Below are 115,343 nucleotides of genomic sequence, written 5' to 3'. Positions count from 1 at the left end.
CATCATACCGTCCGGTACGCGAATATAACCAAGCTCCTGACCGATCACAAACACCTTCTCCATGCTGCGGCCGACGATGGCGATTTTGCGGCCTGTCCGGATGGCAGCTTCAACAACCTGCTGCAAACGATGAACGTTCGATGCAAAGGTAGCAAACAGGATCCGTCCGGGACATTCCCGGAACAGACGCAGGATAGAATCGCCGACGGTGCGTTCCGAAGGGGTAAACCCGTCCCGCTCGCTATTGGTGCTGTCAGCCATCAGGGCCAGGACGCCCCGTGCGCCGATATGCAGAATTTTATGCAGATTGGCAGGCTTGTCCTCCGGCGTAAAATCAAATTTAAAGTCTCCGGTATGTACGATCGGCCCGTACGGTGTTTCCACTACGACCCCGAAGGCATCCGGAATGCTGTGGGTGGTTCTGAAGAAATGAACGGAAAGATGACGGAATGCAATCGTTTCGTCTTCATGGAAGACGCGTAGATCACTCTGATCAAGCAGGCGGTGCTCTTCCAGCTTCGCACGAACCAGGCCGATAGTCAGCGCCCCGCCATAGATCGGCATCTGGATTTGACGAAGCACATAGGGAATAGCCCCGATGTGATCTTCATGACCATGGGTCAGGAACATACCCTTTACTTTATGTTTGTTATCAAGTAAATAACGAATGTCCGGAATAATGTAATCGACGCCGCTCATTTCGGCATCCGGGAATTTCAGGCCGGCATCGATGATAATGATCTCATTTTTGAATTCCACACCGTACATGTTCTTGCCGATCTCGCCAAGTCCCCCCAGCGCAAAGATGCGCACGGGTGGAGCGGAAGGCCTCGGTTTTTTGGCGGGTTTGGCAGTTTGAATCTTATCTGTTAGCAGGGGTTTAGACATAATGTGAAAGAATCCTCTCTATGGTAATTAAGGCATAAGCCTGGTCATTTTAATTTCTTCTCTACCTAAGATATCAGAAAGTTCAAGCTTTTGGGAAACGCTTTTCGAAATTCATGTGCATTTCGCTCGTGACAGTCACCTATTTTTACTCACTCTTATATGCTGTAGAAGAGGAGGACTGGTAATGAGCGGTTTATTGAGGTTGGATCATATGGATGCTGCCCATGGATTGCATGAGGAATGGCAGCGGAAAGCGATAACCAAGCTGACCGAGAAAATGACGGACCGTTACGCCAAATTCCCCTGCATTCCGGCTGTGCAAGGACATGCACTGAATCATTTTAGATACGGCTTTATTCATCAGGGTGAATCACAGGCTGCGGCGGAACAGCTGGCTGCTCTGCTGCGCGAGTTCGGGCTCGGATCCAGGGACTTTGGGCCTTATACTTCACTTGTCGTCATGATCGATGCGGAGCATGGCAGCGATAGCCTGGAAGGCACCCAGTATTATGAGCGCTTGTTCTGGCAGCTTTTAAGCCGAACAACCGAATATGATACGGAACCTTGGCCTACGGATCTGCCGGAGGAACCGACGGATCATCTATGGGAATTTTGTTTTGCAGGCGAGCCTTATTTTGTTTATTGCGCTACACCGGCGCATGAGCTTCGCCAAAGCAGATCCTTTCCCTACATGATGCTTGCTTTTACGCCTCGTTGGGTTCTGAAGCAGTTCAATGCCCGAACAAGGCAAGCAGAGCACACCAAGGGATTGATTCGTCAGCGATTGGCCCAATATGATCCCGTACCACCGCACCCTGACTTAAAACTCTACGGGGCGGAGGATAACTATGAATGGAAGCAATATTTTTTGCGGGATAACACGGAGTCACTATCGAAATGTCCGTTTGCAAGGCGGTACAAAGAGATCAATCAACGATAAGAAATAACACGTTGCTATCATCATACCCTAAATCGGAGTCTGGGTTAACTATGCTTTCTATTTAAGAGCTGCCACATTCGCGGTAATCCGCAGTGTGACAGCTTTTTTTGCGTAAAAGTGCTGATTGGCCAGGGTATAGGATTTTGCCCCTGAATAAGTAAATCTTATCCTTGTTGTACAAAAAATGACCAAGTTACACTTAAAGTGCGTCATATCATTTCATCTATATGCGTTAGGAGGTGTGCAAGGTACGAGGCTTTCACCAGCTTTGAAACCGCTTTAATAAACAAAATCAATTGGCGAAGGAGTTGTTTGATGAATGACAAGGTTGTCCAGAACGATGAGAGGATGGATTCTCGGATTCATCGCCGTGCTGGTGCTTGGTATGTTCCCTGTGCACAAGGCTCAAGCCGCTGAGGCATGTACGGAGCCTGCATGGAGCAGTTCTGCCGTATATGGCGGGGGGAATATCGTATCCTTCAACGGCCATGCCTGGAAAGCGAAATGGTGGACACAGGGCGAGGTGCCTGGAACGACAGGACCATGGGGTGTATGGGAGGACCTTGGAAATTGCACTCCCGGGACACCGCCCGTCGATCCCCCGGTGGATCCGCCAGTAGACCCTCCTGTAGATCCTCCGCTGCCTGGTGACCGTATGTATGTCGCTTATGCGAGTTCTTGGAACACGAGTATTTACGATCTGACGACCGCGAGCATTCCCAATTACGTCACCCATCTCAATCTTGCATTCGTAAGGCCGGATACCACGTATATTCAAGGGTCCTACGCGTTTGATCAAGCCGTTGCGGGCTTGGAATTTGTGGAAGGGGCGACCACCCCGAACGGTCAACGTAAATTTACAGCCCAGCAGTCTCAGGATCTGCGTAACAACATCGCCGGACTGAGAGCACGCGGAACGAAAGCGTTCCTCTCGGTAGGAGGCTGGTCATACAGCCAAGGTTCACAGTGGTCCAGATTCAATGCCAAGAACATTGTGGATTTGGCTCTCGATCTTGGCGCTGCCGGAGTCGACATTGACTGGGAATCCAGCGGCAGCAGCTGCAACAAAGGAACAGCCTCCCAGTTCAGCTGCACCAAGGATGGAGAGATCGCGGGTATTATTACAAGTCTCTATAATGAAATCCATGCAAGAAACGCGAATCTGCAGATTTCCATCGCCGGTTGGTCTACGGGCGCTTATTACGTGAAAGGAACGCCGTTTGAGGAAGGCAAGGTCCAATGGGGATCTCCTTTTGGCGGTACCATGTACCGCGTAGTTAAGGATCATGGCGGCAAGATCGACTTCATCAATCTGATGTCCTACGATGGCGGTATTTATTACGATCCGCGTGAAGGTTATGAATCGTATAAGGCAATATACAATGGACCTATCAACATGGGCATGCAAATTGCGCCGGAGGGATCCGGCGGGGCCGTCCTGCAACTGAATGCCGCGCCGGGCACGGTATACGATGCCGACATGATGAACGGTCAGAATAATATCGCAACACCCTATTATAATGTAGAAACGATGGTGAACTATATAAAAAATAAGGGTAGGGCGAATGATGGATTCATGCTGTGGCAGCTCTGGAAACAGCGTGTTCATCAGCCCGCCCCGTCAGGCGCAGCGAATGAGAACAGTGCGGGCCAGTACGTATGCCGAAACCTGCCGCTTCCGGGAGATTGCAATCAGACCATACCAAGCCTGCCGAAATTATAATTTTTTCCGATACTCCGAAGGCGTGCAGTCCATGATCTTACGGAAGACCCGAACAAAATAACTGATATGCCCGAATCCGACATCGAGTGCGATGTCGGATATTTTATTGTCTGGCTGACGAAGGAGTTCAGCAGCCTGGCGAACGCGATAGGAATTCATATAGTCCACGGGCGTTTGCCCGGTCATGGATTTAAAGAAACGGCAGAACTGGCCTTCGCTCATCGGGATCAGATCAGCCAGCTCACTCAGCCGGATAGGACGGTGATAATGATTCTGGATGTAGAGAATGACTTTCTTCAATCGTTCCGTTCTCACCATATCCGCTGCTTCGCTCCGGCTCCTGTTGACCAGTCGGCCAGAGGATGCGGCCTGAAACAACATGAGAAACAGATGTCCCTTAATAGCGACCTCATAACCGGCAGGTTTATGCTTCGACAGCCGTGTCATTTCCTTTATATGCTGAAGCAGCTGCTCATCGGTCTCGGATGTCATCCATCTCGGAAAGGTGGCTCTTCGCTCCTGAAAGGGAACAATCATTCCTTCTTGTACAAGATCGTAGCTGCTGCTGGCAAGCATGCCGGGATCGAACACCATGGCGCAGAAGCTGCATCCTTGATCGCCCCGGGCATGACCGGTATGGAGATCTCCTCCATCGATAAATATTGCTTCACCCGCCCGGACAGGGATGTATTCCGAGTCGATCTGAAACAGAACCTCGCCTTCCAGCACGTGGAAAATTTCCGCTTCCTTATGCCAATGGGAGTCTACCACATGGGCCCCGGGGGCAAATTGATACCAGTAGGCACCAAACGGGAAGCGTTCATTCCCGTGAACAGTGCTTTCTTTTAAGGACTGGCGAAAGGATTGATCCATGATGTACCTCCTTGGAATGAATTGCCGCTTGAATGATGTCATCTTATATCAAAATTGTGCTATAAAACAATGGAATACTGTTAGATCGGCTTAAAATAGATCAGTATAATGATATTATAACGCTTTCATCTTAAAGTTCAATTTTCATAATATAGAAAGGCGGATTAAAAAATGAAATTTACAGACGGCAATTGGCTTATCCGGGAAGGATATTCCGTTTCGGGAGCGGTTCAGGCTTATGATTTTGCGGTAAAAGGAGATACGTTGACAGCCTATGCCTCCACGGCCCCGATTCCGGGCAGAGGAGCAACGATTAACGCCCAGCTGATCACCGTGCAATTTCATTCTCCGGCACCCGGCGTCATCGGCGTAAAGCTGGTTCACTATGCGGGCGTAAGAGATAGAGGACCTGCATTCGAGTTGTACAAACAGGAAGGTGACCATACGGTCATTGAAGAGAACGATCAGGAAGCGGTTCTTCGTAGCGGCAATTTGAGCGTCGTGATCAAGAAAGGTCCGGAGTGGTCGGTTCACTTCTATAGAGGAGAAGAACGCATCACCGGCAGCAGAGCCAAATCCATGGCACATATCGTGGAAGATGGCGGACAGACTTACATGCGCGAAGAGCTGGATCTTGGCGTAGGCGAGTGGGTATACGGGCTTGGCGAACGATTCACTTCGTTTGTGAAGAACGGCCAGGTCGTGGATATTTGGAATCAGGATGGCGGTACAAGCTCCGAGCAAGCCTATAAAAATATTCCGTTCTATCTGACGAACAAAGGCTATGGCGTGTTTGTCAACCAACCGGACCTCGTATCCTTTGAAGTGGCTTCGGAGAAAGTGAAGAAGGTGCAGTTCAGCGTGCCAGGCGAGTCATTGGAGTACTTTGTCATTGACGGGCCTGATCCGAAAGGCGTGCTGGACAAATACACGAACCTGACAGGCAAGCCGGCACTGCCGCCGGCATGGACCTTCGGATTGTGGCTTTCGACCTCCTTTACAACCCAGTATGACGAAGCGACCGTCAACTCCTTTGTTGACGGTATGCTGGAACGCGATATCCCGCTGGAAGTGTTCCACTTTGACTGCTTCTGGATGAAGGGGCTCAACTGGACGGACTTCCAATGGGATGAAGAGGTGTTCCCGGATCCTGAAGGCATGCTGAAGCGTTTGAAAGAAAAAGGCTTGAAAATCTGCGTATGGATCAATCCATATATCGCGCAGCGTTCGCGTCTCTTTGAGGAAGGCCGTGAAAAAGGCTATCTCGTGAAGAAAGCCAATGGCGATGTGTGGCAGTGGAATCTGTGGCAGCCGGGTATGGCGCTGGTGGACTTCACGAATCCGGACGCATGCGAATGGTATGCAGGATACCTGCGTGAGCTGGCAGATATGGGCGTTGATAGCTTCAAGACGGATTTCGGCGAGCGCATTCCGACGGACGTTGTGTATTTTGACGGCTCCGATCCTCATAAAATGCATAACTACTACACCCAGCTCTATAACAAAGTGGTCTTTGATGTGCTGGTGGAGAAATTCGGGAAGAATCAGGCGGCGGTATTCGCACGCTCCGCAACCGTAGGCGGACAGCAGTTCCCTGTTCACTGGGGCGGCGATTGCTATGCGGATTATGAATCGATGGCGGAGAGCCTGCGCGGCGGCTTGTCCCTCGGTCTCGGCGGCTTCGGCTTCTGGAGCCATGATATTGGCGGCTTCGAAAATACGGCTCCGGCGCATGTGTTTAAACGCTGGCTGGCATTTGGCTTGCTGTCCAGCCACAGCCGTCTGCATGGCAGCAGCTCTTACCGGGTGCCGTGGTCTTATGACGAAGAAGCTGTGGACGTTACGCGCTTCTTCACGAAGCTGAAGAGCCGTCTGATGCCTTATCTGTTCCATACCGCCGTACAGGCATCGGAGCAAGGGGTGCCAAGCATGCGCGCCATGTTCCTGGAATTCCCTGAAGACCCGGCCGTTGAAATGCTGGATCGTCAATACATGCTGGGAGATTCCCTGCTTGTGGCACCGGTGTTCAGCGAGAACGGCGACGTGAAGTACTATCTGCCGAAGGGCCGCTGGACGCATCTGTTAACCGGAGAAACGGTGGATGGCGGAACCTGGCGCAAGGAAACGTACGATTTCCTCGGATTACCGTTGTTTGTACGCGGCAACTCGTTCCTGGCTTTGGGCGCAAACGACACCCGTCCGGAATATGACTATGCCGACGGAGTTGAGCTTGGCTTGTATGCATTGGAGGACGGCAGCGAAGCTTCGGTCACCGTTCGCAACATGAACGGGGAAAGCGAGCTGATTGTGCGGGCGGTCCGTGCGGGCAGCCGGATCGACTTTACGGTGGAAGGCAGCGGCAAGCCATTCTTCGTGAAGCTGCATGACACCGGAGCCGTCTCATCTGTAGAGGGCTCGGGAGTGAGCCTGCAAGAAGGCAGCATTCAAGTGGAAGCCGGACAACAAGCGGTGAATTTCACGGCAACTCTGGAAGGGTAAGCTCTGGGTACACCTGCTCGATATAAGGAAAAAAGCATAGCGAAGATAAGCCCGGACCAGCATTATGCTGGAGTCGGGCTTCTTCCATATTTTAGCTGGCCGTGAAAGGACGGCTGTGCTGATATAATAGGCCTGCGGCAGGTTTATTCACGAATGGTTGTAACCGTTTTCTTTTAAAGGGCTTGCCGAAGATTAAAGGACAGGAGCGAAGACGGTCCGATGTTATCCTATTTCATTCAACTTGTGAATGACATGAAAATCCGCAACAAATTGATATTGTCTTTTGTTGTCGTGGTCTTTGTACCGGTAGCCATCGTGGGGATATTCCTTACGGGCGAGCTCCGCAAATTTGCCTTCAACAATGCGTTGGAGCAAGCTTACCAGAACGTGGACCGGGTCAAGAAACGGTCAACCGAAGTCATCAACGTGGCAGACGATTTATCCTATCGGCTATCCTACGACGAGCGTCTGAGAAATCTTGCCAGTCGGCAATATGAAAGCGTATACGACGTATTCGTGGCTTACAGGGAGTATCCTGATTTACAGCAGGCGATACGGATGTACAAGGAAATATCGAATATCCGTTTCTATAGCGAGAACTCCACCATGCTGAACAATTGGGAGTTTCTTTATCCCGAGGAGGAGATCAAGAGAACGGAATGGTATCAGCGAGCCGAGGATGATATTGGCGTCATTTACTGGGATTATATTATGGATGAACGCGATCAGAAGGTGTACCTCAGCTTAATCAAGGGGGTTGATCTTGGAAGCAAAGACAACCGTGGCGTGCTTGTGATCAATGTCAATACGGGTATGCTGAACACGATCCTCAGCCAGGAAACGTTTGATACCATTATTGTGGACAGCAAGAACAATATTGTCGCCGCTAACCGTCCGGAGCTGTACGGGAAAACGCTAGCCGAGATTCAAGATACCAGCGGGGTTGTATACAATGCGAGCGGAAGCTATGAATCGGTTATCCATGACGAAGCCTCCAAGGTACTGATTGAACCGTTAAATACGGAATCCGGGGTTAACGGCCTGCGCATTATTTCCATATTTTCAATTGATAGCATCGTGGCGGACGCCAATCGGATCAGCAAGCTGGCGATGTCGGTCATCATCATCAGCCTGCTGCTGGCCGTTCTTCTGATCTATAGCTTCTCTTCATTGATCTCTAACCGGCTGCTGCGTCTCAGCAAGCATATTACGAAGTTAGGGACCGGTAACCTCGGCGTTGCCATGCAAATTGACGGCAAGGATGAGATCGGTCAGTTATCCCGCCAATTCAACTCCATGGTGGGTAACATTAACGACCTGATGAACGAAGTGCAGGAGTCCAATGAACAGAAAAGGTTAATGGAACAGAAGCAGAACGAAATTAAATTCAAAATGATGGCCAGTCAGATCAATCCGCACTTTTTGTTTAATGCCTTAGAGTCTATTCGCATGGAGGCACATCTCAAGGGTGAGGACGAAATCGCCCGGATTGTGCGGCTGCTCGGTAAAATGATGCGAAGCAATCTTGAGATCGGCAGCGGAAAAACAACGATAAAAGACGAGATCGAAATGGTGCAGTGTTATCTGGATATTCAAAAGTTCCGCTATGAGGATCGTCTGAAATATGAACTTCTGGTGGATCCCGAAGCCGATCGGGTAAGAATCCCGCCGCTGATCATACAGCCGCTTGTGGAGAATGCGGTCATACATGGGATGGATCACAAAGAAGAGGGCACTTTCATCAGGGTGAGGGTCTCGGCAAGTGAAGGGAAATTGCTCGTGATTACCGAGGATAATGGGGCGGGCATAACCCTGGAGAGATTGCAGATGATCTACGGTTATTTGAACGATACCGATGAGAAGGACGGAGGACGGATCGGGCTCCGGAATGTTCATGTCCGTCTGCAGCTTACCTACGGCCCTGATGCAGGTCTGATCATTTACAGCGAGCCGGGCATAGGAACACGTATCGAATTCAGTATCCCGACAGGAGGAGAGAGCGATGATGAAAGTATTAATCGTGGATGACGAACCCAAGCTGCGCGAAGGGCTGAAGAGCATTGTGCCATGGACCGAGCTTGGGTACCAGGTTGTTGGAACCGCAGCGAACGGAAGCGAAGCGTTGGAGAAGCACGGGATGTACAACCCGGATTTGATGCTGATTGATATCCGAATGCCAGGAATGGATGGATTGCAGCTGATCGAAGCCATCCGAAACCTGGATTCCGAGATTCATCTGCTCATCCTGAGCGGATATGCCGATTTTGATTATGCTAAGCGGGCGATGTCCCACCGCGTGGACGGATACCTTTTGAAACCGGTGGATGAGGACGAGTTGAGCATGTATTTGCTGCAGATTAAAGAAGCCATCGAGCAGGAACAGGAGAGGAAGGCACTGAATAGGGCAGCCTCGGATATGAGCCGCGAGCAGTTCATTCAGACATGGTTCAACCCGGAGGGCAATCCCGATCCGGCAGCTTTGCGGAATATGGCCGAGCGATCAGGACTGTTATGGAACCACTACCAAGTGCTGCTTGTTCATCATAACGGCTACGATGAATCCGTTGAGGGGGCCGATGATCGGTTGAAAAACCAGCTGATCGAAGCTTTTGAAGAGAACGGCCACGGCGCGGTCTTTTCCATGCATGGACAGCTCGGCGTCCTAATGCACACGCCGGTCTTGACGGCAGGTGGGCGTAAAGAATTGCTGCATATGGTGGAGGAAGCCGCAAGTCGGGCTGGCACGGCGATAACGGCCTCTTTGGGCCGTCAGGTCCACCGTTTGGAAGATGTGGCGGATTCGTACCGTTGTGCCAAGGAACGGATTCGCGAACGCTTCTTCCATGCTCCCGGCGAGTTGTTATTCCCTGAATCCGAGCGGTTTGCCGGCAGCATAACGGATGAAGAACGGCAGCCCTATGATCCGGAGCAGCTGATGGAACAGCTCTATTACGCCGTAGATGTGGGTAATGTGGAGGTGCAGCGGAAGCTGCTGCATGCTGCAGCGTATGCCATGGTGAATGAAGATTATACGGAGGAAAGGATGAAAAGCGCCTTCGTGGAGCTTCTGACCGGGGTCCACAACAAGCTGATGCAGCATCATACCGAGCTGCAGTCCCGCACGAAGGAATACTCGGATCGGATTGCGGCGATATTCCGCCAGCGCACAGCCTATGATTTGTGCCGCCATTCGTCCCAATTCCTGGAGGAGCTGATCTGGCAGGCGGGCAATGGCGGACGGGATCAGGAGATGAAGCGGATCATGGATCTGATTCAGCGTAATTACAATGAGAATCTTAAACTGGAAACACTGGCCTCCGTATTTAATTACAACAGCGCATACCTGGGGAAGATGTTCAAAAATACAACCGGAGAATACTTCAATACGTACCTCGATAAGGTCCGGATCGACAAGGCCAAGGATTTTTTGAAGCAGGGCATGAAGGTGTATCAGGTTGCGGAGAAGGTCGGGTATACGAATGTCGACTATTTTCATAGCAAGTTTAAAAAATACGTCGGTACCTCTCCATCCAATTTCCGTAAGGAGCTGGACTTGTAATCAGTCGCCACATTCTCACTTACAACCAGACTAAACATAAATACTTTCATATCGTGCCCTTTAGACGCGACTAAGGTACGCGTCTTTTTGTTTTCCCCCTTTCCTTCCCAAGGCATTATCGGGGAATTCAAATGCTGCGAAGCATAGAGCGGAGGGGCCGGAATCGTATCGGAGAAGCGACAGCGGTCGCCTTTAAAGCCGGGAAACAACCTTACCCTACCATCCGAAGTTTCCCGGATTTAACAGCGATCGGAGATACGATCCGGACACGGAGCGGCATAAAGGTCTTTCGCATTTTTCCACCCACCGTTAATGTCTAATTTTTATATGATTTTTAAGCCAATCCTTCGGGTACTTCCCTGCCCCAGCTTGGTTTATCATCAGGATATACAAGAGAGGAGGGGTTGGTTTGAAAGCGGTAACAAAGACAGAAGGTAGCATCCAACCTGCCGCAAAGAAAAAGAAAGGCTTTTGGGCCACTTTCAAAGAGCAGAAAGTACTGTACGGAATGTCGCTTCCATTCATCGTCATTGTGTTCATCTTCAGCTACATGCCGGTATGGGGCTGGTTGATGGCATTCCAGAATTACAGGCCGGGCAAAGGGATATTCGAGCAAAAATGGGTGGGCCTGGACCATTTCGCAGCACTTTTCGCGGACGATAAGTTTTATCTGGTGTTGCGGAATACACTCGCCATGAGTTTCATGGGATTGATCGTTGGGTTCACGATTCCGATCCTATTCGCAGTCTTGTTGAATGAGCTTCGTGGAAGCGTATTCAAGAGGACCGTACAGACGATATCTTATCTGCCGCATTTTGTGTCCTGGGTCGTGGTTGCCGGTATCGTGACCAAAATGCTGTCCACAGATGGAGGCGCTGTCAATCAGCTGCTGATGTGGCTGGGGTTCATTGATCAGCCCATACAGTTCATGGCTCAGGGGAACCTGTTCTGGTACATCGTAACGGGCTCCGATATATGGAAGGAAATGGGCTGGAGCGCGATCATTTATTTGGCAGCGATTTCAGGCATTGATCAGGAGCAATTCGAAGCAGCCAAGGTTGACGGCGCGAGCCGACTTCGCCAAATATGGCATATTACGCTGCCAAGCATCGCCCCTACGATTGCAATTCTAATGATCATGTCCATCGGACATCTGATCAGCATCGGCTTCGAGAAGCAGTTCTTGCTGGGTAACCCGCTGGTGGTGGATTATTCCCAGGTGCTGGATCTGTATGCGTTGAATTATGGCCTTGGGATGGGTCGTTTCTCATTCGGTACGGCCATCGGGATGTTCAACTCCATTGTGAGTATCCTCTTGTTGCTGCTCGCTAACGGCGTATTCAAAAAATTCACGAAGCAATCGATTATGTAGGGGAGGGAAGCAGCATGGCACGAACCAAAACAGCATTCAAGCCCACGCTCTCCGACCGCGTGTTTGATATTGGTAACTTTACTTTTATGACACTGGTCATGATCGTTACTCTGTATCCGTTCCTGAATGTTCTTGCGATATCATTGAACGATTCCGTAGATACAGTACGCGGGGGGATCTATCTCTGGCCGCGGGAGTTTACGCTTGAGAATTACGTGCAGATCTTCAAATACGACGGTTTGATTACAGGGGCCAAAATTACGATTCTCCGTACGCTGGCAGGAACATTCTTGGGCTTGTTAAGCGGCACTATGCTGGGCTACGTCCTCAGCAGGGTGGACTTTCAGGGAAGAAAGTTCATGTCGACCTTTCTTGCGCTGACGATGTACTTCTCCGGCGGAATGATTCCAGTTTTCATTCTGATCCGCGACCTGAACATGATGAATTCGTTTCTGGTCTACATCATTCCGGGCATGGTAAGCGCGTTTAACGTATTCGTTATCCGGTCTTTCATCGACAGCCTGCCATATTCGCTGCAGGAATCGGCTAAGCTTGACGGGGCCAACGATTTCACGATCTATTACAAAATCATTCTTCCGCTCTGTAAGCCCGTACTGGCTACCATCGCCTTATTCCTGGCCGTCGGGCAGTGGAACTCATGGTTCGATACGTATCTCTATAACGGCAACGCACCCCATCTCACGACGCTTCAATTCGAGCTGATGAAGGTGCTGCAGAGCACGCAGGGACAAACCAGCGGCATGATGTCGGGGCAGAACATGGCCGAAATCGTGAAGCAGGTGTCGCCGGAATCGATCAAAATGGCGATCACGATTGTGGTTACGGTTCCCATATTGCTCGTCTATCCGTTCCTGCAGCGGTATTTTGTGAAAGGCATGACGCTTGGAGCCGTAAAAAGCTAAGCGCAAGTATGGTATCAGCAGGCAACATGTCCTGTTATACGATAGATGATTAAAAATCGATTTAGGGGGTATAGCAATGAAACATAAGAAGAGATTATCGCTGCTGCTCGCGATCATGATGATGGCCACATTCGTTCTTGCGGCATGCGGCAACGGCGACAGCAACAATAGCGCAAACGGCGGCGAAGAAGGCAGCGGCGGCAACGATACGCAGCAGGAAGAGAAGCTCGAGCCGATGACCATGACGTATTACAGCGCGGATTCCAATGCAAACTGGGCCAACATGCAGGATGCGGTCGGCAAGAAGCTGACTGAGAAAACCGGCATTACGATCCAGGCCGAATACGCGGTGGACGGCTCCAATCAGAAGCTCCCGCTGATGGTGGCGAGCGGGGAATATCCGGACTTGGTATTTGCCAAGGGTGACGCCAATCTGTTTGTGGATTCCGGAGCGTTTATTGATCTGACAGATCTGATCGAAGAGCATGCGCCGAATATCAAAAAGGTGTATGGAGAATATATGAGCCGTCTGAAATGGAGCAATGAGGATGAGGCCATCTATGTCCTCCCGACACTTGCAGCGGTGGACCATCAGGCCCTTGATGCCGGCGGCACGTTCCAGATCCAGCATGAAGTGCTGAAAGAACTCGGTTACCCTGAACTGAAAACGGTGAAGGATTATGAGAACGCACTGAAAGAGTATGCCGAGAAACACCCGACCATTGACGGCCAGCCGACGATTCCGCTGACGTTGAATGCGGACGGATGGAGAATCATGATCTCGGTAACGAACCCGGCGTTTATCGCGACAGGCGTGTCGGATGACGGCGAGTATTATATCGACCCGGAAACAACCGAGGCGAAGCTTCATTACAAGCGGCCGGAAGAGAAGGAATACTTCCGCTGGCTGAATCATATGAACGCCGAGGGCTTGTTGGATAAAGAAACGTTCGTGCAGAAGACGGACCAATACGAAGCTAAAATTTCCTCCGGCCGCGTCCTTGGCGTCATTGATCAGGAGTGGGGCTTCGGCAATGCAACGAATGCACTGAGAACTTCCGGCAAGGAAAACCGTACCTATGCGAGATTCCCGATCCAGCTGGATGAGTCGACGAAGGATGCAACGTTCCAAGACACGGGTTACGTCGCCGGATGGGGCGTAGGCATTACGACATCCGCCAAGGATCCGGTTCGAATCATCAAGTTCCTGGATTATCTGGCTTCCGAAGAAGGGCAAGTTTTGATGAATTGGGGTATCGAAGGCGAACATTACAACGTGGTGGACGGCAAGCGCGTTATTCCTGAGGACGTCCAAGAGCGCAAAACCTATGACAACGCCAACTTCACCAAGGAAACAGGAATCGGCTTGTACAACGCCATGTTCCCTCGTTACGGCGACGGCGTGAAGGATTCGACGGACAACTATTACACAACGAACTTCCCGGAGACGATCATAGAGAACTATACGCCATCCGCGAAGGAAACGCTGAAAGCGTACGGCGCGGAAATGTGGAAAGACCTGTGGCCGAAGCAAGAGGAATTTGAAGTAAAGCCGTGGGGCGTTGCTTACAACATTCCGGTACCGAGCGACTCCAACATCAATATCACCTATAAAAAGGTGGAAGAGATTACCCGGAAGCGGATTCCGGAAGTCATTCTTGCCGATCCGGCGAAGTTTGATGCGCTGTATGATCAGTTCATCAAAGAACTGAATGATGCCGGCGCCGAGAAGATGGAGCAGGAATACACCCAATTGGTACGCGAACGCGTGGAACTCTGGAATAATTAGGATAGAGGCGAATAGAAGGGGCCGGCTGTATGCGGCCCCTTTTGCCGATATTCAAGGCAGTTGCTGCTAGCGGCGGGCCTTAAGTTATTCGAATAAATACAACCTAAGATGAAGGATTTAAGCTGTTTTTCGAGAAGACCTTTATCAAATTGGAATAAGGGGGGATTACACTGAATTCAGTACAGCAGCAGGCCTCAACATTGTGGTATCGGAAGCCCGCGGCCAAGTGGGAAGAAGCGCTTCCGATTGGAAACGGCCGTCTTGGCGCCATGGTGTTCGGGGGCGTACAGGAAGAACGCATTCAATGGAATGAAGATACACTTTGGTCCGGATTTCCCCGGGACACGAATAATTATGAGGCTCTTCGGCATTTGGCATCGGCAAGAGAGCTGATTGCGTTCGGAAAGTATACCGAAGCCGAACAGTTGATTGAGGGCAAGATGGTCGGCAGAAACACGGAGTCCTTTTTGCCTTTAGGAGATCTGGTTATCAGTCAGAGCGGAATTGGGGATGATTGGACGGACTATAGGCGCGAACTGGATTTGGATACAGGGATTGCATCTACTCACTTTCGAGCCGGCGGCTCCGATGGTCGCTTCAGCAGGGAAGTATTCATCAGTGCGCCTGATCAGGTAGCGGTTATTCGTTATACGAGCACGAACGCCGGAACCATCCAATTGGAGATCGGGCTTCGTTCACCGCTGCGGCATGATACCCGCAGTGCAGAAGACGGATCCTTGGTGTTGTATGGACACGCTCCCACCCATATTGCTGAGAATTACAGAGGTGATCACCCCGGGGCGGTGCTCTATGAAGACGGGCTTGGCATACGGTATGAAATGCGGCTGCTGGCCTTAACGGATAGCGGGCAGGTTACGGTGGATGACAGCGGCGGTATACGCATCAACGGCGCTGGCTCCGTCACGCTGCTGATTGCGGCTGCCACGAATTTTGAAGGCTTCGATCGAGCTCCGGGTTCTGGAGGAACCGATCCGTCCGGTATATGCAGAGAGAGGCTTCAGGGCGCGAGGCGGCGTGGCTTTGAAGAATTGCGTTCACGGCATGTCCAGGACCATCAAGCCTTGTTCAGACGCGTGGAGCTTCAGCTTGGCCGTTCAGAGAATGGACGTTCCATAGAAGCTTTAGCCACCGATGAGCGGATGGAAGCGTACCGGGAAGGACGGAAGGATGCTGCTCTCGAGGCGCTGATGTTTCAATTCGGAAGGTATTTGCTCATTGCCAGCTCTCGGCCAGGTACACAGCCAGCACATCTGCAGGGCATATGGAACCCGCATGTACAGCCGCCATGGAACAGCGATTATACAACGAATATCAATACTGAGATGAACTACTGGCCCGCAGAGACGACGCATCTGAGCGAGTGTCATGAGCCGCTGATCCAGATGATCCGGGAGCTTAGTGTAAGTGGTGCCCGGACGGCGAAGATTCATTACGGCGCCCGTGGATGGGTTGCCCACCATAACGTGGATCTATGGCGAATGGCCAGCCCGAGCGATGGCAGGGCCATGTGGGCTTTCTGGCCAATGGGCGGCGCATGGCTGTGCCGGCATCTATGGGAGCATTACCAATTCCAACCGGATCTCGAATATTTGCGGGAAACGGCTTATCCGCTTATGAGGGATGCGGCATTGTTTTGCCTGGATTGGCTTATTGAAGACGGGAAAGGGCATCTGGTGACCAGCCCATCGACATCGCCGGAGAACCAGTTTCTTACCGCGGAAGGCCTGCCTTGCAGCGTGTCGGCAGGCTCCACTATGGACATGGCCATAGTCCGGGATATATTCCAGAATTGTATTGAAGCATCACAGCTGCTGGACCAGGATGCTGAGCTGCGGGAGGAGTGGAGGGCAGCGGCAGCGAGGCTGCTGCCTTACGCCATTGATGCCGAGGACAAACTGATGGAATGGAGCGAGCCTTACCCGGAAGCGGAGCCCGGACATCGGCACGTATCGCATTTGTATGGGCTGTACCCCGGATCCGACATTACCCTTCAGGATACGCCGCAGCTTGCGGAAGCCGCTTATCGTACGCTGATGTCGCGGATCGACCATGGAGGAGGGCATACGGGGTGGAGCTGCGTATGGCTGATCAACCTGTTTGCCCGGCTACAGCAGCCGGACAAGGCATATGATTATGTCCGGACGCTGATTTCCCGTTCCATGCATTCTAATCTGTTTGGAGACCATCCTCCCTTCCAGATCGATGCGAATTTTGGAGGCACGGCCGGACTTGTGGAAATGCTGCTCCAGAGCCACTTGGGCACTATTCAGCTGCTGCCGGCGCTGCCGAAAGCGTGGGCAGCAGGATCCGTAAGAGGATTAAAGGCTCGCGGCGGGTTTATTGTGGACATGGAATGGAGCGAAGGCATCCTAACGTCTGCGCGCGTAATCTCTACGCATGGCCGAGTCTGTAGAATTAGCTGTTCCGTGCCTCTCGCCGTTAAAAGGGAAGACGGAAGTGTGGTGACGATGGATGAGCAGGGCTCATTTGAAACGGTCAGCGGAGGGATATACCTGATCACGCCAGCGACTTCCGAAGGCAGCCGCGAACACGATTGATCGTACAGTGTAGAATGCTTTGTTGATGGCGAACTGGATTCGGAATTAAAAAGCTAAAGGAGCTGAACCCTAAATGATTAACGAAAAGTTACCCAAAATGTGGTATGGCGGCGATTATAATCCCGAGCAATGGGATGCAGAAGCGTGGAAGGAAGATGACCGCATGTTTAAGCTGGCGGGCATCGATGTGGCCACCGTCAATGTATTCTCCTGGGCTTTGAGTCAGCCGAATGAGGATACGTACGATTTTGTCTGGCTGGACGAGACGATCGAACGGCTGTACCGGAACGGGGTATATATCTGTCTGGCAACCAGCACAGGGGCCCATCCGGCCTGGATGGCCCGTAAATACCCGGATGTGCTGCGCGTCGACTACGAGGGACGTAAACGCAAATTCGGAGGTCGTCATAACTCCTGCCCGAACAGCCCCACTTACCGTAAATACGCCAAAGCCATGGCCGGCAAGCTGGCGGATCGTTATAAGGATCATCCTGCCGTCCTGATCTGGCACGTATCGAACGAATACGGCGGATATTGTTACTGCGATAATTGCGCTGCGGCATTCCGGACTTGGCTTGAGCAGCGCTACGGCACGCTGGATGCCGTGAACAAGGCATGGAATACCCGCTTCTGGGGACATACCTTCTACGACTGGGAAGACATTGTTGTACCTAACGCATTAAGCGAGGAGTGGTCCGGTAATCGGACCAATTTCCAAGGCATATCCCTGGATTACCGCCGTTTCCAGTCGGACAGCCTGCTGGACTGCTATAAGCTGGAGCGGGATGAATTAAAGCGGATCACGCCAGATATTCCGGTGACCACGAATCTGATGGGCTTCTATCCGGAGCTGGATTACTTCAAATGGGCCAAAGAGATGGATGTTGTATCCTGGGACAACTACCCGTCTCTGGATACGCCATACAGCTATACGGCTATGGCGCATGCCTTGATGCGGGGACTTAAGGGCGGGCAGCCTTTTATGCTCATGGAGCAGACGCCGAGCGTCCAGAACTGGCAGCCGTATAACTCTGCCAAGCGACCTGGGGTTATGCGGTTGTGGAGCTATCAAGCGGTCGCCCATGGCGCGGATACGGTGATGTTCTTCCAGCTGCGCCGTTCGATCGGAGCCTGCGAGAAATATCACGGAGCGGTCATTGAACATGTAGGACATGAACATACCCGCGTATTCCGCGAGTGCGCGGAGCTGGGCAAGGAGCTGCAGCAGCTGGGGGACCGAATCCTGGATGCCCGTTCCGACGCCAAAGTTGCGATCATCTACGACTGGGAGAATCGATGGGGCATTGACCTGTCGAGCGGTCCGACCGTTGCCCTTAATTACGTGAATGAGGTCCATAAATATTATGATGCTCTGCACCAGCTGCATATTCAGACCGATATGATCAGCGTGGATGAGGACTTCCGGAAGTATGACGTTGTCATCGCACCTGTGATGTATATGGCAAAGCAGGGATTTGCAGAGCGCGTGGAGGCCTTTGTATCGCAGGGCGGAACCTTTGTGACGACCTTCTTCAGCGGGATCGTGAACGAGAATGATCTGGTGACGCTGGGCGGTTATCCGGGCGAGCTGCGCAAGGTGATGGGAGTTTGGGCCGAGGAGATTGATGCGCTGCTTCCGGGCCAGCAGAATCAGATGGTGCTGCGAGGCCGGAAGGGACAACTGGAGGGCACCTACGACTGCGGCATTCTATGCGACGTGATCCATGCTGAAGGAGCGGAAGTCGTTGCCGAATACGGCTCCGATTACTATCAGGGGATGCCATCGTTAACCGTGAATTCCTTCGGGCAGGGGAAGGCATGGTATGTGGCCACAAGTCCGGAGCCTAAATTCCTGAAGGACCTGATGCAAACGATATGCAATGACCATGGGATTGAGCCCGTCCTGAAGGCTCCGGAAGGCGTTGAGGTGACAAAACGCGTGAAGGAGGGCGTGGAGTTCACCTTTGTACTTAATCACATGCCGGAGAGCAAACTCGTGCCATTGGAAGGGGAGACCTACGTTGACCTGCTGACAGGAGAGGAGCATCGAGATTCCTGCGAAGTGCCGGCACGCGGAGTCATGATCTTGGAGAAGCAGCTGGGCTAGAAGGAGTGCATGAAGTTTCTGCGAGGGCATTAATCGCTCTAAGGGTTCACATAAAAAAGCAGAGAAAGCAGGGGATTCCCATGCTCTCTCTGCTTTATTTTATATGCCCAACTCAGGCTGCTTGCCTTTAGCAGCAAACCGCTGCCCAGTCTACGCTTCCTGCTCATGCAGCTTGCGGAATTCCTTCGGCGAAATGCCCTCTTGCTTCTTAAAGACAAGACTGAAATATTTCTCGTTCTTGAAGCCGACCATTTCGGAAATCGCTGCCATTTTCAAGCCCGGGTTTTGCAGCAGGATTTTGGCCTTGGAGATGCGGATGCGGTTCAGATGTTCCGGGATGTTAATGCCGTGCCTTTGCTTGAATTTGCGGGAAATGTACTCACGGCTTACGTGAAATCGATTTGCAATATCATACAGCGACACGTCGTTCTGATAATTTTGCTCGATAAATGCCGTAATGTCATGGATCAGGTCCTTACCCGTTTGCTTCTGAGTCTGCACAGCCGAGGCCAGCAGGCTCATTAATTCAATCCAATACTGCTGCCACTCGGACAGCGAGCACACATACTTGTCCGGGCTTGGCCGCTCGATGGTGGCGCTTTCCTCTTTGTACAATTTCAACAAAGCTTCAGACGACGGGTTAGCGGTTTCATGAATGACGTGATTGGCGAATCTTTCGATATCGCGGTCCCAACGCTCCAGAAGCTCGGGCGTGAGAACGCCGCTTTTCCGAATAGCTGCGATGAATGACTCTACGGCTTCGGTTATGGGAGCGGGCTGGCCGCTAAGTATGGCGAGCTTCCAGGGATCCTCATACCCGCTGAACTGCACGCCTTTATGATGGTCAACGCCCGATCGGCGCTGCTCCTCTGTATCATGGATAAAGTGATTAAGCACCGTTAAATCGCGCTGATGCAGGGCAGACGAGCATCGGGCATACAATTCCGGAATGTCTGCCGGGTATTGACCGTCGGGACTCACGCCAAAATGCATGTGGCGCGACAAGGTGCGGTGCATCCCGTTATTGATCTCTTGTAGCAGCGTGGCAAGTGTGGCAAGTTGATCCCACAGCAAAATAACCAGTTGGTGAGGTGAACCAAAGTGACGGAAGGCGATCCCGATCCGGTCCTTTTGCAGAAATTCATTGCAAATATTGAGCAGGGCAAACATGAGCAAATCCTGATGATGGCCAAAGCGGCTATAAAGCGCGTGGTCTGACTTGTCCATTTGCATGACGGCCAGTCGTATCGTCTGCGTTTGCTCCGGTACGATGCCTTCATCCTTGAGGCGATGGACCACCTGGGAATGGGCGCTTTTGTCATCGATAAGGCTGGATAACAGCTTCTCGGAATAGACCGGCCGGTACTCGTTCACCTGAACATGCTGCTGCCGCGCCGCAAGGCGCTCCCGTTCCTCGGCTTTCCAGGCGGCCGTCGCCTTGGCTACCGCTTGGTTGATAACGGCTTCCTCAATGGGCTTCAGGATATAATCCGTGCCGCTGTACCAGATGGTGTTGCGTACGAATTCGAAGTCGTCATGCCCGCTGATAACAATGAATTTGATATCCGGGTAATTTTTATGAATCCATTCCATGAGATCCACGCCGTTTTTGAGCGGCATCAGCATATCCATGAGCACGAGGCTCGGTCGGAACGCCGGAATCAGCTCCATCGCCTCAAGGCCATTGGCGGCTTCCTCAATATCGGTAATCCCGTGCGTCTCCCATTGGACCAGCAGTCTTATGGCTTTACGCACGCGTGACTCGTCATCCACGATCAATGCCTTCATCCGTTTCACCTTCCACATTTATAGTCAGTACAACTCGAAAGCCATGCGGCTTGTTGTTTTCGATGCTGAACTTGGATTTTCCGCGATAATACAGTCTCAGCCTTGTCATGATGTTGATAAGTCCGATCCCGCTGCTGTCTTCCGTGTCCATTTCGGAAAGAACCTGAAGCTGTTCCAGATCCATCTCTTCCATCCGAAGCAAATGCTCCTGCAGAGTTTGAAAGGGCTCATCCTGCATTCCGTTTCCGTTGTCCTCAACCGTGATTTGCACGATGGAGGCCGACAGGCGCTTACTTTTTAGCGCGATGTAATTGTTTTCCGCCAAGGGGTTCATGCCATGCTTGAAAAAGTTCTCGATCAGCGGCTGAACCAGCATTTTCGGGATCAACACTTGCAAAGTCGACTCATCCACATCGTAACGGAAGTCGAACTGATTCTCAAATCGTTCCTTCTGCAGCTCCGCGTAATCCTTAATATGATCGAGCTCCGTAGCCAAGGTGACCGGCTTGTCCGTATTGTACATGCTGTATCTCATCATCCGGGCAAGAGCGGAGATCAGGGAGTAAATCCTCTTCATGCCATGCTCTAGCGCAAGGGTGCCGATGGTTTGCAGCGCATTGTTCATAAAATGCGGGTTCACCTGAGCCTGCAGCGCCCGGAGCTGGTTGGTCCGGTTCGCCAGCTTCAGCTTGTATTCCTGCAGGATGAGGTTGTTGATCGTATCCATCATGCTGCCAAACCTGCGGTGGAGGGTTCCGATTTCGTCTTTGCGATTGGAGGAGATATCCACAGTCATTCGTCCGCTTTTGACTTGGCTCATAAGGCCCACCAATTCCCGGATCGGCGCCGTGATATAGACCGAAATCCAGATCGTGGCGGCGATGATGAGAATAAGGGACACGCCGATCAGCAAAATATTGACGAAGGCTGCTTTGTCCGCGCTGCTCAGAATATAGGAGGAAGGAATCTCCTTAATCATCGTCCAGTCGCTGATCGATGTTTTGATATTGTTATACAGATAGATTTTGTTGTTATACTCGAAATGGCCTTCCTTCTTGCCGGACTGCTTGATGGTGTCGTACCATTCCGTTTGAAGCTGCTGTCCAAGCCTCTCGTCATGGCCGGCATACATGATATAACCGGCTTCATTCGTAATATACAGCTGCTCATGTTCGGGCTGGAACAGCTGATTGCTGATCCGGCTCAGGAAGTTCATATCCATATCGATGGCGAGAATGCCTAATCGCTCGGTAGAAGGGACGCGTTCTATGACCCGGTACATCGTGAATACTTGTTTATCGGCCTCGTAGGGATAAGCTAACTGAAAGCCATACGTGTGCAGGGGATGGGGCGGCTGCAAGACCACCGTATCGTTACTAAGATCGGGAATTTCGGGATAGAGGTTGACGTCACTTGTTTTTCTGGCGATATCCTGGGCGAACAATGTGGCCTCTCTTTTGCCGTCGACATAAAGATAGACCTGTCTGGAGCCGCTGATGGCTTTTTGAATGGACTGCAGCGTGGCGGACTGCCTGCCGCTGGCATTGATGTTCTCATGACTATAATAAAGGCTGCGGAAAAAATCCGGATCCGAATAAACCGTAAGGGAATTACGGTTCATGTCTTCCAAATAGCTCTCCAAATTCAACCGTCCCTGATAGAGAAGGTTCATATTTTCAACAACGGCCCGTTCCTTGAGCGAGTTGGTGGTCATGACATAGCTGATGATCATGGAGATGGTGGTCGGAATGATGGTGGCCATGATCATAAAGGTAATCAATTTTGTGCGAATGCTGTTCCAATTCCAGTTCAATAAATTCACCGCCGATCAATTTTCTATACCATTTAGTTCACATCCTGTGGTAGTCCCAGGGTCTTCATCTTAGCATAATTAAATCATAGAGAAATGGATAGAGAAACGATAGGACAAGCGGAGGGGGATTTACATGAACAGCAAGAGAACGGCTGCCTTGACGCAGCAGTTGGTTTATATCGGACCCGCGCTGCTGTTTTTCGGTATTACGATCATTATCCCATTTGTGATGGGGATGTATTACTCGTTTACCAACTGGAATGGTGTCTCGGGGAATGTCGAATGGGTCGGGCTGGACAATTTCAAACAGATTTTCACAAATGACAGCGCATTCGCACAGTCCTTCTGGTTTACCACCAAGTTTACGATCGTTGGCGTGCTTCTAACGAATCTGGTCGGTTTTTTCCTGGCCTACTTCTTAACGAAAAATATTAGGGCGCGCAACTGGCTGCGGACGATCTTCTTCATGCCGAACGTGATCGGCGGATTGCTGCTGGGCTTCATCTGGCAGTTCATCTTCATAAAGGGCTTTGCCACCGTTGGCGAGGCTACGGGGATTCCGTTCTTTAATCTTCCGTGGCTGGGAGACGAAGTGACCGGCTTCTGGGGCATTGTCATGGTCTTTGTATGGCAATCGTCAGGCTATCTGATGGTCATCTACATCGCGTCCATTACGAATGTGTCCAAGGAAGTCATGGAAGCTGCCGAGATTGATGGAGCGAACCGGTTTCAAGTGCTTAAGAGCATCATCGTTCCGCTCATCATGCCGGCGGTCACCGTATGTTTATTCCTGGCGATATCCTGGTCCTTCAAAATGTTCGACCTGAACCTGTCCCTCACGAAGGGCGGGCCATACCGCTCCACGGAATCACTGGCCATGAACGTGTACAATGAGGCATTCCTGAACAACCGGTATGGACTCGGGACGGCCAAGTCCCTGATCTTCTTCCTGGTCGTTGCCGTCATCACGCTCATTCAAGTCCGATTAACGAAGCAGAAGGAGGTTGAAGCTTAAATGAGATCGAAGAAACCTCCTATGTCGGCTTCCACGATCGTATTGCAGATTGTGATGGTCATTATAGCGCTGATCTTCCTGGCGCCCTTTTACTTCCTGCTGGTGAACTCGGTCAAATCGCTGGGCGATATTATGGTCGACGCGGCCAACTGGCCAACCGCTTTTCATTTTGACAACTACAGCAAGGCTTGGGAAATGACCCGCTTCCCGGAAGCATTCGCGAATTCCGTCATCATCACGGTTATCAGTAATTTAATCATCGCCATGCTGAGTGCGATGGCGGCTTACCGAATGGTTCGATCCAATACGAGATTCAATCAAATCGTGTTCATGCTGTTCGTATCGGCGATGGTCATTCCGTTCCAATCCATTATGATTCCATTGCTGCAGGTCATTAACTTCCTGGGCGTTAACAACAGCATCGTGGGCTTGATTCTCAGTTATCTGGGACTCGGCATCCCGTTGTCGGTCTTCCTGTTCCACGGATTCGTGAAAGGCATTCCGCTTGAAATCGAAGAGGCCGCCACGGTCGACGGAGCTTCTCCGTTCAGAGTATTTGCCCGGATCGTTTTGCCGATGCTGAAACCTATGATGGTGACGGTCATCATCTTGAACTGTCTGTGGGTATGGAACGACTACCTGCTGCCGTCCTTGATTCTGCAAAGTCCGGAACTGCGGACGATTCCGCTTGCGACCTTTGCCTTCTTCGGGCAGTATTCGAAGCAATGGGATATGGCGCTGCCGGCGCTCGTGCTGGGCATTACGCCGATTATCATCTTCTTCCTGTCATTACAGAAGTACATTGTTGAAGGCGTTGCTGCCGGCTCCGTTAAGGGGTAAAGGCAGCCCGGCTCTCCCAAATCGGTTATTCCATCTTTATATATAAACAATTCTAGGGGGTAGTAAAGATGAACAAAATGAAATTATCACTCGTGATGCTGCTGGCTTTCTCGCTGCTGCTTGCGGCCTGCGGCGGCAAGTCGGAGGAAGGCCAGGGCGGAAGCTCGGATGGAGCTTCCGGCGAAGTGAAAACCGTTAAGATTTTCCAATTCAAAACCGAGATCGTAGACGGCTTGAATGAACTCAAGGTTGAATTCGAGAAGGAGTATCCGAACATCAAGCTGGATATTCAAACCGTGGGCGGCGGTGCAGACTATGGTGCTGCTCTGAAAACGAAATTTGCATCCAACGATGCGCCTGATATTTTCTCCAATGGCGGCGACGCCGAGATGGAGATGTGGATTGACCGCCTGGAGGATCTGTCCGATCAGCCTTGGGTGAACGATCTGGTGGACATGGCGAAAGAGCCGATGACCAAAGACGGTAAAGTATACGGCATGCCGATGAACCTTGAAGGATGGGGTTACATCTACAATAAAGATTTGTTTGAGCAAGCGGGCATTACCGAGCTTCCTAAAACCTATGCCCAACTGGAAGATGCCGCGAAGAAGCTGGAAGCGGCAGGCATAACCCCTTTTGCTAATGCTTATCAGGAATGGTGGTTGATCGGTAACCAAGGCATTAACCCGGCGTTTGCCCAGCAGGAGGATCCGAATGCCTTTATCCAGGGCTTGAACGACGGCACGCAAAAATTCGCGGGCAATGCGAAGTTCGAAGAGTGGGCCAAGCTGATGCAGCTGACATTGGATCACGGGAACAAAAACCCGCTGACCACTGATTACAATACGGCCATCTCCCTGCTGGCTACCGGCAAAGCAGCCATGATGCAGAACGGCAACTGGGCCCAAACCGAGATTGATGCCATCAATCCGGACCTGAATCTTGGCTACCTGCCGATGCCGCTTGGCGACAATGCGGAGCTGAATGACAAGCTGAACGTAGGCGTACCTGCGAACCTGGTCATCAACAAGGATTCCGCGTCGAAGGAAGAAGCGAAGATTTTCCTGAACTGGTTTGTGACATCCGATATCGGTAAAGAATACATCGTCAAAAAATTCAAATTCATTCCGGCCTTGAAGACCATCGAAGCAACGCCTGAGGATATGGGTGACCTCGGCTCCGCTGTGTGGGAGTATGTGCAGGCTGGAAAAGTACTGCCAAGACAATCCGCGAAGTTCCCTGACGGTGTAGCACAGGAATTCTCCGGTGCGATGCAGGCCTTCTTCGCCGGCAAATCCGATGCGAACAAGATGCTTGAGGATATGCAGACATCCTGGGATAGTCTGAAAAAGTAAGGAGCAGCACTCTAATCCAAGTTAGCGAATCATCATAAGAGGTATGATCCCTGTCCGACAAGACTTGGGATGGTGCCTCTTTTCTTTAAGATTCAAATTACGTCGATCGTTACGATTTTCCTAGCTAGAAGAACGAAGAAGGAGGCAATTTGATGATTAATCAACGTTTACCCAAGATATGGTATGGCGGGGACTATAATCCCGAGCAATGGGATAAGGCAACGATGGAAGAGGACCTGCGGATGTTCGAGCTGGCCGGTGTTGACGTGGCGACCCTCAATGTATTCTCCTGGGCGAAAACGCAGCGCGATGAGGACAGCTATGATTTCACGTGGCTTGATGAAATTATGGACCGCTTGGCAGAGGAGCAGGTTCATGTCTGCTTGGCAACAAGCACGGGGGCGCATCCGGCCTGGATGGCCAAGAAATACCCGGACATCCTGCGTGTTGACTACGATGGGCGCAAACGCAAATTCGGCGGTCGCCATAATTCATGTCCGAACAGCCCGACATATCGCAAATATTCGGTGCTGATGGCGCGTAAGCTGGCTGAGCGTTACAAGGATCATCCGGCACTGGTCATCTGGCACGTCTCGAATGAGTACGGCGGGTATTGTTATTGCGACAACTGCGAGTTGCAGTTCCGCGTCTGGCTGAAAGAGCGCTACGGGTCGCTCGACAAGCTGAATGCCGCATGGAATACCGGCTTTTGGGGCCATACCTTTTACGAATGGGACGAGATTGTGGTACCGAATGCGCTCAGCGAGGAATTCGGCGGAAACCGAACCTTCTTCCAAGGGATATCGCTGGATTACCGCCGTTTCCAGTCCGACAGCTTGCTGCAATGTTACCGACTGGAAAGAGATGAGCTGAAGAAGGTTACGCCGGATATTCCGGTCACGACCAATCTGATGGGATTTTATCCGGAGCTGAATTACTTCGAGTGGGCGAAGCACATGGATGTGGTATCCTGGGACAACTATCCCGCGATCGATACGCCGGTAAGCTTTACGGCGATGTCGCATAATCTGATGCGCGGGCTGAAAAGCGGACAGCCGTTCATGCTGATGGAGCAGACTCCGAGCGTTCAGAACTGGTCGCCCTACAATTCCGCTAAGCGTCCCGGCGTAATGAGGCTGTGGAGTTATCAGGCCGTAGCGCATGGCGCGGATACGATCATGTTCTTCCAGCTCCGCCGTTCCGTCGGGGCATGCGAGAAATTCCATGGCGCATTGATCGAGCATGTGGGACATGAGCATACCCGGGTCTTCCGGGAATGCGCGGAGCTGGGGCAAGAGCTGCTGCAGATCGGAGACAAGCTGCTCGATTCCCGTTCGGACGCCAAGGTAGCGATTATGTATGATTGGGAGAATCGTTGGGCGCTAGAGCTGTCAAGCGGACCTTCCAAAGCGCTGAATTACGTGGATGAGGTTCATAAGTATTATGATGCGCTGTACCAGCTGAATATCCAGACGGATATCATCAGCGTTGAGGAGGACTTGAGCAAGTACGATGTGGTGATTGCCCCGGTGATGTATATGGTTAAGCCTGGCGTTGCCCAGCGAGTAGAGCGGTTTGTGTCCAGGGGCGGAACCTTTGTGACGACCTTCTTCAGCGGCATCGTCAATGAGAACGATCTGGTGACCCTGGGAGGTCATCCCGGCGAGCTGCGCAAGGTGACTGGCATCTGGGCCGAGGAGATCGATGCCCTGCTTCCCGGACAGCAAAATCAGATCAACATGAAGCAGGATTGGGGGTCGCTGCGTGGAAGTTATCCATGTGGAACTTTGTGTGACATCATCCATGCGGAGACAGCGGAGGTTCTGGCGGAGTACGGATCCGACTTCTATAAAGGCACGCCTGTTCTCACGAAGAATGTTTTTGGCGAAGGTCAGGCCTATTATGTGGCGAGCAGTCCGGATTCGCAGTTCCTGCAGGGATTTCTCGCCAATCTGTGCGAAGAACAGGGCGTGAAGCCGCTACTTGAAACACCAGCCGGAGTAGAGGTGGTAGAGCGGGTGAAGGAGGGGAACTCCTACTTGTTCATCATGAACCACAATGCCGAAGAGATGACGTTTGATGCAGGTTCTGCCAATCAATTCGATCTCCTGGGCAGCCGGCAGATTTCAGGCCATGTTACGATTCCGGGAAGGGACGTCATGATTCTGGAAAGGACGGCCGCCGTAAGGTCTTAAGAAGGACCATGGAGATTTAACTCGGACCTTGTTAGGGGGCAAAAAGCAGTGAGTATACATTTTCATGAAGATCTGGGAGTGTTCCATCTCCAAAGCGATCGGTCAAGTTACGTGATTGAGCTTGTGCGGGGCGTTTATCCGGCGCATGCCTATTGGGGGCGCCGGATTCGCGATAACCGCGTCGGCAATTTACTGGAGCGCCGGGGAAGAGCATCCTTTTCGCCCACGCCGTTTCGCGAGGACGCTTCCTTTTCCCTGGACAGCTTGCCTCAGGAATATCCGGGCTACGGCAGCGGCGATTTCCGGCAGCCTGCGTATCAGGTACAGCTGGCTAACGGGGCTACGGTCACCGAAGCGGAATATGTCCGTCACCGGATATACAGCGGCAAACCGAAGCTGGAAGGCTTGCCTGCCGTATACACGGAACAGGATGCCGAGGCGGATACGCTGGAGCTGGAACTGCTAGATCGGGTAAGCGGCTTGACGATTTATTTGTCTTATACGGTCATGCATGCGTTCGACGCCATCACGCGTTCCGTGTCCTTCCGTAATGACAGCAAGGAGAACATCACCCTGCTGCGTGCCATGAGCGCCAGCGTGGATATGAATCATAGCCGTTATGATCTTTTGCATCTTCATGGGGCATGGGCGAGAGAGCGCCATGTGCAGCGCAGAAGATTATCTCCCGGCATGCAGGGAATTGAGAGTCGCAGGGGTTCAAGCAGCCATAACCATAATCCGTTCCTTGCGCTGCTGTCCGAAGGCGCCGGCGAAGAGCATGGTGAGGTGTACGGCTTCAGCCTTGTATACAGCGGCAGCTTCTCCGCGCAGGTTGAGGTGGATCAATACGAAACAGCCCGGGTCACGATGGGATTGAATCCATTCGATTTTTCCTGGCTGCTGGAGCCGGGACAATCGTTCCAGACGCCGGAAGCGGTAATGGTCTTCTCGGCGGAGGGCCTCGGCGGCATGTCCAGACGCTATCATAAGATGTACCGTACAAGGCTGAGCCGGGGGCAATTCCGGGATGCCACGCGCCCGGTGCTGGTTAACAACTGGGAAGCGACCTACTTTAACTTTAATGCGGATAAAATCGAGCAGATCGCCAGCGCCGGAAGGGATCTCGGTATCGAGCTGTTCGTGCTGGATGACGGATGGTTCGGCAAGCGAAATGATGATACGACTTCCCTTGGGGATTGGGTCGTTGACAAGAACAAGCTGCCGGAGGGCCTTGAGGATCTCGTGAAGCGGGTCCGCAATCTGGATATGCAGTTCGGCTTGTGGTTTGAGCCGGAGATGATTTCCCCGGATAGCGATCTGTACCGTCAGCATCCGGACTGGTGCCTGCATGTGGATGGACGCCGGCGAACGGAAGGAAGACAGCAGCTGATCCTGGACTTCTCCCGTGAGGAAGTAGGCGATGCGGTGGCCGATATGCTTCGGAGCATCCTGCAAAGTGCGCCGATTACCTATGTGAAATGGGACATGAACCGGAATATGACGGAGATCGGGTCGGCTGCGCTGCCGCCTGAGCGCCAGCGGGAAACGGCCCATCGTTATATGCTGGGGTTGTATCGGGTGATGGAGCAGCTGACGACCGAGTTCCCGCATATTTTGTTTGAGAGCTGCTCCGGCGGTGGCGGACGTTATGATCCGGGGATGCTGTATTACATGCCGCAGACGTGGACAAGCGATAACTCCGATGCCGTCAGCCGATTGAAGATTCAATACGGAACGAGCCTTGTGTATCCTCTTAGCTCCATGGGAGCCCATGTGTCCGCCGTTCCGAATCATCAGGTGTTTCGGAATACTTCGCTGCGTACGAGAGGCCATGCAGCGATGTCGGGCAATTTCGGATATGAGCTTGACCTGACGGCCTTCAGTGAGCAGGAAAAGGAAGAGGTCCGCGAACAGGTGAAACTGTACAAGGAGATTCGGCATCTGGTGCAGTTCGGGGATTTCTATCGCCTTCGGAATCCGTTCGAAGGGAACGAAGCAGCCTGGACCATCGTCTCCGAGGATCGCTCGGAAGCGGTGCTGTATTATTTCCGCATCTTAAGCGAGGCGAATGAGCCGATTGTGTGGCTGCGCACGGCAGGGCTGGATCCGGAAGGGGACTATCGGTGCGTGGAGGATGGGAATATCTACGGCGGAGACCGACTGATGAACGCCGGATTGGCCATTCCCGCGATGCATGGCGATTTCCAGAGCTTTATGTGGAGATTCGAGCGAGTGTAAGCTGTTGACTCAAAACTAAGGGTACCATCTGCGCCCGAGCGCAAGCGTTATATATAATATGAATCCATCATTAAGCGAATAAAGCCAAAAGAACCGTCAGAGCTGCAACAACTCTGGCGGTTCTTGCTGTTTCATTCCGGCTGCTCTTTAGGTTGTGGTGATGGAATAGATACTCCGGTCCGTAGTGAGCACCACTTGATGGTCCTGGATGTCCGCAGCCGTTAACCCGTCCAGTCCAATGACGAAGGCATCGCTTGGCAGCGGCGCTTCATGGCCGGCCGTGATGACAACGCCGGGGCCGTGCAGCAGGAGCGCATGGCGGTCTCCATAACCGTCGATGGACTGCTCTTGATGCTGCTGGTGTTCAAAACGCTCCAGCTGTATTTTAATCTGATCCTGATCCTTCTCTTCTTGCTTGGATATGTGCAGAGTGTGATTGCTTTTGGATTGAAGCCAACGGGTGACCTCTTCGATCGATGGATTCATCATGAACACCTTCCTTGGTTTTAGGGTGGCTTCAGATAGTCTGTCCATGATGGCGTAACCTTATTTCAAATTCATGGGCTTCCTCCGTCAGACATATGAAAAATTAACGCTGATCAAACCCTCTTCATCTATTTACGTGTTAATATAGTTAAATAATATGGAACAATCGCATGATACATAAGGAGGGGCCATGAGCAAGAAATGGTATTATGTTCTCGCCATCCTGTTCGTAGCCTGCAGCTGGGTCGGGAATGTCTGGTATTATGAAGCCAACCAACTGGGAAGAACCGTATTCCTTGAGCATCATGTGGAAACGAGGGAAGGGGGAGGCCGCGTATTTGACTTGTATTATGTAGAGGACAAACGATCAGACAAGACGTTAAGCTCCATCCGGATCGAAGGTTATCCCGAACAGATCGTAACGCCATACCCCAAATATGCAGAGTATCAGAGGCAATACTTAGGCAAAATGATGGTGAACTTAAATAAACCCGCTCCTGAGGAAGAAGCGCAAGAAGAAGAGCAGCTTAAGGAACCGGTTCTCGTTCGAGAGATTACCGCGCTATATTCCGATGGAACCTCGGAACAAGTGGATATCGGGGAGATTTACATATGGCCTGGCGTATATGATCAGGAAGAACAACATCCGATATCGTGGACGTCAGGCGGATCTTCTTCCGATAACTCGGGCTACGAATCTGCCGTCATGAAGCGGAACCTTCAGTTATCGGCGTTCTCTTCTAAATTGCTGGATATCGCAGACGGAGGGGATCTTCGAATCCATGCCGACATTTCCGGACAAATACCGGGCACTAGTTACCAGTCACAGCCTTCGGAAGCGCACATCGAGTTGAGAGGAGAATCTATCGATGAGATTCAGCTTCCACTCAAGATTAATAAAGGGGATTCCATTAGAATCAGCCACCAATATAATATGCCTTCGCTTAAGAACAGCATGCAGGTATATCAGTTGATATTGAGAACCACCTATGTGGAGGAAGGCGGGCGGCAATGGTATGGAGATACGCTGATTCCTTATCAACCAAGTCCGACGGAACATGAAATGACGGAATTTGTCCGGGAAAGCAGGAAGGGATCATGAGGAGCGCTTGTTATCGCATCGTGTGGGGGCTGCTCTTTGTACTGGTCGACCTGATGATCGAATTTGTGGATGTATTGCCGGATATGCTGGGATACCTGCTGATGGCTTCGGGATTATGGCGGCTCCAGTCGTTAAACGGATATTTTAGGGCAGGGCATCTGTCAGCCTGGATGCTGCTGATCTGGTCGGTTCTTTCATTATTCTGGTTTCCTGAGGTGGGGACAGGCAGCATGCCAATGCAATCGGTGAAGGAACTGCTGATTCATCTGCCTGCCGTCTGCTTGCATATGGTATTGATTTTCGGAATCTGCCGAGGCATCCAAGCCTATTCCACAGACGCCGAATCCGGATTGGATCATAAGGCGCGCCTCCGGGGGCACTTGTTTATGGCCGCGCAGCTGCTATGGCTTATCGCCTATCCGTTCATCTTAAATCTGGATTCAGGCGATATGATCCCTGTGATTTTTGTATGCTCGCTCGTTGTGATGGTTGCCGAGATCGCGGTTCTGCTTCTCGTCAGGCTGGCCGGACGGGAATGGGCAGAGGGAACGGAATAAAGCGCAAAAGACTTCTGCCCGTAATTGTTAACAAGAGTTAACCAAGTTTAACTGTTATCTTTGCTGGGATGATAAACAATCGTAACTCCCAGCTGATTATATATTTCTTCGGTGTAGTGGTGATCCGGGCAATGCTTGATCGTAGCCATCTCTTCCTGCCTGGAAATCAGCTTCTGCTCGCAGTCAGGACAACGGTCCTGAAAAAGGAATTTCAGCTTATTCAACATGGTCACCATACACCTCCTTTATTTCCGATATAAATACTTGGGTTTATTATAAATCAACAACGGGGCACATTCAATAGCAATGTGCGCCGTTACGATATTAAATTGAATTGGAGATCGATCACCTTGATAGTGCAGCTTGTAGTCATGATCTTTATAGGTATCATCGGTTCTTTTTTCTCAGGACTGCTGGGAATTGGCGGAGCGATCATTAACTTTCCCTTGCTGCTATACGTTCCTTCCTGGTTTGGACTGGAGGCCTTTACCTCCAAGGAAGTGGCGTCCATCAGCATGCTGCAGGTATTTTTCGCCTCATTGTCAGGCATGATCACCAACCGGATGAGTTCGCGTGGCGGTGAGTCGTACTTTCACAAGCCATTGGTCATTCAGATGGGAATCAGCACTCTGGTTGGCAGTCTGATCGGGAGTCTGTCCTCGATGCTGATGACCAGCGGTACGATTAACGTGATCTACGGTTTTCTGGCGGTTATCGCTGTGTTATTGATGATTGTGCCGACCCGGGCAACCATGGAAAACAGGTCGGTTAGCGAGGTGACTTATCATTCAGGGATTGCGATGGGCGCAGCCTTTATCGTCGGCGGTATTGCTGGGATTGTCGGCGCTGGAGGCGCCTTTATCCTGATCCCCATCATGCTGACGATCCTTAAGATACCGACGCGGATCACCATCGCATCATCACTCGCGATCGTCTTTCTGTCCGCGGTCGGGGGCGTTATCGGCAAAATCGCCTCTGGCGACATTCCGATCTGGCCGTCCTTGTTCGCGGTCGCCGGAAGCTTGATGGGTGCCCCCATCGGCGCCATCATCAGTCGCAAGATGAACGTCCGACTGCTGCGATACGCCTTGGCACTTCTCATTGCGGTTACGGCCTTGAAGATCTGGATCGATATTTTAGGGTAAGTAAAGAAGTAGAACCTTATTCATTATAGGGAAGAGGAGGGGATCAAGCATGAGAACCAATCAGCTGGGATCTTCGGAATTGTATGTAAGCGAAATCGGGCTGGGCTGTATGTCACTGGGTACGGATAAGGGACAAGCCGTGAAGCTTATCCATGAAGCGCTGGACCGGGGCGTGAATTTTCTGGACACAGCGGATCTGTACGACGAAGGCCGTAACGAGGAACTGGTAGGCCAAGCGGTTCAAGGCCGGCGCGAGGATGTGATCATCGCTACCAAAGTCGGCAACCGTCGTGTACCGGGACAGGATGGCTGGGTATGGGATCCTTCCAAGCAATACATCAAATCCGCCGTTAAGGACAGCCTCCGCAGATTGGGTACGGATTATATCGATCTGTATCAGCTTCATGGGGGGACGTTAGATGATCCTATTGACGAGACGATTGAAGCTTTTGAAGAGCTGAAGCGGGAAGGGTGGATTCGATACTATGGCATTTCGTCCATCCGGCCGAACGTCATCCGCGAGTATGTTGCGAAATCCAATATCGTCAGCGTCATGAGCCAGTACAGCATTCTGGACCGGCGACCGGAGGAAGCGGTGCTCGATCTGCTTGCCGAGAACGGAATATCCGTCATTGCACGGGGACCCGTTGCCCGCGGCATATTGTCGGACCGTGGGCAAGCCAAAGCCGAGAAGGGCTATCTGGATTACAGCAAAAATGAGCTGCTTGATGTACTCAAGGAGCTTGAAGAGGTTGGCGGTGACACGGATCTATCCCATCTGGCTATTCGATATGCTTTGGCCCATGCCGCAGTTGCCTGCACCATCCCTGGTGCAAGCTCGCTTGAACAGCTGCGGCATAACTTGGCGGCGGGAAATAAGGAAGAGTTATCGCCGCAGGACATCCAATCGATCCAGGCGATCAGTCGTGCCAACCAATATGAGGCTCATCGGTAACGATCGGTGAAATAAGCCTGTGAATGATCCATCCCGTTAATTTTTTGGGACATGAAATATTTACGGCCTGAAGGTTTACGGATGAACCCCATCTTTGCATGTTATAATAACTGAATAAGAGCCTGACGTCAGGTGAATATAGATCATGCCCGCAATCCGCTTTAAGGATCACGGGCTTTTTTGTACCTTATATATGAATTGGCGTCAAAAGATTGGAAATGCCAAACTTTTTGAGACGATGGTTCGTTCCAAGTAACGTAAACCGCGCGGCTTATGCCATAATCGTTAATGGTGAAAGGATTCTAGAATGATTACCATTGAGCATCTATCAAAAACCTATCGCAAGGGCGCTTGGGCGCTCTTGGATGTTTCTCTACAATTGGATAAAGGTATGACGGGTCTGCTAGGCCCCAACGGCGCCGGCAAAACCACGCTGATGCGCATTCTGGCAACCTTATTGACGCCGACCTCCGGGCAGGTGAGAGTGAACGGGATATCGATTGGACGGCCGGAGGAGATCCGGCAGATGATCGGGTATTTGCCGCAGCATTTTCACATTTATCCGCAGCTGACCGGCCGGGATTATCTGGATTATGTGGCGGCTATGAAAGGGATCACGGAACGGAGTGCCAGGCAGAAGGAAATCTCCAGGCTGCTCGAGATGGTGAATCTCCAGGGAAAGGCTGATAAAAAAGTTCGCACTTATTCCGGGGGAATGAAGCAGAGGCTGGGTATTGCCCAAGCATTATTGGGATCGCCTGATATCTTGATCGTTGACGAACCGACATCCGGGCTGGATCCCCAGGAGCGTGTCAGGTTCCGGAATGTGTTAACCCGCTTTAGCATCGACCGGACGGTCCTGCTATCCACCCATATCGTCGCCGATATCGAAAGCAACTGCCGGCGTATCGCAGTCATGAACAAGGGGAGATTGGCCATGAACGGCAGCCTGACTGAACTGCAGGCTTGCGGGAAGGGCCAAGTATGGGAAGCGGTGATGAGCCCGGACGAATTTGCCTTGATTGATCCCATGTCCGTCGTGTCTACCCGAACCGTTCCGGAAGGCGTCCTCTGCCGGTTTATCGGTCAAGCGGCTCCGGTTGCAGGGGCGTTTCCCGCGGATCCGACCCTGGAGGATGGGTATCTAAGCCTGCTGCGGAGGGATCGCCATGCATAAATGGTGGAGGCACAGTCTTCTTGAGCTTCGGCTTTTGTTCGGCAACCCTTTGTTTGCCTCGCTTCCGATTATCTATGCGATTCTGTTCATCATTATGATGCTGCAGGCGGCGAGCGGCAACGGGCCGAACCATAATCTGTACACGGCGGCTTATTCCTTCCACATGCTGGGTCATACGATGACCCTGGGTCCGGCTATGTTAATCGGCATCTTGTCCATTCGCCGGGATGTCCGCCGTCGATCCTTTGAATGGAATCACAGCTTGCCCGTGTCTTTCTTTACCTTGTTGTCGTCGAAATATGTGGTCAGTCTGTTGTACTTTTCCCTGTTCACGTTGTCGACGTCGGTTATATTCTATATCCTGTCGGTTAGCCAGGGAATCGCCGGTCATATTGCGATGATGCATACCATGCAATTTGCTGTGCAGTATGAGGTTTCCTACATGGTGACACTCGCACTCGCCATGCTTCTCGGGGCAAGCATTCCGAATCGGATCGTTTATTTGATTGGTTTCTGTGCATGGATGTTCGGAACGTTTTTCATGGAAATTTATATTATCAGCGAATTAAGATGGATGCCGGCCCAAGTGTTTCACCTCAACCAATTCTTCCTTCAATCCAATCGGTTTGAATACGAGAATTGGGGGTACGACCTGTTTGGCGAAGATTTAATGAGTTCCCGGGGGTTCGTTCTTGCCTTCACGTTCCTGCTGCTAACGGTGTGTTTATTCTTGTTAAACCGCAAGCGCCCCACGATGCTGCTGAAAGCGGGATGGCTCGCGGTGCTGGGGGCTGTCGTATTGACGGCAGCTGCAGCGGTACCCTACGGCACGCTATGGGCGGAAAGATATGCCCAAATTGATGCGAAGCTTGAAGACCCTACGGTTTCTTATATCGATGATCCTGAAGATGGATCCTTTTATCATGTTTCTTCTTATGATATCAAGCTGAAGCGGCTGCCAAACGATGAACTTCGCGTGATGGCGAAGCTAACGATACCCGCCTCCGAATTATCGGGCATGAGGCAGCTTCCGTTAACCCTGAACCGGATGTTCAAGCTTGAGCGTGTCCAACTTCAAGGTATTGACGCTCCTTATCGCAGACAGGGAGATCGGTTATCGGTAAGGATGGTTGGCGATGCCAAGGGAGGAGACATTCAAGCCGAGCTGGAATATAGGGGCAAGGTCATGGATTTTATGTCCGGGTACTCCCGTGAGGAATTTTCGGTTTACAGTGTGGGTCCCGAAGTTAAACTGGATGGATTTATCGCGTGGTATCCGCTTCCGGGTCATCAGCATGTATATTTAAAGAGTGATAACGAAGACCGTCCTCCGAAATATGTTTATTTGGGCTGGGAATTCGGCCGGATGCGTTATTCTTTCGGTGAGATGAAGCTGGAGGTGGAAGGGTATCCGGTTCCCTTGTATACGGGGATGCAGGAACTGGAACGGAGGCCCGGCTACCAGCGGTTTGAAGATAGGGGGATCGAGCAGAACATCTCCCTGTACGGAGGTCGGTTCTGGAAGGAAATCCGCCGGAATGATCTCCCGATTACCGTCGTGACAACCCCATATTTGGAGAAGGCATCCGTGTTGATGCTGCGGGATATGCAAAAAAAGTATGACTATTTCTCCAAGTGGGTACCCGCGTTCAACAGCAACGTCGACAAGATCTTATATTTAGGTCAAGGTTTTGATTATCCCCGGGTGGACCATCGTCTGATTCTGTCCTCGAACCAGTACACATATAACTACTCAAACTTGTCGGGCGAATGGATGAACTCGATTCTGTTTGGCAACCAGGATGGGTTTAATTATTATTTTGAACATCCCGAACGAGATGTGCGCGGGAAGATCAGCAGTCTTTTCTGGTATGTGTATTATGTGGAAGAGAAAGGGCTTAGCGATAAACAGCTGAGATCCGCTTACGGAAATCTTCGGTCGGTACAGCAACTGTTGTTCAAGAATGGGGACGGCGATGATCCTCAAAACAAAATAGGGATAAGTATGGCTCAGCAAGTCAGAAGGGCGCTGGAAGAAGGCAGAGGGGAGCAGGTCAAAGAGCTGCTGGTTCATTTTTACCAGCAAGGGCTGATGCTCCCGAGCACCGAACGGAATTCGTACTTAAATCCGGAGAGCCCGATTACGTACAAAGAGTGGCAGCAGAAATGGAATGCCATGTTGAATGTCAAATAATGACGACTATGCACATGCACACGGTCGGTTATAATTGAGAAATAGATATAATGGGAAGATTAGAATGCACATAGAAAGGGGGGGAAGGCATGATTTCCGATCAGCAGCTGTCCGAACGCATGGCTGCCGGCGACCAGGAAGCTTTTGAAATGCTGGTGACGAGGTACCATGGTCCGCTGCTCAGTTATACGACCCAGAGGCTGGCCGACAGGCAAAAAGCCCAGGATATCGTTCAGGAAACGTTTATCCGGCTCATTCGGCATCTGAAGCAGCACGGCACGCTGGAACATGTTCGCTCCTGGCTTTATCGCGTCGCTCTGAATATGTGCAAGGATTATTGGAAAAGCGCATCCTACAGGTCTGAAGGTCTGGCGGGTGAGGAGATGCCGGATGCATACGACCCTGCACCCGGCGCGGAAGAACTCGTGGAAAGGCAGGAAACCTCGCTCGAGATTGCAGCATCGCTGGAAAGCCTGCCCGATATACAACAGGAAGTCATATCTCTTCGATTCTTTCATGATCTGAAGCTGCAGGAAATCGCCGACCTGGTCGACCTCCCCTTAAGTACGGTGAAAACGCATTTATATAACGGCTTGAGAAAGCTAAAGAAAACATTGTCCATGGAGCATTCCGATTTGGTACCCGTTCATCCGTCCCGAAGGACGCGGGAGACGAGTCCCCAGGAACAGGTAAGGAACCGCTCCAAGTCGGAAGAGCCGGATTCGCAGAGCAAAGTAAAAGAAAGTGAGGTGTATCTCCATGGATCATCCATTCGATAATGAATTGAGAAGACTCGAAGACGAGCTTCGCGGCCCGCTTAGACGCGCTGCTCTTCCATCGCCGTCACCGGATGAGACGGCGCAGCTCATTGCGTCTCTTCAGGGAGAGTTCAATCAGCTCAGGATTGAGCCCGAGTCCCCCAAGCTGGATTTTAATCCGCAGGTCGACCCGCCCTCATTAAAACAGATTCTCCGGAGCCAGATCCGATTGAATCAAAGATCCATTCTGCTCACGGCAGGCGCGGTATTCTGCATGTTGGTTCTGCTGATCGATCCGGAGTATCCATTGGATCAGTTTGCCGGATTGCCCGGCGGCATTTTTCCGTTGATTACCCCGCTGCTTCTGATTGTATCGATGCTGTTCAGCAGCCGAACCTGGGATAAAGGGATGCGGGCCGTGGAGACCCTGACCCCATACCCGCCGGCTCTTGTGTTGTATACCCGCCTGCTGCTTGTGACCGGTATCGTCATCGGAATGGCCTTGCTGAGTACCCTCGCGCTCGGGCTGCGATCCATCCAGGCGGAAACCTCCCGCTTTTTATTCGGACCCTTTATCCTGGAGTGGATGGGGATTCTGCTGGTGACGGGTGGTGCTGCGATGTATATGCTGTTTCGCAAAGGCATGGTCGTCTCACTGATCTCGGCCGTCCTGGTCTACGGCATGTGGATCGTGATTCAAGGACAAATCGTGGATCACGGCGTTTCGATGAGCGGCAAAATGATGACGGACATGGCTTTGCTTGTTATCGGAGTGATTCTGCTCGTCTCTTCCTACGGACGCAGCTTGAAGCTGAACGGAGCCTGGAGAATGGCCAATGATTAGGCTGGAAGGACTGGAACGACAGGCGGGTACGTACCGGCTTGAAATCGACAAAGCGGAGATTCAATCCGGCCTTAACCTCATCGTCGGGGCGAACGGCGCCGGAAAAACCACCCTGATTGAACTGCTGACCACGCTTCAGGCCCCCGATGCAGGCGAGATCCTGTACAGCGGGCGCAGGGCAGGGGATCATTTGCCGCTAATCCGCAGCCAAATCGGTTATGTCCCGGCGGATATCGAGCTGTATGGAGATATGAAGGTCGGCAAGCTGCTGACCTATATGGCAGAGTTAAAGGGCGTCTATAACCCGGAGGCCATTGACAGGCTGATGGCGGACTTTCGGCTGGAGCCTTTTCGCAAGAGCAAGGTCAAGAATTTGTCGCAAGGGGTGCAGCGGCGCATTGCCGTCGTACAGGCGCTGCTGGCTTCTCCTTCTTTTCTATTCCTCGATGAGCCGTTAAACGGCATGGACGCCGAGGAACGTAAATTCCTTATCACGTACCTGACCAAGTACGCCAGGGGCCGAATGGTGATCGTGGCCGCCCACGAGCTGAACGAATGGGAAGAGGCGGCGGATACCGTGATATGGATACACCGCGGTCGCATCCGGTATATCGGTTCACCGACCCAGTGGAAGCTGAATGTGGCGTCCAGCGTCTGGGAAGGCGAGATCGATCTGGAAGCCTTCGAGCGGATACCACAGGAGCTGCTGATTCATTTTCAAATGACGGAACATCACATGAGAGTAAGGCTGATGGGGAAAAAGCAGCCGGGGCCCGAATTTGTGGAGAAGGCGCCTACGCTGGAGGATACCTTTTTCCTACATATGAACGCCTTAGCCAGACGCGGCTGAGTATAGCTTGGACATGAAAAATCATCGCCTTCATTCGGGCGATGATTTTTGCGTTTTCATCCGTTTAAAGCCGCCTACTTGGTCGTTTTTCCGCTTTTATGCCTCCAATTATAAATCCATGAAGCAACCATCGTGGAAGGCAAAAACAAGACTTGCGTATTGTAGTGGAGCTGTTCTTCTTGAAACGACATGTTGTTGTAATACGTTTCCTGATCGACCCCCTGCCTTCGGGGATCTTCCTTTAACGCTGCAATATACCGGTACTGTACGGGAATCATGATCAGGAATGCGGCGACCAGAACGCTCGCAATAATCCACATCTCAGAACTCATACGTACACGCTCCTTTGGTTTATCGTATATGGAAAGCCATATGAATATACACTACGTATAAACCTCGGCATTGGATTCAAATATTTACCATATGAACGCCCGTCATGCCGACTTTATCTATCGAAAGCCAATCATCCGTTTCAGAACAGGGTAAGGAAGGGTAGGCACGGTGCGCGTAATTGCTGAACAGCGGCGTAACTCGTAGCATGAATGGAGGATGGAGAAGGGAGCGAGTTGAATGGGAACCGTAAGTAATCAAGGAATGGAGAAGGTGGCTTTGGTAACGGGTGCAGGCGCCGGAATCGGACGAGGGATTGCCAAGGTGCTGGCTGAAAAAGGATATCGGCTGGCGATGACCTACAATTCGAGCAAAGAAGGAATCGTGGATGTAGCGGAGGATATCGGCCATACCTACGGCAAGGAGCCGCTTATTATTCAGAGTGATCTGACCGTTCGCAGCGAAGCGGAGAATACGATACGAAAGACGATCGAGGAGTTTGGCCGGATTGATCTGTTGGTGAACAATGCGGGGATCGGCCTATATGACGAGCTAACGGAGATTGAAGAGGACGCGCTGGACATGACGGTTCATCTCGATTTTCGAGCGCCGATGCTGCTTAGCAAATATGCGGTTCGGGAGATGATCGCCCAGGGAATTCCGGGCAATATCATCTTCATCACGTCCTCCCGGGGAGAGAGAGCCTATCCCAAGGACAGCATTTACGGCGGCATGAAGGCAGCGCTTATACGTGCCGCACAATCGCTGGCGCTCGAGTGGGCTCCGCACGGCATCCGCGTAAACTGCGTGGCGCCGGGAGCAACCGTTCACAAGCCGGACCAATCGGCAGAGGACGAGCCGCTGGGCAGAAAAATCCCGCTGGGACGGCTAGGCACGCCTTCGGATATCGGGGAAGCGATTGCTTGGCTCTGCTCGGATGCAGCATCCTATATTACCGGCATTAACCTCCGCATTGATGGCGGTCTGATCTTGCCAGGCATGCCCGAGGATACATCCCCGGAAGCCGGATATGGATGGGGTAGAGTGTATAAGGAGGACAAGGAGTAAGGGAGACTTACGGGTGCATGCAGAAGAATGTATAATAAATATTCCGATAAATTTAGTGGGTTATATCTCTTTTCAAACGAGAGAAAGTATGAGAGAATGGGAGAAATTATGAAATGATCATACTTTCCATATGAAGAAAAGGGAGGAAACACCCATGTCAGAAGAACGCCAATTTTCCATTGAAACCTTAGCGGTTCATGCGGGTCAGGAGCTTGATCCGACCACATTGTCCCGCGCTGTCCCTCTGTATCAGACGACTTCCTACGGGTTCAAAGACAGCGAGCATGCGGCGAATTTGTTTGCGCTTAAAGAATTCGGCAACATCTACACGCGTATTATGAACCCGACCACGGATGTGTTTGAGAAGCGGATTGCAGCGCTCGAGGGCGGTGCCGGCGCACTGGCGACATCTTCCGGGCAGGCAGCCATCACCTTCTCCATTCTGAACATTGCGGGCGCAGGTGATGAAATTGTTTCTTCCTCGAGTTTGTATGGCGGTACTTATAATTTATTTTCCAATACGCTCGCAAAGCTGGGGATCAAGGTGCATTTCGTGGATTCCACGGATCCTGAGAATTTCCGCAAAGCGATCAATGACAAGACGAAGGCCGTGTTTGCCGAAACGATCGGCAATCCGCAGGGGAATGTGCTGGATGTGGAAGCCGTTGCGGCCATCGCGCACGAGAGCGGCATTCCGCTTATCGTCGACAATACTTTCCCTAGCCCGTATCTGCTGCGCCCGATTGAATATGGAGCGGATATCGTCGTTCATTCCGCGACCAAATTCATCGGCGGCCACGGCACTTCCATCGGCGGGGTTATTGTCGATAGCGGTAAATTCGACTGGACGGCTAATGACAAGTTCCCAGGATTGACGCAGCCGGATCCAAGCTATCACGGCGTAGTATATACAGAGGCAGTAGGCCCGATCGCTTATATCATTAAAGCGCGCGTGCAGCTGTTGCGGGATATCGGCGCATCGCTGTCCCCGTTCAATTCCTGGCTGCTCCTGCAAGGACTGGAAACGCTGCATCTCCGGGTGGAGCGCCATAGCGAGAATGCGCTGAAGGTTGCCAAGTACTTGGAGAGTCACGAGGCGGTGGAATGGGTGAGCTATGCAGGGCTGCCGAGTCACCCTTCGCATGAGCTGGCGAAGAAGTACCTGCCGAAGGGACAAGGCGCTATCCTGACCTTCGGTATCAAAGGCGGGGCAGCGGCAGGTCAGAAGGTGATCGAGAATGTGAAGCTGTTCTCTCACTTGGCCAACGTCGGGGATTCCAAGTCACTGATCATTCATCCGGCCAGCACGACACATCAGCAGCTGACGGAAGATGAGCAGCTTACGGCGGGTGTCAATCCGGAATTGCTGCGTCTGTCGATCGGGACCGAGTCTATCGATGATATCTTGTACGATCTGGGTCAAGCCATCGCGGCAAGTCAGGAGTAAAGGCTGACTGATGGATTTCAAATAAACTCAGAGCACTTTCCTGTATATGGAGGAAGGTGCTCTTTTTTTGTTGTCGCAAGGCCTACGGGGTTGTATCCATGCTGTCGAGCCATGGATGACCTGACGGAAACTGCGTCCGCAGCGCTTGGGTAAGCCATCCTGCAGCCTGTCGATCGAGGAAGGGCAGGGCCTTCCTGAAATCCCGTTCGTCTTTTTCACGGATATTCTTGCTTCCCCCTTTATACAGGAGTTGTATCTCCGGTTTCAGATAGGGGATTCCTTGGTCTGTTTTTAAGGATATATCTTCGAGTGGTCTTCGAATGGACGGTTCTCTGCGATAAATCCAGTTGTCCTGTTCGGTCTCCACCAGCATAATCTGGAATGAAAATGGGGCTTCGTCATTCCGGCTTACCCATACATCGCCAACCGAGTGCAAATATTCGCCTTCCTCCCAGAGGGATAAGGTCCCTTGATCCGCTTTGTACAGTGTCCATTCTTTGGCTAATGCTGCGTAAATGGCGGCCTGCTCTTCGCGCAGGATCAGGATATCGATATCGCCGTGTTCCCTGGTCTGCTCCCCCAAATATAAATCCAGTGCCCAGCCTCCGGCGATATACCAATGAGCAGGGATTTCAGCAAAAATTCTGACGGCATCCGATACGCTGATCGGTTCCCAATGGTCATAATCGGTTCTCATGCTCTGCGCTCCTTTTTCCGGGATGGATTCATTCCTTCATTGTATAGGTTTTATTCAGTTCTTGAAATGAGGATAAACAGAAAGGCATCCGTACCCTCGCGCAGTTATCCGGTATAAGGAGAGCAGGGTGCTTGGTTTGTTCCGTCTTGTTATTTTCAGCCGGTGTTTATTCCGTGGGCTGTATATTTCCAATTGTTTCATAATATTCTGTAAGGAGGCGTTTATCCAATTCAAGGTGAAAGGGAGTAGAAGGATAACCATGACGGAAAGGCAATGGGGAGCACGCAGTGAATTGGGAGAGCGTCGATTTGAAGATCAAGAGTTCATCGGAGTTGAAGAGATTGTGGCAAACGAGATTTCTCCCGAGACGGATCTGCTGAAGCATTTTGCAATGGCAGGAGGAGTGACCCATGAGGAGGTATTGCTGTTATTGGCATCGCCTGACGATATTGAAGAAGCCCTCAGGGTTTCCGGGATTCGGCATAGCGGCACGGACAGACCTTCCTTGACCCGACTGCTGGGGTGGAGTGACAGGAACCGAAGACTAAAAGTCATGAGCCGATCCGCAGACCCTGAATCCATTGCACGAGATATCAGCCAAGGTGCTCAGGGAATCGGGCTGATACGCGGGGAGGATGCTGTGCAGCATGGCCTGCTGCAGGAGGTTTACACGGCGTGGTTGAATTCGCGGAGCGCAGAGAAGAGCGCTCTGTTGAGGCGGAGACTTATCATGCTGTGGATGACCTATTGGGTGTCGGTGTTTCAGGCGGCGGATGGAGCTAGGTGTGCGGTCAGCTTGCTGCACGATGCCCGGCTTTCCAACACGATGGAGTTGCGTGAAGCGCAGGATGCTCAGCTGGAGTCCTTGTTCCGGGCTATGGAGCAGTGCAGCGAGGAGGGCGTAGATTGCCAATTAGAGCTCCTGGCTGTACGTCCGGCACACGCGGATGACTTCATATCGATCCATAATTTTATCGAAGAAGTGGCAGAGCAGACCCTTATGGATCAAAGACGTTTTGTGCGTATTCGTTATGGTGCGCTTCTCAGAGAAGGGATGAATCCAGCAACGGCAGCGGAAATTGCCCGTTTGGCCGATGTGATTGTATTCGATTCGGAGGGGACGGAGAATTCCGGATCGTCGGATGAGGCAGGACACAGGGTCACGGCTTTCTCCGAGATGATCCATCGAATTAAGCGAACGAAGCCGCAATTAACGCTCCGGATCAATGGGGTGGCTACCACGGATTTGCGGATGGTTTACCGACAGGGCATACACGAGGTGTGCTGTCAGTCCTCAGAGATTGCAGCCATTCGAATAACCGGTGCGAGGCTGGAGATGCGCCGCAGATGTTCGACGATTGTCGAGTGATGGAATGTGAGCGCTTAACAAAATAGGTGATGGATTAAAGAGAAGTCCTTGCGGAGAGAACGCAAGGGCTTTTTTACGTGTAGAGGTTTATATTCAATAACAGGGGACGCCAATAGGTACTCTTCAGTATTTAAAAAATGTGAAAAATATGGTTTACAAATGAGGATGAAGTGAGTATGATACTTATAAAGTTGTACGAAGGAAAATAAATTGTATAAGTTCAAAAATGATTCTCATTCTCATTTAGCATGCTGCTCCGGCGAAGCCGGGGCAGCATGTGTCATTTTAAGGGTAGTAATAATGGATCTCATTCTCAACTAGGAAGGTGATTGGTTATGCAATGGATACAAAGTCAAACGACGACTGGACACATATCGACAATAGAAAATGGAGCCGATCCTCGTGAGCCGCGGCAGCCTGGGAAGTGGGATATACGCAGTCTGCTGAGCAACGCGGAGGTCGTGGCTGCGCTGGGCAGCGGCCTGCTGATGCTGGTGGCTTGGCTGACCAGCCAATGGTCTGAGCCGCTCTCCGTTGTGTTGTATGTGATATCCTATGCCGTCGGCGGATGGGTGAAAGCGAAAGAAGGTGTGGAGACCCTTCTGAAGGAGCGCGATCTGGATGTGAATCTGCTGATGATTGCTGCCGCTATGGGAGCTGCAGCGATCGGGTACTGGAATGAAGGCGCGATGCTGATCTTCATCTTTGCCCTCAGCGGCGCGCTTGAGAGTTATACCATGGAGAGAAGCCGCAAGGATATCTCGTCCTTGATGGAGCTGCAGCCGGAAACGGCCCTTCGCATTGAGAAGGGAGAGATGGTATCGGTATCCATCAACAAGCTGGAGATCGGCGATCTGATTCTGGTAAAGCCGGGCGAGCTTATTCCGGCAGACGGCAAAATTTATCGCGGCAGCTCCTCCGTCAACCAGGCTTCGATTACCGGGGAATCCGTACCGGTCGATAAGTCCGTAGGCGATGAGGTGTTCACAGGCACCTTAAACGGGGAAGGCGTATTGTACATTGAGGTTACCCAGTCGGCGGAATCCACGTTGTTTGCCAAGATTATCAAGCTGGTGGAAGAAGCGGAGAACGAAGTACCGGAATCGCAGCGGTTCATCAAGCGGTTCGAATCGATTTATGCCCGTGTCGTTGTCATTGCGACCGTGGCCCTGATCGTTCTGGCTACTCCCGTCCTGGGATGGGATTGGGATACGACCTTCTATAAAGCGATGGTGTTTCTCGTAGTAGCCTCCCCTTGTGCGCTAGTATCCTCCATCATGCCTGCGATGCTGTCGGCAATTTCTAATCGCGCCAGAAAAGGCGTATTGTTCAAAGGCGGCGCCCATATCGAGAATATGGCACGCACGGCGGTTGTCGCTTTTGATAAGACAGGTACCTTGACGCTCGGTGCGCCAGTGGTTACGGATTTTATCGCAGGCGAAGGCTGGGATCGGCATGAACTGCTCGGCATCAGTGCTTCTATCGAAAGAATGTCGAAGCATCCTCTTGCCTTAGCGATTGTCCAATCGGCTGAGAAAGAGGGGGCCGAGCTGCAGCAGGTAGAGAACGGACAGTCCATAACTGGATGGGGTATGCAGGCGGAAGTGGAAGGAATCACTTGGAAAATAGGAAAAAGCGATATCTTGGATCAGCCGACTATAGATCAGCATTCCGGTGCAGCTTCCGCGCAAAAGGAGGTGAGCGCGCTTGAAGAGAATCGCCAGCACTGGCTGTCCATCCGGAACATGCTGGAATCCGAAGGCAAGACGGTTTCCGTGATCCTGAAGGGAGACTGTATCGCGGGCATGATCGCTCTGCAGGATGCGGTCCGGCCTCAAGCGGCAATGGCTGTTAAGCGGCTGCAGCAGTTGGGCATCAAGGTAGCGATGCTGACGGGGGACCGCAAGGCGACGGCGGACGTGATTGCGAAGCAGAGCGGCGTAGACATGGTGTTCTCCGATTTGCTGCCGGAAGATAAAGTTACACATATTAAGGAGCTTCGGGCCCGTTACGGCCATGTGGTCATGGTTGGGGACGGAGTGAACGATGCACCGGCACTGGCTACCGCGACCGTGGGCATCGGCATGGGCGTTTCGGGAAGCGGAACGGCGCTGGAGGTAGCGGATGCGGTGCTGATGAATGACAATATCGATGAAATTGCCGGCACCGTCAAGGTGGCACGCCGGGTTCAGCGTATCGTGAAGCAAAATATGATCTTTGCCATCACCGTGATTTTGACGCTGATTGCAGCTAATTTCATTCAAGGCGTTGCGCTGCCGCTGGGTGTCATCGGTCACGAAGGAAGCACCATTCTGGTGATACTGAACGGGCTTCGTCTGCTGCGCACTAACCGTTAAATCGAATCTGTATCTTGTGTTAAAAGTCCCCTTCTTTTCATTCGTGAGAAGAGGGGATTCCTTTGTTAGTGGCGAAATATACAGGCTGCTTAAATAGAGGAAGATGAGAGGTGATAGCCATATGGCATCCTTTTACGACGCTCCGAGGGGCGAGGCTTATTATTGGCTGATTGACTATGCGATGGAGCGATCAGCCGTATTCATGCTGGCAAGGCGTGGGAAGTTCAGACTCATGGAGGAAGCCGAGCGCGTGTTTTCGCTGCTTGAGCCTTATCTGATCGAAGAGCGTTCGATTAGTGAAGAGGAAATCCTGAAGCGATCCAACGAGGAGCCACCAAGCCGGTACAATGGGATCGAGTACGGAGCAGGGACTTATTATACATATCGATGCTGTGATGAAGCTGCCCGTGTGCTGAAGCAGGCTGCGGATGATCTGTTTGCCTGGCAGCATTCCCTTTTACCGGAAGATTTAAACTTTTATGATAGCAACGGACAGGACTTCCTCTATAATGTGGCTCATGAAAGAATGGGAGGACTTCAGATTGACAAAGAAGAAGCCGCGAGAATATCGGCCATGGTTCCGGGTTTGTTTCTAAGTCGGCCTGAACATAAGCAGTTTGAAGCATTCTGGCAGGATGTATTGTTTCACAAGCCTCGGAAACTTGAAATATTCGGGTTTGGCATCAAAGAAATTCCCGAGAGCATTGGAGAGTTAAAGGGACTGAAGGAACTTATGATCCACGAAAGTTATATCACCAGACTACCTGCTGCCCTGTTCAGTCTAACGGAATTAGAAGATTTGACAGTCTATACGGAGGATTTGATGGATATTCCATCGGAGATCGGTCAGCTTACCAAGTTAAAACGCTTGAATATCGCATGCGGGAGTTATCATGGACCTACGAATGATATTATCAGGAGAGAGGAAGTTTCGCTGACAAAGGTACCGTCCGAGATCGGCCGGTTGAAGTTGTTGGAAGTACTCAGCATTAATTATACCGGCTTGAAGGAGCTGCCAGTGGAGATGGGACAGCTGCAAAATCTAAGGTTCCTGGATTTAAGTCGAAACCAACTCTTGAGCGAGCCGGAATTCATAAAGGATTTGCCCGAACTTCCATATGTAAATCTGTCGGATAACCGGTATAATTCAAGTCCTCAGGATCAGCGCAGGATCGATTATATTGAATAATCGGACGGATCTGAAGCAATGATGCCTTAACCAAGAATCCCCCTGACTTCGCATGGCGAGTGCAGGGGGATTTTTGTAGTTGCCGAGTTTCGCCCTCAATGGCCGTGGCCGATCTCGATTTCTCCCAAGCTCTTCGCTGCTAGGCTCGACATGCAAGGACTCGCTGCCAAGGGTTGTCCTTTTTTTCATCAAACATTCATCTTCCTTTCGTTAAAAGAGCGGGGGAGTCTTGGGGTGCCGTTAGATTCATATAACCCTCTCTCTGCGTACGATTGTTTGCGAAGTAAACGTTTCCAGGCCGAAAAGATCGCCGCCTTCTTGGGGGAAAGAAGTCCATTTCCCCAAAATATTGGATTACTTTTCGATTTATGAAGAATGGATTAACAATATTTTGGAATGGGGTGTGATGTGACATATTGACAGACGGCTCCGATATAACCATAATTAATATTAATTTATAATGATTATAATTAAGCGTTCCATATATAGGAGGGAAACGATATGTACAAATCCGTTATTATAGGCACAGGCCCTGCCGGCCTTACGGCTGCAATCTATTTGGCTCGCGCCAACTTGAGCCCGCTCGTCATTGAAGGTCCGCAACCTGGCGGACAGCTGACCACCACAACCGAAGTTGAGAATTTTCCGGGTTTTCCCGAAGGCATCATGGGTCCTGAACTGATGGACAATATGCGTCAGCAGGCTGAACGTTTTGGCGCAGAATTTCGTACAGGCTGGGTGAACAGCGTGGAATTCGGAGAGCGTCCGTTCAAGCTGGACGTAGACGGTATGGGCGAGGTAATTGCCGAAACGTTGATTATCTCTACGGGCGCAACGGCCAAATATCTCGGCATTCCTGGAGAACAGGATAATGTAGGACGCGGCGTAAGTACCTGCGCAACATGCGACGGATTCTTCTTCCGCGGCAAAGAGATCGTTGTTGTCGGCGGCGGCGATTCCGCGCTGGAGGAAGCAAACTTCCTGACCCGCTTTGCATCCAAAGTAACACTGGTACACCGTCGGGAGGAGCTTCGTGCATCGAAAATCATGCAGGACCGCGCCCGAGCTAACGAGAAAATCGAATGGGCCCTGAACCGCACGCCGCAGGAAGTCATCGCGGACGAGACAGGCGTCAAAGGGATCAAAGTGCTCAATAATGAAACTGGCGAAGAGGAGACGATTACAGTCAGCGGCGTATTCGTGGCCATCGGTCATCATCCGAACACCGGTTTCCTCGGCGGAAACATTACGACGGATCCGAACGGTTATATCGTAACGACCCCGGGAACATCCGAGACGAATATCCAAGGCGTATTTGCTTGCGGCGACGTGCAGGATACCCGTTACAGACAAGCGATCACCGCGGCAGGAAGCGGCTGTATGGCAGCTATGGATGCGGAGAAATATATCGAGAGCTTGGAACACAACGCTGTTGTGTTGTAAACTGATAGATAGAGATCGAACGGGCTTTAAGCAGAGCCTAATCATGAGTAGAGGAGACTGATCAACCATGGAAAATGTGATTGTATATACTTCAAATAACTGCCCGCACTGCAAACAAGTAAAAGGCTTCTTGTCCGATCAAGGCATCGAATTTGAAGAGCGAAACATCGAGCAAAACGACGAATTCGCGCAGCAAGTATGGGATATGGGCGTTCGCGCAGTACCGCTCACGATCATCGGCGAGCACCGCATTCTTGGCATGAATAAGCTCCAGTTCAACAAAGCGTTGAACCCCGAAGCTTAATCTAATCAGCATGATGGCAAGCCAATTGCTTGCATATGATAAAAAGCTCCTTCACCGATTTTTCGGGAAGGAGCTTTTTTGTTTGCCGAGATATGCTGCCAAACGTACGCTCAGATCGTGTTCACTTGCTAAAAAACAGACTCATGATGATCTGGAATACGACGTAAGCTGCCACGCCGGAGCCGATGAGAATGAAGCCGGCTTTTTTCTTGCCTTGAAAAAAACGCATGATGGCGAGACTGAACAAAGGTGCGATAACTAGGAGAAACAGCAATACGGTCACAAACATTTCCGGCGATATTTCCGCAGTGCTTACATAGGTCATTTGAGCGTTTCCTCTCCCTTTAGTATAACGATCACACGGCATCTCCATGAGGAGAACCGTGATTTAAATTACAGGACGAGATTAATTATAGCGGAAAATCGCGGGATTTTCCTTAATATGCAGGATGTTAATTACGACAAAATATCGTCAATTTTAATGAATCGGCATGGAGACTCGTATCGGCCCCAGAAACTGCGAGATGGCGGAGTAAGCCGCGCCGATCAGGGTGGAGCGGCTGCCCAGCTCGGCAAACCGGATCTCCATCAGCTCACGATGGTAAGGAAGCGTGCGCTGGGCTACGACCTGTCGCAGCGTATCCTCAATCCAGGCCCGTGCGTCGGACAGCGGACCGCCGATAATGACCGATTGCGGATTGAATCCGTTGACAAGATTGGTAATGCCGACGCCGAGATAACGTCCAAGCTCTTCAAAATGCCGGATGGTCTCCTCATGGCCACGCGCTGCATGGTGAATCAGCTCGGATGTCCGCCTGGACGGGAGAGCGGCACCCTTGCTGTCGTAAGATTTCTCCGAGGCATACAGCTCCCAGCAGCCGCGGTTGCCGCAGGTGCATTCCAGTCCATCGGCTTCGATGGACATATGGCCGCTCTCGCCAGCGTATCCGCGGGCTCCCTTATAGAGCTCGCCATTAATGATAATGCCGGAACCGATACCGCTGCCGGCACTGATATAGAGAAGATGGCGGGCGTCCCGGCCAGCTCCGAAGCGCAGCTCGCCCTGGGCACCCGCGTTTGCTTCATTGTCGATGGTTACAGGAAGTCCCAGCTCCTGCTCGAGCTGCTTCTGCAGCGGCACCATGTCCCATCCCAGGTTGGGAGCGAAGAGGACGGTGCCGTCACCGTCCACCATCCCAGGGACGCCTACGCCAATCCCGATGATCCCATACGGGGAGGGAGGGGCCTGCCGCATCAGGCCATGAATCAGACCAACCATCAGCCGCGTCACCGACTCCACGTCATGTCCTCCAAGGGCGGTATCTTCTTCGGCAAGGATCTTGCCTTCCAGATCTGTAAGCACGGCGGTCATTTGCTTGACGCGCGGCTCCACGCCGACGGCATAACCGGCTTGTCCGTTAAACAGCAGCAGCTGGGGTTTCCTGCCGCCGCTGGATTCGCCGGGTCCGATCTCCTGGACCAGGTGGTTGCTGCACAGCTCCTGTACGAGATTGGAGACGGTGGCCTTGTTCAGTCCGGTTAGCTTGGAGACTTTCGCTCGGGAGACAGGGGCGTACTGACGTATCGTATCGAGGATAATCGAAGTATTTATTTTTTTGACCAGAGCCTGGTCACCGGTAATATTCGCCATGTGTATTCATCCTTTTAGTCTTGCTTCCTGATCATGATAAGTTTCGGAGACTTGATATGCTCATAGTCTAGGGGCAAAGCCCGGAAATTGCAACAGCCCGTAACGCTGCCCGGGTGCGCGTTAATCTTTTGTCCGGGGGTTTCCATCGTCATAACATTTAAATATGAATTTGCAGGAAATCTAGGCAGTGAGCCAAACAGAGATGTGTTGATTTTTGTAGAAATAATCCTAACAGCAGGTGTCACCGATTTTGAAAAAGTTGTAAGGCAATAACTTTGTTTAACCAATAGACAAAGTAGAAATCCTGTGTTAGGATAACCTTGTAAGCGTTAACCACACCTTAACAAGGTATAGGAGGATTTATTCATGGCCTATTTTAACAACATTAGCAAAGTCGAGTACGAAGGCAGCCAATCAACCAACCCTTATGCTTTTAAATTTTATAATCCGACAGAAGTAGTGGCCGGCAAAACGATGGAAGAGCATCTCCGTTTCGCCATGGCTTACTGGCATACATTGACTGCAGGCGGTTCGGATCCGTTCGGCGCTGACACTGCGGTTCGCCCTTGGGGCAACTACTCCGGCATGGACCTCGCCAAAGCACGCGTTGAGGCAGGCTTTGAGTTCATGGAGAAAATGAATCTTCCGTATTTCTGCTTCCACGATGTGGACATTGCGCCTGAGGGCAGCAGCCTGCGCGAGTTCTACAGCAACATCGATACGATCGTGGATTCGATTGAAGACCACATGAAATCCACAGGCAAGAAATTGCTCTGGAACACGGCGAACATGTTCACGAACCCACGCTTCATGCATGGTGCGGGCACTACATGCAACGCGGACGTATACGCTCATGCGGCAGCACAAGTGAAGAAAGGCCTTGAAGTCGGCAAACGCCTCGGCGCAGAGAACTACGTGTTCTGGGGAGGCCGCGAAGGTTATGAGACCCTGCTCAACACGGATATGGGCCTTGAACTGGATAACCTGGCGCGTCTGTTCCATATGGCGGTGGATTATGCGAAAGAAATCGGCTTTGATGCCCAATTCCTGATCGAGCCTAAACCGAAGGAGCCAACCAAGCACCAATATGACTTTGATGCGGCTACAACAATTGCATTCCTGCAGAAATACGGTCTCGACAAGCACTTTAAATTGAATCTCGAAGCCAACCATGCCACGCTGGCTGGTCATACCTTCGAACATGAGCTTCGCGTAGCACGCATCAACGGCATGCTCGGTTCCCTCGATGCGAACCAAGGCGATATGCTCATCGGATGGGATACGGACGAATTCCCGGTTAACATCTATGACGCGACATTGACGCTCTACGAAGTGCTGATGAACGGCGGCCTCGGCCGCGGCGGCGTGAACTTCGATGCGAAGGTTCGCCGTCCGTCCTTCGAGCCGGAAGATCTGTTCCATGCGCACATCGCGGGTATGGACACTTACGCAAAAGGCTTGAAAGTGGCAGCGAAGCTGATCGAAGACCGCGTATTCGAGGACTTCATCGCGAAGCGCTACAGCAGCTTTAACGAAGGCATTGGCGCAGACGTCGTATCCGGCAAGGCTACACTGGCTTCCCTTGCAGAGTACGCGCTGAACAACGAGTCCCCGCGCAAGAACGAATCCGGACGTCAAGAAATGCTGAAAGCGATTCTGAATCAGTACATTCTTGCAAATTAATCGATACTCTCTTTAGCGCTTGTACCATGAAATCCAAACCTTCACCGGCTCCCTCCAAGGAAGCCGGTGTACTTATTTCAATCAGGAAACTATAGCGAGCTATGGTCGACAGCCATCCAAGCATACCTTGGATCACGCATCGTGCGGCCGGGGGAAGTGCCAACGATGTTTTCATGTTCGGTTCATGAGGAGACGAAGGAGGATATAGATGAGTTACGTTATCGGAGTTGATTTGGGGACCAGTGCTGTGAAGACCGTGCTGGTGGACCCAAGCGGCAAGGTTGTCGCCGAGCATTCGGAGTCGTATCCGCTGAGCCAGCCGAAACCGGGTTACAGCGAGCAGCGACCGGAGGATTGGGTCGACAAAACGGTATTGTCGTTACGGGAATTAATGAGCAGAAACAACATTGACCCATCCGAGGTTGAGGGGTTAAGCTTCTCAGGCCAGATGCATGGTCTGGTCTTGGTAGACGGTGAGGGTGCAGTGCTGCGGCCGGCCATCCTGTGGAATGACACGCGCACAACGGCGCAATGCCGTCGTATCGAGGAGACCCTGCAGGAGAAGCTGCTAGGGATTGCACGCAATCGCGCGCTGGAAGGTTTCACCCTGCCCAAGATTCTATGGGTGCAGGAGTTTGAACCGGAGCTGCTCGAACAGGCTGCCTTGTTCCTGCTGCCTAAGGATTATGTACGTTTCCGCCTGACCGGGCAATACGCAATGGACTATTCCGATGCAGCCGGAACGCTGCTGCTGGATGTGGCGGGCAAGTCTTGGAGCACCGACATTTTGGATGCCTTCCAGTTGCCGCACACCCTATGCCCACCGCTGGTCGAATCCTTCGAGCAGTGCGGCACCTTGCTCCCTGAGATCGCCGAGCAAGCCGCTCTGCTGCCAAATACGAAGGTATTTGCTGGCGGTGCGGACAACGCCTGCGGCGCCATCGGCGCAGGCATTCTCGAAGAAGGACAGACGATGTGCAGCATTGGTACATCGGGCGTGGTACTCTCCTATGAGGAGCGTCGCGAGGTGGATTTTGAAGGGAAGGTCCATTTCTTTAATCATAGCGAGAAAGATGCTTACTATATCATGGGCGTGACCCTGGCTGCGGGATACAGCCTGACCTGGTTCAAGGATACCTTTGCGCCGGATGTCTCCTTTGACGCGCTGTTAAGCGATATCGGAAGCATCCCGGCTGGCAGCGGAGGGCTGCTGTTCACGCCGTATATCGTCGGTGAACGCACGCCGCATCCGGATGCTACCATTCGCGGCAGCTTTATCGGAATGGATGCGGGACATAAGCTGCCTCACTTTGCACGTTCGGTACTTGAGGGGATCACGTTCTCTCTCCGTGAATCCATCGATATCCTTCGTTCATCCGGCAAGCGGATCGACCGCGTCATTTCCATCGGGGGCGGCGCCAAGAACGAAACGTGGCTGCAAATGCAGGCGGACGTGTTCAACGCTGAAATCGTGAAGCTGGAAAGCGAACAGGGCCCGGCTATGGGAGCGGCGATGCTCGCAGCCTACGGCTGCGGCTGGTTCCCAAGCCTTCAGGACTGCGCGAAGGCGTTTTTGCGGCCGGCACGCTCGTATTCTCCCAATCCGCAGGCGGTTCAAGCTTATGACCAATTGTTTGGACTCTATCAAAGCGTATACGGAGCAACGCGTGAACTTGGCGCAGAGCTGTCCGGATTCCGGGGATAACCCTATAGAAGAGCAGGTCGGGAATACAGGTTTCCCGGCCTGCTTTTTTTGCGTGAACGCTGTGGACCGCATATACTTGAAGCAGGTTGAAGTTGCAGCATATGCGATTTAGGAACGTGCCGGAAGTGTAAATAGAAATGGGGGGAAGACAATGAAATTGACAGCTGAGCTCAAACGCGAGAAAATCGTTGCCATCGTGCGAGGCATTACGAGAGAACAGGCCGACTTCGTAGGAGAAGGGTTGACCCAAGGCGGAATTCGGTTCATGGAAGTGACCATGAATACGAAAGGCGCTTTACATATGATCCAGGATTGGCGTGCTCGGTATGACGGCGCTGTATATATAGGCGCGGGAACCGTGCTTGATGTGGAGATGGCGAAGGAGGCGGTCTCCGCCGGAGCGCAATTTCTGATCTCGCCAAACACGGATCTTTCCGTCATCGAATATGCTTTGGAGCAAGGAATTGATGTATGGCCTGGGGCGATGACGCCTACGGAGATCGTTGCGGCGTACGCAGCCGGCGCCGAGATCGTGAAGCTGTTTCCCATGGCCAGCCTGGGCTTGTCATTTATCCGGGAGCTTCAGGGCCCGCTGAATCACATTCCGCTGCTTGCCACGGGCGGCGTTACGCTGGATAATCTTGCGGATTATTTTAATGCAGGTGCAGTTGCGGTTGGTTTAGGCAGCGCGCTGCTCCCGAAGGATGCGCTCGCGTCCGGAAATATGGAGGAGATCAGGCGTCGTACCGCGGCTTTTGTTGAAGCTGCGCAGCTTGGTTAGGGTGGTGATCCATAGGGTATTCCCATTTGTAAGAAGCGGATCGAAATAGTTACACTTTGTTCATCCTTAATCATGTTGGTTATGTTTTGGAAGCTTACTACATAAGGAATATATAGACAAGTTATGGTATTATTTAGGTAGCTTGGTTATGTCATTGCTGCCGAGTACAGTCACTTGTAAGGATATCATCATGTGTAAGTAAGGCATGGTTAGGTTCAAGTAATGGAAGGGAGCGAATCAAGTGAATCCATCGGGTAAGAAGAAGGTAAGGGTAAAAAAGACCGTGTGTGCGGTTACGGCTACAGCTATGTTATGTTTGGCGCAGCCGGTATGGGGAGACAATTTCGTTCCGGGCAGCGGAGTCGCTGTATCTGATACGGTAACTGCCGTGACTAGCAGCGATAACACCGGTTCGGAAGGTGTAACGGATAACGAAATACCGAAAGGTGCAAAAATTTCGTCCAAGCAGGCGGAAGACATCATCAAGAAGGCTTTCCCGGAGCTAAAGAACGTGAAAGTATCGAATGTGCAGTTCTTGGAGAATGATGGCATGAGATCGAGCGCACTTGCTTGGGATCTGCAAATGGAATTGACCAAAGGGAACACAAGCTCCGGCTTCAATGCCCAGGTCAATGCGGTCACGGGTGAACTTATTAACATTTATATCCCTCGTTCCTTGTTGAACCAAGGTAGCGACAAACCGGTGATAACCCGCGAAGCAGCCAAGGAGAAGGCGCTGAAATGGATCGGCAGCCATGTATCGGATCTGAAGGCCAGCGAGCTTAAGGAGAATGAGGCTTATCTCGGGATGCAGACGGCGCTGTTCAGTCCGCCGCGGGTTGATTTTTATTTCCAGACCTCGGTGAACGGAATTGAATCGGATGTGAACAGCATTTCGATCACGCTGGACGGACAGGGCAATACCATTAACTATTCCCGCAATCAAGTCAATGAAGAGTTTCCTTCATCCACACCGAAATTGAATGAGGCCTCCATTCGTAAATTGTTTGAGGATCAGTTCCAGGTCTCCTTGGCTTATGTACCTGATCATTTATATAACAACGCCAAAGGCAATTATTTCTTAGGTTACATACCTAATGATCAATCAGCGAATTCAATGGATGCCAATACAGGCAAGTTCATTAGTTTTTCGGGGGAAGAAAGTGAGTTTACCTCGATTGAGAACGGCACGATTCCGTTGTCCAAAGAGATCTTCAAGCCAATCACGGCTCCATTCGCTGGCGGAGATACAGCAGCCAGATGGGTGGAATCACAGATCAAACTCCCGTCCGGCTTGAAGACAGAATCCAAGTCACTGGGTACCCGATGGAACAATAATGAGATCAAGACGTGGAATATAAGATGGGGCGAGAACCATCTTTCCGCCATGGGCGGAGGGGAGATGGTATCCGCAGAGGTGGACGCCAAGACCGGACAAATTTACTCCTACAACCGATATCGTTTTGACCGAACCGGTGCTCCGGAAGTGAAGAGCCCGATTTCGAAGCAGGCTGCGCAGAATCTCGCATTCGAGACGGTAAGCAGGCTGGTGCCGAATGCTGCCGAGGAATGGAAGCTGACATCCGTTGATAAAATGGGCAAAGACACTAAAACCCTTAATTATCAATTTTCATTTCAGCGCTATGTCGGTGATATTCGCGTCATGGGTGATTCCCTGAATCTCACGATTGAGGCCGACGGGCAAATCCAGGGCTTTAGTGTGAATTCCGAAGCTGTCCTGTCCAAGCTGCCAACGGACGCAAAGCCGGCCGTCAGTGCGGAGCAGGCAAAAGCTAAATATCTGGAAGAGATTGAGCTGAAGCTGAAATACGGTTACTATGGCGGTTACGCAATGAACGGTAATGAGATTATGAAGCCTTTCATTAAGCTGATTTATTATCCGACACACAAAAAGGCGGCTTATGGCGGCATTGCGGTACCGCTTGATGCCAAGAACGGAGAATGGCGCGATATTACGCCTGAAATGAGCCGCAAGGATATTCCGGCGGTTACCGATGCGGCGGGGCATGATGCGGAAGCGGCTCTCAAGGAGCTGGTGCAATATCGGGTGTTGGTTCCGGACAAGGACGGAAAGGTATACCCGGATCGCCAAATTACCCTTGGCGAATGGTATCAGTTGGTGGCGGCATCGGTGAGTCCGTCCTACGAGCAGGTGTATGGAAGATCTACCATGGACCCATACGCGGGTTTGCAGCCGGATCATCCGTATTATCAGGCCATTCAGGTGCTGATCGGGCAGAACTGGATTCCTTATGATCCGGACAGCCCACTGCAGCTGGACCGCAAGCTGACAAGGGATGAATTGGCAAGCTCGCTGACCCGTATTCTGAATTACGAAAAGCTGTCCAAAGCCTTTATCCTGCCAACCGATGTGCAGGGAATATCGGATGCCGACGCCATTACTAACAAAGGCGCAGCCCTGATCGCCCTCAAGCTGGGGCTTCTCCCGGCGGTTGATGGCAAGTTCTTGCCGGAGCGTGAGGTGACGCGAGCGGAAGCTGCAGAGGTACTCGTCCGCATGTCGAAGCTGGCGGGACGCAGCGATTCTTTCCTGTCCTCATTTTATTGGTAGCATTTGATATTCGTGCCCGGTCGACAAAACTAGAACCCATAAGCCCTGATGTTATGTGTTACAATAATGGTGCATACGGATGAGGAAGATGAAGGGCGGGTGTACCGATGAAACGAAGCCGAGGAACAATCGTTAAATTACTGTTCATAGGGTCTTTGGCGGTAACCGTTGCAGCAGTACCTGAACCAGCTAATCTCAGTGATGTCTATGCCACCTCCAACAAAGCGGTCGTGAAGTCGGTCGATGGGATTCAACAGAAGCTGCTGACAGCGATGAGCGACAGGCAATCGACGGTGCGTTTTGTTTACCAGGGGGAGACCCAATCGCTGAAATCGCAGCTTAAAGATGCACTTGATCAGGCGATGGCCAGTGATCCTTATATTCACTACACCATCGCTAGCTATAGCTACGACTATCGTGGGACATCCAGTTCCGCCAATGTTACCGTTCGGTTGAGTTACCGCGAGACTGCGGAGCAGACGAACTACGTGAACCAGAATGCCGACAGCATTTTGAAGCGGATCATTAAGCCAGGCATGAATGATCATGAGAAGGTGAAAGCCATCCACGATTGGGTTGTCCGGAACTTGAAGTATGATACCACGCTTACAAAATATACGGCCTATGACGGACTCTACACCGGAAGCACGGTATGCCAGGGCTATTCCCTGTTAACGCATAAACTGCTGAAGGGAGCAGGGATCCAGAACAAAATCGTAGAGGGCACGGCTTATGCCTCCGATAATCCGCAGGGCCAGCTTCATGCCTGGAATCTGGTTCTTCTGGACGGCAAATGGTACCATCTGGACACGACGTGGAACGATCCCGTGCCGGATCGCGACAACGAGGTATCCTATACGTACTATCTCCGGACGGATGAACAGATGGGCCGCGATCATACCTGGGTGAAATCCTATCCGAAGGCGAGCACGCTTTACCGCAACACGCTGGCCGGGCTAGCTGCGAAGGATCGTTCGAGAGCCGAAGTATACGAACAATTGAAGCGGGATTTGGAATATCAGCTCTATGATGCCCGTTCCATCGTCAGCTCCTACGCACAGCTCCAACCCCTGGTTAAAGCTGCAAAGGCTGAAGGCAGCCAGAAGTTGGTGTTCCGGTTTGACGGCAGCGAGCGAGAGCTTGTAAATGTGCTCCAGCAAGTGCAGATGAAGAGCAATCTCGGCTCTATCAAATACTATCATCATGCATTTGAGAACACAGGTGATCTTAGAGTGCAGATCATTTGGTAATATGTCCGTATCCCAAAAAAAGCAGCTTCCGTTCCCAAGTATGGGAGGGAAGCTGCTTTTGGTATGTCCGGTTTAACTTATTTAACGTTCGTGCTCAAATCGCACTCGTCCAATGGTACGATGCGGCTCTTCTTAATCAAGCGGTAGCCGAACCAGATGGAGAGGAACAACGGAATGCTGACATAAGTGGCAATGATCGTTAACCAATCGATCTCCCCGCTGAAATTGCCTTGACCGATAATGGCAACAAGACAGAGCAGGAAGGCGAAGATGGGACCGAAGGGGAACCAGCGTGCACGGAATGGCAGATCCTTCAGGTCTTTTCCTTGGGCGACATAAGCTTTGCGGAAGCGATAATGACTCACGGCAATGGCCAGCCAGTTAATGAATCCGCACATTCCGGAGGCATTCAGGAGCCATACATAGACTACGCCATCGCCGAAGAAGGAGGCCAGGAAGGCCAGCATGCCTACGGCAGAGGTTACGATTAGAGCCGCAACCGGTACGCCGCGGCTGTTCAGCCGGCTCAGCCATCTCGGAGCCATTCCTTGCTTCGCCATGGCATACAGGACACGGGTTGAGGCATACATCCCCGAGTTGCCTGCCGACAGCACGGAGCTGAGAATGACCGCATTCATTACGGAAGCCGCAAACGCAAGGCCGGCTTTCTCAAACACCAAGGTGAATGGGCTGACACCGATATTGTCGACCCCGGATTGAAGCAAGCTCGGATGGGTGTAAGGGATGAGCATGCCGATGACAAAAATAGCGAAAACATAGAAGATCAGGATGCGCCAGAACACCTGACGGATGGCTTTAGGGACGTGTTTTCTCGGATTTTCGCTCTCGCCGGCCGCGACCCCGATCAGCTCGGTTCCCTGGAAGGAGAAGCCTGCAGCCATAAACACACCGACCAGCGCGAAGAACCCGCCGTGTACCGGCCCGTCGCCGAGACTAAAGTTAGTGAATCCCACGGCTTCACCGCCAAGAATACCGAAGATCATCATGACTCCGATGATGAGGAAGATAATGACGGTTGCCACCTTAATGATAGCAAACCAATATTCCGATTCGCCGTATCCTTTGGCGGATAGAAAGTTTAAGCCGAACATAATCGCCAGGAACAGAAGACTCCACAGAAATGACGGGCTGTCCGGGAACCAGAATTTAATAATAACCGTCGCCGCTGCGAGTTCGGCGGCGATGGTAACGGCCCAGTTGTACCAGAAGTTCCAGCCGACGGCAAATCCGAAGGCGGGGCTGACAAACCGGGAGGCGTAGGTGCTGAATGAGCCGGAATCCGGAAGATACGTAGCGAGTTCGCCGAGGCTGGTCATCAGAAAGTAAACCATGAGGCCCACCGCGGCATAGGCGATGAGCGCTCCGCCTGGGCCGGCAGAGGCGATGGCCGTTCCGCTTGCCAGGAAGAGGCCGGTACCGATCGATCCGCCAAGGGCGATCATTGTCATATGACGGGCTTTAAAGCTCTGCTTGAGCGAAGCAGCCGGTGCTTTTTTGCGATTCAAGATCGAACACTCCTTCTATACATTAAGAAATGATATTTACAATATACCCTGTTAGAACAAAAAGACCGCAGGTCCTATACCTGCGGTCTTTATCGTATCCGCATCATACCCTCCATGAAGATAGCACAACACGGGGAAATCCCCGTGACAGTTCCGTCTCTTTCGACAACGGCCCCAGCACAGAATACAAGAGTATACCCTGCACTTCGGCATTCATGCCTTTCAATGTGCTTCACCGGCTTCTCTTCGCCTCGGCACAACTACTGATCATGTCTGCAACCTCTACCTCATCTTGGAATGATGAGGCTATCTGTATATTCAATTCTAACAAGAGAGTCCTAGTATAAATCACATTCCATGTTAGAAGCAATGGTTAAATTTTACGGTTCTAAGGCAGTTCCGCAGATGCAATTACGATTGATTCCGTTTGGCCATTTGCTGCCATACGGTTCCGGCTGCTTCTTCGCCGGATTCGATGCGCTCCAGTGCCATGCGTGCCTGCAGACTAACCTCGAATTCCGGATCATTGGCAGCCTCCTCCAGAGCGGAGCGGGCTTCTTCGGTGCCTACTTCATACAGGAAGCGGGCTGCACGCCAGCGTACGATCTTGCTGCTGTCTTTGAGCGATTCGATCATGACCGGGGTAGCGGCAGCATCGCCGATATCGGACAGCGTATCGCCTGCGGTACGGCGAACGGCCGGTGTTTCGTCGCGCATGGCTTCATACAGGAGCTCCATCGCTTCAGGGGTGCGCAGATCGCCCAAGTACACAACGACGAGCCGGCGGATCTGCATCTTCGGATCCCGAAGGGCTTGGCGGAGAAGCGGAATGTGTTTCTCCGTTGGCTCCAGTGCATCCAGTGCAGCATAACGGACGCGCCAGTCCTCATCCTGCAGCGCGGCTTCGGTTTCCTCGTCGGTCAGCTTCCGGCGCTGCTCGACGAAATCCTCGTCGCTGGCACCGTGGGCAATCGCTTGGGCAACGACCTTATCGAGGCGCTCCTGCGGGAAGGCAGCTTCAAGCTCCTGCTCTACGTCACGGGCGATGTCAGCTAGCTGGCCGTAGCGCACGCCGTACTCCTTGAGCTTGCGCTCCTTGATGAGTGTCGTGGTTCCGACGGCGGCCACCGCTTTGGCGAAGCGCTCTGACAGACCGATGCGTTCTTCCTGATTCCCGCTTTTGACACGGATTTGCATCGGTATATTTCGAAAATACTGGACGAACACTTGAGCCTCTCCAAAAGCAAAATCTTCCGCATTTTCTTGGAGTCCGGCGGCAAGCCCCTCCTGACCGAATATTTCCTGAACGGCGCCCAGAATGGAAGGCCAATCAGCGTTGCCTTTGCGGTCGAGCGCGATGAAATCAAGGGTATGAAAAACGCTCTTTACGCCCGGGATATGGAGCAGCTGCCTGATCCAGGGGGGAGCCGACCGTTCGTTATCCAGTGTATATGTTCTTCGAATCCCGGGCTCCAGCGTTTCGTCAAGACGAAGCATCATGGAGTTCGGGCTCGGGGTTGGTTCAATAAATGTAATTTTCATGGGTTTATCTCGCCTCCTTATCCTCTTATTGTACCTCTTTTCCATGCCGGAAAAAACATCATGGCAAGGATTCAAACAAAATGACCGGACTTTGGATAAAAAGAGGAAAGGTTTGTAAAACTGATAATGATGGGATTGTAAAGCATTTGGGTTTTCAAAGAATCACATGTTAGAGGGCCGCCCCCAAGATTCGATGCCGAGCGGCTTCCTGATCCGCTTCGTGTTAGATATAGAATTTATGAGTTATCAGTGGAACTGATGAAATTCAGTATCGCAAGAAAACCTACCTAAGCATCGCGGTCGCTCATCCTTGAAGTGGCCTCGATAGAGGTTTTCTTATCAAAAGCGGACTTTTTTAACAACCTCTGAAGGAGGGTAGGCTAACGGATGCACAGGAAGCAGGAGCGAAAGCTTGCGATTCTATGCTTTATTGTTGCGGCCATTATGCTATACGGTGCCGTGAAAGGGTATCTGCGCTATATGGAACATTTTGGATAAAGAAACCGAGGAGTGAACCTGATGTCTTCACTGGATCCCGTACTGATGAGCCGGATCCTGACCGGCTTGACCCTGTTTGTGCATATTGTTCTGGCAACCATCGGCGTGGGGATTCCGATTATGCTGGCTCTGGCGGAATGGAGGGGGATTCGGACAGGGGACAACCATTATACGCTGCTTGCCCGGCGCTGGGCGCGGGGATATGTGATTACGGTGGCCGTCGGCGTCGTGACAGGTACCGCCATCGGCCTGCAGCTCAGCTTGTTATGGCCCACCTTTATGCGCGTCGCCGGTAAAGCCATTGCGCTGCCGCTGTTCATGGAGACCTTTGCTTTTTTTGTGGAGGCGATCTTTCTAGGCATTTATCTTTATACATGGGATCGATTCAAAAATAAATGGACCCATCTGCTGCTGCTTATTCCCGTGGCGATCGGCTCCTCCGCGTCAGCGTTTTTTATCACGAGCATGAATGCGTTTATGAATCAGCCCCAGGGCTTCGAGCTGGTGGATGGGGTATTTACGAATGTGAATCCGTTCGTGGCCATGTTCAATCCGGCGACGCCGACCAAGGTGAGCCATGTGCTGGCGTCAGCTTTTACGACAAGCGCCGCTGCGCTGGCCAGCATAGCCGCTTTCAGTATATTGCGGGGAAGCAAGCACATCTACTTTAAGAAAGCGCTGAAGCTCACCGTCGTGTCGACCTTTGTTTTTGCTGTGGCCACCGTGATGATCGGAGACTTCTCCGGCAAATTTCTGGCTAAATACCAGCCCGAGAAGCTGGCGGCGGCCGAGTGGCATTTTGAAACGATGAGGCAAGCCCCGCTCATTTACGGCGGCTTTCTGGATGAGAATAACGAGATTAAGTATGCATTGAAGATTCCGTACGCGCTAAGCATATTGGCGGGAAACAGTCCCAGCACGGAGGTCATTGGACTGAATGAGTTTCCGGAGAATGAGAGACCGCCGATGTCGGTGCATTATTTTTTCGATCTAAAGGTGACCAGCGGCGCCGTGATCGTTCTGATTCCGCTCCTGTATATGTTCCGAAAGAAACTTCCTGGCAAAAGGCCTTATCCAAAATGGCTGCTGCTCAGTATATTGGCTTTGGGGCCTCTATCGATGTCAGCCATATGGCTGGGCTGGTTCCTTGCCGAGATCGGAAGGCAGCCGTGGATTGTGCGGGGATACATGAAGGTATCGGATGCGGCAACCACTTCAACAAGCGTCGGCTGGATGCTGGTGCTGTTTATAATCCTGTATCTGGTGCTATCCGTATCCGCGATTCGCGTGTTAAGCCAATTGTTCCGGAATAAAAGCGCGGAAGAGGAAATCCGGCTGCTGGGACTCGAAATCGAAGGGGGAGACCGCAAATGAGCTATGCAATGGTGGCAATAACCGTGCTGTGGACATTTCTGTTTGGCTATTTGCTGGTGGCCTCGATTGATTTTGGTGCCGGATTTTTCAGCTATTACAGCGTGCTCACCGGACACGAGAACAAGATTCATAACATCATCCAGCGGTATTTATCTCCCGTCTGGGAAGTAACCAACGTATTCCTGATCTTTTTTGTGGTCGGACTTGTCGGATTCTTTCCGGATGCTGCGTATTATTATGGCACCGCCTTGCTTGTGCCGGGCAGCTTGGCCCTTGTGCTGCTGGCGATCCGCGGCGCTTACTACGCCTATCACACGTATGGCAGCCAGACCGGGAACAATATCGTGTATATGGGGCTCTACGGGGCAACGGGACTGCTCATCCCTGCAGCGTTGTCGACGATATTGGCCATCTCGGAAGGCGGCATTATCTATATGGATAACGGGAAGGTAGAGCTTCATTGGTATACGTTCTTCACGAATCCGTACACGTGGTCGGTCATCCTGCTTGCGCTTGTGAGCGTTCTGTACATCTCGGCGATGTTCCTGTCCTATTACGCGCAGCGTGCGGGGGATGAGGTAGCGTTCGGCGTGGTCCGGGGTTATGCGCTGGGATGGAGCGGTCCGACGATCCTGGCTTCGGTATTCGCGTTTTTCCAGATTAACCATCAGAATCCGGTGCATTTTGGGCAGATGCTGGATATCGCATGGATGTTTATCGCGTCGTTCATCTGCTTTGTCATTGCGGTGTACCTCGTATGGAAACGAATCCGGCTCGGCATCGCTTTTATTATGGTCATGCTCCAATTTGCCTTTGCTTGGTACGGATATGGACGCTCGCATCTGCCGTATATTCTCTATGATTACATCCATATTCATGAGAGCATAACCAACGATACGATGGCGATCGCATTGATTACCGCATTTATCCTGGGTTTCTGCGTATTGGTTCCTTCCCTGATCCTGCTGATGCGATTGTTTCTGTTCGATGCAAACTACATTCGCGGCAAATCCGCGAAGAAGGGATGAGACAAGTGGAGGACTTCGCCATTTTCATAGCACCGCTGCTCACCGTACTGGCTGCTGTAGCCTTTATGGCGATCTACGTCGTCAAGTATAAGGATCCATCGGATTGATTCTGGATAAAGGCAATTCCGGGTTGTTTCGCCACGAAACGTTCGGTGTAAAAAGAACAACAAGCGCAAAGTTGAGCGGAGAGGTCAATACGGGGTAAAATACAGGGTAATGGAAGGAGGAGGCTGCATGCCAAAAATTCGCTATAACAATATCGATAACGTCAGCACGGATAAAACACTTAAACAATTCAAGCAGTGGCGCGACGAACGTCGTCAGAAGAAGAAGGATTATTCCTACTGCATTCCGAACCTGACGCCGGATCTTCAGTATTTGCATAGCAACCGGCACGAAACCTCCGTTACCTGGATCGGGCACGCTACGTTCTTCATCCAATATGAAGGCTTGAACATCGTGACTGATCCCGTATGGGCGCGGAGAATGGGATTTAATAAGCGTCTTGGAGAACCAGGGCTTCCCATTCATGAGATCCCCCCGATCGATGTCATTCTGATCTCGCATTCCCATTATGATCATATGCATGTTGCCTCGATCCGTAAGCTGTACCGTGCGGACACCACGATCATTGTACCCGTTGGTCTGCGTCGCAAAATGATCAACAAAGGCTTTCGCCGCGTGATCGAACTGCAGTGGTGGGAATCCACAACCATCAAGGGCGTGAAATTCTCCTTTGTGCCGACACAGCATTGGACTCGGCGCACGCCGTTTGACACGAATACATCCCATTGGGGAGGGTTCGTAATGGAGCCTGTCCTGCAGGATGCGAGCGTGGATTCGGCTTCTTCCGATGAATCATCATGCAATAACGAACCTGTATCGGAGGATGGCACCCGCCTGCTTCCGCCGAATTTGTATTTTGCCGGAGACAGCGGTTATTTCGAAGGCTTTAAGCTGATCGGAGAACGCTTCAACATTCACCTTGCGCTGATGCCCATCGGGGCATATGAGCCGGAATGGTTCATGACATCGCAGCACGTCAATCCGGAAGAGGCCCTGCAGGCGTTCCAGGATGTGAAGGCCGAGACGATGATCCCGATGCATTACGGCACCTTCAAGCTGGCAGACGACACGGCAAGAGAAGCGCTGGATCGGATGGAGGCGGAACGCGAGCGGCTGGGGATCGCCAAGGAGCGAATTCGCGTATTAAAGTACGGAGAGACCTTCAAGGTTCAGCCTGAGCGAAGAAGCGTGACATCATAACCGAAACGTGCAAGCGATTTCCATCACCATACACCATACACCATAGAATGCCAAAGAGGCCCGAAAGGTTGTTCATAACCTTTCGGGCCCATTTTCAGTTGCTTCTAAACGTCAGCGTTTTGGCAGAATGCCGACCGCTCTTGCGGCAGCAGCGCTTTTCTCAGCGAACTGCACGGGATCGTCAATCGATTCCCAGTGGATATATTTGAATGGATTGCTCTGGAAAAGCCAATGGTTATGAATGGCGGTTACTTTTATTCCGCGCTTCAGCAGTTCCGCCGCGAACGGATTGATTTCTTTTTCCAGGATAACGGTTTCCCCCAGATTCAACGTGCGGCCACGGGAGTCTTTGGACTCAAAGGATAACGCGAAAGGCAGTGTCAAAGGAGAACGGCTGCGGCGTCCCAATATTTTCACGTTTAGCCTCCGCAGCGTGGAGACAACGCACGCGCCATTGGTGACGCTTCCTGTGCCCCCAATGATCCGAGCCAGGCGATTGCAAAGCTGGTTGCCCATAATGGCCCCTCCTTTCATATCAGAATAATATAACGTATGAGAGGGGGACCTGATCCGACTGGTTTCTTTCATTAATAGAAAAGCCTCTTTTCTATTAAACTAGAAATAGAGGCTTTGATTGTCGAGTTCTATATACTTGAGAAAAGGCGCATGCAGGCGGTTATATTTGTTTAAAACCGTTTTATATCATCCAGAAGCTTCGATAACCGTCGTACTTATGCTATAATGTGCTGAAACCAATAGTGATAAAGGATGGTAATGCTTAATGATCAGTACAAGCGGCGTAACGCTCCGCTATGGCAAACGAGCACTATTTGAAGATGTCAATATAAAATTCACCCCGGGCAACTGCTACGGCCTCATCGGCGCCAACGGGGCGGGTAAGTCTACATTTCTGAAAATCCTCTCCGGTGAGATTGAACCGAACCAAGGCGAGGTTCATATGACACCGAATGAGCGGATGGCGGTTCTGAAGCAGAACCACTATGAATACGATCAGTATCCCGTCCTGGAGACGGTTATAATGGGTCATGCCCGGCTGTATAACATCATGAAAGAGAAAGATGCGCTGTATGCGAAATCCGATTTCTCCGAAGAAGACGGCATGCGTGCGGGTGAGCTGGAAGGCGAATTCGCAGAGCTGAACGGGTGGGATGCAGAGCCGGATGCGGCAGCGCTCCTGATCGGTCTCGGTATTCCACGTGAGCTGCACGATAAGAAGATGTCTGAGCTGAGCGGTAACGAGAAGGTACGAGTTCTCTTGGCGCAGGCCTTGTTTGGCCGTCCGCATAACCTGCTGCTGGATGAGCCTACCAACCACTTGGACCTGGAATCGATTCAGTGGCTTGAGAACTTCCTTATGGATTATGAAGGCACCGTTATTGTGGTATCCCATGACCGTCACTTCCTGAACAAGGTGTGTACGCATATTGCGGATATCGATTTCGGTAAAATTCAGCTGTATGTCGGCAACTACGACTTCTGGTATGAATCCAGCAAGCTGGCGCTTGAACTTCAGCGGGATGCCAACAAGAAGAAGGAAGAGAAGATCAAGGAATTGCAGGCATTTATTCAACGCTTCTCGGCGAATGCTTCCAAATCGAAGCAGGCGACTTCCCGTAAGAAACAGCTCGACAAAATTACGTTGGAGGATCTTCGTCCTTCGAACCGTAAATATCCGTTCCTTCATTTTAAACCTGAACGCGAGGCGGGCAAGCAGCTGCTTACGATTGATGGCATCACCAAGTCGATGGATGGGGAAAAGGTGCTGGATAATGTCAGCTTTGTTGTAAACAAAGGCGACAAAATCGCATTTGTTGGACCGAATGGGATGCCGAAAACGACGCTGTTCCAGATCATAACCGGTGAAACCGAGGCGGATGCCGGTGAATACAGCTGGGGGGTAACAACAACCCAGGCGTATTTCCCAAAAGACAACTCTGCCTATTTTGACGGTGTTGATATCAACCTCGTGGAATGGCTGCGCCAATATTCCAAGGATCAAGATGAGACATTCTTGCGCGGATTCCTTGGCCGCATGCTGTTCTCGGGCGAGGAAGCGCTGAAGAAAGCAAGCGTACTGTCCGGGGGCGAGAAGGTTCGCTGCATGCTGGCCAAAATGATGCTGAACGGCGCGAACGTGCTGATCTTCGATGAGCCGACGAACCACCTGGATCTCGAATCCATTACGGCACTCAACAATGGTCTGATCGATTTTGACGGAACGATTCTATTCACCTCGCATGACCATCAGTTCATTCAGACGATTGCCAACCGAATTATCGAGATTACGCCTAATGGCATCATCGACCGCAGTATGAGTTATGACGAGTATCTTGAGAGTGAAGAGATCAAGGGACTTCGCGATAGCATGTACCCGGTTGAAGCTTAAGAAAATAGGATATGGCGAAGGATGAGGGCGTGAGCTTTCATCTCGCCCGATCCATTTAAAAAATGCTGCACCTTCCAAGTATGGGAGGTGCAGCATTTTTTGCGTTATGCACGAAACGGGCTCTTCTACGAACCGCCGGTACGACGACGCTGGTTGTTTGGTTTTTTGTTGTTTTGGCTTTTCATTTTTTGCGCTGAACCGGCTTGGAATTGTCCGGGCTTATTCGCGGACGCATTCTGCTGTTTTTTCTGTTCCAGCTTTTGCCGGATTGCATCGGCTAAATTCACTTTACGTGATTCATTATTCTCGGGCATAGTATCACCCTCCTCTTCGTGTTCGCTTGTCCTCATTTTATTCGTTTTTAAATCGCCCGGCAAGGGTAACAATGATTAATACCATTTTCTACGTCCATGGTTCTTTGACCGAAGCAATTATGTTTCTCTAGACCCACACGAATGACCTTTGCTAGGATTAAATATGGATAATGATGGATATCGTTTGACGGCTGCGAAAGACAAGCAAAGGAGAGACGTAATAAAGTGAATGCCTATGATAACATCAAACAAGGGGAACGCGGGGCCTGGATCAGCATTGCCGCCTACCTCGTGTTATCCTCGTTCAAGATATTTTGTGGATACTTATTCGCATCCAGTGCTTTGCTTGCCGACGGTTTTAACAACCTGACGGACATCGTGGCATCGCTCGCCGTATTGATCGGACTGCGAATTTCCCAGAAACCGCCGGATTCCGATCATGCGTACGGACACTTAAGGGCGGAGACGATTGCGGCTTTGGTTGCTTCTTTTATCATGGCGGTCGTTGGTATCCAAGTGTTGGTTGAAGCCGTTCGTTCATTTTTTGAAGGTTCCAAGGAAATCCCGAATTTATGGTCTGCCGGCGTAGCCGGTGTCTGTGCCGTGGCGATGCTTGGCGTGTACAGGTACAATCGGAACCTCGCGCAGCGAATCGATAACCAGGCACTCATGGCTGCAGCCAAGGATAACTTATCGGACGCACTCGTTAGTGTGGGGGCAGCTGTTGGTATTATTGGCGCACAATTCGGCCTGCCCTGGCTGGATACCGTAGCAGCGGTAGCGGTTGGTGTCATTATTTGCAAAACAGCTTGGGAAATATTCAGGGATTGCACCTATAGTTTAACGGACGGTTTTGATGAAAATCGTTTGTCGGACTTGCGTAGTACGATTGCCCGTACGCCCGGTGTCGAGGGGATTAAGGACATGAAAGCCCGAATTCACGGCAATCATGTACTGGTGGATGTTGTCATCGAGGTAGACCCGGATATCAGTGTTCTGGAGGGTCATCAGATCAGTGACCGTATCGAAGAACAGATGGAGAAGATTCACAATATTATGAGCGTCCATATTCACGTGGAGCCTAAGGAATCGTCCTAGGGGATAACCGATGGGTACGAATACAAATGGCAGGTCAAGTTCATCTTGACCTGCCATTTAACCTGCATGGATACATGAAGAATCATGAAGTCCGGCAGTCATACATGATTAATGTACATAAATCCAAGCTTTACCGAGCCATGTATAAACTTCAACCCATTCCCCGCCAAGCACGACACCCGTTCGATTGCCGGTTGTGTCGATTTTTTGCGGAGCCAAGGCACCAAGCTTTTCGCCGTTTGGAGCGTTATAGAAGTAGGTTCTTTCTGCAATCTCGATCATAGGTGTAGGCACCAGTACTACTTCTTCCGGTTTGATAATAGGCTCTTCCGTCGAGATGGGAGCCGGCCCAGAAGTCTCGGATACCGTCCCGCTAATCGGATCTGCGCTTGCTACGGCGGTCAGGGACAGGGTGAGTGCTAGGGCTGCAGTAATACTTAGAGTTTTTTTCATGGAATAATTCCTCCTTGGGACCGAAGTATGATTTTAATATACTATTTTAACACACTATCGTAATAACCACGATTTGGATGTTTTGAATCAAGAAATTTGGGTACCTTTCTCAAATCGTGACAAGTTTCAAGGATTCCTATATACTTTGGAGATGGGAAAAGCCTTGTTGTCGCAGGGATATCCTATGGGAGGAGGGACTTTAGATGGTACGTCGAAAAAAAAGAGCCGGACGTTTCCTGCTGGGTATATTTGTCCTTCTGCTTGTGATTATCGGTGCGTTGGTCTGGTTTGTTTATCCTACACAATCGCTGGATATGCGCTACCGATCCGTTGATTTCAAGGACAAGTTGATGACCATGGTGTCAAATCGGGATACCCGTATGCTGCTGAGTACGGAAGAAGTCGGAGAACTCAGCAAGAAGAACATGGTAAAATATATGAGCACCCATGACCTGGGCGTCGATATTACAGGTGCTGATTTCGTGATGAATGGCACCACAATGACAGCCCATATGAATGGGCAATGGGGGGTTCTTCCCTTTGGTGCAGTGCTGCGCTTTCAGATGTCTGCCGAGGGAAGCTATCTTCACCTGACGCATGAATCAACAACGATTCGGGGAGCCCAGATCCCTTTGAATATGTTCCAGCTGGAGCCGATACAAATTTCGCTCAAGGACTATTTACCGGATCTGGTAACTGTGAAGAATGTGAAGTTTCTGTCCGACGGCTTGGAATTGAACTTTACGATGGATTGGATGTCCATTCCGTCGCTGTTTAAGTAAAGCAAGGGAATCGGCTAAAGACTCAGACAAGGAAACCAAGTCTGGGTCTTTTTTTGTGTTTTTCAAGAGAAAAGTCGTTATTTTCAGAAAAAAACTATGAAAAAAATATATATGTAAACATTGACACTATGATTATCCCCCACTATAATCAGTAAATGTTTAGAAATAAATGTTTTAGTACTAAAGTATATAGAGACGAAGTCGGTTGGTCTCTATTGAAGAAGTGCTGGACCTTTTAAAGGAGTGTAAAAAATACATGTCCATGCGGAATGAAATTCTGGAGTTGGAGATGCTATTTAAGAAGATGGTTCGAACTGTGCATCATGAGTGGCAGAAGGAAGGGTTTCCTAAACTAGGCAGAACGCAGTATACCGCCTTGGAGATGCTTCATGAACAGGGAGCATTGAGATTGTCGGACTTGGCCGATTCCATTCATGTGACATGCGGGGCGGTTACGGGCATATCCGATAAATTGATCGAGGGCGGATTCGCGCGCCGAACAAGGGATACAGCCGACCGAAGGGTCATTCATTTGGAGATTACGCCGCTCGGGAGGGATCTGATCGAGCAGTTGGCCAATAAACGTGCCGAGTTGAGCGATTTGTTATATGGTTTTCTAACGGACGAAGAGGTTAAGCAGTTGAGTGTCCTGTACAGCAAAATTTTGACGAATGTTGAGCACATCCAAGGTCAGATGTCCACATAGAACAAACATGCTAAATGTATGATTTTACTTAGAAAGAGAGTGAAGGCTGCACATGAGTACCCATACCATTGCTCGCCCCGGCGAGCCTGTTAAGAAAGGCCCTATCATTGCTGCACTTATGATTGGCGCTTTTGTCGCCATTCTTAACCAGACATTGATGAATGTTGCTCTGCCGAGCATCATGGAGAATTTGAACATTAAACCGACCGTAGCCCAGTGGCTGACCACTGGCTTTATGCTGGTGAACGGGGTCTTAATTCCCGTTACCGCTTATCTGATCGCGCGTTTCTCGACAAGGCAGCTGTTCATTAGTGCGATGACGCTGTTTACGATTGGCACCTTGCTGTGCGCGGTCAGCCCCAACTTCGCGTTACTGCTTACCGGACGCCTCGTTCAGGCTGCCGGTGCAGGTATTTTGATGCCGCTTATGACCGTTGTATTTCTGAACATATTCCCTATTGAGAATCGCGGGAAGGCGATGGGGATGATGGGGATCGCCATGATATTTGCTCCTGCCATCGGACCTACGCTTTCCGGATATATTGTGGAGCACTATGATTGGCGTGTCCTGTTCTACATGATTCTGCCTTTCTCGATCATTGCTACGCTAATCGGGGTATTCTTCCTGAAAAATGTTACCGAGGTCAGCCGGCCGAAGCTGGACATGATCGCCATCATTTTGTCCACCCTGGGCTTTGGCGGTTTGCTGTACGGCTTCAGTGATGCCGGGAATGACGGTTGGTCCAGCACGCCGGTTGTTACGACCCTAGCAGTCGGCACGATTGCCCTCATCCTGTTTGTATGGCGGGAGATGAAGACCGACAATCCGATGCTGGAATTCCGGATATTCAAATACAATATGTTTACGCTAACTACCCTTATCAATGTCATTGTCACGATGGCGATGTATGCCGGCATGATCCTGCTGCCTATTTATCTTCAGCAGATTCGTGGATTCACGCCGGTGGAATCAGGACTTCTCATGCTTCCCGGCGCCATTCTGATGGGGATCATGTCACCGATTACGGGAGCGATCTTCGATAAGGTTGGTGCAAGATGGCTGGCTGTTATCGGCCTGGCGATTACGGTCATTACGACGTGGGAGTTCAGTAATTTGACCGAAACCATGTCTTACAGCCACATCATGGTCATCTATACGGCCCGGATGTTCGGGATGTCGATGCTCATGATGCCGATCCAGACGGCGGGACTTAATCAGCTCCCGCGGAGCTTGAACGCTCATGGTACGGCTATGTCCAATACACTGCGCATGGTTTCCGGCTCAATCGGAACGGCAATTCTAGTTACCGTCATGTCGACCCAGGCAGAGAGCAAAGGGGAAGCTCTGATGCAATCGGGGTTATTTGATCCCAAGAATCAGGCCGACCTGCTTAAGCTGGGGAATGAAGCAACCATTTATGGCATTAACTATGCCTTTGTTATTGCGACATGGATCAGCGTCGCTTCCTTCATCCTGGCTTTCTTTATCAAGAAGACCAAGCCGGCCGAAGAGCCGAAAACCTCAGAAAATCAGGAGGCTGCAGCAACGAACGTATAACCCAATCCGATTTTGCGCAGCGCAAAAAAAGGGGTGTCCTATCCGTTGATCAAACGGAGGGCACCCTTTTTTCATTTCCTCTGTGTATATTCAATGCATGGGCTTTAGTATGCGACAGCGTCACATACTTCGTCTGCGTCCGGTAAAGAGAGAGATCACAAACAGGACAATGAAGATGAAGAACAGCACCTTCGCAATGCTGGCAGCAGCCTCAACGATGCCGAAGAAGCCAAAGATCCCTGCAATCAGTGCAACAACTAGAAAAATTACGGACCATTTTAACATCCTATTCACCCTGCTTTCTTCATCGATTTTATTGGATATAGGCATGTAGTCTCATGATGCTCCAAGAAACGGCACATATCCAATTTGAAGCTCGGTAGGGAGCCGCTTAGCCGTTGCCAACAGCGCCCTTCGTAGTGTTCTTTAACCGGGGCGGCAGGGGATGAAACAAGCTGTAGGACAATGGCATTATTGGCAGCGATCTCTTTGTTTCGTGGGCTGGGGGATAGGGTAACTATTGCGTATCCGAAACCAACATACTTGAAAGTGAGGGACAACGTATGCTAACCCAAATCAGTGTTGCCATTATTGCCGTAGCATTTGCGGTTCTGGTTTTCTTTTTAATCAAGACATTAAAGGCTGCGACACAATCGCTCGAAAAGGTAACCGAAACCCTTCAGGATGTTCAAAAGACGGTTGACGAATTAACTTATGAAGTGAAGCAGACCATCCGGAATACGAACGATATTACGGTGGATGTTCAGCATAAGATGAAACAGATCGATCCGGTGCTGGATACCGTCAAGAATCTGGGAGAAGCTTTAAGCGAGGTCACCTATGCGGTGAAGCAGGTATCCTCCGGCATGGTTAGCCGTTTTAAGCAATCCCGGATGGAGCAGAAGAAAGAGCAGCCTGCCCGTACGGAAGTGCCTTTGACGGCTCAGGATCGTACGTTCCAATCCTATGATGCGGTATATCAGAATACCGAAGCAGAAGAAAAGTCACGCGGTCGGAACTGGTTAGCCTACGTGGATACAGCGGTTGGTCTGTGGAACAGCTTCCGTCGCCAAAAAGCCAGATAAACGTAAGAAAGCTAAACCCGGGTATAGCTCCGACAGCTGAAGAAAGGAGGAGGTCGCATGTGGAATGTCGCACTGTTGATGGTAGGGCTCTTGATTTACTCCGGAGGTGGGGGTGCCGTGGCAGAGCCGCAGCCTTCTGCCGGGATGTCGCCACCGCCTATAATTCATGCCGCTTCGGATGTTGGACAAGCACAAACCAGCGACAACTCTACGGAGAGCTATGGAACTTTAAACGGGATTTCGCTAACGGATAACAAGCACGATGTCATTCGCAAGCTGGGAACGCCGGCTAGAATTGAGCATGAAGAGCTGACCGGAATTACCAAGCTGGATTACAAAGATATGGAGGTTGGGGTCCGCAACGGTTACACGGAATATGTTCATGTGAAGCCATCTGCCGTATCCTTTCAGGTTGAAGACCAGCGTATAGGTATGACAAACGATCAAATTAGGGCATCTCTGGGTAAGCCGTATTTTAAAGCGGAGGACGGGGATGTGTACCTTGAGAACCATCAAGCGCTTAAGGTATTTATTGACCGGGACTCCGGCGAAATTGCAGGAATTGATTTATTTTTCGATTATAGCGACTGAATTTGTTTCAACCTTAAGAAATAAGGTTAATAACAAATGGACTATAACCTAAATCAAGGTTTTACACTATTAGGGGAGGTTTTCACAATGGAATTTACCAATACGAAGTCATATGCCAAAGTCGTTGAGAATGGTACACAAGCGGTTCAGGAGGTTCAGAACCTGCGGCAGTCCGGTTACGATCATGATCGGATTTATGTATTGGCTCATGATTCGGACAAGACAAGCCGGATCGTGGATGCATCCGATGCCAATAACGTGGGCATCAAGGAAGAAGGCGTGTTTGACGCCTTTGCGAATTTGTTCCGGTCCCGCGGCGATGAGCTCCGCGCCAAGATTGTATCGCTAGGCTTCACGGAGGCCGAGGCTGGATTCTATGAGAAACAGCTGGATCTAGGCAAAGTACTTGTTATCGCTAAAAAAGATTGATGATATAGCAACGAAAGTTCAGCTTTATGACAGCATCGATGGTAGGCGTTATAGGACTTAAAACATAGATAAGGAATGAGACTTTTGACGTCTCATTCCTTATCTATGTTTTAAAAGAATGTTCCATATACCTAGTAAAAGTGGAAGATTCAAGATTTAGAACCTTTTTCTATGGCAATTGATCAGAGGGCTATTATAGTATAATAGTAGGAAAAGGATTTCTATCGTATAATCCGAAACGTTAAGGGAGAGGGCAATGAGAATATTAATCGTAGATGACAATCCGACTAACGTCATTATTATCCGAGAAATCTTAAAGAAAGAAAATTACCAGAACACTCTATCTGCATCTTCAGCCCTGGAAATGCTGGAGCATCTGGGGATCGGCGATCGCAGCCAAGAACTCCATCCCCGGAGATCGGACATCGATCTGATCCTGCTTGATATGATGATGCCCGAGATGGATGGAATAGAAGCATGCCGTATAGTTCAGCAATACGAGCATTTGAAAGATATACCGATCATTATGGTTACCGCCGTCGGGGATTCCAAGAAGCTGGCCGAAGCGCTGGATGCCGGTGCCGCCGATTACGTAACGAAACCGATCAACAAGGTAGAGCTGATGGCACGCATACGCCTGGCGCTCCGGTTGAAGCATGAGAAAGACTGGCATATTGAGAGGGAACAGCGGGTCCAGGCCGAATTGAAGCTTGCGGCCATGGTTCAGAATGCCGTATTGAGCTCACCAATCGAAGATGATCAGCTTGAGATTCATGCGCTGTACCAGCCCTCGGCAGAGCTTGCGGGAGATTTGTACGCATGGTACCCGCTTGGTGATGGCCGTTATGGCGTGATTCTGCTGGATATGATGGGACACGGGATTACTTCGTCCCTATTTTGTATGTTCATCGCTTCGGTTCTGAAGGACACGGTGACGACTTATGTCGAACCGGAGAAGGTGGTTCAGGAATTGAACCGCAGGTTCAATCAGTTAAACCTCGGCGAACAGCTGATACAGTACTATTTTACAGCGATCTATCTTGTTGTGGATACCCGTTTAAAGCGGGTGGACTACGTCAACGCAGGGCATCCGCCGGCTCTCTTCTTTCAAGAGAGCGGGGATGTGATGACCCTGGATCAAGGCTGCTGCCCGGTGGGATTGTTTGACCGGATCGAAGACATGGAGCCAAGAAGCTTTCAATATGAAGGTGAAGGACATTTGGTTATGTATACGGACGGCCTGCTCGAACTGGTGGAGGGCGGTCATGACGAGAAGCTGGATTATCTGAAGGAGCATTTGGGAGGCCGTCATCATTGGAGAGAAGATGAGATGAAGAAGCAATATTTTGTGGATGATCCATCGCAGGAGCGAGAGGACGATAAATGCCTGGTTTGGATATCTCTTAAAAAAGGAGAGGAAACCAATCAATGAAGCTTAGGAGCAAGTTAGTCATTGGTTTTACGACTTTGCTGGCGCTCATGCTGGTTCTGACCTTGATTGGTTATGACCGAATCAGTTATATGAACGACCAATTGAACCAGATCTATCAGGATCGCTACCAAAAGGTACGAAACTCCAGCGCAATGCGCGGAGAAGTCAACGATATGGCTCGAGAGCTTACGAACATGATCTTGAGCAATGATCAGTCTACGTATGCTGTGTCCGAACAGGAACTGGAAACGATGACAGCACGAGCTCAAACGTATTTTAAAGCGATCAAAGAAAGTGCAAATGCCGCGGAAGAGCAACAATTGTTAGTTCGGATTGAGCGTGCGGTGAATCAATATATCGTTTATCAAAATAAGACACTGGAGCTGCTGGCAAAGAGCAACGCAACGGAAGCTAATCTGCTTCGTAATTCGACCGGACAAGCTGTCCAGGAAGAGATGCTGACGAGTTTGAACGAGCTTAGCAGCTACGAGAACCAGAAGATCAATGATGATATAACAGCAGCGAAAGCAGCATATGACCGCTCTGTCCAAATGTTTATCTATATCATGGCTGGCGGTTTGTTATTAGGAATGCTGGTCATTCTATGGATTCTTCCAAGCATTACCCGAGGCATCAACGTAGTCTCCATGATGTTGAAGAGCTTTGGAGAAGGCAGATTGAAGGCGATCCGTCGTATTAAAGTTACGTCCAAGGATGAGTTTGGCGATGTGGCCCGGGTATTTAAAGACCTGTCCGAAGATATTATCGAGAAGCAGCGCATCGAGGAAACCTATCTCCAGGCGCAGCGTGATCAGTCCTGGCTCAACTCGAATATGGCCAGAGTCACGGAGCTGCTGGAGGGGATCAATTCCCTGGAGGAAGTCGGTCAGCGGTTTATCAGCGAATTTACGCCGATTCTGGGTGCTCATTATGGAGCGATCTATATTCGTCAAGAAGACAAACATCCGAATAAGTTGGAGATGAAAGGTTCTTACGCCCATGAAGGCGGCGAAGAGCCGAAGATTTCCTTCATGATCGGGGAAGGGCTTGTAGGTCAAGCTGCGCTCGACAAGAAACCGATCGTACTGAAAAGTGCGCCGGAGGATTACATGAAGGTGGAATCCGCTTGGGGATCATCGAAGCCGATATCGGTCATGATCTATCCGATTCTGTTTGAGAATGAAGTGTTGGGTGTTGTTGAGTTGGCAGCCTTTGAAGAAACAACATCACTGCAGGAGCAGCTTTTATCTCAGCTGAGTCAATCGCTTGGCATCATTCTAAACAATATTACAGGTCGTCTGCGGGTAGAGCAGCTGCTGCGCGAATCGCAGGCCATGACCGAAGAACTTCAGGTTCAATCGGAAGAGCTGCAGACTCAGCAAGAAGAGCTTCGCCGCACCAACGAAAATCTGGAGGAGCAAACCAATGCCCTCAAGCGTTCCGAAGACTTGCTGCAGCGCCAGCAGGAAGAGTTGGAGCATTACAATACCGAGCTTGTTGCCAAGACGCGTGCGCTTGAGGAACAGGTGCAGGAAGTGGAAGAGAAGAACGATGAGATCGAGAAGGCGAGAATGCAGCTTGAGCAGCAAGCGAAGCAGCTTTCGATTACAACGAAGTATAAGTCGGAGTTCATGGCTAATATGTCTCACGAGCTGCGGACCCCGCTAAACAGTCTGCTGATATTATCACAGCTGTTGTCGGAGAATAAGGATGGAAATCTGAGCAATAAACAGATTGAATATGCACAGACCATATACATGTCGGGCTCCGATCTGCTCAAAATGATTGATGAGATTCTAGATCTGTCCAAAGTGGATGCCGGGAAAATGGAGATCCATTATGAGGACGTTCAGCTTCCGGATATTGAAGCCTTCGTGGAGCAGAACTTTGCCGCCGTGGCATCACGCAAGCATATTGACCTGGGTGTGCATATCAGTGAAGATATTCCGCAGAGCATTGTCACGGACAGCCATCGCGTGAAGCAAATTCTTCGCAATCTGTTGTCGAATGCCTTCAAGTTTACCAATAGCGGCTCCGTCGAGCTGCATGTGGAAAAGGCCGACAAGGAGAAGCTTCCGCTTTATCTGAATGCCGAAACGGATTATGTGGCCTTTGCTGTCAGGGATACCGGAATCGGCATCCCGGCGGATAAAACGGATCTGATCTTTGAAGCCTTCCAGCAGGTAGACGGCACAACCAGCCGTAAATACGGGGGAACCGGGCTTGGTTTATCTATCAGCCGCGAGCTTTCCCGTCTGCTGGGCGGGGGCATTCTGGTTGAATCGGAAGAAGGCAAGGGAAGCTGCTTCACGCTCTTCCTGCCAGCCAGTCATCCGGATTTGGTAGAGAGTAACCAGGAAGCAGCTGCAGCAATTGAGGCACCCACGGAGAGTAATCTGATCGTACCGAAAGCGAAGATGATTACAAAAGAGGTTCAGCCATCCGTACAAGTGGATGACGATCGCAATCAGCTCGGACCGACAGATAAAGTCTTGCTTATCATCGAGGATGACGTGAAGTTTGCCAGAATTCTTCTGGATATGGCCAGAGGCCGCGGCTTCAAGGCCTTGGTTGCATTGCAGGGGGATATCGGTCTGGAGATGGCCAAGTCGTACAAACCGGATGCCATTATCCTGGATATCCAGCTTCCGGTTATTGACGGCTGGTCTGTCATGGGCGAGCTGAAGAGCTCTGCGGTTACGCGCCACATTCCAGTGCATGTCATTTCGGTCGTGGATGAAGTGAAGCAAGGATTAATGATGGGTGCGATCGCTTACTTGAAGAAGCCGTCATCGAGAGAAGCGCTGGAGGACGCGTTTACGCATATCGAATCCTATGCGGAAAAATCGATGAAACATCTCCTGATTGTTGAGGATGACGACATACAGCGGAATTCGATCATTGAATTGATTGGTCATGACGATGTATCGATTACGGCGGCATCCACAGGCGCCGAAGCGCTCAGCGAGCTTCGCAAACAGCGCTATGATTGTATGGTGCTGGATCTGATGCTGACGGATATGACAGGCTTTGAGCTGCTGGATCAGATCCGCGATGATGAGAACCTGGTGGATCTGCCGATCATTATTTATACAGGCAAGGACCTGGATTCGAAGGAAGAGATGCAGCTTCGCAAATATGCAGAGTCGATCATCATCAAAGACGTGAAATCGCCAGAGCGGCTTCTGGATGAAACGACGCTGTTCCTCCATCGGGTCGAGGCTGATTTGCCGGAAGATAAACGTAAAATCCTGCAGAAGCTGCACAATAAGGAAGAGCTGTTTGAAGGCAAGAAGATTCTGCTGGTGGACGATGATATCCGCAACGTGTTTGCTCTCTCCAGCGTGCTGGAGGGTTACAATATGGAAGTTACCTTTGCGGAAAACGGCAGGGAAGCCATCGAGCTGCTTCAGGATCATCCGGAATTTGATCTGGTGTTAATGGATATGATGATGCCGGAGATGGACGGTTATGAGGCGATGCGGCGTTTACGCGAAATGCCGGAATTCGAGAAACTGCCGATTATTGCCCTGACAGCCAAAGCCATGAAAGAGGATCGTGCAAAATGTATTGAAGCGGGAGCTTCCGATTATATGAAGAAACCGATACAAACGGAGCAACTTCTTTCGCTTATGAGGGTTTGGTTGTATTCGTAAGCCGCTTTTGTGGGTAAAGTACAAGTAGCAAATAAACACGGGGAAAGCGGTGCAAGCGTGATGTCATCTAGTGACCATATGGAATCAGAACAACTGCTGTTAACAGAGGAAAGCGAACGTGAGCTGGAACAGATCGAGATTGAGCTTCTTTTGGAAGGTATTCATCGATTCTATGGTTACGATTTTCGCAATTACGCCATTCCCTCATTGAGGCGGAGAATCTGGCATCATGTTCATGCCGAGGGCGTGTCCACCATATCAGCCCTACAGGATAAAGTGCTTCACGACCGTTCTTGTTTTGAGCGGCTTATATATAATCTATCGATTCCGGTTACGGAAATGTTCAGGGATCCGAAGCTATTCCTGACATTCAGGCAGTCTGTAGTTCCATTGCTTCGTACGTATCCTTATATACGGATTTGGCATGCAGGCTGTTCGACCGGAGAAGAAGTGTATTCCATGGCCATTTTGCTTCATGAAGAGGGATTGTATGAGAAGTCCCGGATTTATGCGACGGACATGAATTCGCGTTCGCTCCAGCAGGCAAAGGAAGGCGTATTCGACATTAAACGCATGAAGCAATATACCAAGAATTATATGGAGGCGGGCGGTACCCGCTCGTTCTCTGAATATTATACAGCGAAGTACAATTCGGTTATTTTCCAACCGTTTTTGAAGAAAAACATGATATTTGCCGAGCATAATTTGGCAACAGACCGTTCCTTTAACGAGTTTAATGTGATTTTTTGCCGGAACGTCATGATTTATTTTAATGATCAGCTGAGGGATCACGTACACGGATTATTTCACGAGAGTCTAAGCCATTTTGGTATTCTCGTACTGGGTTCTAAAGAGTCCATACACTTTACGAATTATAGTGAAGCTTATGAGACGCTGGACCGGGTGGAGAAAATATACCGGAAGATTAAATAGAGTTTTGTAGGAGGATCTCATGGGGTTTCACGAACCGATTCATATTCTGTTGGTAGATGACCGCCCTGAAAACTTACTTGCGCTCGAAGCTGTTCTGGACAGCGAACAATACACGCTAATTAAAGCTACTTCGGGGGAAGAGGCTTTACGATATCTCTTGAAGTATGATTTTGCCGTGATTGTTCTTGATGTACAAATGCCCGGCATGGACGGTATCGAAACAGCAAGGCTGATCAAGGCGAGAGACAAGACGAAGGATATTCCGATTATATTCATTTCCGCGAACAGCAAGGACGCGGAGCATCTTTTTGCAGGATACTCCGCAGGGGCAATCGACTATATGGTTAAACCTTTTATCCCTCAAATCTTGAAGTCCAAGATCGAGGGTTTTGTCGATATGTACCGGACCAATAACAGGCTGAAGATTCAGTCCATGCAATTGCATCAGAAGACCCAGGAGCTTGAAAAAATTAATCAAGAGCTTGTGCTGGCCAAGGAAGAAGCGGAGATTGCCGCCAAAGCCAAAACGGAATTTCTGGCGATGATGAGTCATGAGATCCGTACGCCGATGAATGGCGTCATCGGGATGATTGATTTGCTGATGGACAGCGATCTTCAGGATGAGCAGCGGGAATATGCAGCCATTATCCGAAACAGTGCGGATGCCTTGGTTAACATCATTAATGACATTCTGGATTTCTCCAAGATGGAATCAGGCAAAATGGAGCTGGAGGAATATCCGTTTGATCTCAAGTCCTGCGTTCAGGAAGTGTTTGGTTTGTTCTCCGGAGAAGCCTCCAAGAAGAATCTGGAGCTCACGTATTACATTGAGGATCAAATTCCTGCGATCATATTCGGTGATATGGGACGCCTTCGTCAAGTATTGGTGAATCTGGTATCCAATGCCGTGAAGTTTACGAATGAGGGTGGTGTGTATTTGGTTGTCTCGCTTGCCCAAACTGAAGAAGACCGATTAACCCTTGAATTCACGGTCAAGGATACGGGAATTGGCATCTCATCCGAAAAAATCGATCGGTTGTTCAAGCCGTTCTCTCAGTTGGATTCCTCAATGACAAGACGGTACGGTGGAACAGGACTAGGGCTTGCAATCTGTAAATCGCTCGTACAAATGATGGGCGGAGAGATCGCAGTGGAGTCCAAGGAAGGCAAGGGAGCCACTTTCGTGTTTACGATCTGCGTTCATACGCATGAGGAAGAGCATCAACGATTACGGGAAGAGGAGCGTTCGGCAAAATATCGTGTGCATGGGGAGAGGCAACCGAACATCCTGATTGTGGACGATCATCCGATTAATCGAAAACTGATGGACAGTATGCTGGAAAAGATGGGGATGAAAGCGGATATGGCGGAGGATGGCAGACAGGCCGTTGAGATGGTTGCAGGTCCTAAAGTCTACGACATGATCTTCATGGATTTGCAGATGCCGGTAATGGATGGTCTTGAGGCGGCACGACTGATCCGCCAGATGAAGCCGGAAGCTGAGGCTCCCGTTCTGGTTGCGATGACGGCGAATGTGATGGACGGGATTCAGAAGCGCTGCTCTGACGCGGGCATGAATGAATACATCAGCAAGCCGGTCAAAATCAGCTGTGTGAAGCACCTGATATCCCGGTATGTACCGGTAGAACCGGAGGGATGGGATATGCCCGCAAGCCCTGTTCGCATCATCAACGGTTAGTAGGGAAACCGATTTCCATATATTAGCTTGCCCATAACCCTCTTTAACCTGTTTCAACAAGCGAGATAACGGGTTATGTAAAGGGAAAACAAATGATTGGGAGAGAGTGTCTATGAATACAAAAACGAATGATAAGTTCAATGCTAAGACCCAGATGAACGAGGGCGTATGCACGGTATTTCTGAGCGGTGAACTTGATCTGTCCGTCGCTCCTGATTTTCGATTAGTGATGGAGCCTCTTGTCGGCAATTCCGAAGTAGACTTGATCGTCAACATGAAGGACATGACATATATTGATAGTACGGGTATTGGTATTCTTCTGTCGATACTGAAAGCCAGACATGGCATGGAAGCACGCTTTGCAGTCGAGGAAGTTCCGCCGCAAATTCAAAAGCTGTTCGATATGACGGGTATTGCGAAGTTCTTTCAGTCGTAAGAAGAATTCCCAATAGGAAAGGATCGAAAAGAATGAATTCAGATGTTCAAAGAGTAACGCTTAATTTGCCTGCCAGTGCTGAATACGTGGATATTGTAAGACTGAATCTGTATGGAATAGCTTCCAAGATGGGCTTTTCCTATGAAGAGATTGAAGATATGAAGGTTGCGGTGTCGGAAGCCTGTAATAACTCGGTCTTGTATGCTTATAGTCAGGAAGGCGGAATGGTGGAGGTTTTATTTCAAGTGACCGGCGAGTCGCTATCCATTACGGTCAGAGACGAAGGGGAGAGTTTCGACAGTATGGGAGCGGTTGGCAACCGTACGCTTCATGATAAAGATCTAAGCGAGGTCCAAATCGGAGGACTAGGCTTCTACCTGATGGAGGCGCTTATGGATGAGGTAAGCGTGACAAACCAGGCTGGAAAGGGAACCGAGGTTACGCTGACGAAGCGTCTCGCAAGAAGCGAGGAGCCCGTATGAGTGATAAAGCGACTCCCCAAGAGTCCAGAGATGAAGCTGTTCATTTAATTGAACAATATCAGCAAACGAAGGATAACGATATCGCAACGGTGCTGATTAAGAAATATGAACCGATGGTCAAAATGGCGGCAGGCAAGATTGCCCGGAATCGGCCCGACCTGTACGAGGATTTGTATCAGGTTGGCCAAATGGCATTAATTCGTCTTCTGCAGCAATATGACATCAGCCTGGGGATTCCGTTTGAGCCCTATGCCATGAAAAGCATGATCGGTCATATGAAAAACTTTCTCCGCGATAAATCATGGTACATTCAAGTACCAAGACGAATCAAGGAAAAGGGTGCCTTGGTTCAGCAAGCAATTGATGAACTAATGGTGAAGCTGGAGAGATCTCCCGATGTGAATGAGATTGCATCCTACCTGGATCTTTCCGTTGAGGAAACGGTTGAAGTGTTGGCCGGACGTGAATGCTATCATTATGTATCATTGGATTCCCCATTATCCCAGGAAGAAACCGGAGCGACGCTTGGAGAGCTAATCAGTTCGGATGTGAATGATTTTGATTCCGTTGAGAAGCGCATGGATCTTCAGCAGGCGATGAGCCAGTTGAAGGAGCAAGAGCAGAAGGTGCTATTGCTGGCATTTCAGGAGGGACAGTCCCAGAGAGCTATCGCTCAGAGGTTAGGCGTGTCGCAAATGAGTGTCTCGCGTATCCAGAAGCGGGCAACGGAAAAACTGAAGCAGATCATGTCCAATTCTTCTTATTGATATGGACAAGCCTCGTAGTAACAGTAACAGACGTATAGCAACATAAGGCACGCTTCCTCCATTACAGGAAAGCGTGCCTTTTTGGAACCTTGCGATTTTGTATTTACAGAAGGGAGTGGCAGTAAAACATGCTGGGGCCGGATAGGATGGAAGGTCAGGATATTTATACTTTTGCGGGGGGATGGAAGTGGTACGATGTTCGAACGGATAACTGGCAATCCTCCTGGATCGGTGAACTTCGGACGCGCTATCCTTATACAGCCGAATGGTTTGATCAGGCTTCAACGTTAAAGGAACGAAATTACTTATCCGTCCGATTCAAGGATGGGGTGGAGCCGGTCATTATGGGAACCATGATGTATAAGGTTACGGATGATGCCGATCATTACAAGTCGGAACAGTTCTATTTCTATACGGACGACCAAGTGCTGATCACCATCAATTTGGATGACCATACCCGAAGCGTGATGGCTAAGTCCGAAAGAGCTTCCATGCTTCATCAATGCCAAAAGCCCGTCGACGGCATGTTTGTGCTGGCTCGGGCCATTTTGCATTATTACCATGCGGGAATGGATCATTTCGAGCATAACCTGCGTCTTGTCGAAAGCGATATGCGCACGCGCAACCGGAAGTCCTTAATGGACAGCATTCTGACGTCCCGGTTTGAGCTGTTGGAGTGGAGCAATCTGTTCATTCCTTTTCAGGAACTGATCGCTGCAGCAAAGGAAGGGTATCATGGCGAGCTGGATAGCAGTCGCTCGTTTCAACAGCTCCTGCATCGAGTGGAAAGAATGGAGAAGCTGATTCATCATTATGAGCGAGAAATCGATACGCTGGTATCGATAGACGATGCCATCTCCGCGTTCCGCGGCAATGAAATTATGAAGACGCTGACGATTTTTACGGTTGTGCTCACACCCGCAACCGTGGTCGGAGCCATCTGGGGGATGAACTTTGAAAATTTGCCCGCCATTAAGACGTTCTGGGGATTTGCGGTAGTCAGCGGTTTTACCCTGCTATGGACCGGAGGCATGTATCTTTGGATGCGTGCGAAGGGATGGACGGGAGACCTGCTTCAAGTGAAGTCCAGCAACAAAAATCTTTGAGGCATAATGGTGATCCATGAATGGCAGCAACAATGATCACAACGCCCGGTGACCTCTTTAGGCACCGGGCGTTTTCATGCGAATAAAGATACACTAGGATCGGGATTGATCAATATATCCTTGCAAATCCGAGATGAAATCCCCAATCATCGGTACGTTGACAAAGAAGCTGAGAATGTAACCCAGAAGACCCAGCACGAGCGCCGTGCCAAGGGTTAAGCCTAGTCCCCGTGATAGTCCGGCTGTGAGGTTGGCAATGATGCGTTTCTTGGGATTCATGTAATTCTCGATCATATCCTTCATTTCGGATTTCTCCAATGTGTTGGCAATTTTGTCCAGACGCGTGTTCAGTTTCTTCACTTCGTGACGCAGTTCAAAGGGGTGCTCCTGGATATTATCCGCTTCCCGGGAGCGTCTTTCCATGCTTGATTCTGATTCCTTTCGTGGCTCATTGCGTCGTGTCGAACGATCGCCGCTCCGGGTCGAGAAGCTGGAGCCGCTATGATATGGGTTCGCTTTACTCATAAGATATCCCCGCTTTCCAGGCAGAAACGCCGTTTCATTTCACTTATCAATCCATATGATGCTTACAAGCTGACTGTCACGATCTGGCACAAAAATAGCCAGCTGTGTCAGCTGGCTATTCGTGACCTCACGAATTAAACATTCGTTGTCGATTTCATTTCACGGCTGACATCGGAAGAGGTGTCCATCGCTTTATCCTTTACGTCTTTGGAAGCATTTGAAACCTCGCTGGACACGTCTGCCGATGCTTCCTTGACGCTGGACATAATGCTTTGGCGGCCTTCATTTACGGTGGCCATCACATCGGAGGCTTTGGTGCCCACGGTTTTCGCAAGCTCAGAAGCTTTATCGCCTACGGTATAAGCAACTTCCTTCGTTTTATCCGTTACCATGCTCAGTTTCTCGGACAAATCCCCGCGCAGTTCGCGGCCTGGCTTTGGAGCGAACAACAGAGCTGCCGCCGCTCCGACCAGGGCACCGATGAAAGCACCTTTGAAGAATGTGGAACCGCTTTGTACTGGATGTTCTTGTTCTGTGTGATTCATAACTTTCACTCCTTTTAGTTAATATAAAAAGAATATAGACACGAGAATCAGGCTGTACGTCTAAATAGCTTGGCAGCAAGACCGAGCAAGAATACGAAGATAGCTGTACCGATGATAGCGGGCACAATGGCAAATCCGCCGATGACAGGCCCCCATGCTCCGAAGAGCCATGGTCCGAGCCATGCGCCTACGAAACCAGCGATCATGGACCCGATAATTCCGCCCGGCATTTCATGACCAACCAGTGCATCCCCGATGATCCCGATGATGATTGCCATTACGATGCTGATGATGATTCCCCACATACGATCGCCTCCTTTTTAAAGAGCAATGTTTTTCGAGTGGGCTTGCTTATCTCGTAATTAAACCTAAGGCCACATCGTGAAACAGGACAACGTTAAACGGGAGATAAAATGAAGTGTCCGTCCCCTACGGAATGATCGCCTGCTGTTATTTGCAGATTTTTGTACTATACTGAATACAGATTTGCAACAATCCCCGAATTATCGAGGATTATAGGTGCCAGATATACACAGGTTTTTAAGTGCAGGAATACGGTCACAGACGGTTATAGAAGGAGTTATTTAACATGGACACTGTATTAGTGAAGGAATATCGGGCGGACATATTGGAGTGCGTCCACAATGGACATATATGTATTGTTAATGAACAAGGAAGCATACAGGCATACGCGGGAGATCCGGAATATATCGCATTTACGCGTTCTTCGGCCAAGCCGATGCAGGCAATCCCCTCCATCCGTGGCGGGCTTGCTGACCATTATGGGCTGACGGATAAGGAAATCGCGATCATGACGGCTTCGCATCGGGCGGAGCCGGCTCATACCGAAGTATTGGAAGGCTTTGCCCGCAAGGTCAATATTAGTGAAGCTTATATGGTTTGCGCGTCGAGCTGGCCGCTGGATGAGAAAAATAAAGAGGCTCTTCTGCGAGACCAGAGAGACAAGAGCAAATGGTTCCATAATTGCTCCGGCAAGCATTATGGCATGTTGGCCTATTGTCAGATGAAAGGGTACCCGCTGCTCGGATACGATCAGCCGGAACATCCACTGCAGCAGGAGATCCTTCAGACGGTCTCCTATTTGTCGGGACTGGCTCCCTCTGATATCCGATTGGGAACGGACGGTTGCGGCCTGCCGGTATTCGCCATGCCGCTTCGCGCTTTGGCTACAGCCTATATGAAGCTTGCATCCCCGGACCTTATCGAGGATGAGCCAACAAAAAGGGCGGTCATCCGAATCACGGAGGCTATGCACGCATCTCCCTATATGGTGGCAGGAAATCAAAAGGTGGACACCCTTCTCTTGGAAGACGATAATATTGTGGCCAAAGGAGGCTTTAAAGGCGTGTACTGCTTAGGACTGAAGAAGGAGCGGCTCGGCATTTCGTTCAAAATTGCAGATGGATCAGAAGAAGAATGGGGCTGGGTAGCGGAGTCCATATTGGAGCAAATCGGGTATAGCAACAAAACAACCATCGATCGCTTGAAATCCGCGTATCCCAAAGATTTATGCAACGATGGGGGCTTGAAAGTAGGCAGGGTGGAAACCGCGTTTATGCTGAACCGAGCTTAAGCATGACTGATTAGACCGGAAACCGCCGGGGTATTGAATAGTAAAAAAGGCGGAGGTGACCGGCCATGATTAAGATCATGACGGCAGCGGAAAGACATACTACCCATAAAGACGGTATTCATAGTGAATTCAGCTTTTCATTCGAGGATTATACGGATCCGCATAACGAGCATTTTGGAAGCTTGCTGGCGCATAATGAATATATGCTTAAACCGATGGAGGGTTTTGATCGAAGGTTTCATCATGATTTGATCATTGTCCATTTGGTGCTGGAAGGCGCGTTAACGTATGAAGATGATACAGGGAAAGAAATGGAGCTGACTCCCGGTTCGATTCATGTCGTGAATACAGGCACCGGCGTGTACCATGCAGAGAAGAATGCCTCGTCCGAGGACGTACGCTACCTGGAAATGTGGTTTCTACCTGCGGAGCCGGATCTTGAGACCAGTCACCACCAAGGCAATTTTACAAAGGAACAGCAGTTGAACCAGATGCTTCCGATCATCGGGTCGGGCAATGGTGAATCCAGCTTGCCCCAATCGCTGGATGTTGTGATATACAGTACCATACTGGAGACAGGACAAGAACTGACGTACAGCCTGGCAGGGGATCGGAGAATGCACCTGTACGTCATTAGCGGTCAAGTCGAAATATCGTCGGAAGACGGCAAGTTTGATATTACTGCGGGTGATGCCGCCAGGATACAGCGGCGTCATAAGCTGACATTTCGAGGGAACTCAAGTGAGGGGATCTCGGAAGTGGTGATGATCGATATGCCGTAGAGAAGGACAACAAAGCCCCCGGAACATCGCTTGGATCAGCGAAGTTCCGGGGGCTTTGCTATAAAAGGGTTAATGATGATCTACTGGTTTCCGCGCAGCTGCCCGAGCTCCGATACAACTGCTTCCACTTCCGATATACTCAGGTTTTGCTTATTCATGACCATATCGTACAAATCATAAATATCATCATATTGGTTAACCGAGAAGGCAGAGGCTTGCATGGCAGCACCTGTAGCCATCCGAAGCTTGGTTTTAATCTGTTCAATCATATACTCGACATTAGCTTGTGATTTTTCACTCAAATCCATGGATTAACACCATCCTCTCATAGGCGGATTTACGATTTTCATCCCTGTATTGTACCATGTTACCATGCGGCTCGACCAATGTTTTTGCCATCGGAGACAGAGATAGGTTAAAATCAGGAAAAAAAGGTTTTTAGGCTGTAAAAAGCAAGGTTTTAAGCGATGTAATCAAGGAGGAGGTCCGTCATGAGCGAACAAGCCGGCAAGACGCCAGGCGTACAGGCTGTAAAAGCTAAAATGTCGGGGCATGAACTGGCGGATTTTTTTCGGACGATTTCGCAGCGGCATGCGCTGGAGAGCATCGTATTTTTATGTATTGGCACTGACCGTTCCACAGGAGATGCACTCGGACCGCTAACAGGAAGCCGGCTCTCGGAATACGGTTTCCCGCAGGTGATCGGCACGCTGCCCGAACCTTGTGACGCTTTCAATCTTGAGGCAAGGCTTCAAAGTATACCCGAGGATCAAGTGGTTATTGCTATTGATGCTTGCTTGGGACAATCTTCTTCCGTCGGTTATTTCTTTGCAAGCGAAGGTCCGCTGACACCGGCCCAATCCGTCGGCGGGAAGCTTCCGGCAGTGGGGGACTACAGCGTGGCAGCGGTTGTGAACGTCCATGGGCCGAAGCCGTATTGGACTCTCCAAGTGACGTCCCTATACCAAGTCATGGGGATGGCGGAGCAGATAGCGAAGCAAGCCGCTATTGCCTTTGGCCTTAGGCCGTAAGACATGGCGTTTCAGCCGGGGTTGTTTTTGTTTAATAATAGATCATTCTTTATAAAATAATGGGTGTCTACCACATGGCATCCGCTGAATAGAAAGAAGGGTATCGCTATGGAAAAAGTACAATGCAACGGCAGCACGATTTGTTATGTTGATCAGGGACAAGGAGAGCCGATCATTCTGCTTCACGGTTTCTGCGGAAGCTCCGCCTACTGGGAACAGGTACTGCCATTTCTTCAAGGCTTCAGAGTCATTGTACCGGATCTCCGTGGTCACGGGCGGTCTGATGCACCGATGGGATCGTATACCATTGAACAGATGGCAGACGATGTACTGCTATTGATGGATGAGCTCGACATTCCGAAGGCAGCTCTACTCGGTCATTCCCTTGGAGGCTATATCACGCTCTCTTTTGCCCAGCGTTACGCTTCTCGTTTGAACGCCTTTGGCCTGATCCATTCTACGGGCTATCCGGATTCGGATGAAGCGAAGGAAAAACGGGTGAAAGCGGTCAGCACCATCCAAGGGGAGGGCATTACGGCTTTTGTTGACGGATTGGTGCCCGGCTTATTCGCTCCGGATACGAAGGATAACAAGCCGGAATGTATTCAGCGGGCGAAGGAGATAGGCTATCTAACGCCACCTCAGGGAGCAATCGGAGCGGCGCTGGCGATGCGGGAGCGTCCGGACCGACGCGATGTGCTCTCGGCGTCCACTCTGCCTATCCTGCTGGTAGCAGGGGAGAAGGACGGGTTGATTCCGGCAGAGCGTACCTTTACGACAGACCATGACAACGTGACTCAATATGTAATCGAGGGCGCAGGACATATGAGTATGATGGAGACGCCGGAGAAGCTCGGCGAGGTCATATCTTCTTTCATGGGACGGCTGGAGCAAGAATAAATCCATATCGTTTATAATAAACGGATACTCCTATTGCGGGGTATCCGTTTGTTGTATTGTGGGGCTGCAATTGCAATGGACCTTCCTTCGTGTCCGGATACCGTTAAACAAAGCCTGAACGGGCATAAGGGCGGCTACTGGAATTCTGGCCCCGGATAGCCTACAATTTAATCGTGATCCGGATTGGCAATAGACCCGGCATGAATGCACCTGCAGGGGGATTCACGGTAGCTGACAGGTACCGGTCCTAAGTTCCTCGGCAGCGGGAATTACCGGAAGGTTAGATCAGCTCAACAATATGCTGCATCCGGCACGGATGCAGGTTGGGGGCGAGTGCATGTTTCGTAGGGATTATCTCGTGAGGCTAATTGAGGATATGACACAGATGATTGCCAAGGTGTTTTCGCTTAAGCAGGAGCGGAAGCACACAGAAGCGCTATGGGAGATTGATGAGCTCTTCAAACGGCAGTTCCGGTTGAATTCAGACCTGCTTCGCTCATTGTCCGCTGCCGATATTGAGCAGCTATTTCGCAGTCACGGTTATCTGGAAGCGGACAAGCTGCAAAGCGCCGCCAGGCTAATGGAAGAGGAAGCGTCCCTGCTGCTTGAGTTGGAGCGTGAAGAAGAAGCCGTTATGCTCTATACCAAGGTCTTTCAGCTATATTTGAAGTCGGCCCTGCAAGGAGCGGATTTGAAGCTGATCGGGTTGACGGAACGGATCGGTATGGTGAGAGAACGTTTAAGGTCGTATGCATGGCCAGAAACAGCGATGCGGGATTACTATGCGTATACGGAGCAGCAGGGGATGTACGCAGAAGCGGAGAACACCCTCTACCAACTGCTGGATAATGGCAAGATGGAATATGGCGAAGCTGTGCAGTTCTATCAAAGATTGCAGCTGAAGCTGCCTGAGGATTTGGCGAAGGGCGGGCTTCCGCTGGAGGAAGTCCATGAAGGAATGGATGAGCTTAAGCGTCGTTTTCCGCATGAAGCGGTGAACGGCGACAAGTCGTTGACCTAAGCGGGATTAACCTGTCTATCATATAAAGAAAGCGAGATGTACCTTTTGGATGCATTAAGAAAATTGATTCACAACATCATGGAAGAAGGATCATTGATCACGGCTACGCTAAGCCAGCTCCGCAAGCGGGAAGGCATGACCTACAGCAAAGTAACGGTTAAGCCCGTAGAGCTCAAGAACAAGCTGCACTATCAGTTTGCCTATTATTCCGGAACCAAAGTCACCCATCAGAACGTGCCGGCCGATGAGGCGGAGGCCGTGCTGGTTGACATGTTCGAGAATGTATTCCGGCAAGCGATGATGTATACGCCGGAAGCGGACTATCAGGTTCTGATCTCGAAGAAATACAAGGTTTCGATTCTGACCAAATCCCCCTCCAAGACAAAGACAGATTTGTCCCATAACCGGAAAAAGACATATATCCTTGAAGAGGGAGAGCCTGTTCCGTTTCTGGTGGAACTCGGCATCATGAGTGAAGAGGGCAAAGTATTTGCCCGCCGATACGATAAGTTCAAACAGATCAACCGGTTCCTGGAGATGGTTGAGGATGTGCTTCCCCACCTGCCGGAGGACCGTCCACTGACGATCGTTGATTTTGGCTGCGGCAAATCCTATCTGACCTTCGCTTTATATCACTATTTGGCGGTAACCGCGCGCAGAAAGCTGAATATTGTCGGTTTGGATCTCAAGGCGGATGTCATCGAACACTGCAGTATGCTGGCGAAAAAACTGAACTACACCCAATTGCAGTTTCTTGTCGGGGACATTGCGGAATATGACGAACTGGAGCAGGTGGATATGGTGGTCACGCTGCATGCATGCGATACGGCGACAGACGCTGCACTGGAAAAAGCGGTTCGTTGGGGCGCTTCAGTCATTCTGTCGGTCCCTTGCTGCCAGCATGAGCTGTTCTCCCAAGTCCAAAGCCCTGTTATGGAGCCGCTGCTGTCCCACGGTATATTGAAGGAACGCTTCTCGGCCCTTGCCACGGACGCCATTCGAGCCAAGCTCCTCGATCTGATGGGTTACAAGACGCAGCTGCTGGAGTTTATTGATATGGAACATACTCCGAAGAATATATTGATCCGGGCGGTTAGCGGTTCTGCGGGAGATCGGGATAAACTGTGGCAGGAATATACCGCGTTCCGCGATTTTTTAAGCGCCTCGCCATATCTGGAACGGGCGTGCAAGGACTTGCTGCCGGATACGTAAAATCACATCATGCGGATTCCGGAAAAAGCGATGAAAGTGCGACTGCATTTTCATCGCTTTTTTAGATAGTCAGAAAGTATAAACTTCGGGGGTCAAGCGGCCTTATAGCGCCGATGAGTTCCCCGCCGCTGCTTCAAGAATAACAACGTATGTCCTTGCCCACAATGCTAATAGATGGTTTGGCCACGAAGGACGGATGCCCTGTAAGGAGCAGCCGGGGATGAATGGTTATGCATCGGAACGGGGGCGCTGGTTCATGGCATGGAGGACCCTGCATCGTATTTGCGGGATGATGCTGATTGCACTTGTCTTTGTGGCAGGTATCCGGAGCGGGATGTTTTTTGACGGGGATGTCTATGGGGTCGGAGCAGGATTTGGGATGCTTCTGCTGCTTATGATGGCAGCTAAACGGCATGATGGAATCCAAGGCCGGGGAATTCCTGGCACGGGCACGATATTGGGCTTGGTTAATTTAGATAAAGGGTTGCGAGTGGTATTGGGGTGCATCTGCGGCATGATTCTCATGTACGTGCTTCATGGGATCGGGCGGCCGCTCTCACTGGAAGGCACGATGAAGGAGATCATCCTGTGGGGAAGTTATGCCTCTTTTACGGCTGTTGCCTGGCGTATAAGCCGTACAGGTGACGGCTTACGATTGATGCAAATAGGCTGGCATCTGTTGGGCGCTGTGCTGTGCGGCAGCGCTTTGCTTGCCGTATATGGGCTTTTGGAGCTGCCGTATGGGATCTATCATACGGCGGATGCGGACATCAGCGCGTCCGGCGCGAGGCTTGGCGGCCTGCTTCAGTACCCGAACACATTCGGGGCCGTGATGGCCGCCTTCCTGCTGGAGCGGCTGTTCGCGCTGCCGCCCGTCCTGCGGTCCCGGACGGGCACGCTCCGCGCAGCGGCTGCCCTGCTGCCGCTGCTGCCCTACACTGCCGCGCTGCTCCTGACGGAGTCGCGCGGCGCCTGGCTCGCGGCCGCACTCGCGTGCGCGGCCGGCTTCGCTAAGGAGCGGCGTGCCTTCGCGCCGCTCCTGGTGGCTGCCGCCGCGCCATTGGCGAGCGCGGCGCTGCTGTACCGCCAGCTGGCTGATGCCAAGCTGGCTCCAGCCGTACTGCCCGGCCTGCTGTGGCTGGCCGGGCTTTGGGCCGGCGGCGTCCTCGCCGGCCTGCTGCTGTGCCGCTGGCGGCACAGCGGGGGCCCGCGGCGGCGGTATGCCGCGCCAGGGGCCCTGGGAGCTGCGGCGCTGCTGGCTGCCGCAGCCGGAGCGTTGATCCTGCATCAGGTGCAGGATCGGACACTTGGCGGCGCGGCAACGCTGAGCGCGCGCCGCCTCCTATACAGCGACGCGTGGCAGCTGGCCCGGTCGTCGCTGTGGCTGGGACGGGGAGGGGAGACGTGGCGGCAGTCCTACCTTGCCATACAGTCCCAGCCCTATGTGGGTGCCGAGGTGCACAGCGGATATATGGATGTCCTGCTGAATACGGGAGTGATCGGGCTGCTGCTTGTCCTTGTTCTGGTTAGCTTTATGGTGGCAAGGCTTATAACTGTGAGCTCCCGGCTTATGCCCGCTGTCCTCGTGCTGATCGTGCACGCGACTGTGGATTTTGACTGGAGCTTTGGGCTGGTATGGCTGCTGCTGTTGTGGCTTACGGTAATGGGCTTCGCTACGACTCCTTCTGGTCAGGAAGTGCAAAACGGACCTCATACAACTCAAAGACACAAACGGTTCAAAATAGGGAGGAAGCGGCTAGCTGTTTATAAAACGAAGCGGGAATATCCGCCGTTACAGTCGCTGTCACTGCTCCGGGTTACGGCGATCATTCTGCTCGCGGGCTGGGTTCTTCTCGCTGCTGCGCTGGGCATCAGCGAGGTCAAAGAGCGAAGGGCCGCTTCGGAACCGCCGGGAGCGCAAACAGCGCTCCTCCAATCCTCGTTAAAGTGGAACCCCGCCAACACGGAGGCAGCATTGTGCCTGGCGGATTGGCTTCCCCCAAGCCAGCGAATCCCGCTGCTGAAGCGAAGTATGGTGTATGCACCGAATCACCCGGAGCTGAGCTGGAAGCTGGCAGAGGCTTACTCGCTCCGAGGCCAATCGGAAGAAGCGGCAGCTTGGTATCTAGCGGCCATCGATCAGGATCGGTTCAATGATGTCAAACAAACCCGAGCCGTGCTGAAGCTGGCTTCCCTCGCAGATTGGCACCGGACGGCAGGTGAATCCGTCAGATCGGTTAAAGCGGCCCGGACCGGGTTGAATATCTTGAAGCGCTATCGTTCCCTTGCGGCAAATCTTCATGAGATGGATTCTTATCGGAATGACCGGGAATTCGATCTGTCTATACTTGCGGTAAGGCAAACCACACGATTGGAAAAAACGTTGAATGGGGGAACACGAAAGCACGCGGCTAGGCAGCCTGAACAGGCAGATATCCCTTCCCGCCGCTAACGTGTGTAGCAGCCTATAGCGGCTTATCGCGTGCCTGCCCGTTCAGGATAGTTGCTAGTACAAGGAAGCGCAGTGTTATCCGCCGAAGGCATCCCGGAAGGCCGAGGCCAACTGACGTTCCGGAACCTCCCATAGCTCGGCCAGTTCGCCGCAGACTTCCTTTTCCCACCAGTCGCACAAAAGCTTCTTATTACTGTAGTTTTCGTGGATCCAGATCAAATTGCCGATCACCTTCCGGTAATACAATTCTTCGCCTTGCTTCAAGGATTCCGGAGGAAGGTACAGCTTGAGACGTTTGGTCGTGCGGTATAATTCTTTGCTGCAGGCCCGCCGTATACCGCGCGGGGAGGGGGGCTTGCTGCCCGGTTGTTTGGCATGGGGAGAATGCATGCGTAACTCACTCCTTTGCTTCACCATATGTCCCGAAACGGGCGAAAGTCACTGTGCCGCCTATAATTGGGCGCAGTAGAAGGCATGTCCTGAGCTGTGTTAGAATAGGCTAGTATAAGAAATCAACGCAGGAAGAAAGCGGGGGACAAGCGTGGAATTCTTATACGAGGCTGTAGCCAGGTTGTTTGAATGGATCCAGCAGCTGGGCTATTTTGGAATCATGATAGGTTTAATGGTGGAAGTCATTCCAAGCGAGATCGTACTTGCCTATGGCGGTTATCTGGTATCCCTAGGTGAAGTTAACTTTATCGGAGCCATGATTTTTGGCACTGTTGGCGGTGTGCTCGCACAGTTGTTTATTTATTGGATCGGCCGTTACGGAGGCAGGCCCTTTTTGGAGAAGTACGGGAAGTACATATTGATTAAGAAGAAGCATATCGATTACGCTGAAGAATGGTTCGGCAAGTATGGTACCGGCGTTATATTTACGGCACGGTTTGTACCGGTGGTACGGCATGCGATTTCCATACCGGCAGGCATATCCAAGATGCCTGTGGGAAGGTTTACGCTGTTGACCACCCTAGCCGTTATCCCATGGACGGCATTATTCTTATACCTCGGATTGCTTCTGGGCGATCAATGGGAGCATATTGACGAGAAGGCAGGGCCGTACGTGCAGGAAATTCTGCTGGGGGCATTGGCCGTCATGATTCTTTATTTTTTGATAAAATGGATAAAATCATCGAAAGCGAGGTCGAAATAACGAATGAGTATGAATATGGCAAATCATTTGGGGACAGGCATATCTCCACAGCAATTTATGGACGGCATGCAGAAGAACCAGGAGACGTTCAAGGCAGGATATGCACAGTTTGTCTGGGAGAGTGAAGAGGATAAAGAGTTTTTTGAAAGCCTCAATTTCAGGGATGATCTGCGGGTCCTCATTCTGGCAGCGGATTGGTGCGGCGATGTTGCGCGCAATATCCCTGTCGTATTTCGCGCGATGGAGACCGCGGGAATTGAGACGGAGGTGCTGATTATGGAAGAGAATCTGGACGTCATGGATCAGTTCCTGACCATGGGTGCCCGTTCCATTCCGGTTGTTATCATTTCGGATACCGGGGGACATGTTCTCGGCACGTGGGGACCGCGTCCGGCGCATGTTCAGAAGTTTATGATTGAGTTCAAGCAGAACAATCCGGATCGCGAAGCGTCGGACTATCAGGACAATCTTGCCGTCACGCGGCAAAGCATTCTTCAAGCCTACGGGGAAGGGTATGAGTTCCACGCTGCCATCATTAAGGAATTGCGTGAACTGATGTCAGGGTTCTAATCATGACACTTCATATTGAAACCTTTAATTTAGGACCGCTACAGACGAATGCGTATTTACTGACAGGACCTGTTGAAGGCAAAGCGATCATTATCGACCCTGGCATGAACCCAGGGCCGCTTGTGAAGCGAATAGCCGATTTGGAAATTGAAGCGATCCTGCTGACCCATGCGCATTTTGACCACATGGGGGGCGTTGAGGAGATCCGCAAGCTGAAGGGCTGTCCTGTTTACCTGCACACCCTGGAGAGTGAATGGCTGACCAATCCGAAGCTTAACGGCTCGATGATGTGGCCGCAGGTAACGGAACCGCTGTCCACCGAGCCGGCTGAGTACGATTTGGCGGATGGACTTGAGCTGCAGCTCATCGGACATACCTTCAGCGTCTTTCATACACCGGGACATTCCCCGGGAAGCGTAAGCTTCAAGTGTGGAAATGATCTGTTTTCCGGCGATGTGCTGTTCCGTCTCGGGGTTGGGCGAACGGACCTTCCTGGAGGCCGTGAACGTGATTTGATTGATTCCATTCAAAATACGCTGTATACCTTCCCGGATGAGGTCGTTGTGTATTCCGGCCATGGTCCTCGAACAACCATCGGTTATGAAAAGCAGCGGAATCCTTACGTTCCTGCCAGACGATAAGATAGCTTCCGACATAAATCGGGAAACTTTGTCTGGACAAACCTGGACAACATTGATACAATACGGTTAATTAATTGTTACCCTTGCGAAGCACGCAGACTGTGGAATTCATCCCGGTTTGCGTTCTTTTATTTTATGGGGAGTTTTTTGGCATGGACGTGATTAGGGGGAAGCGCCAGTGAGGAAAGATCATCTATCGCTGTTGAACGGGAGTGTTACAAGAAGCGAAGCGATTGATCGACAACCGGAGTTCCACCGGCAGATTCAGACGGAAATATCCTCAGTTGTCTGGGACAGGCTGGTGAAGGATGAAGGGATCGCGCAGCAGCCATGGCATCATCGGCTGCAGGTTATACGATTTAATCAATAGATCGACATGCGAACATGACACCCTCATCATGAACTGAATGGATTCTTTCTATTGGAGAGGGCAGCCGATTTTTAGTCGGCTGCTTTTTTTTGAGTTTTTTACAGATATCGATGAATTTCTTACCGTCATGATAGGTTTTAATAATTGATATCATTCGGTACAGGATAAATATAAAACTCCATTTGAACGATTGGCTGTTGTTAATCGTATTACGTTTGGAATGCGAAAGAAGGTGATGATTTTTTCATGATCCCTGATGAAGAGGGTTTGATACAACAAGCGCAATTAGGAGATGCAGCGGCTATGGCGCTGCTGTTCAAGCAGCATTATTCCTTTCTTTATAAATATTTGCTAAAAGTGACGATGGACCCGATGGTTGCAGAGGATACTGCACAGGATACCATTGTTCGATGCATGGAGAATATGAACCGTTATAACGGGACTTCATCCTTCTCCTCCTGGATGATTACCATTGCTACCCGGTTGTTCATCGATAGCACCCGGCGAAAGAAACGGGAGAAGAAATGGCTGGAGCAGGAGGCGGTTCAGTCGGCAAGGCGGATGCGCTGGCAGATGGAGCGGCGGGGAGAAGATTGGACGGATATGCTGAATGGATTATCCCGCTTATCTGAGGATCACCGGATTGCCATCCTGCTGAAGCATTATTACGGCTATAGCTATGATGAAATCGGAACGATGCTTGGTATTCCCGAAGGAACGGTGAAATCACGAACAGCCTACGGTATCAAACAGCTGCGAAAGGAGATGGGTGACGATGGTCAAAGGACCTGAGCATGAGGACGAAATATGGATTGAAGGATTTACCAGAGAAATGGAGCGGGTGGATCAATTGTTTGAGGATGCGCCATCCCCATCCCTGGAAGGATTGCATACGCTGGCCGTTCATACCTTGGAGCGCAAGCGGCGGCGGATGAAATACGAATTGCTGCTCTTTCTTCTGATTTCACTCTTTATCGTTGGTGGCGGATTGATGGCTGCATTGGCGGCGCCGAAGATCCTACTGTTTATTCACGGGTTCGGCATGGTTGCCGGGATTTCCGTTCTTGTATTTTCCAAGAGTCTGAGATCTGCCGGAAAGAAGGGGATCTGATGAATGAAGTTAACGAGAGTCCGCTGGGAGTGATCATCCTTGCCGTTGTGCTTGTGCTGATTCAAGGGACATGGCTTTTCTTGGATGCGAGGAAGCGGGGGCTTGGCAAGATGGCTTGGTTTTGGGGGATATGGGGGTCTACGACAATGCCGATGCCGCTGCTCTTTTACTGGATATTCGTCATCCACAAAGATGACCGCAAGTCTTAAGTTTCTTCATTATATACGGAACATGGGGGATTATTATGGAAATTAATTGGGGATTGATCTGGCCGATTCTTGCACTGCAAGCCATTCTCGCAGTAACGGGGCTGATATCTTTGTTTCGGGCAGAGCCAGCAAACATACGTGGACCGAGATGGGTATGGGTGTTGATTATACTGCTGGGTAACCTTCTTGGCAGCGTTGCTTATTTTGTTGCAGGGAGGCGGGAAGCTTGACGGAAAAAATTTTAAGCATTCATGAATTGACGAAAAGCATAGGAAGCATCACGCCGGTTAAGGGCATTTCATTTGAATTGCAGCGAGGAAGCTGTACGGCCCTGCTTGGTCCTAATGGTGCCGGCAAAACAACTACACTGCGGATGCTGGCCGGATTAATACCTCCAACCCGGGGTGAGATCCGATATGGTTCAGCCGATACCCAAACGAACGGCTGGCGTCACCGGATCGGTTACTTGCCTCAGTATCCGAAGTTTTACAGCTGGATGTCGGGCATGGAGTACTTGTCTTTCAGCGCCAAGCTGTCGGGATTATCCGGACGAGAGGCTAATAAGCGAAGTCGGGAAGTCATCGAAATGGTTGGCCTGGAGCAGGCGGCCAAACGCCGAATATCCGGTTACTCCGGCGGAATGAAGCAGCGGCTTGGCATTGCTCAAGCGCTGGTGCATAAGCCTGAGCTGATCATGCTGGACGAGCCGGTATCGGCGCTTGATCCGATCGGGCGTCGTGAGGTTATGGACCTGCTGGGCCGCTTGCGCGGGGAAGTCACCGTTCTGTTCTCAACCCATGTGCTTCACGATGCGGAGGAAATCTGCGATGACATGGTACTGATGGTAGACGGGGAAATTGCGGAGAAAGGCGCGCTTAGCGAACTTCGCACGAAATATCGCCAGCCGGTCCTATCAATTGAGGTTGAACCGGGGGAGCGGGAGGTTGCTTGGCTCGACAGTCTTGTGAACCGTCCTTATGTGCATGAGATCGAACTCGGCAAACGCGGCGCCAAGCTGATGGTGACGGATATGGATGTTGCACGGGCTGCTTTAATCAAGGAGCTTGCCGATGACGAAATCGAGCTGCTTCGTTTTGAAGCAGGCACGTCTTCGCTCGAGGATATGTTTATGAAGGTGGTGGGCTCATGAAGTCGTTCTGGATTTATTATCAAAAAGAAATGCTCGAGGCAAGCCGGACCTATAAATGGATTTGGGTGCCTGCAGTCTTCCTGCTTCTTGGCATTATGCAGCCGGTTTCCACCTATTATTTGCCGGATATCCTGACCATGGCCGGGGAATTGCCACCGGAAGCGGCGGCATTATTTACCGTCCCGTCCGCCGAGAATGTTATGGCATCAACCTTGAGCCAATTCAGCACCATCGGCCTACTGGTGCTTGTGCTGGCGGGAATGAACACGGTAGCAGGGGAGCGAGCCACCGGCACGGCTGAGCTTGTTCTCGCCCGTTCGGTATCCACGATTCCCATGATGTCTGCCAAATGGGCCGCCTTGATGACGCTGCTGGTCGTTTCTTTTGCGATTGGACTTGGCGGTGCTGCATATTACACGTATCAGCTCATCGGTCCTTTGGAATGGGGATCGGTTACCAGCGGCGGGGGCTTATATGCTGTATGGCTGGCCTGGATCGTAACGCTTGTGCTGCCCCTCGGTGCCGTCCTTCGCGGGCCGGCTGCGGCCTTCATCAGCTTGGCAGTTGCTGGCGTACTTTCGCTCTTATCCGGTTTGCTGCCCTCCCGCGTTCTATGGAGCCCGGGTCGTTTAAGCAGCATGGCCGCTGAGCGAATTCTTGGCGCAGGGAGCAGCGCGTGGTCACCGATACTCGTTGCCATGCTGATTATGGCGGTGTCGATTATCGTTGCCGCGAGGCTGCTTAGAAGGAGTCCGCTGTCCCCGCAATCCTAGTTTTCATGGGAGATTCAGGTTTTATCTGAATCACATGGACATCTCTATCTTTTTTTAGTAGACTATGAAGACAAGAAAAACGTCATCGACGTACGTTATCAGAAGAGAGACCGTATTTAGCGGAAGTTTTTCTTGCGAGATAAGGATGATAAGCCTCTTAAGTTTATATTTTCTTATCTCTTAAAAAAGGATAGACAACTCAGGAGGTAGACGATGCTGCGTTTAGGGGAAAAGATTACAATCGTTGCGGACGCCTTTGAGCAGAATCTTCCAATCGGTCAATACGGTTATATCATCGCCTATGACCGAAATCCGGACAATGCGTTCGATTACGTCATTCGGATTCCGAGCCTCAACCGTAATTTTTTTGTTCCGGCAGATGATGTCGAGCTGGAATCAATCGTGTTGAAGCAGGAAGCTGAGCGGGTCGAGCGGGAAGCGCTCATCGATTTCGCCCTGTCGACATATAATGAGAAGCTGTTTCATCAAGTGATGAACGGCGAGTTGGAAAGTGTTGAAGAGGAAGAAGAAACCAAGGAAGCAATATCCCAGGCGGATTTCATCAAACAAGTGAATCTTCGTGCTTGGATTTAGAAGAGTCGGCTGAGGCCGACTCTTTTTTGATGGAATGGAAAAGTAGCTCCGAAGCAGCAAGCATCAAGCTGTTTGGATTGAATCTTGCATGCTTCTACAATATAATGAGAAAAGTTGTCGTGACAGACTTTACCCCTTTAACTGGATAGGGGCATGAAGGAGGATGCAAAGCCATGAGCATTACCGATAAGGATGTTCAGCATGTAGCGAAGCTGGCCCGTTTGAATTTGACGCCTGAAGAAGAGCAGATGTTTACCGGCCAACTGAATGCGATTTTACAATATGCCGAGAAGTTAAATGAATTGGATACAGAAGGTGTTGAGCCGACTACACACGTGCTTCATCTCAGCAATGTCATGAGAGAAGACGAGGTACGCGAGAGCTTGCCTATCGAGAAGGTGCTGCTTAACGCACCGGATGAAGAAGACGATCAAATTAAAGTACCTGCTGTATTGGAATAGCCTGAAGGGAGGATACACACTTGAGTCTGTTTGATTACAAGTTAACGGAGATACATAATAAGCTGCAGAATAAGGAGCTTTCCGTAACCGATCTGGTTGACCAAGCTTTTACTCGTATTTCCGAACGTGAGGATCGGGTGAAGGCATTTATTACTTTGGACGAAGAAGGCGCTCGTTCATCCGCCAAGGCTTTGGATGAGAGGCTGGCTTCAGAGGGAACGCGCGGACTGTTGTTCGGGCTTCCTGTCGGAATCAAGGATAATATCGTGACAGAAGGACTTCGCACCACATGCGCTAGTCAGTTTTTGTCCAATTTCACACCGGTTTATGATGCAACGGTTGTCGGTAAGCTACGTGCAGCGGATACGGTGACAATCGGCAAGCTGAACATGGACGAGTTTGCAATGGGAGGCTCCAATGAGAATTCCAGCTTCTATCCCGTGCGCAACCCATGGGATTTAGAGCGGGTACCTGGCGGATCAAGCGGCGGCTCGGCTGCGGCCGTAGCTGCAGGTGAAGCCTACTTTGCACTGGGGTCGGATACAGGCGGCTCCATCAGGCAGCCTGCCTCTTATTGCGGTGTCGTGGGACTGAAACCAACCTATGGCCTCGTATCCCGGTTCGGCCTTGTTGCCTTTGCATCATCGCTGGATCAGATCGGACCTTTGACGAAAAATGTGGAAGATTCCGCTTATGTCCTGCAAGCCATTGCCGGTTACGATCCGATGGATTCGACATCTGCCAAAGTGGACGTGCCCGATTATCTGAGCGCATTATCCGGAGACGTTACCGGTCTTCGCATTGCTGTGCCTAAGGAATACCTGGGCGAGGGCGTTGACGCTGAAGTGAAGGAAACCGTCCTGAGCGCACTGAAGGTGCTCGAAGCGCTGGGCGCTACCTGGGATGAAGTTTCCCTCCCGCATACCGACTATGCGGTAGCAACATATTATTTGCTCGCTTCTTCGGAAGCCTCTTCGAACCTGGCACGCTTTGACGGCGTGCGCTATGGCGTTCGTTCCGACAATGCAGGCAGCCTGATCGACCTGTATCATGAGTCCCGCAGCCAAGGCTTCGGCGATGAGGTGAAACGCCGCATCATGCTGGGTACCTATGCGCTTAGCTCGGGTTATTACGACGCCTATTATTTGAAGGCACAGAAAGCCCGTACACTTATCAAGCAGGACTTCGATAAAGTATTCGAGCAATATGATGTCATCATCGGACCTACAGCTCCGACTACGGCTTTCAAGCTCGGAGCTCAGGTGGACGATCCGCTGACGATGTATTTGAATGATATCCTGACGATTCCTGTCAGCTTGGCAGGTGTGCCGGCAGTCAGTATTCCTTGCGGGTTCGCGGACGGACTGCCTGTAGGTATGCAAATTATCGGCAAAGCCTTTGATGAGTCGACCGTACTGCGCGTCGCGCATGCCTATGAGCAAAATACTGAACACCACAAACGGCGGCCTGAACTGTAAACCGGCGGCAGAGAAGGAGGGAAACAATCGATGTCTACATCAAAATATGAAACGGTTATCGGATTGGAAGTGCACGTAGAGCTGCATACGAATTCCAAAATATTTTGCGGCTGCTCCACTGCGTTTGGAGCCCCGCCGAACACACATACATGTCCCATCTGTCTGGGCCATCCCGGCGTGCTGCCTGTATTAAACCGCCAGGCTGTGGAATATGCCATGAAGGCTGCGATGGCGCTGAACTGCACCATCGGCGATGTCAGCAAATTTGACCGCAAGAACTACTTCTACCCGGATTCCCCGAAAGCATACCAGATTTCCCAATACGATCAGCCGATCGGTGAGAACGGCTGGATCGATATTGAGGTGGACGGAAAGACGAAGCGAATCGGGATAACCCGGCTCCATCTGGAGGAGGATGCCGGTAAACTCACGCACGTGGATGGCGGTTATGCCTCGCTGGTTGACTTTAACCGCGTAGGAACGCCGCTGGTTGAGATTGTGTCTGAGCCTGAGATCTCGACGCCGGAGGAAGCCAAAGCTTATCTGGAGAAAATGCGTGCGATTATGCAATACTGCGACGTATCGGACGTGAAGATGGAAGAGGGGTCGCTTCGCTGCGACGCTAACATCAGTCTTCGTCCATGGGGACAGAAGGAACTCGGCACGAAGGCCGAGCTGAAGAATATGAACTCCTTCCGCGGCGTACAGCGCGGCTTGGAATATGAGCAGTACCGGCAAACGGAAATTCTCGATGAGGGCGGCGTGATCGTACAGGAAACCCGCCGCTGGGACGAAGCGCAGGCAAAAACCTTCTCCATGCGCGGGAAGGAGCAGGCGCACGACTACCGTTATTTCCCAGACCCGGATCTGGTATCGGTGCATATTAGCGAAGAGTGGAAAGAGGCCGTTCGTGCAACGATTCCGGAGCTTCCGGATGCCCGTAAGGCACGTTATGCTTCGGAGTATGGATTGCCGGATTATGATGCTGCGGTCATCACGTCGTCCAAGCTGCTCGCCGACTTCTTCGAGGACAGCTTGAACTATACGAAGGATGCTAAATCCGTATCGAACTGGATCATGGGAGATTTGCTGGGTTATTTGAATTCGAACAATCTGGAGCTGTCTGAAGTGAAGATCACGGGCCAAGGCCTGGGCGAGATGATTGGATTGATCGAGAAGGGAACCATCAGCAGCAAAATCGCCAAAACCGTCTTCAAAGAGATGCTGGAGAGCGGCAAGCTGCCTGCGCAAATCGTCGAGGAGAAGGGCCTTGTCCAAATCAGCGATGAAGGAGCAATCAAGAGCATTGTCGAGCAGGTGGTTGCAAACAATCCGCAATCCGTGGAGGACTACAAGGCAGGTAAACAGAAAGCGATCGGCTTCCTGGTGGGTCAAGTGATGAAAGAGAGTAAGGGAAAAGCCAATCCTGCGCTGGCCAACAAACTGCTGGTAGAGGTGCTGAACGGATAATCAACGTGTATCCGCCATGTTCTTCGAATTGTTTTTTAGGTAATGGGAGCTTGCCCCGCATCAGGGGCAAGTTCCTTTTTAAGATATCGGAAAGTATAAACATCGGAGGGTCTGCTGCCTGATATCGCAAGAAAGACTACCGCTTAACGCGGTCTTTCTTCTTTTGAGCGCACGTCGATAGACGTTTTTCTTATAATAACTTGGTCAGGGGATGAATATATGATAAGAGCATTATCTTTGGAGGATAGGGATACCGTCCAGCAGATATGGAGTCTGCAGCACATGGCGTACCCTTTGGAAGCTGAATTAATCGGATTCTCGGAAATCCCTCCGCTGCAGGATACCTTCGATACGATCCGTTCGAGCGGGGAAACCTTTTTTGGTTATATTAATGAAGAAGGCGATCTTATCGGAGCAATCGCAGTCGAGCCGGAACAGGAGCAGGTCACCATATCACGAATGATGGTCCATCCGGGTCATTTTCGCAAAGGGATCGCCGGGACATTAATCCGCCACGTGTTGGAATCCTATAAGGAGGCGCCCATGTTCGTAGTCTCAACAGGGACGCGCAATACGCCTGCGGTAACCTTGTATGAGAAATTCGGGTTTGTTAAAAATCACGCTTTTGAGGTTGCTCCAGGTGTGGAATTGACCGAGTTCCATCTTCATATACAATGAATGATAAAGCATAAGCGACTGAAGCAGACGTGAGGGGAGTATCGTTCTTTTGAATAATCCTTGGGTGATAGATAATGTATCCATTTTATTAAGATTGCTGCTGGCTATGCTGCTTGGCGGCTTGATCGGTTTTGAACGGGAACGTTCGAACCATGCTGCAGGACTGCGCACGCATATATTGGTATGTTTGGGTTCTACGCTTATTATGCTGTTATCCATTTACGGTTTCTCCGATTTTGTAGACGAAATTAACGTTCGGATTGATCCAGCGCGCTTGGCAACGGCCGTCATTACAGGGATCGGTTTCTTGGGTGCCGGTACCATTCTGTTTACAGGTAAATCCATTACCGGACTAACCACTGCTGCGTCCATCTGGGTTGTGGGGGCCGTGGGGTTAGCGATTGGGGCCGGCTTTTATTTTGCTTCGATCGTATCGACGGTGTTAATTCTACTTAATCTGGTTGTCTTCAATAAGCTGGAGCAGCGTTACATCCGCGGCAGCAAACTGCATCTGATTACTGTCCACGCAGCGAATACGCCGAATATTTTGGATGACATATCCGCTGTTCTGGAGGAACAGGAATTCGTGATCAAGAAGCTTATCGTTAACGAACGAAGCGGTGCGGCATACGGGGAGCTGCAGCCTGCGGTATTAGGGCTCGAAATCTCGCTGCAGGTCTTGACCGATCGCAAATTCGAACCGATGGAGATCACCCGGCAGTTGCGGGGAATCGGCCATGTAACGATGGTAACGGCTGAATAGGGTAGGGAATGAAGCATAACAAACGGCTACTGCTGAACCACCGGCGGTGCCGTTTTTTTGTAGCTTTGCCAGCTTTCTGCGGACGGTCTATCCAGTTTTTTGCCAGTTACTTCAGCTCCTTGTTGGGGTACTATCAAAGAAAACATCGTAAAACAACGCCTGTCCCAGGATGTTTGGAAGGAGGCGAGAAGGTTATGAATCCAACACCCGAACCACAAACCCAAGTCAGCAAGAAGAAACGGCATCAGGTCCAGGTTAGGCGACACCCGGGGCTGCAGCGAAAAAAGCGTAAATTATACGCACTTCTATTAGCCGCTCTCATTCCGGGTCTGGGTCATTTGTACCTCGGTATGTACCGTAAGGGGATAACATTTATAATGTTGCTGCTGCTGGACATATCGGCGCTTTTATATTTTTCTTCCATTGGAATGCAGATCAATGTACCGCTGCTTGTCGTTCTGGGTCTTCTGATACCGGTGGGGTATTTTTATAACGTGTATGACGTGCTGCAGGCAGCGGAATATATTATTTCCCGAAAAAGACGCGGTGAGGCAGCGGCTGCTGCTTCCGAGGACGGATCAGGACGGAATCATCCGTTCCGGGGTGAGCGGGGAATCGCTTTTGGCCTCATGTTGGTTGTTACCGGGGCGCTGCTCATTTTGTTTCACCAGAAGCCGCCTTGGCTGCAGGCAGGAATCCGCGATTATGGTGCGGAAGCCTCTGCTATCATGCTGATCGTTATCGGGATATGGGCGGGGATCCGGGAAGCTCTCCGCCACCGAAGAGACAAGGGCAAATCCCTATAACGCATACAGTGGTACGGTGATAACCGATGAGGGGAGGAGACGGATGAAACATAAAATTAGAGTGGGACGATATACAGCCGCCTTGCTGCTTGTATGCACGGGCGTTTTATTGCTGTTGGACGAGTGGAGAGGCACGGATTATATATTTATGCTCCAGCGCTGGTGGCCGCTGTTGTTTATCCTGCTCGGCGTTGAATATATAGTCAGGTACACGCTGTCGCGTCTCTTGGGCAGACGCAAAGAATTTCGGTTTCGGCCTGACTTGAGGGGGATTCTGCTGGCAGTGGCTGTTACGGCCTCCGTATTCGTCATTTCCCAGCAGGAGCATTTTCTCCATCTCTGGAATCGGGTGAGCCTGAATTTGACGGCGGCGGGAGTGGATTACAGCGAAGCTGAAGGTAACCGGTTCGAGAAGCCGATACTGGAGATTCCCGTTGAACTTGAAACCGAGAAAATCATCGTCGATCACTTAAACGGGGACATCTCCATCACAAGGCAGGATGTAGACGATATCAAGGTGGAGACGGAAGTATGGGTCGATCAGGAGCAGCCCGGTTTAGCCGAAGCGATCGCCGAGCAGTCGACGATCGAAGTGGGGGAAGGCAAGACGATTACGATTCGGTCCAAGGGGAAGGCCTATGGAGAATCGGGTAAACGGCAGCCCCGTATGAATGTGAACATCGCGGTTCCGGATGATCGACGATTCAATTTTGAGATACGGACGATGAACGGTGCCATAACCCTAAACCGCGTGGAAGCGATTGAGAATATTTTGCTGGAGAGCGGTAACGGGCCCATTACGATGGATCGGATTTACGGAAATGTTACGGGCAAGACCTTAAATGGCGACATGACGGCGCGCGGCGTTACCGGTCATATTAAAATGTCGACTAACCGGGGGAATATGCTGGCCGTCGACATTACGGGCGAAACGGATTTGACCACGCAAGTGGGGAATATGACGGTAAAGCGAACGAACGATCATATCCGGGTTCAGACGAGAAACGGCAACATTCTGATCAGCGGGGCAGAGTCGCAATTAAGCGCTGAATCCCTCAATGGTGGAGTGGCTATACGGTCATCCCGCATTGGTGGCGATTGGAATGTGTATAGTGCGGTTGGTGAGATGAACCTTCACGTTCCGCTCGAGGGTGATTACAAGCTTGAAGGGACGATTAGCTATGGCAGAATTCTGACAACGCTGCCCAATCTTCTAATTGAACAGAAAACCATTTCCGGCGAATCCGGTACAGGCGAACATTCCATTCATATAGAGGGAAACAGTAATCTGAACATCTTCCGAAGCTATCCGGAACAGGAGGAAGGCCGGAACAGCGGGGGCTGGACGCCTCTGCCGGATTGACAACATTCCAAGAAACGCCGTACAATGAAGTCTAAGAACGTTATAGGTTTTGTAAAAACCAGTTAAACTTAAAGGCGGTGGGCAACCATGGGAACGTCCGTACAGCATGCGCTGGAACAACTGAAAACGACCGGTGTCCGTATCACGCCGCAACGTCATGCAATTTTAACGTATCTGGTGGAATCTATGGGCCATCCGACAGCGGATGATATTTATCGGGCTCTAGAACCTAATTTTCCTAGTATGAGCGTAGCCACAGTATACAACAATCTAAAAATGTTTATTGAAGCCGGCATGGTGCGTGAGCTGACCTACGGGGACAACTCGAGTCGTTTCGACGCTAACGTATCGGATCATCATCATGTCATATGCCAGAGTTGCGGTAAAATTGAAGATTTCAGCTATCCGTCCCTTGAAGATGTTGGAATACAAGCGGAGAAAAGCACCGGGTTTGAAGTAAAGGGACTACGAATGGAGCTGTATGGGCTCTGCAAGTCCTGCCAATAGACGCCGGTTGTTATAAATAAACGTGCGGAATGAACCATTCCACACGTTTTTATTTTTAAGGGCGCTATTCGGCGTCAAGGAGTTAGTAATGAGCGAGAGTGAAATGGGGGAGTAGTTTGGCAAGAAGAAGATATCGGGGAAAGAAGAGGCGCACGAGAGGGGGCTCTTTCTTTCTGGGGTTGTTGTTGATCGCGGCTGGCGCTTGGTGGGTTGTCACCACATTATTTCCGAACCAGACCTATACCGTGCCGGATTGGCGTGGAATGGACAAGCCGATTTTTGTTCAGGGAGAGCTAAAGGAACAGCCTGCCCGGGGCTCCGGCGAAGAGCTGCTGCTGCCGATAACGGTTATTCAGGAGAGCGTGGATGCCAACATTCGTTATGAGGAAGAAACAGAATCCGTCCTTGTAACGACTTCGGAATCCGTATTCCGCATGAAGATGGAGAGCACGAAGGGCGAGCTGAATGGCAAGGCGGTTACCATTCCCTACGCACCTAAGCTGATTGACGGCATTGCCTATGTTCCGATTAAGCCGCTCAAACAGCATTATGGCGTGACCGTTCACGAAGACTCGGCGACAGGCGCCATTATTCTGATGCGTGCGGGGGATTCGATTCAGCTTGCCGAAGCAGCACCCGGTAATCCTGAGGAAACCGTGGCTCTACGTGAGAGCGGGGAGAAGAAGTCTCCGATTGTACTGGACATGCCGGCCGGTGAGCGGCTTCGCGTATGGCGTGAAGAAGCGGGGCGGTTATTCGTTCAGGCAGATAACGGGTATACGGGATATGTTCCTAAAGAGCAGGTTAAACTAGGGGACGTAAAGGAAATTCCGATGCTTGCGCAGACTCCTTCGCGGGCCGAGCGGGAATGGAAGAACAAGTCGGTCAATCTGGCATGGGAAGCTGTTTATAACAAAAATCCAAGCACGGATAGCATTGGCGAACTGCCCGGTGTCAATGTGGTCAGCCCGACCTGGTTTAGCATTGTGGATGGTGAAGGCACGGTCAAATCTAAAGCCGTTAAGCAGTATGTAAGCTGGGCCCATAACAGGAACATGGAGGTTTGGGGTCTGATGGACAACAGCTTCGATCCGGATATGACAACCGAGGCGCTGTCTACTTTTGATAGAAGATCGCATATTATCGAGCAGATGCTGGCTTATGCCAAACAATATAAACTCGACGGAATCAATATCGACTTTGAAAATGTTCATACCAAAGATAAGGATCATGTCGTTCAGTTCGTCCGGGAGATGAAGCCGCTGGCCAAAGCCAGAGGGCTTATCGTTTCTATCGATGTTACGCCAAAATCGAACAGCGAGATGTGGTCGCTCTTTCTCGATCGGAAACGACTCGGAGAGACGGTTGATTACATGATGGTGATGGCTTATGACGAGCACTGGGCCGCGAGTCCGAAAGCGGGATCCGTATCCTCGCTGCCATGGGCCGAGCAGTCGGTAAGGCGAATCATGGAAGAGGACGCGGTACCGTCATCCAAGCTGGTGTTGGGCGTACCGCTATATACACGGGTCTGGACGGAAACAAGCGAAGCGGGAGAGACGAAGGTGTCCTCCAAAGCGATTGGAATGGAGAAGCTGCAGGCCTTGCTTAAGGAACAGAAGGTGAAAGGTACGCTTGATGCCGGTACAGGACAGAATTATGTCCAATTCACGGAGGGAGAATCCATCAAGAAAATATGGATGGAGGACGGCACTTCTCTGCAATCCCGAGTGAATATGGCCAAAAAGCTGAAGCTTGGCGGCATTGCTTCGTGGAACCGAAGTTTTGCCATTCCGGAAACCTGGCATGTTCTGAAGACGATACATGAATAAAGATTAGTAGGACTTATTTTCATATCATAATAAAGAACCCGGTTATCACGAGGATAACCGGGTTCTTTATATGTTTAAATCGTCTTACAGGTTGCAAATCCTATTGAGTAGCAGGTTTCTGCAAATCACTTTAGGATCTGGTCTGCTGGGCTTCAAGCTCTTCTGCTGTGATGTTGGCCTGACTTGGATCCAGTGTCAAAATCGTATGGCAGAACATGCAGCGGTCGGTTTTACCCAACATCTTGGTCAATTTATTGCATTCCGGACACTGAATTTGGACAGCACTTGTGGATAGCATACCCGCCCAAAAGTAAATGCCGAGACTCCCCAGCATCATAATCAGGCCAAACACCAATCCGATTCCGGCAAATATTTTGCCTGCTTGGCCGAAGAATACGATTCCGGCTGTACCAAGCACCATAAGGCCCATACCCAGCATCGTCAGCAGCAATCCCCAAGTGCGGAAGGCGTTGATTTTTGCGTTCTTAAAGATCATGGCTCGAAAACTCCTGTCATTCAAATAGTTGTTTATGAAATAACGTGAACCGAGAAATGAAATCTTATATATTCGTTTATCGCCTTCATAAGATCTTATCTCCTAAAAGAAGGAACTTACATGGACATGTAGAATTACATTATAACTGAAATGGCTGAAATTCGCCAAGGAATGTATGGAGGGAAACGTGGAATTAACCAACTTTTCTTTTTACTATGGAAATACGGTTGATGAGGATGCTGTAGGGGCGATAGCATACCGTAATTCGGACAAAAGGCAGCAAGGATTGCTTGTTTACGATTTTGAGGTCAATATTGTTGTCGTGTATGACGGAACACCTGATGAGCCTCCCATCCAGCATTCTATTGTAGGCGGGGAACGCTGCCAGGTGATAAGCATCGGGCTGGACGATTTGCATCGGGAACTCCTGAGCGGCACACATAAAGTATTGATCAAATGCTTCCTAGAAGGAGATATCATAAAAGACGACCAAGATCGCCTGTCCAATCTGCGCCGTGATTTCCTCAGGTTTGCTGAACCGTTCCGGGAGCAAAAATTGTTTATTGGATTTGCCCACTTCTTACAAAAGTATATGGATGCCAAGATGCTCTTGAAGGAAGAGCGTGGCCTGGATGCTTACCATACTCTATTAGAAGGTCTGCATCATTGGGGACAGCTTGAACTGATCGAGCGGGGAATTCATCCGGAATCAGCTGTTTGGGAGCAGATTACAGGATTGAACACACCCGTCCGCAAATTATATGAAGAACTTACGGTCAGTACGGAAACGCTCGGCCAGCGAGTGGAGCTGGCCCTGCTGGCCTATGAATTCTCCATGATATCCAAGCTGGAGAGCTCAGCAGCGCTGCTGCTCCGCGTTTTAAGAAGCCGGCGGAATCCCTGGACGATACAGGAGCTTATTCTCCACCCTGAGCTGGCACCTGTATCCAAGGAGCTGCCGATCGTGATGCGCAAGCTGGTCTATCAATCGCTTGTGAAGGAAGTTCCGATGTGGAGAGGAGTTCGGTCTTACGGAACAGAAGCCATCCGGTACTACACCGACTAAGGAAGGACGCGAGTCCTCCTCAGATTGTCGAGAAACCCTGTACTTTTTTCAAAGTACAGGGTTTCTCCCTTTCTAAGTAGTCACTTCAAGAGGGGAAATGGGGGGATTACCCCCTGTTTTCCAGGCGATCCAGATGGATCGCCATCTTCTTCATGTTTTGCATGGCTGCTGTCATCAGAGCTTGTTCCCTG

Annotated in this window: 107 protein-coding genes and 1 riboswitch (2 of these 108 only partly in view); of the genes, 84 read left to right on the top strand and 23 right to left on the bottom strand. The window is 50.9% G+C overall.

Going from position 1 to position 115,343, the window contains the following annotated elements; translation table 11 throughout:
• On the bottom strand, positions 1-888 hold the 5' portion of the coding sequence (gene rnjA / locus AC0VZ8_RS29610; protein WP_071219682.1) for a ribonuclease J1. Its footprint begins 831 nt before the window's first position; 888 of the gene's 1,719 nt are visible here — the first part of the coding sequence; its start codon is at positions 886-888; its stop codon lies off the left edge, out of view.
• A 184-nt stretch (positions 889-1,072) separates the two neighbouring features.
• Between rnjA and AC0VZ8_RS29605 the strand changes: the two genes are divergently transcribed.
• Together AC0VZ8_RS29605 and AC0VZ8_RS29600 are read left to right on the top strand one after the other, a co-directional pair.
• Positions 1,073-1,828 carry a YqcI/YcgG family protein gene (locus AC0VZ8_RS29605; protein ID WP_475485267.1) on the top strand — a complete coding sequence of 252 codons (756 nt, stop codon included), beginning with the start codon at positions 1,073-1,075 and terminating at the stop codon, positions 1,826-1,828.
• A gap of 319 nt (positions 1,829-2,147) precedes the next feature.
• Positions 2,148-3,551: a glycosyl hydrolase family 18 protein gene (locus AC0VZ8_RS29600; RefSeq protein WP_475485266.1), complete on the top strand. Its 1,404-nt coding sequence runs from the start codon at positions 2,148-2,150 to the stop codon at positions 3,549-3,551.
• Here the strand turns inward: AC0VZ8_RS29600 and AC0VZ8_RS29595 are convergent.
• On the bottom strand, positions 3,546-4,424 hold the full coding sequence (locus AC0VZ8_RS29595; protein WP_475485265.1) for a helix-turn-helix transcriptional regulator: 879 nt from the start codon (positions 4,422-4,424) through the stop codon (positions 3,546-3,548). The genes AC0VZ8_RS29600 and AC0VZ8_RS29595 overlap by 6 nt on opposite strands.
• A gap of 171 nt (positions 4,425-4,595) precedes the next feature.
• On the opposite strand from AC0VZ8_RS29595, the gene yicI reads away from it, so the two are divergent.
• From yicI to AC0VZ8_RS29555, 8 genes are all read left to right on the top strand, one after another.
• On the top strand, positions 4,596-6,923 hold the full coding sequence (gene yicI, locus AC0VZ8_RS29590) for an alpha-xylosidase (protein ID WP_071219677.1): 2,328 nt from the start codon (positions 4,596-4,598) through the stop codon (positions 6,921-6,923).
• Positions 6,924-7,142: 219 nt separating this feature from the next.
• Positions 7,143-8,951: a sensor histidine kinase gene (locus AC0VZ8_RS29585; RefSeq protein ID WP_260068221.1), complete on the top strand. Its 1,809-nt coding sequence runs from the start codon at positions 7,143-7,145 to the stop codon at positions 8,949-8,951.
• Positions 8,926-10,482, top strand: coding sequence for a response regulator (locus AC0VZ8_RS29580; RefSeq protein WP_475485264.1), 1,557 nt, complete (start codon positions 8,926-8,928; stop codon positions 10,480-10,482). The genes AC0VZ8_RS29585 and AC0VZ8_RS29580 overlap by 26 nt, the downstream gene beginning before the upstream one ends.
• A 409-nt stretch (positions 10,483-10,891) precedes the next feature.
• Positions 10,892-11,854: an ABC transporter permease gene (locus tag AC0VZ8_RS29575; RefSeq protein WP_475485263.1), complete on the top strand. Its 963-nt coding sequence runs from the start codon at positions 10,892-10,894 to the stop codon at positions 11,852-11,854.
• Positions 11,855-11,868: 14 nt separating this feature from the next.
• Complete coding sequence (locus AC0VZ8_RS29570) at positions 11,869-12,777, top strand: carbohydrate ABC transporter permease (protein ID WP_071219671.1); 909 nt, start codon at positions 11,869-11,871, stop codon at positions 12,775-12,777.
• A gap of 76 nt (positions 12,778-12,853) precedes the next feature.
• On the top strand, positions 12,854-14,566 hold the full coding sequence (locus AC0VZ8_RS29565; protein ID WP_260068223.1) for an ABC transporter substrate-binding protein: 1,713 nt from the start codon (positions 12,854-12,856) through the stop codon (positions 14,564-14,566).
• A 200-nt stretch (positions 14,567-14,766) separates the two neighbouring features.
• Positions 14,767-17,145 carry a glycoside hydrolase family 95 protein gene (locus tag AC0VZ8_RS29560; RefSeq protein WP_475485262.1) on the top strand — a complete coding sequence of 793 codons (2,379 nt, stop codon included), beginning with the start codon at positions 14,767-14,769 and terminating at the stop codon, positions 17,143-17,145.
• 73 nt (positions 17,146-17,218) lie between these two features.
• A complete protein-coding gene (locus AC0VZ8_RS29555; RefSeq protein ID WP_475485261.1) occupies positions 17,219-19,252 on the top strand; it encodes a beta-galactosidase in 2,034 nt (677 codons plus the stop codon).
• A gap of 150 nt (positions 19,253-19,402) precedes the next feature.
• Here the strand turns inward: AC0VZ8_RS29555 and AC0VZ8_RS29550 are convergent, their stop codons facing one another.
• Complete coding sequence (locus AC0VZ8_RS29550) at positions 19,403-21,040, bottom strand: response regulator transcription factor (RefSeq protein WP_475485260.1); 1,638 nt, start codon at positions 21,038-21,040, stop codon at positions 19,403-19,405.
• Complete coding sequence (locus AC0VZ8_RS29545; RefSeq protein ID WP_475485259.1) at positions 21,018-22,862, bottom strand: cache domain-containing sensor histidine kinase; 1,845 nt, start codon at positions 22,860-22,862, stop codon at positions 21,018-21,020. Before AC0VZ8_RS29545 ends, AC0VZ8_RS29550 begins: the two co-directional genes overlap by 23 nt.
• A 124-nt stretch (positions 22,863-22,986) precedes the next feature.
• Between AC0VZ8_RS29545 and AC0VZ8_RS29540 the strand changes: the two genes are divergently transcribed.
• The 5 genes from AC0VZ8_RS29540 to AC0VZ8_RS29520 all read left to right on the top strand — a co-directional run bounded on the left by AC0VZ8_RS29540 (position 22,987) and on the right by AC0VZ8_RS29520 (position 30,496).
• A complete protein-coding gene (locus tag AC0VZ8_RS29540; protein ID WP_071219666.1) occupies positions 22,987-23,868 on the top strand; it encodes a carbohydrate ABC transporter permease in 882 nt (293 codons plus the stop codon).
• Entirely contained in the window at positions 23,869-24,708 is an 840-nt protein-coding gene (locus tag AC0VZ8_RS29535) for a carbohydrate ABC transporter permease (RefSeq protein WP_071219665.1), read from the top strand.
• Positions 24,709-24,776: 68 nt separating this feature from the next.
• Positions 24,777-26,063 carry an ABC transporter substrate-binding protein gene (locus tag AC0VZ8_RS29530; RefSeq protein ID WP_071219664.1) on the top strand — a complete coding sequence of 429 codons (1,287 nt, stop codon included), beginning with the start codon at positions 24,777-24,779 and terminating at the stop codon, positions 26,061-26,063.
• Positions 26,064-26,215: 152 nt separating this feature from the next.
• Entirely contained in the window at positions 26,216-28,258 is a 2,043-nt protein-coding gene (locus tag AC0VZ8_RS29525) for a beta-galactosidase (protein WP_475485258.1), read from the top strand.
• Positions 28,259-28,306: 48 nt separating this feature from the next.
• Entirely contained in the window at positions 28,307-30,496 is a 2,190-nt protein-coding gene (locus AC0VZ8_RS29520; RefSeq protein WP_475485257.1) for an alpha-galactosidase, read from the top strand.
• Between the two features lie 147 nt (positions 30,497-30,643).
• Here the strand turns inward: AC0VZ8_RS29520 and ymzB are convergent, their stop codons facing one another.
• Entirely contained in the window at positions 30,644-30,985 is a 342-nt protein-coding gene (gene ymzB / locus AC0VZ8_RS29515; protein ID WP_475485256.1) for a protein YmzB, read from the bottom strand.
• Positions 30,986-31,172: 187 nt separating this feature from the next.
• Between ymzB and AC0VZ8_RS29510 the strand changes: the two genes are divergently transcribed.
• Complete coding sequence (locus AC0VZ8_RS29510; RefSeq protein WP_475485255.1) at positions 31,173-32,084, top strand: hypothetical protein; 912 nt, start codon at positions 31,173-31,175, stop codon at positions 32,082-32,084.
• Complete coding sequence (locus tag AC0VZ8_RS29505) at positions 32,081-32,641, top strand: hypothetical protein (RefSeq protein ID WP_475485254.1); 561 nt, start codon at positions 32,081-32,083, stop codon at positions 32,639-32,641. Before AC0VZ8_RS29510 ends, AC0VZ8_RS29505 begins: the two co-directional genes overlap by 4 nt.
• 47 nt (positions 32,642-32,688) lie before the next feature.
• On the opposite strand, the gene AC0VZ8_RS29500 is transcribed toward AC0VZ8_RS29505, so the two are convergent.
• Positions 32,689-32,868 carry a hypothetical protein gene (locus AC0VZ8_RS29500; RefSeq protein WP_475485253.1) on the bottom strand — a complete coding sequence of 60 codons (180 nt, stop codon included), beginning with the start codon at positions 32,866-32,868 and terminating at the stop codon, positions 32,689-32,691.
• Positions 32,869-32,991: 123 nt separating this feature from the next.
• Between AC0VZ8_RS29500 and AC0VZ8_RS29495 the strand changes: the two genes are divergently transcribed.
• From AC0VZ8_RS29495 to AC0VZ8_RS29465, 7 genes are all read left to right on the top strand, one after another.
• Positions 32,992-33,786, top strand: a complete 795-nt coding sequence (locus tag AC0VZ8_RS29495) for a sulfite exporter TauE/SafE family protein (protein ID WP_260068233.1) — start codon at positions 32,992-32,994, stop codon at positions 33,784-33,786.
• 49 nt (positions 33,787-33,835) lie between these two features.
• A complete protein-coding gene (locus AC0VZ8_RS29490; RefSeq protein WP_071219654.1) occupies positions 33,836-34,741 on the top strand; it encodes an aldo/keto reductase in 906 nt (301 codons plus the stop codon).
• A 307-nt stretch (positions 34,742-35,048) separates the two neighbouring features.
• Positions 35,049-35,918 carry an ABC transporter ATP-binding protein gene (locus AC0VZ8_RS29485; RefSeq protein WP_071219652.1) on the top strand — a complete coding sequence of 290 codons (870 nt, stop codon included), beginning with the start codon at positions 35,049-35,051 and terminating at the stop codon, positions 35,916-35,918.
• Complete coding sequence (locus AC0VZ8_RS29480) at positions 35,911-38,112, top strand: ABC transporter permease (protein ID WP_475485252.1); 2,202 nt, start codon at positions 35,911-35,913, stop codon at positions 38,110-38,112. The genes AC0VZ8_RS29485 and AC0VZ8_RS29480 overlap by 8 nt, the downstream gene beginning before the upstream one ends.
• Positions 38,113-38,201: 89 nt before the next feature.
• Complete coding sequence (locus AC0VZ8_RS29475; protein WP_113059518.1) at positions 38,202-38,891, top strand: RNA polymerase sigma factor; 690 nt, start codon at positions 38,202-38,204, stop codon at positions 38,889-38,891.
• Positions 38,872-39,714, top strand: a complete 843-nt coding sequence (locus AC0VZ8_RS29470; RefSeq protein ID WP_071219647.1) for a hypothetical protein — start codon at positions 38,872-38,874, stop codon at positions 39,712-39,714. Before AC0VZ8_RS29475 ends, AC0VZ8_RS29470 begins: the two co-directional genes overlap by 20 nt.
• On the top strand, positions 39,707-40,564 hold the full coding sequence (locus AC0VZ8_RS29465) for an ATP-binding cassette domain-containing protein (protein WP_071219646.1): 858 nt from the start codon (positions 39,707-39,709) through the stop codon (positions 40,562-40,564). Before AC0VZ8_RS29470 ends, AC0VZ8_RS29465 begins: the two co-directional genes overlap by 8 nt.
• A 74-nt stretch (positions 40,565-40,638) precedes the next feature.
• On the opposite strand, the gene AC0VZ8_RS29460 is transcribed toward AC0VZ8_RS29465, so the two are convergent.
• On the bottom strand, positions 40,639-40,896 hold the full coding sequence (locus tag AC0VZ8_RS29460; protein ID WP_119846358.1) for a DUF3949 domain-containing protein: 258 nt from the start codon (positions 40,894-40,896) through the stop codon (positions 40,639-40,641).
• Between the two features lie 238 nt (positions 40,897-41,134).
• Here AC0VZ8_RS29460 and AC0VZ8_RS29455 point away from each other — a divergent pair, with 238 nt between their 5' ends.
• Positions 41,135-41,962: an SDR family NAD(P)-dependent oxidoreductase gene (locus AC0VZ8_RS29455; RefSeq protein ID WP_475485251.1), complete on the top strand. Its 828-nt coding sequence runs from the start codon at positions 41,135-41,137 to the stop codon at positions 41,960-41,962.
• A 154-nt stretch (positions 41,963-42,116) separates the two neighbouring features.
• The gene (locus AC0VZ8_RS29450) at positions 42,117-43,409 is read left to right on the top strand and encodes a homocysteine synthase (protein WP_071219642.1); all 1,293 of its coding nucleotides are present in this window, start codon (positions 42,117-42,119) and stop codon (positions 43,407-43,409) included.
• Positions 43,410-43,491: 82 nt separating this feature from the next.
• Here AC0VZ8_RS29450 and AC0VZ8_RS29445 read toward each other — a convergent pair whose 3' ends face one another.
• Positions 43,492-44,106, bottom strand: a complete 615-nt coding sequence (locus AC0VZ8_RS29445) for a nucleotidyltransferase domain-containing protein (protein ID WP_475485250.1) — start codon at positions 44,104-44,106, stop codon at positions 43,492-43,494.
• 259 nt (positions 44,107-44,365) lie between these two features.
• Between AC0VZ8_RS29445 and AC0VZ8_RS29440 the strand changes: the two genes are divergently transcribed.
• From AC0VZ8_RS29440 to AC0VZ8_RS29420, 5 genes are all read left to right on the top strand, one after another.
• Positions 44,366-45,475 carry a PEP-utilizing enzyme, TIM barrel domain protein gene (locus AC0VZ8_RS29440; RefSeq protein ID WP_475485249.1) on the top strand — a complete coding sequence of 370 codons (1,110 nt, stop codon included), beginning with the start codon at positions 44,366-44,368 and terminating at the stop codon, positions 45,473-45,475.
• A gap of 335 nt (positions 45,476-45,810) precedes the next feature.
• On the top strand, positions 45,811-47,832 hold the full coding sequence (locus AC0VZ8_RS29435) for a heavy metal translocating P-type ATPase (protein ID WP_475485248.1): 2,022 nt from the start codon (positions 45,811-45,813) through the stop codon (positions 47,830-47,832).
• 121 nt (positions 47,833-47,953) lie between these two features.
• Positions 47,954-49,021: a leucine-rich repeat domain-containing protein gene (locus tag AC0VZ8_RS29430; RefSeq protein WP_475485247.1), complete on the top strand. Its 1,068-nt coding sequence runs from the start codon at positions 47,954-47,956 to the stop codon at positions 49,019-49,021.
• Between the two features lie 501 nt (positions 49,022-49,522).
• Positions 49,523-50,464, top strand: coding sequence for a thioredoxin-disulfide reductase (gene trxB, locus AC0VZ8_RS29425; RefSeq protein WP_475485246.1), 942 nt, complete (start codon positions 49,523-49,525; stop codon positions 50,462-50,464).
• Between the two features lie 67 nt (positions 50,465-50,531).
• Positions 50,532-50,768: a glutaredoxin family protein gene (locus AC0VZ8_RS29420; protein ID WP_006212730.1), complete on the top strand. Its 237-nt coding sequence runs from the start codon at positions 50,532-50,534 to the stop codon at positions 50,766-50,768.
• Positions 50,769-50,889: 121 nt separating this feature from the next.
• Here AC0VZ8_RS29420 and AC0VZ8_RS29415 read toward each other — a convergent pair whose 3' ends face one another.
• Together AC0VZ8_RS29415 and AC0VZ8_RS29410 are read right to left on the bottom strand one after the other, a co-directional pair.
• Entirely contained in the window at positions 50,890-51,093 is a 204-nt protein-coding gene (locus AC0VZ8_RS29415; protein ID WP_071219636.1) for a hypothetical protein, read from the bottom strand.
• A gap of 153 nt (positions 51,094-51,246) precedes the next feature.
• A complete protein-coding gene (locus AC0VZ8_RS29410) occupies positions 51,247-52,419 on the bottom strand; it encodes an ROK family protein (protein WP_475485245.1) in 1,173 nt (390 codons plus the stop codon).
• A gap of 366 nt (positions 52,420-52,785) precedes the next feature.
• On the opposite strand from AC0VZ8_RS29410, the gene xylA reads away from it, so the two are divergent.
• From xylA to AC0VZ8_RS29385, 5 genes are all read left to right on the top strand, one after another.
• Positions 52,786-54,102, top strand: a complete 1,317-nt coding sequence (gene xylA, locus AC0VZ8_RS29405; protein ID WP_071219634.1) for a xylose isomerase — start codon at positions 52,786-52,788, stop codon at positions 54,100-54,102.
• Positions 54,103-54,310: 208 nt separating this feature from the next.
• Positions 54,311-55,807 (top strand): xylulokinase, encoded by a 1,497-nt coding sequence (xylB, locus tag AC0VZ8_RS29400; RefSeq protein ID WP_475485244.1) that lies wholly within the window; start codon positions 54,311-54,313, stop codon positions 55,805-55,807.
• 151 nt (positions 55,808-55,958) lie between these two features.
• On the top strand, positions 55,959-56,588 hold the full coding sequence (locus AC0VZ8_RS29395; protein ID WP_260068245.1) for a bifunctional 4-hydroxy-2-oxoglutarate aldolase/2-dehydro-3-deoxy-phosphogluconate aldolase: 630 nt from the start codon (positions 55,959-55,961) through the stop codon (positions 56,586-56,588).
• 241 nt (positions 56,589-56,829) lie between these two features.
• On the top strand, positions 56,830-59,181 hold the full coding sequence (locus AC0VZ8_RS29390) for a YcdB/YcdC domain-containing protein (RefSeq protein ID WP_475485243.1): 2,352 nt from the start codon (positions 56,830-56,832) through the stop codon (positions 59,179-59,181).
• 107 nt (positions 59,182-59,288) lie between these two features.
• Positions 59,289-60,431 carry a transglutaminase domain-containing protein gene (locus AC0VZ8_RS29385; RefSeq protein WP_475485242.1) on the top strand — a complete coding sequence of 381 codons (1,143 nt, stop codon included), beginning with the start codon at positions 59,289-59,291 and terminating at the stop codon, positions 60,429-60,431.
• Between the two features lie 77 nt (positions 60,432-60,508).
• On the opposite strand, the gene AC0VZ8_RS29380 is transcribed toward AC0VZ8_RS29385, so the two are convergent.
• On the bottom strand, positions 60,509-61,900 hold the full coding sequence (locus AC0VZ8_RS29380) for an amino acid permease (RefSeq protein WP_475487781.1): 1,392 nt from the start codon (positions 61,898-61,900) through the stop codon (positions 60,509-60,511).
• Between the two features lie 170 nt (positions 61,901-62,070).
• A riboswitch (Lysine riboswitch) is annotated at positions 62,071-62,250 on the bottom strand.
• 118 nt (positions 62,251-62,368) lie between these two features.
• Positions 62,369-63,499, bottom strand: coding sequence for a virulence factor (locus AC0VZ8_RS29375; RefSeq protein ID WP_475485241.1), 1,131 nt, complete (start codon positions 63,497-63,499; stop codon positions 62,369-62,371).
• A gap of 519 nt (positions 63,500-64,018) precedes the next feature.
• Here AC0VZ8_RS29375 and AC0VZ8_RS29370 point away from each other — a divergent pair.
• The 4 genes from AC0VZ8_RS29370 (at position 64,019) to AC0VZ8_RS29355 (ending at position 67,665) form a co-directional block, all read left to right on the top strand.
• A complete protein-coding gene (locus tag AC0VZ8_RS29370) occupies positions 64,019-65,371 on the top strand; it encodes a cytochrome ubiquinol oxidase subunit I (RefSeq protein ID WP_194544603.1) in 1,353 nt (450 codons plus the stop codon).
• Entirely contained in the window at positions 65,368-66,399 is a 1,032-nt protein-coding gene (locus AC0VZ8_RS29365; protein WP_071219626.1) for a cytochrome d ubiquinol oxidase subunit II, read from the top strand. The genes AC0VZ8_RS29370 and AC0VZ8_RS29365 overlap by 4 nt, the downstream gene beginning before the upstream one ends.
• A 5-nt stretch (positions 66,400-66,404) precedes the next feature.
• On the top strand, positions 66,405-66,506 hold the full coding sequence (gene cydS, locus AC0VZ8_RS29360) for a cytochrome bd oxidase small subunit CydS family protein (RefSeq protein WP_422759654.1): 102 nt from the start codon (positions 66,405-66,407) through the stop codon (positions 66,504-66,506).
• A 127-nt stretch (positions 66,507-66,633) separates the two neighbouring features.
• Complete coding sequence (locus tag AC0VZ8_RS29355; RefSeq protein ID WP_475485240.1) at positions 66,634-67,665, top strand: MBL fold metallo-hydrolase; 1,032 nt, start codon at positions 66,634-66,636, stop codon at positions 67,663-67,665.
• Positions 67,666-67,776: 111 nt separating this feature from the next.
• Here the strand turns inward: AC0VZ8_RS29355 and AC0VZ8_RS29350 are convergent, their stop codons facing one another.
• Entirely contained in the window at positions 67,777-68,181 is a 405-nt protein-coding gene (locus tag AC0VZ8_RS29350; RefSeq protein WP_260068249.1) for a DUF1259 domain-containing protein, read from the bottom strand.
• Positions 68,182-68,446: 265 nt separating this feature from the next.
• Here AC0VZ8_RS29350 and AC0VZ8_RS29345 point away from each other — a divergent pair, with 265 nt between their 5' ends.
• Positions 68,447-70,072, top strand: coding sequence for an ABC-F family ATP-binding cassette domain-containing protein (locus AC0VZ8_RS29345; protein ID WP_194544600.1), 1,626 nt, complete (start codon positions 68,447-68,449; stop codon positions 70,070-70,072).
• A gap of 125 nt (positions 70,073-70,197) precedes the next feature.
• On the opposite strand, the gene AC0VZ8_RS29340 is transcribed toward AC0VZ8_RS29345, so the two are convergent.
• Positions 70,198-70,386 carry a hypothetical protein gene (locus AC0VZ8_RS29340; protein ID WP_071219622.1) on the bottom strand — a complete coding sequence of 63 codons (189 nt, stop codon included), beginning with the start codon at positions 70,384-70,386 and terminating at the stop codon, positions 70,198-70,200.
• Positions 70,387-70,611: 225 nt separating this feature from the next.
• Between AC0VZ8_RS29340 and AC0VZ8_RS29335 the strand changes: the two genes are divergently transcribed.
• On the top strand, positions 70,612-71,484 hold the full coding sequence (locus AC0VZ8_RS29335) for a cation diffusion facilitator family transporter (protein WP_127593941.1): 873 nt from the start codon (positions 70,612-70,614) through the stop codon (positions 71,482-71,484).
• Between the two features lie 108 nt (positions 71,485-71,592).
• Here the strand turns inward: AC0VZ8_RS29335 and AC0VZ8_RS29330 are convergent, their stop codons facing one another.
• Complete coding sequence (locus AC0VZ8_RS29330; RefSeq protein ID WP_071219620.1) at positions 71,593-71,937, bottom strand: hypothetical protein; 345 nt, start codon at positions 71,935-71,937, stop codon at positions 71,593-71,595.
• A 203-nt stretch (positions 71,938-72,140) separates the two neighbouring features.
• Between AC0VZ8_RS29330 and AC0VZ8_RS29325 the strand changes: the two genes are divergently transcribed.
• From AC0VZ8_RS29325 to AC0VZ8_RS29315, 3 genes are all read left to right on the top strand, one after another.
• Positions 72,141-72,719 (top strand): hypothetical protein, encoded by a 579-nt coding sequence (locus tag AC0VZ8_RS29325; RefSeq protein ID WP_260068250.1) that lies wholly within the window; start codon positions 72,141-72,143, stop codon positions 72,717-72,719.
• A 256-nt stretch (positions 72,720-72,975) separates the two neighbouring features.
• Positions 72,976-73,425: a MarR family transcriptional regulator gene (locus AC0VZ8_RS29320; protein ID WP_426199464.1), complete on the top strand. Its 450-nt coding sequence runs from the start codon at positions 72,976-72,978 to the stop codon at positions 73,423-73,425.
• A 52-nt stretch (positions 73,426-73,477) separates the two neighbouring features.
• Positions 73,478-74,983, top strand: coding sequence for a DHA2 family efflux MFS transporter permease subunit (locus AC0VZ8_RS29315; protein ID WP_071219617.1), 1,506 nt, complete (start codon positions 73,478-73,480; stop codon positions 74,981-74,983).
• A gap of 120 nt (positions 74,984-75,103) precedes the next feature.
• Here AC0VZ8_RS29315 and AC0VZ8_RS29310 read toward each other — a convergent pair whose 3' ends face one another.
• Positions 75,104-75,268, bottom strand: a complete 165-nt coding sequence (locus tag AC0VZ8_RS29310; protein WP_475485239.1) for a DUF1328 domain-containing protein — start codon at positions 75,266-75,268, stop codon at positions 75,104-75,106.
• Between the two features lie 278 nt (positions 75,269-75,546).
• On the opposite strand from AC0VZ8_RS29310, the gene AC0VZ8_RS29305 reads away from it, so the two are divergent.
• From AC0VZ8_RS29305 to AC0VZ8_RS29255, 11 genes are all read left to right on the top strand, one after another.
• On the top strand, positions 75,547-76,068 hold the full coding sequence (locus AC0VZ8_RS29305) for a DUF948 domain-containing protein (RefSeq protein ID WP_071219615.1): 522 nt from the start codon (positions 75,547-75,549) through the stop codon (positions 76,066-76,068).
• Positions 76,069-76,125: 57 nt separating this feature from the next.
• On the top strand, positions 76,126-76,659 hold the full coding sequence (locus AC0VZ8_RS29300) for a hypothetical protein (protein ID WP_475485238.1): 534 nt from the start codon (positions 76,126-76,128) through the stop codon (positions 76,657-76,659).
• Between the two features lie 87 nt (positions 76,660-76,746).
• Positions 76,747-77,088 carry a YflT domain-containing protein gene (locus tag AC0VZ8_RS29295; protein WP_071219613.1) on the top strand — a complete coding sequence of 114 codons (342 nt, stop codon included), beginning with the start codon at positions 76,747-76,749 and terminating at the stop codon, positions 77,086-77,088.
• Positions 77,089-77,344: 256 nt separating this feature from the next.
• On the top strand, positions 77,345-78,520 hold the full coding sequence (locus tag AC0VZ8_RS29290) for a PP2C family protein-serine/threonine phosphatase (protein ID WP_071219612.1): 1,176 nt from the start codon (positions 77,345-77,347) through the stop codon (positions 78,518-78,520).
• Positions 78,517-82,176, top strand: coding sequence for a response regulator (locus AC0VZ8_RS29285; RefSeq protein ID WP_475485237.1), 3,660 nt, complete (start codon positions 78,517-78,519; stop codon positions 82,174-82,176). The genes AC0VZ8_RS29290 and AC0VZ8_RS29285 overlap by 4 nt, the downstream gene beginning before the upstream one ends.
• 60 nt (positions 82,177-82,236) lie before the next feature.
• Complete coding sequence (locus tag AC0VZ8_RS29280; RefSeq protein WP_076325426.1) at positions 82,237-83,109, top strand: CheR family methyltransferase; 873 nt, start codon at positions 82,237-82,239, stop codon at positions 83,107-83,109.
• 19 nt (positions 83,110-83,128) lie between these two features.
• A complete protein-coding gene (locus AC0VZ8_RS29275; protein WP_475485236.1) occupies positions 83,129-84,808 on the top strand; it encodes a response regulator in 1,680 nt (559 codons plus the stop codon).
• A 112-nt stretch (positions 84,809-84,920) separates the two neighbouring features.
• Positions 84,921-85,244 (top strand): STAS domain-containing protein, encoded by a 324-nt coding sequence (locus AC0VZ8_RS29270; protein ID WP_009594079.1) that lies wholly within the window; start codon positions 84,921-84,923, stop codon positions 85,242-85,244.
• A 32-nt stretch (positions 85,245-85,276) separates the two neighbouring features.
• A complete protein-coding gene (gene rsbW, locus AC0VZ8_RS29265; RefSeq protein ID WP_427495788.1) occupies positions 85,277-85,726 on the top strand; it encodes an anti-sigma B factor RsbW in 450 nt (149 codons plus the stop codon).
• Positions 85,723-86,493: a sigma-70 family RNA polymerase sigma factor gene (locus tag AC0VZ8_RS29260; RefSeq protein ID WP_009594120.1), complete on the top strand. Its 771-nt coding sequence runs from the start codon at positions 85,723-85,725 to the stop codon at positions 86,491-86,493. The genes rsbW and AC0VZ8_RS29260 overlap by 4 nt, the downstream gene beginning before the upstream one ends.
• Before the next feature lie 128 nt (positions 86,494-86,621).
• Positions 86,622-87,599, top strand: coding sequence for a magnesium transporter CorA family protein (locus AC0VZ8_RS29255; protein WP_475485235.1), 978 nt, complete (start codon positions 86,622-86,624; stop codon positions 87,597-87,599).
• A 93-nt stretch (positions 87,600-87,692) separates the two neighbouring features.
• On the opposite strand, the gene AC0VZ8_RS29250 is transcribed toward AC0VZ8_RS29255, so the two are convergent.
• From AC0VZ8_RS29250 to AC0VZ8_RS29240, 3 genes are all read right to left on the bottom strand, one after another.
• Positions 87,693-88,124, bottom strand: coding sequence for a DUF5665 domain-containing protein (locus AC0VZ8_RS29250; RefSeq protein ID WP_475485234.1), 432 nt, complete (start codon positions 88,122-88,124; stop codon positions 87,693-87,695).
• A gap of 134 nt (positions 88,125-88,258) precedes the next feature.
• Entirely contained in the window at positions 88,259-88,669 is a 411-nt protein-coding gene (locus AC0VZ8_RS29245; protein WP_216534039.1) for a YtxH domain-containing protein, read from the bottom strand.
• A gap of 47 nt (positions 88,670-88,716) precedes the next feature.
• A complete protein-coding gene (locus AC0VZ8_RS29240; RefSeq protein WP_071219604.1) occupies positions 88,717-88,974 on the bottom strand; it encodes a GlsB/YeaQ/YmgE family stress response membrane protein in 258 nt (85 codons plus the stop codon).
• A gap of 284 nt (positions 88,975-89,258) precedes the next feature.
• Between AC0VZ8_RS29240 and AC0VZ8_RS29235 the strand changes: the two genes are divergently transcribed.
• Together AC0VZ8_RS29235 and AC0VZ8_RS29230 are read left to right on the top strand one after the other, a co-directional pair.
• Positions 89,259-90,263, top strand: a complete 1,005-nt coding sequence (locus tag AC0VZ8_RS29235; protein WP_475485233.1) for an asparaginase — start codon at positions 89,259-89,261, stop codon at positions 90,261-90,263.
• A 65-nt stretch (positions 90,264-90,328) separates the two neighbouring features.
• Positions 90,329-91,045, top strand: coding sequence for a pirin family protein (locus tag AC0VZ8_RS29230; RefSeq protein ID WP_475485232.1), 717 nt, complete (start codon positions 90,329-90,331; stop codon positions 91,043-91,045).
• An 80-nt stretch (positions 91,046-91,125) separates the two neighbouring features.
• Here the strand turns inward: AC0VZ8_RS29230 and AC0VZ8_RS29225 are convergent, their stop codons facing one another.
• Complete coding sequence (locus AC0VZ8_RS29225) at positions 91,126-91,353, bottom strand: DUF1128 domain-containing protein (RefSeq protein WP_015737472.1); 228 nt, start codon at positions 91,351-91,353, stop codon at positions 91,126-91,128.
• Positions 91,354-91,536: 183 nt separating this feature from the next.
• On the opposite strand from AC0VZ8_RS29225, the gene yyaC reads away from it, so the two are divergent.
• The 5 genes from yyaC (at position 91,537) to AC0VZ8_RS29200 (ending at position 97,661) form a co-directional block, all read left to right on the top strand.
• Positions 91,537-92,076 (top strand): spore protease YyaC, encoded by a 540-nt coding sequence (yyaC, locus tag AC0VZ8_RS29220; protein WP_475485231.1) that lies wholly within the window; start codon positions 91,537-91,539, stop codon positions 92,074-92,076.
• A 108-nt stretch (positions 92,077-92,184) separates the two neighbouring features.
• Positions 92,185-92,976, top strand: coding sequence for an alpha/beta fold hydrolase (locus AC0VZ8_RS29215; RefSeq protein ID WP_475485230.1), 792 nt, complete (start codon positions 92,185-92,187; stop codon positions 92,974-92,976).
• A gap of 337 nt (positions 92,977-93,313) precedes the next feature.
• On the top strand, positions 93,314-93,997 hold the full coding sequence (locus AC0VZ8_RS29210) for a DUF6483 family protein (RefSeq protein ID WP_071219721.1): 684 nt from the start codon (positions 93,314-93,316) through the stop codon (positions 93,995-93,997).
• A 36-nt stretch (positions 93,998-94,033) separates the two neighbouring features.
• Positions 94,034-95,209, top strand: coding sequence for a class I SAM-dependent methyltransferase (locus tag AC0VZ8_RS29205; protein ID WP_194544580.1), 1,176 nt, complete (start codon positions 94,034-94,036; stop codon positions 95,207-95,209).
• A 220-nt stretch (positions 95,210-95,429) separates the two neighbouring features.
• Positions 95,430-97,661, top strand: coding sequence for an O-antigen ligase family protein (locus AC0VZ8_RS29200; RefSeq protein WP_475485229.1), 2,232 nt, complete (start codon positions 95,430-95,432; stop codon positions 97,659-97,661).
• 75 nt (positions 97,662-97,736) lie between these two features.
• Here AC0VZ8_RS29200 and AC0VZ8_RS29195 read toward each other — a convergent pair whose 3' ends face one another.
• The gene (locus tag AC0VZ8_RS29195) at positions 97,737-98,051 is read right to left on the bottom strand and encodes a hypothetical protein (protein ID WP_071219599.1); all 315 of its coding nucleotides are present in this window, start codon (positions 98,049-98,051) and stop codon (positions 97,737-97,739) included.
• 151 nt (positions 98,052-98,202) lie between these two features.
• Between AC0VZ8_RS29195 and uptA the strand changes: the two genes are divergently transcribed.
• The 20 genes from uptA to AC0VZ8_RS29095 all read left to right on the top strand — a co-directional run bounded on the left by uptA (position 98,203) and on the right by AC0VZ8_RS29095 (position 113,590).
• Positions 98,203-98,814 (top strand): undecaprenyl phosphate transporter UptA, encoded by a 612-nt coding sequence (gene uptA / locus AC0VZ8_RS29190; RefSeq protein WP_071219598.1) that lies wholly within the window; start codon positions 98,203-98,205, stop codon positions 98,812-98,814.
• Positions 98,815-98,817: 3 nt separating this feature from the next.
• Positions 98,818-99,384 carry a thioredoxin family protein gene (locus AC0VZ8_RS29185; protein ID WP_260069632.1) on the top strand — a complete coding sequence of 189 codons (567 nt, stop codon included), beginning with the start codon at positions 98,818-98,820 and terminating at the stop codon, positions 99,382-99,384.
• A gap of 2 nt (positions 99,385-99,386) precedes the next feature.
• Complete coding sequence (locus AC0VZ8_RS29180) at positions 99,387-100,025, top strand: MBL fold metallo-hydrolase (RefSeq protein ID WP_475485228.1); 639 nt, start codon at positions 99,387-99,389, stop codon at positions 100,023-100,025.
• Positions 100,026-100,203: 178 nt separating this feature from the next.
• Positions 100,204-100,395, top strand: a complete 192-nt coding sequence (locus AC0VZ8_RS29175) for a hypothetical protein (RefSeq protein WP_071219595.1) — start codon at positions 100,204-100,206, stop codon at positions 100,393-100,395.
• A 246-nt stretch (positions 100,396-100,641) separates the two neighbouring features.
• Positions 100,642-101,187: an RNA polymerase sigma factor SigY gene (gene sigY, locus AC0VZ8_RS29170; protein WP_194544576.1), complete on the top strand. Its 546-nt coding sequence runs from the start codon at positions 100,642-100,644 to the stop codon at positions 101,185-101,187.
• Positions 101,171-101,506 carry a YxlC family protein gene (locus tag AC0VZ8_RS29165; RefSeq protein WP_475485227.1) on the top strand — a complete coding sequence of 112 codons (336 nt, stop codon included), beginning with the start codon at positions 101,171-101,173 and terminating at the stop codon, positions 101,504-101,506. Before sigY ends, AC0VZ8_RS29165 begins: the two co-directional genes overlap by 17 nt.
• Entirely contained in the window at positions 101,506-101,715 is a 210-nt protein-coding gene (locus AC0VZ8_RS29160) for a hypothetical protein (protein WP_071219592.1), read from the top strand. Before AC0VZ8_RS29165 ends, AC0VZ8_RS29160 begins: the two co-directional genes overlap by 1 nt.
• A gap of 35 nt (positions 101,716-101,750) precedes the next feature.
• Complete coding sequence (locus AC0VZ8_RS29155; RefSeq protein WP_071219591.1) at positions 101,751-101,945, top strand: PLDc N-terminal domain-containing protein; 195 nt, start codon at positions 101,751-101,753, stop codon at positions 101,943-101,945.
• Positions 101,942-102,865 carry an ABC transporter ATP-binding protein gene (locus AC0VZ8_RS29150; RefSeq protein WP_071219590.1) on the top strand — a complete coding sequence of 308 codons (924 nt, stop codon included), beginning with the start codon at positions 101,942-101,944 and terminating at the stop codon, positions 102,863-102,865. Before AC0VZ8_RS29155 ends, AC0VZ8_RS29150 begins: the two co-directional genes overlap by 4 nt.
• Entirely contained in the window at positions 102,862-103,638 is a 777-nt protein-coding gene (locus tag AC0VZ8_RS29145) for an ABC transporter permease subunit (protein WP_071219589.1), read from the top strand. The genes AC0VZ8_RS29150 and AC0VZ8_RS29145 overlap by 4 nt, the downstream gene beginning before the upstream one ends.
• A gap of 213 nt (positions 103,639-103,851) precedes the next feature.
• Positions 103,852-104,232: an ATPase gene (locus tag AC0VZ8_RS29140; protein ID WP_071219588.1), complete on the top strand. Its 381-nt coding sequence runs from the start codon at positions 103,852-103,854 to the stop codon at positions 104,230-104,232.
• Between the two features lie 173 nt (positions 104,233-104,405).
• Positions 104,406-104,693: an Asp-tRNA(Asn)/Glu-tRNA(Gln) amidotransferase subunit GatC gene (gene gatC, locus AC0VZ8_RS29135; protein ID WP_071219587.1), complete on the top strand. Its 288-nt coding sequence runs from the start codon at positions 104,406-104,408 to the stop codon at positions 104,691-104,693.
• A 20-nt stretch (positions 104,694-104,713) separates the two neighbouring features.
• Positions 104,714-106,171: an Asp-tRNA(Asn)/Glu-tRNA(Gln) amidotransferase subunit GatA gene (gene gatA / locus AC0VZ8_RS29130; protein ID WP_475485226.1), complete on the top strand. Its 1,458-nt coding sequence runs from the start codon at positions 104,714-104,716 to the stop codon at positions 106,169-106,171.
• Between the two features lie 30 nt (positions 106,172-106,201).
• Positions 106,202-107,641: an Asp-tRNA(Asn)/Glu-tRNA(Gln) amidotransferase subunit GatB gene (gene gatB / locus AC0VZ8_RS29125; protein WP_071219585.1), complete on the top strand. Its 1,440-nt coding sequence runs from the start codon at positions 106,202-106,204 to the stop codon at positions 107,639-107,641.
• Positions 107,642-107,860: 219 nt separating this feature from the next.
• Positions 107,861-108,319, top strand: coding sequence for a GNAT family N-acetyltransferase (locus AC0VZ8_RS29120; protein WP_071219584.1), 459 nt, complete (start codon positions 107,861-107,863; stop codon positions 108,317-108,319).
• Positions 108,320-108,368: 49 nt separating this feature from the next.
• Positions 108,369-109,082 (top strand): MgtC/SapB family protein, encoded by a 714-nt coding sequence (locus tag AC0VZ8_RS29115; RefSeq protein WP_071219583.1) that lies wholly within the window; start codon positions 108,369-108,371, stop codon positions 109,080-109,082.
• Positions 109,083-109,276: 194 nt separating this feature from the next.
• The gene (locus tag AC0VZ8_RS29110; RefSeq protein ID WP_071219582.1) at positions 109,277-109,888 is read left to right on the top strand and encodes a hypothetical protein; all 612 of its coding nucleotides are present in this window, start codon (positions 109,277-109,279) and stop codon (positions 109,886-109,888) included.
• Positions 109,889-109,931: 43 nt separating this feature from the next.
• Complete coding sequence (locus tag AC0VZ8_RS29105; RefSeq protein ID WP_071219581.1) at positions 109,932-111,251, top strand: DUF4097 family beta strand repeat-containing protein; 1,320 nt, start codon at positions 109,932-109,934, stop codon at positions 111,249-111,251.
• 87 nt (positions 111,252-111,338) lie between these two features.
• On the top strand, positions 111,339-111,758 hold the full coding sequence (gene perR / locus AC0VZ8_RS29100; RefSeq protein ID WP_071219580.1) for a peroxide-responsive transcriptional repressor PerR: 420 nt from the start codon (positions 111,339-111,341) through the stop codon (positions 111,756-111,758).
• Between the two features lie 116 nt (positions 111,759-111,874).
• A complete protein-coding gene (locus AC0VZ8_RS29095; RefSeq protein WP_475485225.1) occupies positions 111,875-113,590 on the top strand; it encodes a glycosyl hydrolase family 18 protein in 1,716 nt (571 codons plus the stop codon).
• Between the two features lie 130 nt (positions 113,591-113,720).
• On the opposite strand, the gene AC0VZ8_RS29090 is transcribed toward AC0VZ8_RS29095, so the two are convergent.
• Positions 113,721-114,086 (bottom strand): YgzB family protein, encoded by a 366-nt coding sequence (locus tag AC0VZ8_RS29090; protein WP_071219578.1) that lies wholly within the window; start codon positions 114,084-114,086, stop codon positions 113,721-113,723.
• A 187-nt stretch (positions 114,087-114,273) separates the two neighbouring features.
• Between AC0VZ8_RS29090 and AC0VZ8_RS29085 the strand changes: the two genes are divergently transcribed.
• Positions 114,274-115,152: a nucleotidyltransferase-like protein gene (locus tag AC0VZ8_RS29085; protein ID WP_220683897.1), complete on the top strand. Its 879-nt coding sequence runs from the start codon at positions 114,274-114,276 to the stop codon at positions 115,150-115,152.
• A gap of 106 nt (positions 115,153-115,258) precedes the next feature.
• Here AC0VZ8_RS29085 and AC0VZ8_RS29080 read toward each other — a convergent pair.
• The gene (locus AC0VZ8_RS29080) for an IS1182 family transposase (protein ID WP_475485224.1) occupies positions 115,259-115,343 on the bottom strand (it continues 1,276 nt past the right edge of the window). Within the gene, positions 115,259-115,343 belong to an annotated coding region that runs on past the window's edge; the region does not span the whole gene.

It is taken from the genome of Paenibacillus sp. QJM3NY_38 (assembly GCF_056173265.1).
Note: the sequence above shows the minus strand (reverse complement) of the source record. Positions and strands in the feature narration are given on the sequence as shown.

Coding starts and splice junctions, on each gene's coding strand:
- AC0VZ8_RS29480 (WP_475485252.1), top strand. CDS start 35,911: ATGCATAAATGGTGGAGGCACAGTCTTCTTGAGCTTCGGCTTTTGTTC.
- AC0VZ8_RS29555 (WP_475485261.1), top strand. CDS start 17,219: ATGATTAACGAAAAGTTACCCAAAATGTGGTATGGCGGCGATTATAAT.
- AC0VZ8_RS29580 (WP_475485264.1), top strand. CDS start 8,926: ATGATGAAAGTATTAATCGTGGATGACGAACCCAAGCTGCGCGAAGGG.
- perR (WP_071219580.1), top strand. CDS start 111,339: ATGGGAACGTCCGTACAGCATGCGCTGGAACAACTGAAAACGACCGGT.
- ymzB (WP_475485256.1), bottom strand. CDS start 30,985: ATGATGAATCCATCGATCGAAGAGGTCACCCGTTGGCTTCAATCCAAA.
- AC0VZ8_RS29385 (WP_475485242.1), top strand. CDS start 59,289: ATGAAACGAAGCCGAGGAACAATCGTTAAATTACTGTTCATAGGGTCT.
- AC0VZ8_RS29285 (WP_475485237.1), top strand. CDS start 78,517: ATGAAGCTTAGGAGCAAGTTAGTCATTGGTTTTACGACTTTGCTGGCG.
- AC0VZ8_RS29145 (WP_071219589.1), top strand. CDS start 102,862: ATGAAGTCGTTCTGGATTTATTATCAAAAAGAAATGCTCGAGGCAAGC.
- AC0VZ8_RS29165 (WP_475485227.1), top strand. CDS start 101,171: ATGGTCAAAGGACCTGAGCATGAGGACGAAATATGGATTGAAGGATTT.
- xylB (WP_475485244.1), top strand. CDS start 54,311: ATGAGTTACGTTATCGGAGTTGATTTGGGGACCAGTGCTGTGAAGACC.
- AC0VZ8_RS29250 (WP_475485234.1), bottom strand. CDS start 88,124: ATGAGTAAAGCGAACCCATATCATAGCGGCTCCAGCTTCTCGACCCGG.
- AC0VZ8_RS29375 (WP_475485241.1), bottom strand. CDS start 63,499: ATGAAAATTACATTTATTGAACCAACCCCGAGCCCGAACTCCATGATG.
- AC0VZ8_RS29295 (WP_071219613.1), top strand. CDS start 76,747: ATGGAATTTACCAATACGAAGTCATATGCCAAAGTCGTTGAGAATGGT.
- AC0VZ8_RS29230 (WP_475485232.1), top strand. CDS start 90,329: ATGATTAAGATCATGACGGCAGCGGAAAGACATACTACCCATAAAGAC.
- AC0VZ8_RS29450 (WP_071219642.1), top strand. CDS start 42,117: ATGTCAGAAGAACGCCAATTTTCCATTGAAACCTTAGCGGTTCATGCG.
- AC0VZ8_RS29530 (WP_071219664.1), top strand. CDS start 24,777: ATGAACAAAATGAAATTATCACTCGTGATGCTGCTGGCTTTCTCGCTG.
- AC0VZ8_RS29510 (WP_475485255.1), top strand. CDS start 31,173: ATGAGCAAGAAATGGTATTATGTTCTCGCCATCCTGTTCGTAGCCTGC.
- AC0VZ8_RS29440 (WP_475485249.1), top strand. CDS start 44,366: ATGACGGAAAGGCAATGGGGAGCACGCAGTGAATTGGGAGAGCGTCGA.
- AC0VZ8_RS29180 (WP_475485228.1), top strand. CDS start 99,387: ATGACACTTCATATTGAAACCTTTAATTTAGGACCGCTACAGACGAAT.
- AC0VZ8_RS29245 (WP_216534039.1), bottom strand. CDS start 88,669: ATGAATCACACAGAACAAGAACATCCAGTACAAAGCGGTTCCACATTC.
- AC0VZ8_RS29380 (WP_475487781.1), bottom strand. CDS start 61,900: ATGACAATGATCGCCCTTGGCGGATCGATCGGTACCGGCCTCTTCCTG.
- AC0VZ8_RS29550 (WP_475485260.1), bottom strand. CDS start 21,040: ATGAAGGCATTGATCGTGGATGACGAGTCACGCGTGCGTAAAGCCATA.
- AC0VZ8_RS29290 (WP_071219612.1), top strand. CDS start 77,345: ATGAGAATATTAATCGTAGATGACAATCCGACTAACGTCATTATTATC.
- AC0VZ8_RS29355 (WP_475485240.1), top strand. CDS start 66,634: ATGCCAAAAATTCGCTATAACAATATCGATAACGTCAGCACGGATAAA.
- AC0VZ8_RS29325 (WP_260068250.1), top strand. CDS start 72,141: ATGGTACGTCGAAAAAAAAGAGCCGGACGTTTCCTGCTGGGTATATTT.
- AC0VZ8_RS29105 (WP_071219581.1), top strand. CDS start 109,932: ATGAAACATAAAATTAGAGTGGGACGATATACAGCCGCCTTGCTGCTT.
- AC0VZ8_RS29470 (WP_071219647.1), top strand. CDS start 38,872: ATGGATCATCCATTCGATAATGAATTGAGAAGACTCGAAGACGAGCTT.
- AC0VZ8_RS29200 (WP_475485229.1), top strand. CDS start 95,430: ATGAATGGTTATGCATCGGAACGGGGGCGCTGGTTCATGGCATGGAGG.
- AC0VZ8_RS29525 (WP_475485258.1), top strand. CDS start 26,216: ATGATTAATCAACGTTTACCCAAGATATGGTATGGCGGGGACTATAAT.
- yicI (WP_071219677.1), top strand. CDS start 4,596: ATGAAATTTACAGACGGCAATTGGCTTATCCGGGAAGGATATTCCGTT.
- AC0VZ8_RS29235 (WP_475485233.1), top strand. CDS start 89,259: ATGGACACTGTATTAGTGAAGGAATATCGGGCGGACATATTGGAGTGC.
- AC0VZ8_RS29270 (WP_009594079.1), top strand. CDS start 84,921: ATGAATACAAAAACGAATGATAAGTTCAATGCTAAGACCCAGATGAAC.
- AC0VZ8_RS29485 (WP_071219652.1), top strand. CDS start 35,049: ATGATTACCATTGAGCATCTATCAAAAACCTATCGCAAGGGCGCTTGG.
- AC0VZ8_RS29570 (WP_071219671.1), top strand. CDS start 11,869: ATGGCACGAACCAAAACAGCATTCAAGCCCACGCTCTCCGACCGCGTG.
- AC0VZ8_RS29090 (WP_071219578.1), bottom strand. CDS start 114,086: ATGATCTTTAAGAACGCAAAAATCAACGCCTTCCGCACTTGGGGATTG.
- AC0VZ8_RS29415 (WP_071219636.1), bottom strand. CDS start 51,093: ATGACCTATGTAAGCACTGCGGAAATATCGCCGGAAATGTTTGTGACC.
- AC0VZ8_RS29215 (WP_475485230.1), top strand. CDS start 92,185: ATGGAAAAAGTACAATGCAACGGCAGCACGATTTGTTATGTTGATCAG.
- AC0VZ8_RS29350 (WP_260068249.1), bottom strand. CDS start 68,181: ATGGGCAACCAGCTTTGCAATCGCCTGGCTCGGATCATTGGGGGCACA.
- gatC (WP_071219587.1), top strand. CDS start 104,406: ATGAGCATTACCGATAAGGATGTTCAGCATGTAGCGAAGCTGGCCCGT.
- AC0VZ8_RS29445 (WP_475485250.1), bottom strand. CDS start 44,106: ATGAGAACCGATTATGACCATTGGGAACCGATCAGCGTATCGGATGCC.
- AC0VZ8_RS29275 (WP_475485236.1), top strand. CDS start 83,129: ATGGGGTTTCACGAACCGATTCATATTCTGTTGGTAGATGACCGCCCT.
- AC0VZ8_RS29535 (WP_071219665.1), top strand. CDS start 23,869: ATGAGATCGAAGAAACCTCCTATGTCGGCTTCCACGATCGTATTGCAG.
- AC0VZ8_RS29210 (WP_071219721.1), top strand. CDS start 93,314: ATGTTTCGTAGGGATTATCTCGTGAGGCTAATTGAGGATATGACACAG.
- AC0VZ8_RS29315 (WP_071219617.1), top strand. CDS start 73,478: ATGAGTACCCATACCATTGCTCGCCCCGGCGAGCCTGTTAAGAAAGGC.
- AC0VZ8_RS29120 (WP_071219584.1), top strand. CDS start 107,861: ATGATAAGAGCATTATCTTTGGAGGATAGGGATACCGTCCAGCAGATA.
- AC0VZ8_RS29490 (WP_071219654.1), top strand. CDS start 33,836: ATGAGAACCAATCAGCTGGGATCTTCGGAATTGTATGTAAGCGAAATC.
- AC0VZ8_RS29185 (WP_260069632.1), top strand. CDS start 98,818: ATGAGTATGAATATGGCAAATCATTTGGGGACAGGCATATCTCCACAG.
- AC0VZ8_RS29260 (WP_009594120.1), top strand. CDS start 85,723: ATGAGTGATAAAGCGACTCCCCAAGAGTCCAGAGATGAAGCTGTTCAT.
- AC0VZ8_RS29195 (WP_071219599.1), bottom strand. CDS start 98,051: ATGCATTCTCCCCATGCCAAACAACCGGGCAGCAAGCCCCCCTCCCCG.
- AC0VZ8_RS29465 (WP_071219646.1), top strand. CDS start 39,707: ATGATTAGGCTGGAAGGACTGGAACGACAGGCGGGTACGTACCGGCTT.
- AC0VZ8_RS29345 (WP_194544600.1), top strand. CDS start 68,447: ATGATCAGTACAAGCGGCGTAACGCTCCGCTATGGCAAACGAGCACTA.
- AC0VZ8_RS29305 (WP_071219615.1), top strand. CDS start 75,547: ATGCTAACCCAAATCAGTGTTGCCATTATTGCCGTAGCATTTGCGGTT.
- AC0VZ8_RS29500 (WP_475485253.1), bottom strand. CDS start 32,868: ATGTTGAATAAGCTGAAATTCCTTTTTCAGGACCGTTGTCCTGACTGC.
- AC0VZ8_RS29455 (WP_475485251.1), top strand. CDS start 41,135: ATGGGAACCGTAAGTAATCAAGGAATGGAGAAGGTGGCTTTGGTAACG.
- xylA (WP_071219634.1), top strand. CDS start 52,786: ATGGCCTATTTTAACAACATTAGCAAAGTCGAGTACGAAGGCAGCCAA.
- AC0VZ8_RS29370 (WP_194544603.1), top strand. CDS start 64,019: ATGTCTTCACTGGATCCCGTACTGATGAGCCGGATCCTGACCGGCTTG.
- AC0VZ8_RS29430 (WP_475485247.1), top strand. CDS start 47,954: ATGGCATCCTTTTACGACGCTCCGAGGGGCGAGGCTTATTATTGGCTG.
- AC0VZ8_RS29225 (WP_015737472.1), bottom strand. CDS start 91,353: ATGGATTTGAGTGAAAAATCACAAGCTAATGTCGAGTATATGATTGAA.
- gatB (WP_071219585.1), top strand. CDS start 106,202: ATGTCTACATCAAAATATGAAACGGTTATCGGATTGGAAGTGCACGTA.
- rsbW (WP_427495788.1), top strand. CDS start 85,277: ATGAATTCAGATGTTCAAAGAGTAACGCTTAATTTGCCTGCCAGTGCT.
- trxB (WP_475485246.1), top strand. CDS start 49,523: ATGTACAAATCCGTTATTATAGGCACAGGCCCTGCCGGCCTTACGGCT.
- yyaC (WP_475485231.1), top strand. CDS start 91,537: ATGAGCGAACAAGCCGGCAAGACGCCAGGCGTACAGGCTGTAAAAGCT.
- AC0VZ8_RS29255 (WP_475485235.1), top strand. CDS start 86,622: ATGCTGGGGCCGGATAGGATGGAAGGTCAGGATATTTATACTTTTGCG.
- AC0VZ8_RS29435 (WP_475485248.1), top strand. CDS start 45,811: ATGCAATGGATACAAAGTCAAACGACGACTGGACACATATCGACAATA.
- AC0VZ8_RS29540 (WP_071219666.1), top strand. CDS start 22,987: ATGAACAGCAAGAGAACGGCTGCCTTGACGCAGCAGTTGGTTTATATC.
- AC0VZ8_RS29155 (WP_071219591.1), top strand. CDS start 101,751: ATGGAAATTAATTGGGGATTGATCTGGCCGATTCTTGCACTGCAAGCC.
- AC0VZ8_RS29240 (WP_071219604.1), bottom strand. CDS start 88,974: ATGTGGGGAATCATCATCAGCATCGTAATGGCAATCATCATCGGGATC.
- AC0VZ8_RS29160 (WP_071219592.1), top strand. CDS start 101,506: ATGAATGAAGTTAACGAGAGTCCGCTGGGAGTGATCATCCTTGCCGTT.
- sigY (WP_194544576.1), top strand. CDS start 100,642: ATGATCCCTGATGAAGAGGGTTTGATACAACAAGCGCAATTAGGAGAT.
- AC0VZ8_RS29365 (WP_071219626.1), top strand. CDS start 65,368: ATGAGCTATGCAATGGTGGCAATAACCGTGCTGTGGACATTTCTGTTT.
- AC0VZ8_RS29110 (WP_071219582.1), top strand. CDS start 109,277: ATGAATCCAACACCCGAACCACAAACCCAAGTCAGCAAGAAGAAACGG.
- AC0VZ8_RS29320 (WP_426199464.1), top strand. CDS start 72,976: ATGTCCATGCGGAATGAAATTCTGGAGTTGGAGATGCTATTTAAGAAG.
- AC0VZ8_RS29605 (WP_475485267.1), top strand. CDS start 1,073: ATGAGCGGTTTATTGAGGTTGGATCATATGGATGCTGCCCATGGATTG.
- AC0VZ8_RS29585 (WP_260068221.1), top strand. CDS start 7,143: ATGTTATCCTATTTCATTCAACTTGTGAATGACATGAAAATCCGCAAC.
- AC0VZ8_RS29205 (WP_194544580.1), top strand. CDS start 94,034: ATGTACCTTTTGGATGCATTAAGAAAATTGATTCACAACATCATGGAA.
- AC0VZ8_RS29600 (WP_475485266.1), top strand. CDS start 2,148: ATGACAAGGTTGTCCAGAACGATGAGAGGATGGATTCTCGGATTCATC.
- AC0VZ8_RS29420 (WP_006212730.1), top strand. CDS start 50,532: ATGGAAAATGTGATTGTATATACTTCAAATAACTGCCCGCACTGCAAA.
- AC0VZ8_RS29505 (WP_475485254.1), top strand. CDS start 32,081: ATGAGGAGCGCTTGTTATCGCATCGTGTGGGGGCTGCTCTTTGTACTG.
- AC0VZ8_RS29595 (WP_475485265.1), bottom strand. CDS start 4,424: ATGGATCAATCCTTTCGCCAGTCCTTAAAAGAAAGCACTGTTCACGGG.
- AC0VZ8_RS29475 (WP_113059518.1), top strand. CDS start 38,202: ATGATTTCCGATCAGCAGCTGTCCGAACGCATGGCTGCCGGCGACCAG.
- AC0VZ8_RS29280 (WP_076325426.1), top strand. CDS start 82,237: ATGTCATCTAGTGACCATATGGAATCAGAACAACTGCTGTTAACAGAG.
- AC0VZ8_RS29340 (WP_071219622.1), bottom strand. CDS start 70,386: ATGCCCGAGAATAATGAATCACGTAAAGTGAATTTAGCCGATGCAATC.
- AC0VZ8_RS29410 (WP_475485245.1), bottom strand. CDS start 52,419: ATGGCGAATATTACCGGTGACCAGGCTCTGGTCAAAAAAATAAATACT.
- AC0VZ8_RS29310 (WP_475485239.1), bottom strand. CDS start 75,268: ATGTTAAAATGGTCCGTAATTTTTCTAGTTGTTGCACTGATTGCAGGG.
- AC0VZ8_RS29330 (WP_071219620.1), bottom strand. CDS start 71,937: ATGAAAAAAACTCTAAGTATTACTGCAGCCCTAGCACTCACCCTGTCC.
- AC0VZ8_RS29395 (WP_260068245.1), top strand. CDS start 55,959: ATGAAATTGACAGCTGAGCTCAAACGCGAGAAAATCGTTGCCATCGTG.
- AC0VZ8_RS29565 (WP_260068223.1), top strand. CDS start 12,854: ATGAAACATAAGAAGAGATTATCGCTGCTGCTCGCGATCATGATGATG.
- AC0VZ8_RS29460 (WP_119846358.1), bottom strand. CDS start 40,896: ATGAGTTCTGAGATGTGGATTATTGCGAGCGTTCTGGTCGCCGCATTC.
- AC0VZ8_RS29140 (WP_071219588.1), top strand. CDS start 103,852: ATGCTGCGTTTAGGGGAAAAGATTACAATCGTTGCGGACGCCTTTGAG.
- AC0VZ8_RS29300 (WP_475485238.1), top strand. CDS start 76,126: ATGTGGAATGTCGCACTGTTGATGGTAGGGCTCTTGATTTACTCCGGA.